This is a genomic window from Haloarcula salina, assembly GCF_049603855.1.
Lineage (GTDB): Archaea > Halobacteriota > Halobacteria > Halobacteriales > Haloarculaceae > Haloarcula > Haloarcula salina_A.
Genome location: NZ_CP187146.1, coordinates 1204572 through 1311538 on the forward strand (window position 1 = coordinate 1204572; position 106967 = coordinate 1311538).

Annotated in this window: 120 protein-coding genes and 3 tRNA genes (2 of these 123 cut by a window edge); 69 read left to right on the forward strand and 54 right to left on the reverse strand. The window is 66.0% G+C overall.

Annotated features, from left to right (window positions below; genetic code table 11):
- From ACOZ4I_RS06270 to ACOZ4I_RS06290, 5 genes are all read left to right on the forward strand, one after another.
- On the forward strand, window positions 1-81 hold the 3' portion of the coding sequence (locus tag ACOZ4I_RS06270) for a hypothetical protein (RefSeq protein WP_424004099.1). Its footprint begins 69 nt before the window's first position; 81 of the gene's 150 nt are visible here — the last part of the coding sequence; its start codon lies off the left edge, out of view; it ends in the stop codon at window positions 79-81.
- Between the two features lie 66 nt (window positions 82-147).
- The gene (locus tag ACOZ4I_RS06275; RefSeq protein ID WP_424004101.1) at window positions 148-843 is read left to right on the forward strand and encodes a metal-dependent transcriptional regulator; all 696 of its coding nucleotides are present in this window, start codon (window positions 148-150) and stop codon (window positions 841-843) included.
- Window positions 840-1550 carry a TMEM165/GDT1 family protein gene (locus ACOZ4I_RS06280; RefSeq protein ID WP_424004103.1) on the forward strand — a complete coding sequence of 237 codons (711 nt, stop codon included), beginning with the start codon at window positions 840-842 and terminating at the stop codon, window positions 1548-1550. Before ACOZ4I_RS06275 ends, ACOZ4I_RS06280 begins: the two co-directional genes overlap by 4 nt.
- Before the next feature lie 66 nt (window positions 1551-1616).
- Window positions 1617-2207 carry an AsnC family transcriptional regulator gene (locus ACOZ4I_RS06285; protein ID WP_424004105.1) on the forward strand — a complete coding sequence of 197 codons (591 nt, stop codon included), beginning with the start codon at window positions 1617-1619 and terminating at the stop codon, window positions 2205-2207.
- A gap of 93 nt (window positions 2208-2300) precedes the next feature.
- Entirely contained in the window at window positions 2301-4052 is a 1752-nt protein-coding gene (locus ACOZ4I_RS06290; protein WP_424004107.1) for an ABC1 kinase family protein, read from the forward strand.
- Between the two features lie 27 nt (window positions 4053-4079).
- Here the strand turns inward: ACOZ4I_RS06290 and ACOZ4I_RS06295 are convergent, their stop codons facing one another.
- On the reverse strand, window positions 4080-5609 hold the full coding sequence (locus ACOZ4I_RS06295; protein ID WP_424004786.1) for a cryptochrome/photolyase family protein: 1530 nt from the start codon (window positions 5607-5609) through the stop codon (window positions 4080-4082).
- 221 nt (window positions 5610-5830) lie between these two features.
- On the opposite strand from ACOZ4I_RS06295, the gene ACOZ4I_RS06300 reads away from it, so the two are divergent.
- Window positions 5831-6370, forward strand: a complete 540-nt coding sequence (locus ACOZ4I_RS06300; protein ID WP_424004109.1) for a halocyanin domain-containing protein — start codon at window positions 5831-5833, stop codon at window positions 6368-6370.
- Window positions 6371-6383: 13 nt separating this feature from the next.
- On the opposite strand, the gene ACOZ4I_RS06305 is transcribed toward ACOZ4I_RS06300, so the two are convergent.
- Together ACOZ4I_RS06305 and ACOZ4I_RS06310 are read right to left on the reverse strand one after the other, a co-directional pair.
- Window positions 6384-6686 (reverse strand): DUF7521 family protein, encoded by a 303-nt coding sequence (locus tag ACOZ4I_RS06305; RefSeq protein WP_424004110.1) that lies wholly within the window; start codon window positions 6684-6686, stop codon window positions 6384-6386.
- Entirely contained in the window at window positions 6683-7045 is a 363-nt protein-coding gene (locus tag ACOZ4I_RS06310; protein WP_424004112.1) for a winged helix-turn-helix domain-containing protein, read from the reverse strand. The genes ACOZ4I_RS06305 and ACOZ4I_RS06310 overlap by 4 nt, the downstream gene beginning before the upstream one ends.
- Before the next feature lie 226 nt (window positions 7046-7271).
- Here ACOZ4I_RS06310 and ACOZ4I_RS06315 point away from each other — a divergent pair, with 226 nt between their 5' ends.
- Window positions 7272-8162 carry a halocyanin domain-containing protein gene (locus ACOZ4I_RS06315; RefSeq protein WP_424004114.1) on the forward strand — a complete coding sequence of 297 codons (891 nt, stop codon included), beginning with the start codon at window positions 7272-7274 and terminating at the stop codon, window positions 8160-8162.
- 108 nt (window positions 8163-8270) lie between these two features.
- On the opposite strand, the gene ACOZ4I_RS06320 is transcribed toward ACOZ4I_RS06315, so the two are convergent.
- Window positions 8271-9044 carry a fumarylacetoacetate hydrolase family protein gene (locus ACOZ4I_RS06320; RefSeq protein WP_424004116.1) on the reverse strand — a complete coding sequence of 258 codons (774 nt, stop codon included), beginning with the start codon at window positions 9042-9044 and terminating at the stop codon, window positions 8271-8273.
- A gap of 160 nt (window positions 9045-9204) precedes the next feature.
- Here ACOZ4I_RS06320 and ACOZ4I_RS06325 point away from each other — a divergent pair, with 160 nt between their 5' ends.
- The 6 genes from ACOZ4I_RS06325 (at window position 9205) to ACOZ4I_RS06350 (ending at window position 13819) form a co-directional block, all read left to right on the forward strand.
- Window positions 9205-9939 carry a prephenate dehydrogenase/arogenate dehydrogenase family protein gene (locus tag ACOZ4I_RS06325; RefSeq protein WP_424004118.1) on the forward strand — a complete coding sequence of 245 codons (735 nt, stop codon included), beginning with the start codon at window positions 9205-9207 and terminating at the stop codon, window positions 9937-9939.
- Window positions 9936-11381, forward strand: a complete 1446-nt coding sequence (locus tag ACOZ4I_RS06330) for a small ribosomal subunit Rsm22 family protein (protein WP_424004120.1) — start codon at window positions 9936-9938, stop codon at window positions 11379-11381. Before ACOZ4I_RS06325 ends, ACOZ4I_RS06330 begins: the two co-directional genes overlap by 4 nt.
- Window positions 11382-11456: 75 nt before the next feature.
- Complete coding sequence (gene surE, locus ACOZ4I_RS06335) at window positions 11457-12281, forward strand: 5'/3'-nucleotidase SurE (protein ID WP_424004122.1); 825 nt, start codon at window positions 11457-11459, stop codon at window positions 12279-12281.
- A gap of 5 nt (window positions 12282-12286) precedes the next feature.
- Entirely contained in the window at window positions 12287-13210 is a 924-nt protein-coding gene (locus ACOZ4I_RS06340; RefSeq protein WP_424004124.1) for a DMT family transporter, read from the forward strand.
- Window positions 13211-13360: 150 nt separating this feature from the next.
- Window positions 13361-13492: a hypothetical protein gene (locus ACOZ4I_RS06345; RefSeq protein WP_424004126.1), complete on the forward strand. Its 132-nt coding sequence runs from the start codon at window positions 13361-13363 to the stop codon at window positions 13490-13492.
- 186 nt (window positions 13493-13678) lie between these two features.
- Window positions 13679-13819, forward strand: a complete 141-nt coding sequence (locus ACOZ4I_RS06350; RefSeq protein ID WP_424004128.1) for a hypothetical protein — start codon at window positions 13679-13681, stop codon at window positions 13817-13819.
- Between the two features lie 107 nt (window positions 13820-13926).
- Here ACOZ4I_RS06350 and ACOZ4I_RS06355 read toward each other — a convergent pair whose 3' ends face one another.
- The 4 genes from ACOZ4I_RS06355 to ACOZ4I_RS06370 form a co-directional block, all read right to left on the reverse strand.
- Complete coding sequence (locus ACOZ4I_RS06355; protein ID WP_424004130.1) at window positions 13927-14340, reverse strand: hypothetical protein; 414 nt, start codon at window positions 14338-14340, stop codon at window positions 13927-13929.
- A gap of 115 nt (window positions 14341-14455) precedes the next feature.
- Window positions 14456-15268 carry an HD domain-containing protein gene (locus ACOZ4I_RS06360; RefSeq protein ID WP_424004132.1) on the reverse strand — a complete coding sequence of 271 codons (813 nt, stop codon included), beginning with the start codon at window positions 15266-15268 and terminating at the stop codon, window positions 14456-14458.
- A 49-nt stretch (window positions 15269-15317) separates the two neighbouring features.
- Window positions 15318-15785, reverse strand: a complete 468-nt coding sequence (locus ACOZ4I_RS06365; RefSeq protein ID WP_424004134.1) for a redoxin domain-containing protein — start codon at window positions 15783-15785, stop codon at window positions 15318-15320.
- Between the two features lie 47 nt (window positions 15786-15832).
- Window positions 15833-16078, reverse strand: a complete 246-nt coding sequence (locus tag ACOZ4I_RS06370; RefSeq protein ID WP_424004136.1) for a hypothetical protein — start codon at window positions 16076-16078, stop codon at window positions 15833-15835.
- Window positions 16079-16714: 636 nt separating this feature from the next.
- On the opposite strand from ACOZ4I_RS06370, the gene ACOZ4I_RS06375 reads away from it, so the two are divergent.
- From ACOZ4I_RS06375 to ACOZ4I_RS06385, 3 genes are all read left to right on the forward strand, one after another.
- A complete protein-coding gene (locus ACOZ4I_RS06375; protein WP_424004787.1) occupies window positions 16715-16963 on the forward strand; it encodes a twin-arginine translocase TatA/TatE family subunit in 249 nt (82 codons plus the stop codon).
- 85 nt (window positions 16964-17048) lie between these two features.
- Window positions 17049-17122: transfer RNA gene (locus ACOZ4I_RS06380), tRNA-Arg, on the forward strand.
- A gap of 280 nt (window positions 17123-17402) precedes the next feature.
- On the forward strand, window positions 17403-19028 hold the full coding sequence (locus ACOZ4I_RS06385) for a GMC family oxidoreductase (RefSeq protein WP_424004138.1): 1626 nt from the start codon (window positions 17403-17405) through the stop codon (window positions 19026-19028).
- Here ACOZ4I_RS06385 and ACOZ4I_RS06390 read toward each other — a convergent pair whose 3' ends face one another.
- The 4 genes from ACOZ4I_RS06390 to ACOZ4I_RS06405 form a co-directional block, all read right to left on the reverse strand.
- Complete coding sequence (locus tag ACOZ4I_RS06390; RefSeq protein WP_424004140.1) at window positions 19029-19604, reverse strand: metal-dependent hydrolase; 576 nt, start codon at window positions 19602-19604, stop codon at window positions 19029-19031.
- Window positions 19605-19703: 99 nt separating this feature from the next.
- On the reverse strand, window positions 19704-21053 hold the full coding sequence (locus ACOZ4I_RS06395) for an esterase-like activity of phytase family protein (RefSeq protein WP_424004142.1): 1350 nt from the start codon (window positions 21051-21053) through the stop codon (window positions 19704-19706).
- Between the two features lie 214 nt (window positions 21054-21267).
- Window positions 21268-21720, reverse strand: coding sequence for a transporter (locus ACOZ4I_RS06400; protein WP_424004144.1), 453 nt, complete (start codon window positions 21718-21720; stop codon window positions 21268-21270).
- Window positions 21721-21769: 49 nt separating this feature from the next.
- A complete protein-coding gene (locus ACOZ4I_RS06405; RefSeq protein WP_424004146.1) occupies window positions 21770-22468 on the reverse strand; it encodes a chemotaxis protein CheC in 699 nt (232 codons plus the stop codon).
- Window positions 22469-22756: 288 nt separating this feature from the next.
- On the opposite strand from ACOZ4I_RS06405, the gene hisC reads away from it, so the two are divergent.
- From hisC to ACOZ4I_RS06425, 4 genes are read left to right on the forward strand one after another with little or no spacing between them, the layout of a single operon-like run.
- Window positions 22757-23839, forward strand: a complete 1083-nt coding sequence (hisC, locus tag ACOZ4I_RS06410; RefSeq protein WP_424004148.1) for a histidinol-phosphate transaminase — start codon at window positions 22757-22759, stop codon at window positions 23837-23839.
- Complete coding sequence (locus tag ACOZ4I_RS06415; RefSeq protein WP_424004150.1) at window positions 23836-24342, forward strand: adenylate kinase family protein; 507 nt, start codon at window positions 23836-23838, stop codon at window positions 24340-24342. The genes hisC and ACOZ4I_RS06415 overlap by 4 nt, the downstream gene beginning before the upstream one ends.
- Window positions 24339-24947 carry a CDP-alcohol phosphatidyltransferase family protein gene (locus ACOZ4I_RS06420; RefSeq protein WP_424004152.1) on the forward strand — a complete coding sequence of 203 codons (609 nt, stop codon included), beginning with the start codon at window positions 24339-24341 and terminating at the stop codon, window positions 24945-24947. Before ACOZ4I_RS06415 ends, ACOZ4I_RS06420 begins: the two co-directional genes overlap by 4 nt.
- 42 nt (window positions 24948-24989) lie before the next feature.
- Window positions 24990-25517 (forward strand): multiprotein bridging factor aMBF1, encoded by a 528-nt coding sequence (locus ACOZ4I_RS06425; RefSeq protein WP_424004154.1) that lies wholly within the window; start codon window positions 24990-24992, stop codon window positions 25515-25517.
- 31 nt (window positions 25518-25548) lie between these two features.
- On the opposite strand, the gene ACOZ4I_RS06430 is transcribed toward ACOZ4I_RS06425, so the two are convergent.
- Entirely contained in the window at window positions 25549-26109 is a 561-nt protein-coding gene (locus tag ACOZ4I_RS06430; protein WP_424004156.1) for a response regulator, read from the reverse strand.
- 150 nt (window positions 26110-26259) lie between these two features.
- Here ACOZ4I_RS06430 and tpiA point away from each other — a divergent pair, with 150 nt between their 5' ends.
- Window positions 26260-26907: a triose-phosphate isomerase gene (gene tpiA / locus ACOZ4I_RS06435; protein WP_424004158.1), complete on the forward strand. Its 648-nt coding sequence runs from the start codon at window positions 26260-26262 to the stop codon at window positions 26905-26907.
- Window positions 26908-26931: 24 nt separating this feature from the next.
- Here tpiA and ACOZ4I_RS06440 read toward each other — a convergent pair whose 3' ends face one another.
- A complete protein-coding gene (locus ACOZ4I_RS06440) occupies window positions 26932-28737 on the reverse strand; it encodes a helicase HerA domain-containing protein (protein WP_424004160.1) in 1806 nt (601 codons plus the stop codon).
- A 152-nt stretch (window positions 28738-28889) separates the two neighbouring features.
- Here ACOZ4I_RS06440 and ACOZ4I_RS06445 point away from each other — a divergent pair, with 152 nt between their 5' ends.
- On the forward strand, window positions 28890-29237 hold the full coding sequence (locus ACOZ4I_RS06445; RefSeq protein ID WP_424004162.1) for a hypothetical protein: 348 nt from the start codon (window positions 28890-28892) through the stop codon (window positions 29235-29237).
- A gap of 33 nt (window positions 29238-29270) precedes the next feature.
- On the opposite strand, the gene dinB is transcribed toward ACOZ4I_RS06445, so the two are convergent.
- On the reverse strand, window positions 29271-30692 hold the full coding sequence (dinB, locus tag ACOZ4I_RS06450) for a DNA polymerase IV (RefSeq protein WP_424004164.1): 1422 nt from the start codon (window positions 30690-30692) through the stop codon (window positions 29271-29273).
- A 375-nt stretch (window positions 30693-31067) separates the two neighbouring features.
- Here dinB and ACOZ4I_RS06455 point away from each other — a divergent pair, with 375 nt between their 5' ends.
- The gene (locus ACOZ4I_RS06455; RefSeq protein WP_424004166.1) at window positions 31068-31382 is read left to right on the forward strand and encodes a hypothetical protein; all 315 of its coding nucleotides are present in this window, start codon (window positions 31068-31070) and stop codon (window positions 31380-31382) included.
- Window positions 31383-31578: 196 nt separating this feature from the next.
- On the opposite strand, the gene ACOZ4I_RS06460 is transcribed toward ACOZ4I_RS06455, so the two are convergent.
- Window positions 31579-31672, reverse strand: a tRNA-Gly gene (locus ACOZ4I_RS06460).
- A 254-nt stretch (window positions 31673-31926) separates the two neighbouring features.
- A complete protein-coding gene (locus ACOZ4I_RS06465; RefSeq protein WP_424004168.1) occupies window positions 31927-32376 on the reverse strand; it encodes an SWIM zinc finger family protein in 450 nt (149 codons plus the stop codon).
- Window positions 32377-32546: 170 nt separating this feature from the next.
- On the opposite strand from ACOZ4I_RS06465, the gene ACOZ4I_RS06470 reads away from it, so the two are divergent.
- Window positions 32547-32783: a hypothetical protein gene (locus ACOZ4I_RS06470; RefSeq protein WP_424004170.1), complete on the forward strand. Its 237-nt coding sequence runs from the start codon at window positions 32547-32549 to the stop codon at window positions 32781-32783.
- A 426-nt stretch (window positions 32784-33209) separates the two neighbouring features.
- The gene (locus ACOZ4I_RS06475) at window positions 33210-33515 is read left to right on the forward strand and encodes a hypothetical protein (RefSeq protein ID WP_424004172.1); all 306 of its coding nucleotides are present in this window, start codon (window positions 33210-33212) and stop codon (window positions 33513-33515) included.
- 1 nt (window position 33516) lies between these two features.
- Here the strand turns inward: ACOZ4I_RS06475 and ACOZ4I_RS06480 are convergent, their stop codons facing one another.
- Complete coding sequence (locus tag ACOZ4I_RS06480) at window positions 33517-37344, reverse strand: Eco57I restriction-modification methylase domain-containing protein (protein WP_424004174.1); 3828 nt, start codon at window positions 37342-37344, stop codon at window positions 33517-33519.
- A 1076-nt stretch (window positions 37345-38420) separates the two neighbouring features.
- On the opposite strand from ACOZ4I_RS06480, the gene ACOZ4I_RS06485 reads away from it, so the two are divergent.
- Together ACOZ4I_RS06485 and ACOZ4I_RS06490 are read left to right on the forward strand one after the other, a co-directional pair.
- Entirely contained in the window at window positions 38421-38990 is a 570-nt protein-coding gene (locus ACOZ4I_RS06485) for a hypothetical protein (RefSeq protein WP_424004176.1), read from the forward strand.
- A gap of 604 nt (window positions 38991-39594) precedes the next feature.
- Window positions 39595-40254 carry a hypothetical protein gene (locus ACOZ4I_RS06490; protein ID WP_424004178.1) on the forward strand — a complete coding sequence of 220 codons (660 nt, stop codon included), beginning with the start codon at window positions 39595-39597 and terminating at the stop codon, window positions 40252-40254.
- Window positions 40255-40329: 75 nt separating this feature from the next.
- Here the strand turns inward: ACOZ4I_RS06490 and ACOZ4I_RS06495 are convergent, their stop codons facing one another.
- The 5 genes from ACOZ4I_RS06495 to ACOZ4I_RS06515 form a co-directional block, all read right to left on the reverse strand.
- A complete protein-coding gene (locus ACOZ4I_RS06495) occupies window positions 40330-40593 on the reverse strand; it encodes a hypothetical protein (protein WP_424004180.1) in 264 nt (87 codons plus the stop codon).
- Window positions 40594-40598: 5 nt separating this feature from the next.
- Entirely contained in the window at window positions 40599-41696 is a 1098-nt protein-coding gene (locus ACOZ4I_RS06500) for a tyrosine-type recombinase/integrase (protein WP_424004182.1), read from the reverse strand.
- Between the two features lie 152 nt (window positions 41697-41848).
- A tRNA-Gly gene (locus ACOZ4I_RS06505) sits at window positions 41849-41919 on the reverse strand.
- Window positions 41920-42064: 145 nt separating this feature from the next.
- The gene (locus ACOZ4I_RS06510) at window positions 42065-42745 is read right to left on the reverse strand and encodes a class I SAM-dependent methyltransferase (RefSeq protein WP_424004184.1); all 681 of its coding nucleotides are present in this window, start codon (window positions 42743-42745) and stop codon (window positions 42065-42067) included.
- A gap of 10 nt (window positions 42746-42755) precedes the next feature.
- Window positions 42756-43796, reverse strand: coding sequence for a tyrosine--tRNA ligase (locus ACOZ4I_RS06515; protein WP_424004186.1), 1041 nt, complete (start codon window positions 43794-43796; stop codon window positions 42756-42758).
- 224 nt (window positions 43797-44020) lie between these two features.
- On the opposite strand from ACOZ4I_RS06515, the gene ACOZ4I_RS06520 reads away from it, so the two are divergent.
- From ACOZ4I_RS06520 to asd, 5 genes are all read left to right on the forward strand, one after another.
- The gene (locus ACOZ4I_RS06520) at window positions 44021-44497 is read left to right on the forward strand and encodes an Lrp/AsnC family transcriptional regulator (protein WP_424004188.1); all 477 of its coding nucleotides are present in this window, start codon (window positions 44021-44023) and stop codon (window positions 44495-44497) included.
- 538 nt (window positions 44498-45035) lie between these two features.
- Window positions 45036-45461, forward strand: a complete 426-nt coding sequence (locus tag ACOZ4I_RS06525) for a DUF7344 domain-containing protein (protein ID WP_424004190.1) — start codon at window positions 45036-45038, stop codon at window positions 45459-45461.
- 103 nt (window positions 45462-45564) lie between these two features.
- The gene (locus ACOZ4I_RS06530) at window positions 45565-47793 is read left to right on the forward strand and encodes an AAA domain-containing protein (protein ID WP_424004192.1); all 2229 of its coding nucleotides are present in this window, start codon (window positions 45565-45567) and stop codon (window positions 47791-47793) included.
- A gap of 42 nt (window positions 47794-47835) precedes the next feature.
- Complete coding sequence (locus tag ACOZ4I_RS06535) at window positions 47836-48273, forward strand: hypothetical protein (RefSeq protein ID WP_424004194.1); 438 nt, start codon at window positions 47836-47838, stop codon at window positions 48271-48273.
- A gap of 68 nt (window positions 48274-48341) precedes the next feature.
- Window positions 48342-49379 carry an aspartate-semialdehyde dehydrogenase gene (gene asd, locus ACOZ4I_RS06540; protein ID WP_424004196.1) on the forward strand — a complete coding sequence of 346 codons (1038 nt, stop codon included), beginning with the start codon at window positions 48342-48344 and terminating at the stop codon, window positions 49377-49379.
- 2 nt (window positions 49380-49381) lie between these two features.
- Here the strand turns inward: asd and ACOZ4I_RS06545 are convergent, their stop codons facing one another.
- On the reverse strand, window positions 49382-50362 hold the full coding sequence (locus ACOZ4I_RS06545; protein ID WP_424004198.1) for a D-2-hydroxyacid dehydrogenase: 981 nt from the start codon (window positions 50360-50362) through the stop codon (window positions 49382-49384).
- A 169-nt stretch (window positions 50363-50531) separates the two neighbouring features.
- Between ACOZ4I_RS06545 and ACOZ4I_RS06550 the strand changes: the two genes are divergently transcribed.
- Together ACOZ4I_RS06550 and ACOZ4I_RS06555 are read left to right on the forward strand one after the other, a co-directional pair.
- Window positions 50532-51053 carry a response regulator transcription factor gene (locus tag ACOZ4I_RS06550; RefSeq protein ID WP_424004200.1) on the forward strand — a complete coding sequence of 174 codons (522 nt, stop codon included), beginning with the start codon at window positions 50532-50534 and terminating at the stop codon, window positions 51051-51053.
- A gap of 91 nt (window positions 51054-51144) precedes the next feature.
- Complete coding sequence (locus ACOZ4I_RS06555; protein ID WP_424004202.1) at window positions 51145-52503, forward strand: NAD(P)/FAD-dependent oxidoreductase; 1359 nt, start codon at window positions 51145-51147, stop codon at window positions 52501-52503.
- A gap of 384 nt (window positions 52504-52887) precedes the next feature.
- Here the strand turns inward: ACOZ4I_RS06555 and ACOZ4I_RS06560 are convergent, their stop codons facing one another.
- Window positions 52888-53217, reverse strand: coding sequence for a hypothetical protein (locus ACOZ4I_RS06560; RefSeq protein ID WP_424004204.1), 330 nt, complete (start codon window positions 53215-53217; stop codon window positions 52888-52890).
- A gap of 3 nt (window positions 53218-53220) precedes the next feature.
- On the reverse strand, window positions 53221-53595 hold the full coding sequence (locus ACOZ4I_RS06565; RefSeq protein ID WP_424004206.1) for a hypothetical protein: 375 nt from the start codon (window positions 53593-53595) through the stop codon (window positions 53221-53223).
- Between the two features lie 387 nt (window positions 53596-53982).
- Here ACOZ4I_RS06565 and ACOZ4I_RS06570 point away from each other — a divergent pair, with 387 nt between their 5' ends.
- Window positions 53983-54288: a winged helix-turn-helix domain-containing protein gene (locus ACOZ4I_RS06570; RefSeq protein WP_424004788.1), complete on the forward strand. Its 306-nt coding sequence runs from the start codon at window positions 53983-53985 to the stop codon at window positions 54286-54288.
- The gene (locus ACOZ4I_RS06575; protein ID WP_424004208.1) at window positions 54269-54688 is read left to right on the forward strand and encodes a hypothetical protein; all 420 of its coding nucleotides are present in this window, start codon (window positions 54269-54271) and stop codon (window positions 54686-54688) included. Before ACOZ4I_RS06570 ends, ACOZ4I_RS06575 begins: the two co-directional genes overlap by 20 nt.
- A 162-nt stretch (window positions 54689-54850) precedes the next feature.
- On the opposite strand, the gene ACOZ4I_RS06580 is transcribed toward ACOZ4I_RS06575, so the two are convergent.
- From ACOZ4I_RS06580 to ACOZ4I_RS06590, 3 genes are all read right to left on the reverse strand, one after another.
- On the reverse strand, window positions 54851-56497 hold the full coding sequence (locus tag ACOZ4I_RS06580) for a PAS domain S-box protein (protein ID WP_424004210.1): 1647 nt from the start codon (window positions 56495-56497) through the stop codon (window positions 54851-54853).
- Between the two features lie 201 nt (window positions 56498-56698).
- Window positions 56699-57550 (reverse strand): lysostaphin resistance A-like protein, encoded by an 852-nt coding sequence (locus ACOZ4I_RS06585; protein ID WP_424004212.1) that lies wholly within the window; start codon window positions 57548-57550, stop codon window positions 56699-56701.
- Window positions 57551-57635: 85 nt separating this feature from the next.
- Window positions 57636-58181 (reverse strand): DUF1684 domain-containing protein, encoded by a 546-nt coding sequence (locus ACOZ4I_RS06590; RefSeq protein ID WP_424004214.1) that lies wholly within the window; start codon window positions 58179-58181, stop codon window positions 57636-57638.
- 128 nt (window positions 58182-58309) lie between these two features.
- On the opposite strand from ACOZ4I_RS06590, the gene ACOZ4I_RS06595 reads away from it, so the two are divergent.
- From ACOZ4I_RS06595 to ACOZ4I_RS06605, 3 genes are read left to right on the forward strand one after another with little or no spacing between them, the layout of a single operon-like run.
- Window positions 58310-58993, forward strand: coding sequence for a DnaJ domain-containing protein (locus tag ACOZ4I_RS06595; protein WP_424004216.1), 684 nt, complete (start codon window positions 58310-58312; stop codon window positions 58991-58993).
- Between the two features lie 51 nt (window positions 58994-59044).
- Window positions 59045-60316 (forward strand): histidinol dehydrogenase, encoded by a 1272-nt coding sequence (hisD, locus tag ACOZ4I_RS06600; RefSeq protein WP_424004218.1) that lies wholly within the window; start codon window positions 59045-59047, stop codon window positions 60314-60316.
- A 56-nt stretch (window positions 60317-60372) separates the two neighbouring features.
- Window positions 60373-60747 carry a HesB/IscA family protein gene (locus tag ACOZ4I_RS06605; protein WP_424004220.1) on the forward strand — a complete coding sequence of 125 codons (375 nt, stop codon included), beginning with the start codon at window positions 60373-60375 and terminating at the stop codon, window positions 60745-60747.
- Here ACOZ4I_RS06605 and ACOZ4I_RS06610 read toward each other — a convergent pair whose 3' ends face one another.
- Window positions 60748-60948: a dodecin gene (locus ACOZ4I_RS06610; protein ID WP_162414859.1), complete on the reverse strand. Its 201-nt coding sequence runs from the start codon at window positions 60946-60948 to the stop codon at window positions 60748-60750.
- Between the two features lie 105 nt (window positions 60949-61053).
- Complete coding sequence (gene aroA, locus ACOZ4I_RS06615) at window positions 61054-62343, reverse strand: 3-phosphoshikimate 1-carboxyvinyltransferase (RefSeq protein ID WP_424004222.1); 1290 nt, start codon at window positions 62341-62343, stop codon at window positions 61054-61056.
- Window positions 62344-62463: 120 nt separating this feature from the next.
- On the opposite strand from aroA, the gene ACOZ4I_RS06620 reads away from it, so the two are divergent.
- The 3 genes from ACOZ4I_RS06620 to ACOZ4I_RS06630 all read left to right on the forward strand — a co-directional run bounded on the left by ACOZ4I_RS06620 (window position 62464) and on the right by ACOZ4I_RS06630 (window position 64329).
- Window positions 62464-63639 (forward strand): M24 family metallopeptidase, encoded by a 1176-nt coding sequence (locus ACOZ4I_RS06620; RefSeq protein ID WP_424004224.1) that lies wholly within the window; start codon window positions 62464-62466, stop codon window positions 63637-63639.
- Between the two features lie 225 nt (window positions 63640-63864).
- Complete coding sequence (locus tag ACOZ4I_RS06625) at window positions 63865-64035, forward strand: hypothetical protein (protein WP_174243004.1); 171 nt, start codon at window positions 63865-63867, stop codon at window positions 64033-64035.
- 84 nt (window positions 64036-64119) lie between these two features.
- Entirely contained in the window at window positions 64120-64329 is a 210-nt protein-coding gene (locus ACOZ4I_RS06630; protein ID WP_162414862.1) for a ribbon-helix-helix domain-containing protein, read from the forward strand.
- 2 nt (window positions 64330-64331) lie between these two features.
- On the opposite strand, the gene ACOZ4I_RS06635 is transcribed toward ACOZ4I_RS06630, so the two are convergent.
- Together ACOZ4I_RS06635 and ACOZ4I_RS06640 are read right to left on the reverse strand one after the other, a co-directional pair.
- Window positions 64332-64742: a hypothetical protein gene (locus ACOZ4I_RS06635; protein WP_424004226.1), complete on the reverse strand. Its 411-nt coding sequence runs from the start codon at window positions 64740-64742 to the stop codon at window positions 64332-64334.
- Window positions 64743-64788: 46 nt separating this feature from the next.
- On the reverse strand, window positions 64789-65469 hold the full coding sequence (locus ACOZ4I_RS06640) for a hypothetical protein (protein ID WP_424004228.1): 681 nt from the start codon (window positions 65467-65469) through the stop codon (window positions 64789-64791).
- Window positions 65470-65577: 108 nt separating this feature from the next.
- On the opposite strand from ACOZ4I_RS06640, the gene ACOZ4I_RS06645 reads away from it, so the two are divergent.
- Entirely contained in the window at window positions 65578-66267 is a 690-nt protein-coding gene (locus ACOZ4I_RS06645; protein ID WP_424004230.1) for a VOC family protein, read from the forward strand.
- Between the two features lie 120 nt (window positions 66268-66387).
- Complete coding sequence (locus ACOZ4I_RS06650; RefSeq protein WP_424004232.1) at window positions 66388-66666, forward strand: hypothetical protein; 279 nt, start codon at window positions 66388-66390, stop codon at window positions 66664-66666.
- Between the two features lie 93 nt (window positions 66667-66759).
- Here the strand turns inward: ACOZ4I_RS06650 and ACOZ4I_RS06655 are convergent, their stop codons facing one another.
- Window positions 66760-67062 (reverse strand): DUF5779 family protein, encoded by a 303-nt coding sequence (locus tag ACOZ4I_RS06655; RefSeq protein ID WP_424004234.1) that lies wholly within the window; start codon window positions 67060-67062, stop codon window positions 66760-66762.
- A gap of 132 nt (window positions 67063-67194) precedes the next feature.
- On the opposite strand from ACOZ4I_RS06655, the gene ACOZ4I_RS06660 reads away from it, so the two are divergent.
- From ACOZ4I_RS06660 to pfkB, 11 genes are all read left to right on the forward strand, one after another.
- Window positions 67195-68442 carry a LeuA family protein gene (locus ACOZ4I_RS06660; protein WP_424004789.1) on the forward strand — a complete coding sequence of 416 codons (1248 nt, stop codon included), beginning with the start codon at window positions 67195-67197 and terminating at the stop codon, window positions 68440-68442.
- Between the two features lie 339 nt (window positions 68443-68781).
- A complete protein-coding gene (ilvB, locus tag ACOZ4I_RS06665) occupies window positions 68782-70542 on the forward strand; it encodes a biosynthetic-type acetolactate synthase large subunit (protein ID WP_424004236.1) in 1761 nt (586 codons plus the stop codon).
- Between the two features lie 14 nt (window positions 70543-70556).
- Complete coding sequence (gene ilvN, locus ACOZ4I_RS06670; protein WP_424004238.1) at window positions 70557-71144, forward strand: acetolactate synthase small subunit; 588 nt, start codon at window positions 70557-70559, stop codon at window positions 71142-71144.
- On the forward strand, window positions 71137-72168 hold the full coding sequence (gene ilvC / locus ACOZ4I_RS06675) for a ketol-acid reductoisomerase (protein WP_424004240.1): 1032 nt from the start codon (window positions 71137-71139) through the stop codon (window positions 72166-72168). The genes ilvN and ilvC overlap by 8 nt, the downstream gene beginning before the upstream one ends.
- Complete coding sequence (locus ACOZ4I_RS06680; RefSeq protein ID WP_424004242.1) at window positions 72161-72415, forward strand: hypothetical protein; 255 nt, start codon at window positions 72161-72163, stop codon at window positions 72413-72415. The genes ilvC and ACOZ4I_RS06680 overlap by 8 nt, the downstream gene beginning before the upstream one ends.
- Window positions 72412-73833 carry a 3-isopropylmalate dehydratase large subunit gene (gene leuC, locus ACOZ4I_RS06685; RefSeq protein ID WP_424004244.1) on the forward strand — a complete coding sequence of 474 codons (1422 nt, stop codon included), beginning with the start codon at window positions 72412-72414 and terminating at the stop codon, window positions 73831-73833. Before ACOZ4I_RS06680 ends, leuC begins: the two co-directional genes overlap by 4 nt.
- 94 nt (window positions 73834-73927) lie before the next feature.
- On the forward strand, window positions 73928-74572 hold the full coding sequence (leuD, locus tag ACOZ4I_RS06690; RefSeq protein WP_424004246.1) for a 3-isopropylmalate dehydratase small subunit: 645 nt from the start codon (window positions 73928-73930) through the stop codon (window positions 74570-74572).
- 223 nt (window positions 74573-74795) lie between these two features.
- Window positions 74796-75536, forward strand: coding sequence for a DUF6293 family protein (locus tag ACOZ4I_RS06695; RefSeq protein ID WP_424004248.1), 741 nt, complete (start codon window positions 74796-74798; stop codon window positions 75534-75536).
- Between the two features lie 370 nt (window positions 75537-75906).
- A complete protein-coding gene (locus tag ACOZ4I_RS06700) occupies window positions 75907-76890 on the forward strand; it encodes an isocitrate/isopropylmalate dehydrogenase family protein (protein ID WP_424004250.1) in 984 nt (327 codons plus the stop codon).
- A gap of 87 nt (window positions 76891-76977) precedes the next feature.
- A complete protein-coding gene (gene glpR, locus ACOZ4I_RS06705; RefSeq protein WP_424004252.1) occupies window positions 76978-77739 on the forward strand; it encodes an HTH-type transcriptional regulator GlpR in 762 nt (253 codons plus the stop codon).
- Complete coding sequence (pfkB, locus tag ACOZ4I_RS06710; protein WP_424004254.1) at window positions 77736-78644, forward strand: 1-phosphofructokinase; 909 nt, start codon at window positions 77736-77738, stop codon at window positions 78642-78644. Before glpR ends, pfkB begins: the two co-directional genes overlap by 4 nt.
- 61 nt (window positions 78645-78705) lie before the next feature.
- On the opposite strand, the gene ACOZ4I_RS06715 is transcribed toward pfkB, so the two are convergent.
- Both ACOZ4I_RS06715 and ACOZ4I_RS06720 read right to left on the reverse strand, forming a co-directional pair.
- Window positions 78706-79821, reverse strand: a complete 1116-nt coding sequence (locus ACOZ4I_RS06715; RefSeq protein WP_424004256.1) for a hypothetical protein — start codon at window positions 79819-79821, stop codon at window positions 78706-78708.
- 2 nt (window positions 79822-79823) lie between these two features.
- A complete protein-coding gene (locus ACOZ4I_RS06720) occupies window positions 79824-80606 on the reverse strand; it encodes a class I fructose-bisphosphate aldolase (protein ID WP_424004258.1) in 783 nt (260 codons plus the stop codon).
- Between the two features lie 117 nt (window positions 80607-80723).
- Between ACOZ4I_RS06720 and ACOZ4I_RS06725 the strand changes: the two genes are divergently transcribed.
- A complete protein-coding gene (locus ACOZ4I_RS06725; RefSeq protein ID WP_424004260.1) occupies window positions 80724-80873 on the forward strand; it encodes a DUF7557 family protein in 150 nt (49 codons plus the stop codon).
- Here the strand turns inward: ACOZ4I_RS06725 and ACOZ4I_RS06730 are convergent.
- The 6 genes from ACOZ4I_RS06730 to ACOZ4I_RS06755 all read right to left on the reverse strand — a co-directional run bounded on the left by ACOZ4I_RS06730 (window position 80870) and on the right by ACOZ4I_RS06755 (window position 86524).
- Window positions 80870-81316 (reverse strand): DUF5799 family protein, encoded by a 447-nt coding sequence (locus ACOZ4I_RS06730; RefSeq protein ID WP_424004262.1) that lies wholly within the window; start codon window positions 81314-81316, stop codon window positions 80870-80872. The two genes, ACOZ4I_RS06725 and ACOZ4I_RS06730, sit on opposite strands and share 4 nt — an antisense overlap.
- 85 nt (window positions 81317-81401) lie before the next feature.
- Window positions 81402-81797: an OsmC family protein gene (locus ACOZ4I_RS06735; RefSeq protein ID WP_424004264.1), complete on the reverse strand. Its 396-nt coding sequence runs from the start codon at window positions 81795-81797 to the stop codon at window positions 81402-81404.
- 83 nt (window positions 81798-81880) lie between these two features.
- Window positions 81881-82600 (reverse strand): metal-dependent hydrolase, encoded by a 720-nt coding sequence (locus ACOZ4I_RS06740; RefSeq protein WP_424004266.1) that lies wholly within the window; start codon window positions 82598-82600, stop codon window positions 81881-81883.
- 63 nt (window positions 82601-82663) lie between these two features.
- Window positions 82664-85246, reverse strand: coding sequence for a heavy metal translocating P-type ATPase (locus ACOZ4I_RS06745; RefSeq protein WP_424004268.1), 2583 nt, complete (start codon window positions 85244-85246; stop codon window positions 82664-82666).
- 135 nt (window positions 85247-85381) lie between these two features.
- Window positions 85382-85645 (reverse strand): hypothetical protein, encoded by a 264-nt coding sequence (locus tag ACOZ4I_RS06750; RefSeq protein WP_424004270.1) that lies wholly within the window; start codon window positions 85643-85645, stop codon window positions 85382-85384.
- A 51-nt stretch (window positions 85646-85696) separates the two neighbouring features.
- Window positions 85697-86524: a hypothetical protein gene (locus ACOZ4I_RS06755; RefSeq protein ID WP_424004272.1), complete on the reverse strand. Its 828-nt coding sequence runs from the start codon at window positions 86522-86524 to the stop codon at window positions 85697-85699.
- A 155-nt stretch (window positions 86525-86679) separates the two neighbouring features.
- Between ACOZ4I_RS06755 and ACOZ4I_RS06760 the strand changes: the two genes are divergently transcribed.
- Together ACOZ4I_RS06760 and ACOZ4I_RS06765 are read left to right on the forward strand one after the other, a co-directional pair.
- Window positions 86680-87195 carry a CNNM domain-containing protein gene (locus tag ACOZ4I_RS06760; RefSeq protein ID WP_424004274.1) on the forward strand — a complete coding sequence of 172 codons (516 nt, stop codon included), beginning with the start codon at window positions 86680-86682 and terminating at the stop codon, window positions 87193-87195.
- Window positions 87196-87328: 133 nt separating this feature from the next.
- Window positions 87329-88426 (forward strand): S1C family serine protease, encoded by a 1098-nt coding sequence (locus tag ACOZ4I_RS06765; RefSeq protein WP_424004276.1) that lies wholly within the window; start codon window positions 87329-87331, stop codon window positions 88424-88426.
- A gap of 112 nt (window positions 88427-88538) precedes the next feature.
- Here the strand turns inward: ACOZ4I_RS06765 and ACOZ4I_RS06770 are convergent, their stop codons facing one another.
- The 6 genes from ACOZ4I_RS06770 to ACOZ4I_RS06795 form a co-directional block, all read right to left on the reverse strand.
- Window positions 88539-89252: a hypothetical protein gene (locus ACOZ4I_RS06770; RefSeq protein ID WP_424004278.1), complete on the reverse strand. Its 714-nt coding sequence runs from the start codon at window positions 89250-89252 to the stop codon at window positions 88539-88541.
- Between the two features lie 345 nt (window positions 89253-89597).
- Window positions 89598-90026: a hypothetical protein gene (locus ACOZ4I_RS06775; RefSeq protein ID WP_424004280.1), complete on the reverse strand. Its 429-nt coding sequence runs from the start codon at window positions 90024-90026 to the stop codon at window positions 89598-89600.
- Between the two features lie 97 nt (window positions 90027-90123).
- Window positions 90124-91299, reverse strand: coding sequence for a hypothetical protein (locus tag ACOZ4I_RS06780; protein WP_424004282.1), 1176 nt, complete (start codon window positions 91297-91299; stop codon window positions 90124-90126).
- 114 nt (window positions 91300-91413) lie between these two features.
- Window positions 91414-92358, reverse strand: a complete 945-nt coding sequence (locus ACOZ4I_RS06785; RefSeq protein ID WP_424004284.1) for a hypothetical protein — start codon at window positions 92356-92358, stop codon at window positions 91414-91416.
- Window positions 92355-93533: a DNA primase small subunit PriS gene (gene priS, locus ACOZ4I_RS06790; RefSeq protein WP_424004286.1), complete on the reverse strand. Its 1179-nt coding sequence runs from the start codon at window positions 93531-93533 to the stop codon at window positions 92355-92357. The genes ACOZ4I_RS06785 and priS overlap by 4 nt, the downstream gene beginning before the upstream one ends.
- 54 nt (window positions 93534-93587) lie before the next feature.
- Window positions 93588-94067: a GNAT family N-acetyltransferase gene (locus tag ACOZ4I_RS06795; RefSeq protein WP_424004288.1), complete on the reverse strand. Its 480-nt coding sequence runs from the start codon at window positions 94065-94067 to the stop codon at window positions 93588-93590.
- Window positions 94068-94155: 88 nt separating this feature from the next.
- Here ACOZ4I_RS06795 and ACOZ4I_RS06800 point away from each other — a divergent pair, with 88 nt between their 5' ends.
- On the forward strand, window positions 94156-95082 hold the full coding sequence (locus tag ACOZ4I_RS06800; protein WP_424004290.1) for a DUF502 domain-containing protein: 927 nt from the start codon (window positions 94156-94158) through the stop codon (window positions 95080-95082).
- A 24-nt stretch (window positions 95083-95106) separates the two neighbouring features.
- Entirely contained in the window at window positions 95107-96201 is a 1095-nt protein-coding gene (locus ACOZ4I_RS06805) for a DoxX family protein (protein ID WP_424004291.1), read from the forward strand.
- 14 nt (window positions 96202-96215) lie between these two features.
- On the opposite strand, the gene ACOZ4I_RS06810 is transcribed toward ACOZ4I_RS06805, so the two are convergent.
- A complete protein-coding gene (locus ACOZ4I_RS06810; RefSeq protein WP_424004293.1) occupies window positions 96216-96650 on the reverse strand; it encodes a type IV pilin in 435 nt (144 codons plus the stop codon).
- A gap of 98 nt (window positions 96651-96748) precedes the next feature.
- On the opposite strand from ACOZ4I_RS06810, the gene ACOZ4I_RS06815 reads away from it, so the two are divergent.
- On the forward strand, window positions 96749-97600 hold the full coding sequence (locus ACOZ4I_RS06815; RefSeq protein ID WP_424004295.1) for a translation initiation factor eIF-2B: 852 nt from the start codon (window positions 96749-96751) through the stop codon (window positions 97598-97600).
- A 100-nt stretch (window positions 97601-97700) separates the two neighbouring features.
- Here the strand turns inward: ACOZ4I_RS06815 and ACOZ4I_RS06820 are convergent, their stop codons facing one another.
- Both ACOZ4I_RS06820 and ACOZ4I_RS06825 read right to left on the reverse strand, forming a co-directional pair.
- On the reverse strand, window positions 97701-97892 hold the full coding sequence (locus ACOZ4I_RS06820; protein WP_424004297.1) for a hypothetical protein: 192 nt from the start codon (window positions 97890-97892) through the stop codon (window positions 97701-97703).
- A gap of 125 nt (window positions 97893-98017) precedes the next feature.
- The gene (locus tag ACOZ4I_RS06825) at window positions 98018-98764 is read right to left on the reverse strand and encodes a proteasome assembly chaperone family protein (protein WP_424004299.1); all 747 of its coding nucleotides are present in this window, start codon (window positions 98762-98764) and stop codon (window positions 98018-98020) included.
- A 77-nt stretch (window positions 98765-98841) separates the two neighbouring features.
- On the opposite strand from ACOZ4I_RS06825, the gene ACOZ4I_RS06830 reads away from it, so the two are divergent.
- A complete protein-coding gene (locus ACOZ4I_RS06830) occupies window positions 98842-99897 on the forward strand; it encodes a mechanosensitive ion channel family protein (RefSeq protein WP_424004301.1) in 1056 nt (351 codons plus the stop codon).
- On the opposite strand, the gene ACOZ4I_RS06835 is transcribed toward ACOZ4I_RS06830, so the two are convergent.
- Both ACOZ4I_RS06835 and ACOZ4I_RS06840 read right to left on the reverse strand, forming a co-directional pair.
- Window positions 99894-100340 carry a universal stress protein gene (locus ACOZ4I_RS06835; RefSeq protein WP_424004303.1) on the reverse strand — a complete coding sequence of 149 codons (447 nt, stop codon included), beginning with the start codon at window positions 100338-100340 and terminating at the stop codon, window positions 99894-99896. The genes ACOZ4I_RS06830 and ACOZ4I_RS06835 overlap by 4 nt on opposite strands.
- A gap of 32 nt (window positions 100341-100372) precedes the next feature.
- Window positions 100373-101731 (reverse strand): bifunctional metallophosphatase/5'-nucleotidase, encoded by a 1359-nt coding sequence (locus ACOZ4I_RS06840; protein ID WP_424004305.1) that lies wholly within the window; start codon window positions 101729-101731, stop codon window positions 100373-100375.
- A gap of 72 nt (window positions 101732-101803) precedes the next feature.
- Between ACOZ4I_RS06840 and ACOZ4I_RS06845 the strand changes: the two genes are divergently transcribed.
- The 7 genes from ACOZ4I_RS06845 (at window position 101804) to aglJ (ending at window position 106757) form a co-directional block, all read left to right on the forward strand.
- Window positions 101804-102043: a DUF5816 domain-containing protein gene (locus tag ACOZ4I_RS06845; protein WP_424004307.1), complete on the forward strand. Its 240-nt coding sequence runs from the start codon at window positions 101804-101806 to the stop codon at window positions 102041-102043.
- 130 nt (window positions 102044-102173) lie between these two features.
- The gene (locus tag ACOZ4I_RS06850) at window positions 102174-102488 is read left to right on the forward strand and encodes a DUF7116 family protein (RefSeq protein WP_424004309.1); all 315 of its coding nucleotides are present in this window, start codon (window positions 102174-102176) and stop codon (window positions 102486-102488) included.
- Between the two features lie 42 nt (window positions 102489-102530).
- Window positions 102531-103064, forward strand: coding sequence for a mechanosensitive ion channel domain-containing protein (locus tag ACOZ4I_RS06855; protein WP_424004311.1), 534 nt, complete (start codon window positions 102531-102533; stop codon window positions 103062-103064).
- Between the two features lie 67 nt (window positions 103065-103131).
- Window positions 103132-104046: a metal-dependent hydrolase gene (locus ACOZ4I_RS06860; RefSeq protein WP_424004313.1), complete on the forward strand. Its 915-nt coding sequence runs from the start codon at window positions 103132-103134 to the stop codon at window positions 104044-104046.
- Between the two features lie 72 nt (window positions 104047-104118).
- Window positions 104119-104733 carry a hypothetical protein gene (locus tag ACOZ4I_RS06865; protein ID WP_424004315.1) on the forward strand — a complete coding sequence of 205 codons (615 nt, stop codon included), beginning with the start codon at window positions 104119-104121 and terminating at the stop codon, window positions 104731-104733.
- Window positions 104730-105389 (forward strand): hypothetical protein, encoded by a 660-nt coding sequence (locus ACOZ4I_RS06870; protein WP_424004317.1) that lies wholly within the window; start codon window positions 104730-104732, stop codon window positions 105387-105389. The genes ACOZ4I_RS06865 and ACOZ4I_RS06870 overlap by 4 nt, the downstream gene beginning before the upstream one ends.
- A gap of 315 nt (window positions 105390-105704) precedes the next feature.
- A complete protein-coding gene (gene aglJ / locus ACOZ4I_RS06875) occupies window positions 105705-106757 on the forward strand; it encodes an S-layer glycoprotein N-glycosyltransferase AglJ (protein WP_424004319.1) in 1053 nt (350 codons plus the stop codon).
- Here the strand turns inward: aglJ and ACOZ4I_RS06880 are convergent.
- On the reverse strand, window positions 106754-106967 hold the 3' portion of the coding sequence (locus tag ACOZ4I_RS06880; RefSeq protein ID WP_424004321.1) for a hypothetical protein. It continues 113 nt past the right edge of the window; 214 of the gene's 327 nt are visible here — the last part of the coding sequence; its start codon lies beyond the right edge, outside the window; its stop codon occupies window positions 106754-106756. The two genes, aglJ and ACOZ4I_RS06880, sit on opposite strands and share 4 nt — an antisense overlap.

Consider the following 106967-nt stretch of genomic DNA (forward strand, 5'->3'; position numbering starts at 1 on the left):
TTCGTGCTCGGCGCTATCGGGTATCTGTTCCTCTGGCTGTTGAGTCGGTCCCGCCGCGAGACGTACACCGCCGACGAGTGATCCGTCGGCCGAGCGGTATTCGTTTGAACCGCTATACTTTTGAATTAGACGCATCTAATTCCTTCCATGTTGAGCGAGCAGATGGAGGACTATCTCAAGGCGATCTATCGGCTCGAACGGGACGGCGAGCCGCCGATCGCCACGTCCACCATCGCCGAGACGCTGGACGTGACGCCGCCGACGGTGACCAGCATGGTCGAGAAGCTGGCGGACCGCGACCTCGTCGAGCGCGAGAAGTACAAGGGGGTGACGACGACCGCGGAGGGCGAGACGGTGGCCCTGGAGATTATCCGCCACCATCGCCTGCTGGAGACGTTCCTGACCGAGAAGCTGGGCTACGACTGGGCCGAGGTCCACGAGGAGGCCGAGGTGCTCGAACACCACATCAGCGAGGAGTTCGAGCGGCGGGTCGCGGCTGCACTCGACGAACCCGAGGTGGACCCCCACGGGGACCCGATTCCGAGCGAGGCCCTCGACCCGGTCGACGACGCGTCGGGGACCGCGCTCTCAGAGCACGAGGAGGGCGGCCGGCTCGAAGTGGCCCGCGTCCGCGACCGCGACCCCGCCGAACTCACGTACCTCGCCGATGCCGGCGTCACGCCGGGGACGGTCCTGACCGTCGACGAGGTGGCCCCCATCGGGATGGTGACCGTCAAGCTGGAGAGCGGCGCGGCGGTGTCGCTACCGGACCACATCGCCGACGCGATCCAGGTCCGTCGGCCGGAGTCTGAGCGACCCGAGGACGGAGTGAGCGAAGCGTGAGCGACGTGAGCTGGCTGACCGTCGTGGCGATAGCGGCCGGTGCGCAGCTGGCCGTCCTGCCCGGCGAGAAGGTGCAGTTCATCATCGCCGGCCTGTCGACGCGGTTCAATCCGTTCCTGGTGGTGAGCGCCGCGGGCGCGGCGTTCGCGGGCTGGACTGCCCTCGAGGTCTGGCTCGGCTCGACGGTGACCACGCTGTTGCCCGACATCGTCCTCGACAGCCTGACGGCGGTGATGTTCGTGCTCTTCGCCGTGTTGCTCGTCCGCACTGCACCGGCCGCAGACGAGGACGGCGACGCGGACCCGGCGACCAGCTTCACGACCGACGGCGGACAGCTCGACGTTCGCGTCCCGCTGTTCGACTGGCAGGTCCCGAACGCCCTCGGTGGCTTCCTGCCCATCTTCGCCATGATGGCTTTCGGCGAGTTCGGCGACAAGACCCAGCTCGTCACCGTGACGCTCGCCGCGCAGTACAGCGCCCACGCCAGCGCCATCTGGGCCGGCGAGATGCTCGCCATCATTCCCGTGAGCCTCGTCAACGCACTGTTCTTCCACCGGTTCGCCCACCGCGTCGACCTGCGCAAGGCCCACTTCGCGGGCGCGGGGCTGTTCCTGTTTTTCGCCGCCGACTTCGCGATGAAGGTGACGCTCGGGTTCTCGGTGTGGGAGACGATGATATCCGCTCTCTCCGCGCAGCTGGCCGCCTGAGGGGCGCGTTCGCGTTCTATTTCGCCCGGTCGCAACGGATAAATCACTGCTGGCGCTTGGTAGGCTATGCTCGGGCTCGACGACATCGATCACCAGATCCTCACGCTCTTGCTCGAAGACGCCAGGCGTCCCTACAGCGACATCGCCGAGCGCGTGGACCTCTCAGCACCGGCCGTCTCTGACCGGGTCGACCGCCTCCAGGAGATGGGCCTGCTCCGCGGGTTCACCGTCGACATCGACCGGTCGATGCTGCGGGCCGGCGTCCCGGTCCTGGTCGAAATCGACGCGCGGCCGGGCCGGGACGCCGCAATCGCCGAGGCAATCGCCGACGCCGACACCGTCGAGCGCGTCTACCGGACTGCTGACGGTCGGGTAACCGTCGAGGCCACCGTCCCGAAGTCCGATGCCGGCGGCCTGCTCGCCGAACACGTCTCGATGGACGACGTGGACAGCTACGACGTGCGACTGCTCGCCGACAGCGAGTGGACGAGCGGCCTCGCGGCGGCCGAGTTCGCGCCGGACTGCGCGGAGTGCGGCAACAGCGTCGACGAGGAGGGCGAGCAGCGCCGCCTCGACGACGACCGGTACTACTTCTGCTGTGGCTCCTGCGCCGAGCGGTTCGTCGACCAGTACGAGACGCTGAAAGAGGGGGCCTGACGCCGGCGCAGCGCCGCGCGCGCCGGTGCCAAGAACCCGGTCGCCCGTCCGTCTCCAGCAGACTCATACGCCGGCGGGCCCGACGCACGGACAGTGACGGGAGACGAGCGCGTCGCGGGCGCGGCGGCCGGCGGGGAAGCGTCGCCACCCGGCGGAGTCCGGGTCACGCTCCGAGCCCTCTGGCGGGCGCTGGTCGTCGCCTGGCAGTTCGTTCCGCTTGTCTGGGAGTGGGTCCGCGACCGCCACCGCTTTCTCGTCGTCGGCCGGTCGCGCGCCGTCTCCAGCGAGACGCGGACGCGCCGGGCGCGGTACCTGAAGGACACCTTCGTCGACCTCGGCCCGGCGTTCATCAAACTGGGCCAGATGCTGTCGACGCGCCCCGACGCGCTCCCGCGGGAGTACGTCGACGTGCTCGCCGAGTTGCAGGACAACGTCCCGCCGGCCCCCTGGGCCGACATCGAACCGGTCGTCGAGCGGGAACTGGGCGGCGAGGTGGACACCCTGTTCGACTCGTTCGACACCGCGGCGATCTCCGGGGCGTCGCTCGGGCAGGTGTACGAGGCCGAACTCGACGGCCGCCGGGTCGCCGTCAAGGTGCTCCGGCCCGGCATCAGGACGCGTGTCGAGTCGGACCTGCAGGTCCTCTCGGCGCTGACGCCGCTGCTCACGGCCGGTGCGGATCCGGGGCAGGCGTTCACGCTGGAGAACCTCACCGAGGAGTTCGCGACCACCGTCCGCCAGGAGATGGACTACGGCCACGAGGCGCGGATGCTCGACGAGATCGGCGCGAACTTCGCCGACGCCGACGACGTGGCGGTCCCGGACGTGGTCGCGAGCCACTCGACCGACCGCGTCCTGACGATGACCTACGTCGAGGGCGCGAAGATCGACGACGTGGACCGCCTGGACGAACTCGGGATCGACCGGCAGGCGCTCGTCCGCCGCCTCGAAGAGGCCTACATCCAGATGATCGTCGAGGACGGGCTCTTCCACGCCGATCCGCACCCGGGGAACCTCGCGGTCCAGCCCGACGGCACGCTCGTGTTCTACGACTTCGGGATGACCGGCCGCCTCGGGCCGCGGACCCGCGACCGCCTGCTCGAGTTCTACGTCGGGCTGGCGACCGACGACGTGGACCGCGTGATGGACGCCTTCGTCGAGATGGGCGCGCTCGATCCGACGGCCGACCGGGAGGTGATGCGCGAGGCGTTCGAGATCGTCATCGAGCAGTTCCGCGGCGAGGACATCAGCGAGTACCGCGTCGACCAACTGGTCGGGCAGTTCGAGGCCCAGTTGTACGAGTTCCCGATGCGCCTCCCGCAGGACCTCGCGCTGGTCGTGCGCGTCACGACGGTGCTGGAGGGGGTCTGCCGGACGCTCGACCCCGACTTCGACTTCATCGAGATCGTCTCGGAGTACGTCAGAGAGCGGGACGCGGTGGACGTCGAGGGCGCGGTCAGGTCCGAGGTCGAGGAGGCGGTGACGGGGACGGCCCGCTCGCTCGTGCGGACCGCGCCCGCGGTCGAGGCGGCCCTCGACAGGGCCGAGCGCGAGGACCTTCTCCTACGGGCACTCCTCGAAGACAGCGACGGGCTGGCGGGACTGCTCGCCCGCCGCCTCCTGCTCGGTCTCGTCGCCAGCGGCGGAGTCCCGCTGAGCGCGTACCTCTACGCGAATGCCGGGATTCGGCCGGCTGCGGTCGTGCTGGGCGGAACTGCGGCGGTACTCGGCACGCTCGCGTGGTCGTTCCGCCGCCGGCGTGGCCCGGCGCTGTCGACCCCGAAGTTCACGCGCCACGAAATGCGACAGCGGCGGGCGAGCGAGGCGGGCGACGGCGACGAGTGACCGCTGAAAGCCGACTGAACGCAGGCCTCAGAGGTCGCCGGTCTCGGCCAGGTCGCGGATCTCGGTCGCCCGGTCGCGGATGGCCTCGCGCTCGTCGTCGCCCTTGTCGTCGAGGTGTCCGTACACCAGCCCCATCCGGTGGTTCGAGCGGAGTTCGTCCTCGTTGCGGTCGAGAAAGTCCCAGTACAGCGCGTTGAACGGACACGCGCCCTCGCCGATGGTCTTCGTCTTGTAGTAGGGGCAGCCAGAACAGTAGTCGCTCATCCTGTCGACGTAGTTCGCCGAGGCCGCGTAGGGTTTGGTCGCGAACGCGCCCGCCCCGTACAGCCCCATCTCGACGACGTTCGGCGTCGTCACCCAGTGGAAGGCGTCGACGTAGGCGGCGTGGAACCACCGGTTGAGCCGCGACGGCTCGACGCCGTACAGCAGCCCGAAGTTCGAGAGGAGCATCAGTCGCTCGATGTGGTGGGCGTAGCCCCGCCTTCGGACGCCGTCGACCGCGTCGGCGAGACACGCCATGTCGGTGTCGCCGTCCCAATAGAACGCCGGCAGGGGCTCGGTCGCGCCCTGCTGGTTCGCCGTCGCCAGGTCGGGCATCTCCCGGCGGTAGACGTGCCGGACGAACTCCCGCCAGCCGAGCACCTGTCGGACGAACCCCTCGACGCTGTGTAGCGGCGCGTCGCCCGCTTCGTAGGCGTCGACCGCGCGTTCGATGACCTCCGCCGGCCCGAGCAGCCCGAGGTTCAGCGAGGTCGAGAGCAGGCTATGGCTCATCGCCCACTCGCCGTCGCGCATCGCGTCCTGATAGGGGCCGAACTCGGCCAGTCGGTGGGTCACGAAGTGGTCGAGGGCCCGGACGGCCTGCCGCCGCGTCACCGGCCAGCGGAACGGCTCCGGGTCGGCCCAGTCGCCGCCGTAGGGCGGCTCCGCGTAGCCGCCGTCGAACGCGTCCGCGACCCACTCGACGACCGACTCGGTCACGTCGTCGGGTTCGAACGCCGGCGGCTCGGCCGGCACCCAGTCCGCTGGCGGCGTCTCGCGGTTGCGGTCGTCGTAGTTCCACTCGCCGCCGACCGGTTCCCCGTCCTCCAGCAGGGTGCCCGTCTCGCGGCGCATGAACCGATAGAAGTCCTCGTGGCGGTACGTGTCGCCGTCGCCCGCCCACTCGTCGAACCGCTCGGGCGAGCAGAGAAATCGCGCGTCGGGGACGAACTCGACGGTCCCGCCGGCGTCGGTCACGATGGAGGCGAGGCGCTCCCGGGCGCGCTCGGTCTGCGGTCGCGGCGTCACGAGCGTGTCGTCGGGGTGTGCCTCGAGGTGCGTTTGCAGCCCGATCGCGAAGTCCTCCGCCTGCCGGTAGTGGACGGTCCGACCCGCGTCCCGGAGGTCGTCCCGGAAGTGACGCATCGCGCTGAACAGCAGGACGAGCTTGTGTGGGTGATACGGCAGTTTGCGGGCGAACGACGCGGCCTCGATCATGAGGACCGGTTCGTCCGGTCGGTCGGCGACGGGGCCGCACCGGCGGACGAGGTGGTCCCCGCGGAGCCACACCGTCACGGCCGAACGATCACGCTCATTGTGTACCACGACGGACGCACTCGCCATGACTCCCCCGCCGAACTGTGTCGGTACGGTGGAGATCTGCCACGTCCGACACAGTTACTCGCGTGTGAAGCACCGCGAATACCGGCCACAGCACCGCTGAACGGACCGTTATTGTTCTCCGCAGGCCGACAGAAACGACTGTCTTTTCAGTCTACGACGACTAGTCGGCCTGCATGACATCGGACCTCGACAGGCGCACGTTCGTCCGCGGGACCGCGATACTCACAGGTGTCGGCCTGCTGGCCGGCTGTAGCGGCGGCGACGGCGGTTCGGGCGGCGGAGGTGGTGATGGCGGCTCGGGCGACGGTAGCGACGGCGGCAGCGGCGACGGCGGTGGCGGCGAGACCGCCGAGTCGAGCCAGGAGGTGTCGGAGTACGTCGGCGCGTCGTCGAACTACGACGGCTCGACCGTCGTCATGACCGGCCAGGACGAGGTATCCGTCGCTGTCGGGGCCGACGGCAACGGTGGCGCGTTTGCATTCGGGCCGCCGGCGGTCAAGGTCTCGACTGGGACGACCGTCGTCTGGGAGTGGACCGGCGACGGCGGCGCGCACAACGTCGTCTCGCAGGGCGACGGCCCGCTCGACTCCGGGTCGGCCGTCACCGAGGCCGGGACCACCTACGAGTACACCTTCGATGAGGCCGGGACGTACCGCTACTACTGCGTCCCACACGAGAGCCTCGGCATGAAAGCCGCTGTCGTGGTCGAATAGTCGCCGAAGGCGTTCAGCGCGACCCGAACGACGACCCGCTCGTGACGTACAGCGAGTAGGCGATTATCGCGAAGCCCGCCGTCGTCAGCGCGTTCTCGAAGACGAGCGCCGACGCCGTCTCCAACTGGAACAGCTGGTCGGCGACGCCGGCGAGCATCGATCCGGCCGTGACGGTCGCGAACCCGACCGCGAGATAGGTCAGTCCGGTCGAGCGTGTCTTCCGCGCCGCCCGAACGGCGAAGTACGTGATGAGGCCGCCGAGAAGCACCGTAACTGTCTTGAAAGCGATCACGACGAGTGGGATGGCTCCGTTCATAGTTCATCACTGACCCGGGACCACAGCAGGGCGAGCCGGTCGCTCGGCGTTTCGTCGTCGGGCAACACGTCTACCTCCACGGAGCCGTCGTCGCCGAGATCGACGAACACGCCGCCGCAGTCCCGGACGTAGGCGGTGGCGTGGTGGCCGTCGGTCCGCACGTCGGTCTGCTCGGCCACGAGGCCCGCGTCGCTCAGCTGTTCGAGCTTCCGGTAGGTACTCGTCTGGGGAAGCTCACAGACCGACGCCACTTCTTTGGCCGGCAGCGGCTCGTCGAGCGCCCTGAGGATGTCGCGGCAGTCAGGGTCTGCGAGAGCCTCGAACAGCGCCTGCGTCTCTGTCGCGTCGTCTTCGTGCACGGGAGACCTCCGGAATCGTTCAGGGCTGTGCGGGTCCGACCTCGTAGCGCGGGTACGTGAATCCGGCGGGCGGGGGACGAACCGGACTCGATGACCGCGGTGTGCCGAGGGCACGGACCACGTCTGAACCATAAAACACCGTATCCTAAAGGGAAGCTGTTTATTTCCAGATTCTGGAAAGCGGACACTCCCTTTTCGAGCGTGGCCTGCCAATGGTCGACGTGCAATGCCTCGGTCCTCCACCCGCAGACGGTTCCTCGCGAGCACCGCCCTGTCGACCCTCGCCGTGACCGCCGGTTGCGTCTCGTCCGGCGATTCGAGCAGATCCGGGAGTCCCAATGGGACGGCGACTGACACGGACACGCCGACGCCCACGGACACGCCGGAACCGACGCCCGAATCGCTCGACGACTGGCTCGCCGACGCGAACGGCTACGACGGCGGCGAACCGCAACGCTTCGGTCCCCGCGCCCGGCCGACGGTCATGGTCGGCGAGCCGACGGACGACGGACTGGCGTTCGACCCGCCGGTCATCGAGGTCCCGCCGATGACGAACGTCAGGTGGGACTGGACCGGCCACGGCGGCCAGCAGAACGTCGTCGCCCTGGACGGGACCTTCGACAGCGGCCGGACGAACGCCCAGCGCGGGACGGGCTATCACTACATCTTCGAGGAGACCGGCGAGTACCGCTACGTCTCCGAACCTCACCGCGACGAGGGGATGAAGGGCGCGGTCATCGTGAAGGAACCGCCGTCGTCCGGCTACCCGAAAGTCGACGAGTGGCTCGTCGGGGCGGGGAACTTCGACGGCACCGTCGCCGATCGCACCGACGCCGACACCGCCACGGTTACCGTCGGGGCGGAGGGCAACGGGGGAGCGTTCGCGTTCGCCCCGCCCGCGCTGAAGGTCTCGACCGGCACGACCGTCCGCTGGGAGTGGACCGGTAACGCCGGTGGGCACAATGTCGTCTCGAAGGACGACGGCCCCCTCGACTCGGAACTGCTCACGGAGGCCGACAGCACCTACGAGTACACGTTCGAGGAGACGGGGACCTACCGCTACTACTGTGCACCGCACGAGGCCCTCGGTATGCGGGGGGCGGTCGTCGTCGAGTAGGCGACCCCGGTCAGCGGCCCGACGGCTCCAGCTCAACCGTTTCTTTTGCTCCCTACCCCCACTCTCGAAGTCACCGCACCGATTCTGCGACGCGCCGCCGCGTCCCGCTCAGGGGATCTTGACGCTGTGTTTGAGCGTGCCGATCCCCTCGATCTCCACTTCGACCTCGTCGCCGTCTTCCATCGGTCCGACGCCTTCGGGCGTCCCGGTCGCGATGACGTCGCCGGGTTCGAGGGTCATGTAGGACGTGATCTCAGCGATGAGTTCGGGGACCGAGAAGATGAGGTGATCCCGCGAGGAGGACTGCTTCGTCTCGCCGTTCAGGCGGAGTTCGATGCTGGCGTCCTCGGGGACGTGTTCCGGCGTCGCCACGAGCGGGCCGATGGGGCAGGCGTTGTCGAAGGCCTTCCCGCGGACCCAGTTCTGCTCTCGCTCCTGGTCGTCGCGGTTCGAGATGTCGTTGACGCAGGTGTAGCCCGCCACCACGTCCATCGCATTCTTCTCGGTGACGTTCTTGCACTGCTCGCCGATGACGACGCCCAGTTCGGCCTCGTAGTCGATGCGCTCCTTGCCGGAGGGCAGTGTCAGGCGTTTGCCGTGGGAGGCGACGGCGTTGGGCGCTTTGAGAAAGAGCATCGGTCGGTCGGGTACGTCCGATCCCATCTCGTCGGCGTGGTCCGCGTAGTTGCGCCCGATACAGACGACTTTCGTCGGCTCACATGGCGGGAGGATGTCCACCTCGTCGGGGTCGTAGGACTCGTCCCCGAACGCGATGCGACCGTACGGCCCGGCGGCGGCGGTGACGACCGGCTCGCCGTCTTCGACGGTCCAGCGCCCGCCGCGGACGTTGCCCGCGGTGTCACGGAATCGAACGCGCTTCATGTCATTGTTCTCTCAGGGCCGACGGATAAGCGTTTAGGAGGGGGAATCCGCCGTTCCCCGGGCGTTCGACGCTCGTCTACGCTGATTTCGTCAGGTGCGGTGACCGGCGGTGATGGCGTGATCGAACGGCTTTTGAGACGGGCCGGGCTACGCTGGGCCGATGAACGTCCTCGTCGTCGGTGCCGGCGCGATGGGCCGCTGGTTCGCGCGCACCGTCCGGGAACACGCCGACGCGTCTGTCGCCTTCAGCGACGTCGATGCGGCCGCCGCGGAAGCCGCAGCCACGGCGGTCGGCGGTCGTGCGGTCGAGCGGGACGCCGCGGAGCGGTTCGACGTGGTCTGTATCGCCGTCCCGATGCCCGTCGCCGAGACGGCCATCGCCGAGTTCGCTCCGCTCGCGACGGGCGCGATTACGGACGTGACCGGGAGCATGGCCGGCCCGCTCGACGCGATGCGCGAGGCCGCGCCGGATCGACAGCGACTCAGCCTCCACCCGCTGTTCGCCCCCGAGAACGCCCCCGGAAACGTCGCCGCCGTCACCGACGCGCCAGGGCCCGAGGCCGACGCCGTCGTCGATGCGATCGCCGCCGCGGGCAACGACTGCTTCGAGACGACGGCCGCGGAACACGACGCGGCGATGGAGACCGTGCAGGCGAGCGCTCACGCGGCGGTCCTCGCGTTCGCGATGGCCGCCGACGACGTCCCCGACCGCTTCCAGACACCGATCTCCGCGGGCCTGTTCGACCTCGTCGAGCAGGTCACCGGCGGCGACGCGCGGGTGTACGCCGACATCCAGCGGACCTTCGACGGCGCGGACGACGTGGCCGCGGCCGCGCGGCGCCTCGCCGACGCCGACGCAGACGCCTTCGCCGACATCTACGACCAGCTCTCATGAACCAGGACACGCGCCGCCAGATCCGAGAGAACGCCCAGTACCTCCGGAACGTCCGGCCGCTCGACCCCGAGGAGATCCACGAGTACGTCGAGGGCGAGCCCCACCCGGCGGTCGTCCGGCAGGTGCTCCGCGAGGAGGCGTTCGACCTCGGACTCGTCGAGCGCGACGACGGCACGTTCGTCCCCGCGCCGGACGGCCGGCTCGCCGTCTCGTTCGACGGCGTCGATCGGTTCCCGGACGACCACGAACAGCGCGTCCTCGACCTGCTCACGGAGTGGGGCGGTCTCGAGTGGGCGGGCGGCGACAGCGGTGACCGCCTCCGCGAACGCATCCGTGACATCAAGGAGCGCTACCTCCGCGGGGACAGCGTCGAGTACGACGAACTGACCGCGCTGGGTTACGCCGTCTACCACCTCCCGGACTACTACGCGGTGGCGTCGTACGTCCTCGCCGACCTGGCGGCCGACGGCCTGCTCCCATCTCAGCTTCGCGTGCTGGACGTGGGTGCGGGCGTCGGCGGCCCCGCGCTCGCCTTGCTCGACCTGCTTCCCGACGACGCGCTACTCGACTACCACGCCGTCGAGCCGAGCGCCGCCGCGGACGTGCTGGAGGCGATGCTCGACGACGCCGACGGGAACGTCCGCTGGGAGGTCCACAGGGAACTGGCGGAGGACTTCGACCCCGAGAGCGCGCTCGACGCGACGAACCGCGGCGACGGCGACGACGCCGAGGCGTTCGACCTCGTCGTCTTCGGGAACGTCCTCAGCGAACTCGACGACCCGAGCGCGGTGGCGCGGCGCTACCTCGACGCGCTGGCCGAGGACGGCACGCTGCTGGCGCTCGCCCCGGCCGACCGCAACACGGCCATCGGGCTCCGCGAGGTGGAGCGCGACCTGGCCGACGACGGGCCGGCGACGGTGTACGCGCCGACGGTGCGACTGTGGCCCCACCAGTCACCCGAGAGCGAGTCGTGGTCGTTCGACCGCAAGGCCGACATCGCGGTCCCGTCGATGCAAAAGCGCCTCGACGACGCCGGCGGCGGCACGGGCGAGTTCGTCAACACCGACGTGCAGTACGCCTACAGCGTCCTCCGCCGGGACGGCCGCGAGAAGTTCGACGTGACGCCGGACCGCGGGACCCACGCGCCGATGGCCGACGCCGAGCAGTACGTCACCGACCGGGTGAACCTCCTCGCGATCAAGCTCAGCCACGACCTCTCCGAGCGCGATGGCGCGAACCCGCTGTTCCTGCTGGGCGACGGGAGCCAGGCGGTCGACCACTTCGCCGTCGTTACGGAGGCGTCGGTGCTGAACGAGGACCTCCGACGGGCCGACTACGGCGACCTGCTCGCCTTCGAGAACGCGCTCGTCCTCTGGAACGACGACGAGGCGGCGTACAACGTCGTCGTCGACGCCGAAACGGTCGTCGACCGGGCGCGGTAGCGTCCCGTCGCGCCGAACGCGGCAGTCCCGCGCCCCCAGCGGTGGCCTTTTCTCGCCGACGGTCTGACGGAGGGTATGGACCAGCCGACCATCTTGCTGACGAACGACGACGGGATCGAGAGCGTCGGCTTCAGGGCGCTGTACGACGCGCTCTCGGAGATCGGCGACGTGACTGCGGTCGCGCCGGCGAACGACCAGAGCGCGGTCGGCCGGGCCATCTCCCACGAGGTGACCGTCCGCGAGTACGACCTGGGCTACGCCGTCGAAGGGACGCCGTCGGACTGCGTCGTCGCTGGACTGGAGGCGCTGGTCACCGACGCCGACCTCGTCGTCGCGGGCTGTAACCGCGGTGCGAACCTCGGCGCGTACGTCCTCGGGCGGTCCGGGACCGTCAGCGCCGCGGTCGAGGCGACGTTCTTCGACGTGCCGGCGATGGCCGTCTCGATGTACATCCCCGTCCGCGAGGACGCCGCGTTCTCCGACATCGAGGCCAACGGCGACAGCTACGCCGAGGCCGCCCGGGCGACGCGATACCTCGCCGACCACGCCCTCGAAGCGGGCGTCTTCGAGCAGTGTGACTATCTGAACATCAACGCTCCCGTCGCGGAGTGGGGCCGCGCCCCCATCGAGATCACGCGGCCGTCGCGACTCTACGAGATGGACGCCGTCAAGAACGGCGACGCCGTGACCCTGCACGACCGCATCTGGGAGCACATGGCCGAGGGCGACATCCCGGACCCCGAGGGGACCGACCGCCGCGCCGTCGTCGACGGGAAGGTGAGCGTCTCGCCGCTGACCGCGCCCCACACCACCGAACACCACGAGGCGCTCGACGCGCTCGCGGAGACCTACGATAGCGACGCGGACGACGGAGACGCGGACGACGGAGACGCCAACTGACGCGGATGCGATTCCGAAACGCCATCCTGTTCGTGGCGCTCGCCGTCGCCTGGGGGAGCGCATTCACCGCGATCAAGGCCGGCCTGGCGTACTTCCCGCCGGTCCTGTTCGCGGCGTTCCGCTACGACCTCGCCGGTATTCTGATGCTCGGCTACGCCGCGGTCGTGACCGACCAGTGGCGGCCCCGAACCCGGGCCGACTGGGCGGTCGTCGGTATCGGCGGCACCCTCATGATCGCGGCCTACCACGCCCTGCTGTTCGTCGGCGAGCAGGGGACCACGAGCGCCGCTGCAGCAATCGTCGTCAGTCTCTCACCCATCCTGACGACGGGATTCGCGCGGGCGTTCCTCCCCGACGAGCGGCTCACGACGCTCGGTATCGTCGGCCTCCTCGTCGGCTTCCTCGGTGTCGTCGCCCTGAGCGAACCCGACCCCGGAAACCTCCTCGACCCGCGGACCGTGTCGCTGTCGCTGGTGTTCCTCGCCGCCGCGTGTTTCGCGCTCGGGAGCGTCCTCACCAGACGCTTCGACGACGACCTCGCCATCGAGACGATGGAGGCATGGTCGATGCTCCTCGGCGCGGTCCTCATGCACGGCCTCAGCGCCGCCATGTCCGAGTCGGTCGCCGACGTTCGCTGGACTGGCGAGGCGCTGCTGGCCCTGTCGTACCTCGTGGTCGTCGCGAGCGCGCTCGGCTTCCTGATCTACTTCGACCTGCTCGAACGGCTCGGCCCCATCGAGATCAACCTCGTCTCCTACGCCGCGCCGGTCGTCGCCGCCGCGACCGGACTCCTCGTGCTCGGCGAGACGCCGACGGTCGCAACCGGCGTCGGCTTCGCCTGCATCCTCGTCGGATTCGGCCTGCTGAAGCGTGACGCGCTCAGAACGGAACTCGCGCGTCTCGGCGGGGCCCCGAACCGGAGCGACTGAACCCAGAGAGTCGCTTCGATCGTCTCTCCGCGCGGTGTACGGGCGTCGTTCGATAGCGGCGGCCTGCGCGGCCGAGAAACGGTCGTCAGACGTTCTATCCAATTTCAATATATAGGTAATAATTAAATACTATCGGGGAGAGGCCTCTGTATGGTGGTCGACGGGGGATCGACGGTACTGCTGTGGCTCGTCGCCGCGTGGTTCCTGGCGAGCGGCCTGTTTCTCGCGCTCCTCTACGCGTCGGGTGAGCGGGACCGCGGCCGACGGACGCGGCCCGAATGACTTCGTCGCGAGATCGACCAGTTGCATCGACCCGGCCGACCGGCCAGTTCTACACCGCCCTGAATGGCCAGACGATGTGTCTGACGAGCGTCTGACGCACCATCGCCGAACCCGTTGCAGTCTGTCGGTTTTCACTTTCGGCGCGGATTGCGTGGGTATATACCATCTGGTCGCTTGGCTTGGTGTATGATCGAACGACTGAGACAGGCCGTCACGTCTCGACAGCAGTCACACCGTGAGTGTCGTCGCTGCGGGACCACCGTCGAGTCGAACGCGGCCACCTGTCCGGTCTGTGACTCCGGCGACATCGTGCAGTACGACCTCTAAGATTGCCGGCCGATCCGACCTGAAGAACGCCGGACGTCGTGGCGGCTTAATCCGGCGTTATCGACTGATTACGGGCACTCGACCAGGAGAACACGGCGAACGGTCAGTCATTCTTCGACCCTCCTCCAGACGTCCGACGTGATCTTCGCGTCAGGGTTGTCGGGATGTGTCATGGTCAGACGATCGCCAGCTTCGACCGAAACGAGATCGACCGGGTTACTCTCGGCGTGATTCCGCGTCGGATAGGTAAACGGTCGCGACCGCTCGGGCAGTCCGTCGATCGTCGGACACTCAGGCGGCGCGACGACGTCGTCGGCGAATCCATCGGTGTGGATCTGGGACTGGGGCTTGTCCTGGCCGCGCGTATCGAACCAGTCGAGACACCGACGGCCGATGGAGAGGGACTCGGCGACCGAGCGCACTCGCTGTCTCGCCCGGTCGAGGAGAGACGGGGGCGACCCGTCGCCCTCGGACACGTCTCTCCGAGCACCCCGTGGCTCGTCCATGGGAGTGAGACTCATACGCAAAGGTATGGAATCGCACTACAAAACCGTTGTGTCGGGGGCGTTCACTCGGGCCGACAACCCTGATCTCCGGGGGGTGACGTCCGCGCTCGAATAGGGGAGGATGGCCGTCTCAGAGTTCGATCCGCTCGACGATCCGGTCGCCGTCCTCCCGGCTGTTCAGCGCGACGATTCGGACCTGTTTTTCCAGGCCGGAATCGGTGAGCTTGGCCTTCAGGAGATTGTCGACCTGGTAGACGCCGGCGGCGTTGTTCATCGTTATCTCGACGAGCACCGGGTAGTCGTCGCCGGTGGTCAGCGACACCGTCTCGATGGCCTGACTGGACACCGTGTTGATGCCGCGGCCGCCGCGCTTGTAGGGGATCCGCGAGCGGCCGCGCTCCATGTCGAGCGCATCGGCGACGCGGACGACACCGGCTTCGAGCGTCAGCGGGTCCTCCTCGGTGTGGTGACAGAGGATCGCGTGCAGCACTTCACCCTTCATCTGGACCGTCTCGCGCACGTCGTAGAACTCTTCGAGGATACGATCGAGGATATCGGCGGCCAGCGGGATGGAGTAGTACGGGTGCGAGTCACGGTGGACGACGTGACCGATGTCGTGGAGGGTCGCGGCGAGCGCGATGATGACGGCCTCGTCGGCTTCTTCGAGGTCGTGGTCCGCGGCTCCGTTGAACTCGACGCCGCCCTGTTTGAGCAAGTCGTACAGACACAGCGCGCGGTTGCGGACGATGTCGATGTGCTTCGCGCCGTGGTCGTTGTACTGCTTGCGCGTGACGGGGTTGACGTTCTGGGCGTTCAGGTACGCCTGAATCTCCTCGTCGTCGTTTACGAGGTCGAGAACCGCGTTGACGCGCTCGTCCGGGAACGAGTGGTCCGCACTGGGATCGTAAATTCGGCCGGCGTTGTCTGCTCTGTCAGCGCTCATACAGACAGACAAACGGCCCAGTGCGAAAAATCCTCGCCGCGTACGGGACTCAGTTCAGCGCGTCGATGACTTCGTCGTAGTCGGGTTCGACGCCGGGGTCGTCGCTGACCCACGCGTACGTGATCTCCTGATTCTCGTCGACGACGAAGACGGCGCGCTTCGCGACGTTCGGGACGCCCAGTTCCTCGAAGTCCATGGAGACGCCGTAGTCTTCGATGAGCTCGCGCTCGTTGTCGCTGAGCAGGTCGAACGATAGATCAAGCTCGTCGCGGAAGGCGTTCTGGGAGAACGGCGTGTCGATGCTGACGCCGTACAGCGTGGCCCCGGCCTCGTCGATCTCGTCCAGTCGGTCTTCGAACGTGTTCATCTCGTGGCTGCAGACGCTCGTGAACGCGCCGGGGAAGAACGCGAGAGCGATGGGCGCGTCGTCGAGTTCGTCCGAGAGCGTCAGTTCGTCGATGTCGCCGTTCGCGACCGGTGCGGAGAAGTCGGGTGCGGTGTCGCCAACTGAAAGCATACACGACCCCGTTTCCCCGGCCCGTTCAAATCCCTTCCGAGTCGGGATCAGAACTGGGCGAACTTCGCGGTGACCTCGTCGATCCACTCGGGGAGGTCGCGGTCCGCGAGGTTCCCTTCGGCGTCGCGAGTCACGACCACGTCGTCGATCTCGCCGTCACGGGTGATGTCCAGTCGCCACAGGCCATCGGCCTCGACATCGACCCGAACCACGTCCTCTCCGACGGGCTTGATCGGCCGCACCGTCACTGACTCTCCCCCCGCGACTTCCATCGTGTGGCTGTCGGCCGTCATCACCTCTGTCTGAGACGACCCAGGTAGTTATACTCCCGGTCCCGCCGCCCGCCCGTGGTGGTCGATCCGCGCTCCTCGGATACGGACCGATGGAATAGATCGGTTCGTCGATCGATTTAACAGACCAATAACCATTGTGCGGTGTCCCGTAGTCGTCGATGCGGGTTCGAACCCGTACGGCAGCCCCGAGAAGCGACCAGAGCACCGTGCTGGTCGACTCGTCTCAGCTATCGGCACGGCCTGCGGTCTCGGATCGTCTGTCGACGTGCAGTGCCAGCCACCGAACGCCAGTGTTGGTCAGCCGCACGTCACCCCCACCCCACCCCACCCCATCACTGCCTCGCCGCCCCACCCGGCGAGGCGTTTCAACTCTTTCGAGCCACAGACGCACCGAGCGCGCCCGGGTGTGCTCCGGGTGCGCTCGGGCCCACCTGCCATCCCAGCCCACAGCGATCGGCCGCCTCCGTCGACAGCGAGACCTCGTGTGTGTTCAACCCACGCGGCCTCCCGTGTTCGCGGCGTTCGACTCGGCTGTGGCGGGATTACCGCAGTCCTGAGAGAGGCAAAAAGGTTATAATAGCAACCACGTAAAATCGGGATACAATGTCAGGGATATTCGGAGTACTGTTCCCGGGGATGCCCGGGACGACGGAGATGATGGTCATCCTCCTCATCGCCGTCCTGCTGTTCGGCGCGAACAAGATTCCAAAGCTAGCGCGGTCGACCGGGGAAGCCATGGGCGAGTTCCAGAAGGGTCGAGAAGAAGTCGAGCAGGAACTCGAAGAGATGCGCGAGGGCAAGGGCGCAGAGGGTGCCGAGGGCACGACGGACGCCACGGAGCAGACGACGGACGCCACCGAGCGAACGACCGAATCCGAGACGTAACTCCCCATCGCGACCACTTCTCCGTTTTCGTTGCTCCACCAGTGAGAACGAAAGGATTTTTCGCCGGTCCGTCGACGACTCGGTAGGGCGTGTGGCCTAGTGGACCAGGGCGAGGGGTTCCTAACCCCTAGATCGCGGGTTCGAATCCCGCCACGCCCGTGCAGCGACCGAAGGGAGCGAACCGGCATGGCAGGATTCTAATCAGGGAGGTCGCGCGCAACGGAGTGAGCACGTCCGACCGTGGTTCGAATCCCGCCACGCCCGCTTCGTGGGTTCTCACATTCGTTCGAAACACACATGCGGGCGTGGCGTCCCTCCCGAACGCGTTGCGTTTGCCTCCCGAATTCTCTTCAAACTGCTTCGTTCGTCCGTTCACACGACCGACAGACGGATTCTCGATGCCAACGTATAAGTTTAGGCTTGCCTAACCGACGGCGAGATGGACCGGAAGCCGTCCGAGCGAGCGGACGTGTGCGTCGTGGGGGCCGGGCCGGCGGGGGCGCTGGTCGCCAGCCGACTCGCCAGCGACGGCTACGACGTGCTCGTGCTAGAGGCCGGCCCGCGGTTCGAGTTCGACGAGCGAGAGGCGCGCATGGAGCGGGCGATTCGACCCGGCGACGAGGGCTCGGTCTGGGAGATGGGCGGCGAACGCGACGAGTTCACCGCGAGCGGGGATCGGTACTACCCGCTGAACGTCGCCAGAGTGAAAGGCGTCGGCGGGTCGACGCTGCACTGGCAGGGGATGGTGATGCGGCTCCACCCGACGGACTTCGAGGGCGGACACGACAACGACGATCCGGCGTGGCCCATCGGCTACGACGACCTGCGGCCGTACTACGCCGACGCCGAGCGGGCGCTCGGAGTCGCCGGCGACGCGGACAATCCCTTCGCGCCGCCGCGGGACGGCCCCTATCCGCTGCCGGGCTTCCCGCCCTCCTACAGCGACTCGCTGTTCGCCGAGGCCTGCGAGCGCCTGGGCATCGCGACGCACTCGGTGCCGAACGCGCGGAACTCCGAGGCCTACGACGGGCGCGGGCCGTGCGTCGGCTACGGGACCTGCCAGCCGGTGTGTCCCTCCGGCGCGAAATACGACGCGAGCGTTCACATCGAAGACGCCGAGGCCGAGGGGGCGCGCGTCGTCGACCGCGCGCCGGTCCAGCGCCTCGAAACCGACCGGGACGGCCGCGTCGAGGCGGCGGTCTACGCGACGCCGGACGGACGGGAGCACCGGCAGACCGCGCGCGAGTTCGTCGTCGCGGCGGGCGGCGTCGAGACGCCGCGACTCCTGTTGCTGTCGCGGTCCAAGCGCCACCGCGACGGCCTGGCGAACGGATCGGGGCTGGTCGGCCACTACTTCATGGAGCACCTGTTCGCCGGGGCCGGCGGGATGCTCGACCGGCGGACGCGCCAGAACCACGTCGGCTTCATCACCAGCGAGTGTCACCAGTTCTACGACGACCCCGGGCAGGCAATCGAGCGCGGCGACGAGACTGTCCTCGAACGGACGGACGCGGCGCTGTCGCCGATCAAACTGGAGTTCCTGAACTACGCCGGCCCGTCGCCGGTCGAACTCGCGCTCGGCGGGGAGGAGTGGGGCGACACTCTCCTGTCGAGCCTCCGGGAGGCCTACGGCAACAGCATCGCGATGGGTGGGCTGGTCGGCCAGCCGCCGCGCAAGGAGAACCGCGTGACGCTCGACCCGTCGACGACGGACGACCACGGCAATCCCGTGCCGGACATCCGGTGGTCGTGGGGCGAGCGAGCGGAGCGGTCGCTCGCCCGGACGAACGAGATTCAGCACGCGGTCCTGGACGAACTCGGCGTCGACGTGTCCTGGACGGTCGGGCCGGAGAACACCGGGCCGGCGTACCACCACATGGGGACGACGCGGATGGGGACCGACCCCGACGAGAGCGTCGTGAACCCGCAGCTACGGACCCACGACGTGTCGAATCTCGCCATCGCGTCCTCGTCGGTGTTCGTCACCGCGGGATCGATGAACCCGACGCTGACCATCGCCGCGCTCGCCCTGAAGTGCGCCGACCACGTTCGAGAGCGGCTCTGATCAGGTGCGCTCGGCGAGCAGCTCCCGGCCGGCTTCGGTCACCGCCCGGACTCCCGGCGCGCCGTCGGCGAGCCAGACGAGGGCGGCCAGACCGAACAGCGCGAACTGAAACTGCACGTACGGCTCGAACTGGAAGGCCGCGAACTGGGCGGCGAACGAGGTGTCGCCGCTGTACGGCGGCGGCGGTCGAAACGGCCAGACGAGGAAGCGGAACCACTTCAACTGCGACAGGTCGCCGCCGAGCACCGCCGCGAGCGCCGACGGGCTCACGTCCGTCAGGGTGTGGGCGAATGCGCCGACGCCGAACGCCCGCACGAGGTCGGTGCGCTGGTACCAGGCGGCGACGCGGTAGAGGACCGCCACGAGCAGGACCAGCGTCACCAGCGAATGGGCGAGCGACCGTCCGGAAGGGAGGACACTGACCGTCCAGGCGAGCGGCTTGTCGACGAGGTCGGGGAACTGCGAGCCGACCGCCAGCGCGAGCAGCGTCAGGACGGTCTGTCGGTCGCTCGCGTCGATGCGAGTGTACGTGAAATACGCGAGGTAGGCGGCGCCGAGGTGTCCCCACGGCCACATGGACTCGTGTTACCCCGGCGGGGCCATGTACCTGCTGACACAATTGCTACCGTCACTCACAGCGTCCGTCACGCGACGGGAGCAATCCGCACCGTTCGCTCAGACGATCGGGTCCTGGAACTTGACCCGGGCGATCTTCGTCTCCGCACCGGCGTAGCCGAAGTCGTTGTCGTTTATCAGGATCAACGTGGTCGGCGTCGGCATCGCGACGCCTTCGATCTTCGAAGGAAAGCCGTCGTAGTCGTCCGTCGAGAACACGAGCGTTTTCTCGAAACTGTCGACGTCCTGCAGTCCATCTGCAGAGAGCCCTTCCAGCGTCTCATCGCGGTCTCGTTCGTCGTAGGTCCGCGGAATCGGCTCCGTGTCGGCCATCGAGACGAGATAGAGTTTCGTCGTCGCGCTGATCCGTTCGAGCACGAGGAGGTGCTCCGCGTCCAGCACGCGCAGTTCGCTGATCTTGACGTCGCTCTGGTCCGGCGTGCCGTCCGCGTTGTCCCGCTCGAAACTGTCGGGCCGATCCAGTCGGTAGAGGTACTGCTCGCCCATCTCTCCGGCCGCGGGATCGAAGGTCCCAACGCGGATGTTGCGAGACGACTCGGAGGTTTCGACGTCGGGGTTCGCGAGCGGAGACTGGATGGCGAACACGAGTTGGCTCTCGTCGGGAGTGACGCCCAGCGACTCGATGCCCCGGTTCAGTTTCCGTCGCCGCCACACCGCCGGGAGATTCGGCGTAATCGGATAGGTCGCGTCGGCGAGGTCCTCGTGGACGCCCTCGGGAACGTGTCGAGCGACGATTCGGCCGTCCGGGCTGACCTCGGCGATGCTCGGTGCATACTCCTCGGCGATCCAGAAGCTTCCGTCGGCCAGACGGACGACGCCCTCGATGTCCATGCCGTTGGGATCGTACGGAATCTCGGTCCCGTTGATGGAGTACGCGCCTTCCGTCGTCGTCACTTCCAGCGGATTGCTGATGGCGGTGATATCGTTTCCGTCGCTATCCCGCAGCGGGAGTGTCTCGGTGACGACTGCCGTGTTCGACGGAGCGCCGGAATCGAGCCGGACGGTGTATATCGACGGCGTGTACCCAGGATTCGTGAATATCTTATCGCCGCTGTTTCCCGCACAGAGCGACTCGACGCTCCTGTCGGCCACGGAGGGGGCGTCGCTACAGTTGAAGTTCGGGCCCCGGTCAGCGATCGTGTAGAACAGGTCCTCGGGGTCCGCGTCCCGCGTGCAGGCCCCGCTCCCGAGACCGACGACGAGGTCGAGGGTGTTCCCGCCGCGGAACGTGACGTGTCCCATCGTCAGATACGACTCGTCTACGTCGAAGAACTCGATATCCGGGTCGCTGATCGCGTTCGCGCCGGTATCTGTCGCCTCGCCCAGTCCCGAAACGACGGACCCGCCGCCAAGACTGAGTCCGAACGCCGCTCCGGCACCGAGTACCACTGATCGCCGAGTAATCGTGCGCTCACTGCCCTCTGTCGGGGTGGATTTGCGTTCTGGCACGGCTACCGAGACCGGCCACTGTTGAAAGGCGGTTTATATTTCATATCTGACTACTATTTCCGCAATTGTGTTCTTAGTACGACACTAGTACACTATTGAAACGCGGTCGCTCGCTCGAACACACCGTCTCAGAGAATCGACCGCCGGGGGCGAGTCAGTACAGGCCCAGGAGCGCGCCGGCGTCGAGCAGGAGGAGAATCGCGACGAGGGACGCGCCGAGCAGGAACGGCCGGGCCTCGCGGGCGGGCTCGCGAAGTTTCTGCTCCTCGAAGCCGTCGGAGAGCTTCGACGCGGCGACTTCGACCAGTCCGGCGAGGACGAACCACAGCACGAGCATCGTGATGACGAGGTGACCGGGCCCGGACCCCGTCAGCGTCTCCGCTGTGTAGTAGGTCGCGGCGAGGTGGCCGCCGGTGAGGAGGAGCAGGAGGGCGCTCGCCCGCGAGACGAGCTTGAGCTTCCGGGTGATAGCCGCGAGCGGCCCCGGTGAGGCGTCGCCGTTCAGCGCCGTCGGCAACACGGCGTACGTCGTAAACAGCACGGTTCCCGACCACAGCGCCGCGAAGATCAGGTGCACCCCGAACACCGCGGCGGATACCACACTCATACGCGGTCGTTGGACGCGAGCCATTTCAACATCGTGGGTTCGTGCCGCCTCACTCCGTGGTGTCGAGCGAGTCGAACGCGTCCACGTCGGCGGACATGTCGAGCTCTTTCACGGCGTCCGTGTCCGCGGCGATCTGGGTCTCGCGGTCCACATCGTAGTCGAGCTGGTCGATGAGGTGGACGAAGGAGCCGGGGTCGGGGACGAGGAAGATGCGCAGCGAGAAGGCCACGTCGCTCTCCTTGATGTCGACGAGCGAGTCGAGCACGATGGTCAGCGAGTCCCGGCGGACGTGCGAGAGCGCGGTATCGGCGATCTCGGCGGCGTCGTCCTCGACGACGGTCGGGGTGCCCATGTCGATGGTCGCGTCGAGCGTGTTGGCGATGCCGTCGATGAACCCCGAGGTGAGGATGTTGCACATCTCTTGCAGCGCAGACTCGTGGAGCTGTGTGAACTCCGACTCGACGCTTGTGCCGGTCATCAGCCCCGCGATCTCCGCGGCCGTCTCCGTCTCGAAGGTCATCAAGAACACGCCGTATGGCGGCTCGGTCAGCCTGACGCGAGCGCTGTAGATGGTGCCCCCGCCCATCTCGGTCGCGATGTCGTCCGGCTGGACGAACGAGAGGCTCTTGATCTCGACGGCGGCGTCGACCCCCGCGAGGGTGGCCAGCGAGTCCGCCACCTGCTCGGCCCCGTCCTGGATCAGTCGCGTGATGAGGGTGAGTTTCCTGATGTCGATGAGAAGCGGCATTGCCATCAACAGTACCTGTCGGGTGTTACCGTTTTCGGTGAACGGGGTGGCGACCGGTGGTCTCTCCCGGTCGAGGAGTCCGTTGCGGTCACCGTAACGCTAATTACGACTGACTGACACCGTAACGATGGGGAGCGTGCTACTCCGTGTCCCATCCGTTCGACCCGGGATTCACACGGTGGGCGCGCCAGACGATTCCTGTGGACGCCTGCCGACGGCGAGCGGCCGCGCCGTCCGCGGACGGCCGATGTGAGCACGCTTAAGCCGCCCCGTCCGTTTTGCACAGCCATGGAACCACGGGACCTCTCCGCTCACACTGTCTATCGGGCAGGTCGCGGCATCGAGGAGGTCGCCCGGGAACTCGGTCTCGACCCGGACGACATGGTGAAGCTGGCGTCGAACGAGAACATGTACGGGCCGAGCCCGAGGGCCGTCGAGGCCATCCGCGACTCGGCCGCGCGGATGCACTCCTACCCGAAGGCCTCCCACGCCGACCTCGCCGAGGCGCTGGCCGAGCGCTGGGACGTGACGACCGAACAGGTGTGGCTCGGCAACGGCGGCGACGGCGCGCTCGACTGCCTCGCCCGCGCCACGCTCGACCCCGGTCAGGACGTGCTCGTCCCGTCACCCGGCTTCGCGTACTACGCGATGAGCGCGCGCTACCACCACGGCGAGGTCTCGGAGTACACGCTCTCGAAGGCCGACGATTTCGCCCAGACGGCCGACACCGTCCTGAAGGACTACGACGGCGAGCGGATCGTCTACCTCACCAGCCCGCACAACCCCACCGGCGCGGAGTTCACGACCGAGGCGGTCCGGACTATCGCCGAGGAGACCGACGAGCAGACCCTCGTCGTCGTCGACGAGGCCTACGGCGAGTTCACCGAGACGCCGAGCAAGCGCCCGCTGCTGGCCGAGCGCGACGACGTGGCGCTCCTGCGGACGTTCTCGAAGGCCTACGGGCTCGCCGGCGTCCGACTGGGCTACGCCGTCGTCCCCGAGGAGTGGGCCGACGCCTACGCCCGCGTCAACACGCCGTTCTCGGCGAGCGAACTCGCCTGCCGGGCCGGACTGGCCGCGCTGGACGACGACGAGCACGTCGAGAAATCCGTCGAGACGGCGGCGTGGGCCCGGGGGTACATCCACGACGAACTCGCAGCCCACACCTGGGACGGTGCGGGGAACTTCGTCCTCGCCGAGGTCGGTGACGCGTCGGCCGTCGCCGACGCCGCCCAGGCGGAGGGCGTCATCGTCCGGGACTGCTCGTCGTTCGGCCTCCCGGAGTGCATCCGCGTCACCTGCGGGACCCGCGAGGACACGCGGCGCGCGGTGTCGGTCCTGAACGAGGTCATCGAGGTGGTCGAGGCGTGAGAGTCGCCGTCACCGGCACGCCGGGCACGGGCAAGACCACGGCAACTGACCGCCTCGACACCGACCTCGACGTGTGCCACCTGAACGAAGTCATCAAGGACGAGGAGTTCTCGACCGGTGTCGACGAGGACCGCGGAAGCCTCGTTGCCGACCTCGACGCGCTGGCCGAGTGGCTCGACGGCCGCGATGACGTGTTGTTCGAGTCTCACCTCGCCCACCACTTCGACGCCGACCGCGTCATTGTCCTCCGGGCGCACCCCGACACGGTCGTCGAGCGCCTCCGCGAGCGCGGCGACGACGACGCGAAGGCCTACGAGAACGCCGAATCGGAGGCCCTCGACGTGATCCTGAGCGAAGCCGTCGATGAACACGGCATCGAGTCGGTCTACGAAATCGACACGACCGAGCGCGACCCCGACGCGGTGGCAGCCGAGATCGAGGCCGTCGTCGACGGCGAGCGCGAACCGAGCGCGGGGACCGTCTCCTACATCGACTGGCTATGACCCTCGACAGATTCCGTCCGCTGGCCGACCGTATGCTCGCGCCGTTCGTCAGCGCCGCCAAGGGCGTCGGTCTGTCGCCCAACGGCGTCAGCGTCATCGCCTTCCTGCTGGCGCTCGGGGCCGGCGGCGTCTACGCCGTCGCCGCCCGCGACCCCCTGCTGTACCTCGTCGGGGCCGTCCTCGTCTTCCTGAACGGCTGGCTCGACCTCGTCGACGGCGCGCTGGCACGCGAACTGAACGTCGCCTCCTCGGGGGGCGACCTGCTGGATCACGTCCTCGACCGGTACGCCGACATCGGCATCATCGTCGGCCTCGCCGCCGGCGTCGGCCAGTGGGTGCTGGGCATCGCCGCCGTCACCGGCGTCCTGATGACTTCCTACCTCGGGACGCAGGCTCAGGCGGTCGGGCTGGATCGCGTCTACGGCGGCCTGCTCGGGCGGGCCGACCGCCTCGCGCTGGTGGGCGTCGTCACGGGCGTCGCGGCGTTCGTCCAGCTCTCGCTGGCAGATCTGACGCTCGTCGGCTGGCTGCTGGTCGTCTTCGCCGTCGTCGGCCACGTCACCGCCGCCCAGCGGTTCTATCACGCGATGGCCGCGCTCGAATAGCTCAGCGCACCATTTATACCGCGGCCCGTCCAAGCCGACGGTATGGTTCAGTGCGAGATGTGCGGCAAGGAGGTCTCATCTCCCAACCGCGTCAAAATCGAGGGGGCCGAACTCGACGTCTGCGACGAGTGCACCGACTTCGGCACGGAGGTCAAGACGGAGGACTCGTCGTCGTCCGCGTCGACGAAGTATTCGACCTCGTCGTCATCGTCGAGCGGGTCGTCGTCCTCGTCGTCGAGTTCGTCCTCCGGGGGATCCTCGCGCCGCCGTCGGGACATGTTCGACGAGATGGACGAGATCGCACAGGACTACCACGAACGCATCCGGGAGGGCCGCGAGGCGCAGGGCCTGAGCCAGGAGGACCTCGCCAGACAGCTCAACGAGAAGGCGAGCCTCATCCGCAAGCTCGAACACGGCAACTCCCTGCCGAGCGACACCGTCCAGAAGAAGCTCGAAAACGCGCTCGACATCTCCCTGAGCGCCGGCGGCAGCGCCGACGACACCGAGTGGTCCAGCGGGGAGAGCAGCGGCGAGTACACGCTCGGCGACGTCGTCAAGCGGAAAGACTGAGACGGGCTGTCGGCGACACGCCGCCGACTGACTACAGCTGGAGGTCGTGTTTGTCTACGTCGAGTTCCGCCGCGAGCGAGTCGACGTTCGCGGAGATTTCGTCGATATCGGCCTGTAACTGCTGGTAGCGCTCGCTCTCCTGTAGCTCGGCTCGCGACTTCTCGACCTGGAGGACGTTCCGCTTGAGCTTCTTCGACGTGAGCGCCTGCAGGCGGTCGTTGTACTCGCGGATCTTGTACAGGCGGTCGACCACGTCCCGGAGGTCGTCGCGCGTCACCGGCTTGACGAGGTAGTCGTCGACGCGCATCTCGATGATGTCGAAGTCGGGGTTGACGGCGGTGACCATCGCAACCCGACACCGGAGGCCCTGCTCTTCGATCTGTGCGAGCACTTCGTTGCCAGAGACGACGGGCATCCGGCGGTCCAGCAGAACCACGTCGATGTCGTTCGACAGGAGTTCGAGCCCCTCCTCGCCGCTGTAGGCCGTCTGGACGTCGTACTGGTCGCGCAGGTAGTCGGTGTAGAGGTCCGCGAGATGCTGTTCGTCCTCGACGATCAGTACGGTCGGTGTGTCCGAGTCCCCTGCAGTCACGGCTTATCTCCTATCGTGTATCGGCTCGACGGTAATAATTGTCTCCCTCGGCTCGGCGCTGGTTTTCGCGAAGCCACACGGCTCGCCCGACTCGCCCGCGCCACGGTCGGCTTCGCAACCTATTTGCCGACCCCAGCCGGTGCTTCCGGTATGTTCGTCCTTGTCAATCTGAAGGCGTACCCCTGTGACCCGGTAGAGGTAGCGACCGCCGCGGCCGACGTGAGCGACGACGCGGACGTGCGCGTCGCCGTCGCACCGCAGGCCGCCCACATCGGCGCCGTCGCCGAGACCGGCGTCGAGACCTGGGCTCAGCACGTCAGCGCCGTCGAGCACGGCAGTCACACCGGCAGCACGCTCGCCGAGGCCGCTGCCGACGCCGGCGCGGTCGGGACGCTGCTGAACCACTCGGAGAACCGCCTCAAGCTCGCCGACATCGACGGCGCGCTGGACGCGGCCGACCGCGCGGACCTCGAAACGATCGTCTGTGCGAACAATCCCGCACAGATCGGCGCGGCCGCCGCGCTCGACCCCGACGCCGTCGCCGTCGAGCCGCCGGAGCTCATCGGGACCGGCACGCCCGTCAGCAAGGCCGACCCGGACATCGTGACCGGCGCGGTCGACGCCGCCGCGCGCGTCAACGGCGACGTGGACGTGCTCTGTGGCGCGGGCATCTCCACCGGCGAGGACCTCGTCTCTGCGAGCGACCTCGGCGCGAGCGGCGTCCTGCTGGCGAGCGGCGTCGCGAAGGCCGACGACCCGCGCGCGGCGCTCGAAGACCTCGTCGAGCCACTGGTCTAACGCCGAAACGCGCCGTTCGGCCGCTCAGTTTTCGCCGTCGAGAAACGCCGCTTCGAGCCGCGAGGCCACCGTCTCGACCTCGTCGTCGTCCAGGTCGCGCTCGCTCTCCTCGCGCACGAGGTCACGCAGTCGGTAGCCGTACTTGCCGCGGCCGACGTGCTCGACGAACCCTTCGAGCCGGAGGGTTCGGTTGCGGGCGTAGGCCGCCGTCCGGTCGCCAGAGCCGCCGGCCGAGAAGTGGGCGTTCAGCGGCGTCCCCGGCCCCTGCTCGCCGTAGTACGCGAGCATCCGGCGGGTCTTTGGCTCTAACTCCTCGATCGTCTCCCTGAGGTCCTCGTAGACCGGCGCGCCCTCGAAGTCGGTATCGTCCTCGTCGGCCGCGCCGCCGTTCGACTCCTCCGCTTCGACGGCGTCGGCGATGGCCGCGGCGAAGGCGGCGTCGGAGTCCGCTTCCGACCCCGCTCCCTCGGCGTGGCCGTTCGTCGACGCGGCCGTCGTGCCGCCGTCGGTGCTCGCGCCATCGGTTGCCGCGGCCTCGCCGTTCGTCGACGGCCCGTCGCTCCCACCGTTCATCGCCGCCCCGCCGTCCTCGAACGCGCTGAAGGCGTCGCCGAAGCCGCCGCCGGAGGTCGTGTCCGCCGGCTGGTCCGCCGCATCGTCGGGCTGGCCCGCTGCACCGTTCGCCGTCGCTGCTCCGTTCTCGCCGGCGTCGCCACCCTCGTCGGAGAAGCGGTGCCGCCGACGGCGCATGTTCTCCTGTTCGGTCCGGCCGGGGTTGTACCCCTCCGCCTGGGTCAGCATCGCCTCGGTGAACTGCTCGGCCATCCGCGAGAGGTCGCGGGCGTCCTGCAGTTCCGTCTCCAGTTCGGCGATGCGCGAGTTCTTCTTGTCCAGTTCCTCGCGGAGGTCCTTGATGCGGCTCTCCGTCGCCTGCTGTTCCTCGCTGATGGTCTCCAGTTCGGAGACGAGGTCCTCGCTGACCGACTTGAGTTCGGGGCGCTCGAAGTCGTCCAGCCCCGGCGTCGCGCCGGCGTCGAAGGTCTGCTTGCGGTGGAACTGCACGCGCCGGACTTCCTCGGCCCAGTCGTTCATCATGAACGCCTCGCCGTCGTCTAAGTCCTCGACGGCGTCGGCGTACTTGTTGTCGAGGATGCGCCCGACCACCTTCGTGTCGTTGTTCCACGTCAGCCGGTGCCACACCAGCCAGTCGCACTGAGTGATGTAGTCCTTCTTCACGTCGGCCGGCCGCTGGCTGATGCCGACGATGCCGAGGCCGTGTTTCCGGCCGCGCTTCCCGATCTTGATGAGCATCTTTCCGACCTCGCCCATCCCGCCCTTCTCGGGAATCCACTCGTGGCACTCCTCGACGAGCATCAGGAACGGCTGCTTTTGCTTTTTCGCCTTGGCGAACAGTTGCTTTGCGACCTCCGTCAGCAGCGCCTCGGCCTCCTCCTCGTCGAGAAAGGAGGACACGTCGAGGATGATCGGGACGTTCTGTTCGAGCGCCAGCGAGGCGATTTTGCCGGCGTGTTCCTCGGTGACCTGGATGTCGCACTCCTCGTCGCCACCGACGTGGAGGATCTCGTACTCCTCTTTGAGCCCGTAGTACTCGCCGTCGATGTCGACGACGAGCAGGCCGAAGCCGTTGTCGAGCAGTTTCTCGGCGATGACGCTCGCCGTGTTGCTCTTGCCCGACCCGCTCTTGCCGGTGACGAAGCCGCGGCCGGTCAGCAGTTCGACGACCGGCAAATCGACGGTCTCGCCCGGTTCCCCGTTCCCACCCGGTCCGGCGCTCGTCGTCGCGACGGTTATCTGTTCGGTCTCTGCCATGCGTTTCTGTCCAAAGGGAGACGCGCACGACCCATAACTCTCCGTCAGACGAGCATCAATCGGACAACAGGTCTACGGGCCGCCACGAGCGGGGGTAACGGCTATTGCCGTGGCACGCCTTGACGCATTGGAGTCGGCGACTGGAACAGGCTATGGATCGCTACGAAACGTTCGTCGAGGACGGGACCGTCTACGTCGGGAGCAGCGACGGCCCGCTGGAGATCGCGTCAGTCGAGGACGTTCTGGACGCCGTCGGCGGCCCGGCGTGGACCATCACCTACTCCGACGCCGAGAAGGAGCGCTACGCCGGGATGGATACCAGCGACGAGGGACTCGTGGTCGACGTGGTGGACATGCTCCACGCGATGACCCACAGCGAGCGCTTCGTCGAGACGCTCGCGGCCCACCCGACGGTCGTTCCGGCCGACGACACCATCTCGCCACGGGCCGGCCTGTTCATCGGGAAACTCCTGGAGAATCTCGAAAATGGCGTGTCGTGAGCCCGGTGTTCCGCCGTCGTGGCCGCAGACCGGTCAGCGGAAGTCAGCGAGCGTGGTCTGTCCCGCGGGGAGTGCGACCGGGCCTTCGTCAGTCGCCGACCGTTCGACGCCGCCGTCGTCGCTGCCGACACTGTTATCATCGCTACTTTCGACACAGCCGGCTGTCTCGTCGGTGAACGCGCCGAGCGCCGCCTGTCCGTCTTCGTCAGTTTCGGCCGTCGCCGCGTCGTTCACCTCGGTTTGCGTCGTCGCGTCCTCGTCGGCGTCTCTACGGGCCGCAGAATCGCCGCTTGTCGTACCACTGGCGTCACTGCCGAAGCCGCCCAGGCTGGCCTGTTCCCCGTCCGAGAAGTCGAGGTTCGAGACCCGGACGCCGACCTTGCGGACGCGCTCGTCGTCGAACTCGCCGAGCAGATCGAGCGCGACCCGCCGGACCAGCGAGGGCTCGTCGATCGGCCCCGGAAGCGAGCGGGCGCGGGTGTGCACGTCGAACGGCGGCGTCACGACCTTGATACCGATAGTCTGGTAGCGCGCGCCCTTCCGACGGGCGCGGTCGGCGACGGCCGCCGCGAGCGTGTTCACCCGCCGGTACGTGGTGGCCGCGTCGTCGGTCGCCTCGGTGAACGCCGACTCCCGCGAGAGGCTCTTGGGGTCTCCCTTCGGCGTCACCGCGCGCTCGTCCTCGCCACGGGCGTACCGGCGGATCTCGCGGCCGCGCTCGCCGAAGCGTCGGTCGAGTCGCTCCGGGTCCGCGGCCGCCAAGTCGCCCGCCGTCTCGATGCCCATCTCACCGAGTTCGCGGGCCGTCACCGGGCCGACGCCGTGGACGTCCTCGACGGGGAGGTCGGCGAAGAACTCGCGGACGGTCCCCGGTTCCACGACGACGAGGCCGTCCGGCTTGTCCCGGTCGCTCGCCACCTTCGCGGCGCTCATCGTCGGCGCGACACCGATACTCGCCGCGACGCCCACCGCCGACTGGATTCGGGCTTTCAGGTCGTCGGCCCACGCCTCGACGCTGTCCCAGCCGACGCGGTCGGTGACGTCGAGGTACGCCTCGTCGATGCTCACTTCCCGGACCACATCCGCTTCCTCACGGAGGATCGCCCGCACGTCGGCGGCCACGGACTCGTAGAACTCCAGGTCGACCGGGCGATAGAACCCCGCGTCGTCTACGTCAAGGTCGGGGTCCTCGACGGCGTCGACCTTGCGAGGCAGTCGCTCCAGCGCCTCGGAGATGGCCATCGCCGACTCGACGCCGTACTCCCTGGCTTCGTAGCTCGCCGTCGCGACCGCCCCGTGGGCGTCGCCGCTCTCGTAGCCCATCCCGACGACCAGGGGCTCGCCTTCCAGGGCCGGCTCCCGGCGCTGCTCGCAGGCGGCGTAGAAGCAGTCCATGTCGACGTGCGCGACGACCTGCTCGGGCCGCGTCGTCCCGGGGAGCCGCGCGGCATCCATACTCGACCGTACGCGTACTCGCAAAAAACCTCACCGGCCCCGGCGAACGGGCGTGTGACCCTGGGCCGAATGCCCGTCCGTGACACGCGTGCCCGCCGTCTGTCGCCGGGGCAGAAAGGGTAGTGAGGGTGCGGCGTCAGAGGCTCCGGTTCCGCCGTGTTTCGAATACGATGCCGCGGCCGGTGGAGTGGCCATCGCTCCACCGGCCGTGGTCGTCCGCCGATGCCAATCCCGGATGGTGCGACGGTGGTTCCCGCCGGGAGCGTCGGGGCTCCGTGCTAACATTGAACATGGCATCACTTCAATGTTGGGCAGCCCGTCGCGGTCGCCCCTCGCTCGAAACCCTTTCGGTCCTCTCACCCCCACGACGGCACGATGACGACGCTGACGGACTCGCTGCCGGACCGCCCGCTCTCGACGAGCGAGATATCCGCGCTGGAAGCCCAGCACGACGACTACGGCTTCGCCCCGGTGGGGTTCTTCCCCGACCTGGACGTTGTCGCCGCGTTCGTCGTCATCATCGACGGCGAGCGCGGCTACAGCCTCGGCTTCGACCGCGACGACGCAGGCTGGGTCGTCGTGGAGTCCTTCGACGACGGCGAGGACTTCGCCGGCGTCACCGACCGCCTCCAGGAGTGGCTGGGCGACGACTGGGAGGACTTCGAGCAGGGAACCGCCGAACCGGAGTGAGCAGGCCAGAACCGCTCGGGACGGGTGTTCCGACTGGTCGGATTGCTTCGGTCACATACCTCCGCCTCGCGACTTGTTCCTCGCAGAATGCGGCGGCCGGGATTTGAACCCGATGGCGAGACTCGCTACGTTCGTCTCGCGTGGTTCAAATCCCTCTGTACAGCATTTGCTGCTCGCGGATATGCTCGCAGCAAAATGCGGCGGCCGGGATTTGAACCCGGGCCATGAGCTTGGAAGGCTCCGACCCGCGTCCCGCGTGTCGCACCGAATTCCCACCAGAAAGCCGCCGCCAGAGCGTCTTCCTCGGAATCTATACTCTACTTCGGGACCCCCATATTTATAATAACCGGCCGGAAACTGGGTTGACCTACGTACAAGGCCTTGTGGCTCACGTTCGTAACACCGGTAATAGACGGATAGGCCGTTTCGAATGCTGTAGTCGGTGTTTTCCAAAGAATTCCACTTATCAGAAGCAGTTCAGACTCACGCAACCCTGTTCAGATTATTCGCAATGCCAAACCTCGAGACTCAATCAGTCTCTCAACTATTGTGCCCCGTCACGATAGCAAGGCCAGCATGGGAATTCAGACTGAGAGATACAATCACAGTCGCGGGTATCAGCGTGAAGCCCGCCGTCCGTCTTGAGTTGCTTAGCCGGCGCTAAATGGTCAAAGCCCACTGCCGCGTCCAAAACGGTCGACCCGCCCACAGTCGCTAATGCGACCTTGTGCTTACAGTCGTACTCGCCGCTGTGCTTGTCAGCGGGGCATTCACATTCAGCAGGAACGGCCAGCCCCTCCCGCGCCGTCACTTCGACCGTGTAACTATGCTCATCCTTCAGGTAGCCGTATGAGGCGTTCGTCACGCGGACTTGGCGGGGACCGACAACAGTGAACTCCCAAGCTTCCCATGAGACGCGCTTGGCGGTCTTCTCGCCGAACGACAGATAGTCAACAGCGGTACGCTTTTCAGCCGCGGTGTCTTCGTTTTCCATTGGCTTTCTCCACTAAGAAGGCCAGTCTGGGTGTACCAGCACCCGGACGTTCTCCGAACCGCTACGTCCCAAGAGACAGGTCCCTCTACAATAGCACCTTAGACGGCATTGATAATAAAGATAGCGCCTTAGACGGAATGGTTATGCTGTTCAGGATACAACACCAGAATATGGGAAACAACTCAAAGCCGGGACCGAAACCGAGCGTGACTGACGACGAGATTCTGGCTGTCTTCCGGGAGACAAACGACCCCGTCCTTTCGACCGCCGAAGTCACCGAACAACTGACTCTTAAACGCCGGTCTGTCTACGACCGACTGTCGTCCCTTGCGGATGATGGCAGGCTGAACCACAAGGAGATTGGTGGGCGGAATACCGTGTGGTGGCTGGCTGACGGAGAGTCGTGATTCAGCGAGAACGTGCCGGCCGCTCAAGGCTCATGGCGTGGTGGAAAACGGGTTCCGCATTGTAAGATTAGGCAGAGTAATAATATCTAATTAGGGCCGAGCGGTTGTTACATCAATCTCAGTCGATATTCGTGAAACAGATGTAGCCTGCTCAGAAATTTTCTGAAAATCGGCCAATGTTAGGGCGTTCGCAACTCGCAAAGAGTACGTCGGCGGTAGATTGCTTACGGTCGGTTCGAGGCTCGGCGTGAAGCGCGCGCCAGACGGGGACTAACCGATTTATGAGGGCGGAAGCGGGGACGTTCTTGCTGTTCAAGGACGTACTGAGTAAGGTCTTGCAGGAGAATTCAGACAATCCGTTCTTTCACCATTACTTTCACTTCGGTATCCAAGATATCATAATTACTTGCCAATTATTACTGAGTGATGGGTCGAAACACTGCCGCCATCAACTATGGGATAGGGTCCCTGTTTGGCAATACGTTCAATATGTACCTGTACGGGAGTGGGATTCTCACGCTCCTGAACTTCTTGATTGGATTAATTGAGACACAATCGGTTGGCGGAGCTGTTGCTGTCGCCATCAATTACTTCGTCGCTAAGCTGACTCCATTCCCACTAAACGAGTTCCTGACCGCTACCGGATTCATTGAAGTCCTGGTGAACGTAGCTATTGCTCTGGGTGTCGGGGTAATCGTAGCGACGTTCAAATATTGGAACAGTCAGTACTAAATCAAGCCGCGAGGTTGTCGTATTTCTCCAGTACCATTTCGAAGTATTCGTCGTCCATTAGCCGGGGATTCTGCACTTGGTGGAAGTCATCCAGAACGAACGCGGTCTGCTCCCGACCGAGACCGTAGGCGTGGAACGCGGCGGCGTCGAGTTCAGCCTGTACTTCCCGGCGTTCGGCCATGTCAGTCGCTGGTTCAATCCCACCGAGACGACTTCTCATTTCCTCGAACTCGTCGCCATAGCAGTTGAGGCGTGCCGCACGCTTCCAGATGAAGTCGAACCACTCGTCACCAGCCGTCAGGCGCGGAACCTGCGATTCGGTAAACTTGTACATCACGATGTGGGTGTCCACCTTGGTCTTCATCAGGAAGTCGAACGGAATACTGTTGATTAGCCCAAGCGCCGCAAACAGTTCTTGGTCGCTGAAAATCCGTTCGTAGGAACTGTGAAGTGGGAATTCTTTAAGGTCGTCCTCGTCGGGCGCTATGTCGAACGGGCGGAGCGTATGAAGAGTGTTCGTACAGACGATTCCGGTGGGAATCACTCCTGCGAGAATAGTCCGTTCGTTTGTGGCGCTCGTCACGTCACGAATAGTGATACGGTACTCCGAACAGTCAAGGAGTACATCTTCTTCCGTCAGTGGTTCGCCTCTTCGTTCCTCCAATAGTTCATTTACGAACCCAACCTGCGAACCCGTTCCATTGAACTCGTCGTAGATAGCCCGCTTGAGTTTGCGCAAGTTCTTCTCTCGAACGCGGTACTTAGCGCTGTCCTCGGGGGGCTCTTCTACGCTCCAGAACTCCGGTCCTTCAATACCGAAGTAAGTCGAATCATGAACGAACTGGTAGATGTTCTTTCCCCCAAGGACGGGATACTCTCCCCTTTCTTCAGATTCGATAAAGCGGTCAGCGTCATTCGTTCTGTCAAGTTCACGATACGGGTCTGCGTACCACTCTTCATTTGATTGTTCTCCGATAGACGGGTTCTGAATTATTGCTCGTAGAACTTCGCTCTCAGACTCGGATTTAAGCAGTGGGAACACGCGAGCTTCTGGTGAGTACTGTTCCAGAACTTCACGGGGGGTTCTGAAGGCCTCTTCGTCAAGATTCTGAAGAACATCCGAGTTCCCCTCTCGATAGAGACTCCGAATCTCGTCAGTTCGTCCTCTGTTCTCGAACGTAAGGACAGTGAACTTGTAGCGGCTGTCAATGTTCTCGAAAATCCCGTGATTCATGAAGTGCGCCATCACATCCACGCGAGTTTCATCCAGCAGATTCATCCGGAGGTCCTTGCCCGACGACCCCGTGAAAATTGTTCCCGGAAGAATTTGGGCGGCATACCCGTCGTCCCGCGCTATGTGGAAGACACGCTCCAAGAACAAGGCCGATAAGTCGTTCTCGGTCCCTTCGGTACGTCCGGCGACTGTGGGACGCTGAAGTTCGTAGGCGTCGGCGTTGTTGAAATAGTCTGCCTGAATCTTGATGTTGCGCTTGTACTCTTCCCAACCCTCTTGGATTTCAGGGTCTTCAAGAAGTTCCTCTTGCCGGGCGTCTTTGGCCTCCGGCATGAGTGTTCGGAACTCCCTGTCGTAGCGGACAAAGAAATCGTCCCGGAGTGGCTTGATTCTGTCCCACGGCGGATTCCCAACGACCACGTCGAACCCACCATCTGCGTAAACCTCAGCGAACTCAAGCACCCAATTGAATGGTTCCAGTTCAGCAACCTTCTCTGGCTTGAGGTCGATACCCGCTTCAACGAAGTCGCCGTGAATATCGTCAATCAGTTCCTCACGAGCATTTCGAAGTTTTTCAAACGCCCTCTGGCGGTGCTTTTCGGCGATTTCGCTGTCGAAGGCCTGTTCGTGCTTCTCTATTTCCTCGATAATATCTTGATAGCGGTCCCGGACACTGTCTTCGGTGAAACTCCCCAACGTATATTCGCCGTCGTCGGTTGTCTCGGGGAAGCCCGTGTATCCAATGAGACTGTTCCCCTCTCGGAGATTGAACACGATATTGGGAAGCGCGAGGTCGTCGTCGTCAAGGTCGTCAATCACGTCCTCGTCCAGTTCCGAAATAATGGATAGCCAGAGTCGGAGCTTTCCTATCTCCACCGCTGGCCCCATCAGGTCCACGCCGTAGATATTGTTCAGAACGGTCGTTTTCTTTAGCCGGTACTCCTGTGGATAGTTCTCGTTCTGGGCATACAGGGCTTTCCTGATGTTGACTATCTCTTCAAGAACCGACGTGAGGAAGTGGCCGCTCCCACAGGCAGGGTCAACCACTCGGAATTCGTCTACTTCGGCAAGAAGCGAGCTAATGAGGCCCCAGCTTCCCGGAAGGTCTTCAATCAGCTCGTACACCGAGTCGTACCGTTCGGCTTCTGGCTCCGGCCAGTCCCGCTCTTCGACCAGTACGTTCTGGAACCGGTCTAACAATGCTGGCCGAACGGTCTCCTCGGCACAGAAGCGGGTAATCTCGCTCGGCGTGTAGTACGCTCCAAGTTCCTTGTTCGTATCTGCGTTATCACTGGTTATGTAGTTGACAGTCTTCTCGAAGACGTTTCCGAGAACGCTTGGGTCAAGGTCGGTTGGTGCGCCCCCAGCGGAGAAGCTGTATCGCTCCAGCAGGTCAATGATGGATTCCAGAACGGAGTTTCGAACGTCGAAGTCCTCTTCATCAAAGTCCTCGCCCTCGATGGTCGGACGGAATAGCCCACCATTGAGGTACGGAATGTCTGCGAACAGGTCAACATTCTTGACCTGCGGCGACCGCTTCTCGGGCTTTTCGTTCATCACGTCGTAGAACAGCCGTTGCAGGAACTCCTCGTACAGCGACCCCATGTACGTCCCGTCGTTGTAGGTCTCCTTGACAGTCCGAAGAAGGTCAGGCTGGACGATGGACTTGTCTTCAAGGAACTTGATGAATATGAGCCGATTCATCAGCTCGACGGCGAACAGTCGGGCGTCTTCCTCGGTGGCTCCGTCCGGCTTCAGGACACCGTCGCCAATCAGTGAGCGGGGAGTCGTTTCGTCCTCGTCAACGATACCGAAGACATAGCGAATGTAGTCGTCGTAGAACTCGTCTGTGATTTCTTCTTGCTTTTGCTTGATGACCTGTCGAGCTTCCCCGGCGATGGAAACGAAGTTCTGGTACTCGAATGTCCGTAAGAGCCGAGTGACCTGTTCTCGGTCCGCGTCGAAGACAGCGTCGGTCGGTGGCTTCTGCTTCCCGACTTGGTTCTCGAACAGTGCCAGAAAGACCGGCTGTAGATTCACTTCCTCAATGACGTTGTGCGTGTAGGAGTCGGGGTCGTACCGGACGAAGGCCCACCGAAGCCCGTCGGTAGCGAAGCCGAAGTCGGATTCAAATTCCCGCTGGCTGAGCCAGTCACGGACCTGACCGATTCCGTGTTCCCTGCTGTCCAAGTCCTTGTTGATTGGTTCAGCTTCAACAAGTAGACGGGAAGAGTCGATATTCTCGTGGTCACGGAGCGAGATGGTGTAGTCCGCTACCATTGTTCGGCCACCGGAGAGTCCACCAGCCTCGGTCGCGTATTCGTGGCCGAGAGCGGCGAGAAGCGGCTCGATAACAGCCTGTTGGGTAAACGACTCCGGCTGAAGCCCGTCTGTTGTCATGCCGCTACGGAGCTTGTATGAGCCGGCGTCAGCCCGCAGAATCTTCTCCAGAGTACCGTCGTCAATTTGCTCCCGGAGACTGCCGACGGTTTCATCAATAGCCTCAATTATATCATCTTCAGAATCTTCCGAAACAGCAGTCTCGAAGGCTTGCTCAACAAATTCTGTTGGCGCGGTAGTTGATTCAGATGGCATGATGGAAGGGAATCTATGAGGTTGTCTTGTATCGAATCGGTAAGCCCTGTTAAAAATAAGGGTCTCCACAGCAAAAGACCGACATACGGCGTGAAGTGCCCCATCAGCAATAGGCCACTTCGAAACAAAACGGACCCCAGATATGGCAGAATTCATAGAGTAATTGGGTAAGAAGTATTACTATTCACGGTATAAAAGCGAGACAGGCACTCAATCCAGCCATGCTAATTGCTAACTTGAAAAATCAGCATACGGAAACGGCTTGCTCACGAGACGCCGCAGGAGGTCACCAGAACGGTTTCAGTTAGCTGATGATGTATACCACTTGGAAAAGATTTGGATGGCTCTGAGGGGCTGTGAGAGCGACCACGTCGTAAATGTAGGTAACTCTGACCCAAGCACTGAGGGGTCAGGTCAGATTCAGATGGAAAACGAAGTCTTCCAGCTGTTGTCTGAACTGAGAAGTACCGCTGTGAGAACTATTCAACTGTGGCCGTCTGCAACCACTCTGTCTGATATCAGTGGTCCACTATAGGGTATCCTTGTTTCAGAATAGACTGACAGAGAAGGTCTGTAGAAGGAGTTACCAAGTCAGTTCTCTAATCAGTATCGCTGTGCGGGGGACGTTCATGCAGAACCCCAGCTTCACTGAGTCCCTAATCTCCGAACCCCTAACTCTACCGCTACCAACCCCCCCTATAGTCCCCCCCTTCCTACACCCTTGATTTCAATTCTCCGTTGACTCGCTGTGACATGTCACGGAGATGTGGGAGAGCCAATAATCTGCTTGAACCGTTGGCATTCGTTCTATTGGTCCATCTTCTCGGACTGAATTGATAGCTCATACAGGAGTCTCACCACCGATATTTATAGTAATATTTCAATCACTTCATAGTATGTATTTCTGATACTATGGACATTGAAGGGCCGATTACCGAGACAGATACAGTTAAGACACCTGCCTTACATTGTAATAGAGGGAACAAAGCCCAGAGCGGTGCGGATTCTTGCGCTGTTGACTTCAACAGTTGTTGAGTTACTGCTATCGGCATAGTTGATTCCTCCCGGTGAATGACATGGAATTTGACGAAAACGAACCCGAACCAATTGTCACTCCGGAGACTCCGAATAGTACAAAAATCAACTTCCAAGAGGCCGATAACACATATCGAATGGATGGGAGTGAACGTCAAAAGTACCACTACAAGGTTCTGCGAAATCTTAATCGTGGAACCCATACCCGTCATGGAAATTACTTGTATGGGATGAATACCGACCGAGAATATTTGCGGTTCGCTGACAATCTGGCAATCTATGATTCAGTCGCAGGTCAACTGGATTTGTCGAGAGCGAAAAAGAGGTATGGGAAGAAACTATTCAAAAGAGTATCATATCAGGATAACGGACAGAAGAATTTCAAGGAGTTCAGTGCCCCAAACGACCGAGGAATGGGTATTGCCTTGACAGCGTACTGTGCGTGTTCCTATGTTTGTTGGAAAAGTGGCTGGCAAACTCATCCGAACCAGTCTGACCGTTATCCGCAGTTCATTGAAGTTCAAGAGAGATTAGGTTTCAGCGACAAGAAGCTTCGAAAATGGTATGGGAGGTTTGAACACAAGGTTCAGAAACCAGTGGTTATCCGGTAAGGGGTGGGGGAGGGGGGTATATATATTAACGTCTATTATTAGTAGTAAGGGGAACTGTTAGGGGAAAGCCGATACCGAAGACTGCAAACAGAAAACTGCTCGAAAAGGCCCTGTGAACAGAGAGGACTGAGGTCAGGCAAGGCCCCTAACAGTACTGATTCAGCCCTTCGCGACCCAGACAGGAGGGATTCTGGATAGGGGCGCGTTCACGCCGTATGAGGGATTCAGGGCGGGGAACATCGAATAGGGAACTGGTAACAGCTGGACCCGGTTTCTGCTAAGAGATTCCGATAACAGACCACTGGCAACAGGTGGACCGAAGAGTTGATAACGGGTAGCACTCCGTCCTCAGATTCGGAGCCTGCTATTCTATACTATATATGAAGGTTCGAATCAGAAATATCGGCAAGTGAACGGAGATTAACTGGTTCGGAACCCAGAATGGGTACAAGTTTTTCGTAGAAGAATTGGGATTCGAGACAGTAACGTACTGTTCATGCAGAATCACGGAGTTAACGGCCACCATATTCTATTTTATCCAGAGAAGATTGGTGATAGGTTATATAGTAGGTAGATTCATGTGGGATACTGACAGTCTTCCATTATGCCCCTCTTTGGAAGCACTAACCCAGGTGCTGACGCGTTTCATGAATGCCCAGAATGTGGAAAAGACGAGATATACTCACAGAGTAATGGAATACTGAGCGGAAGTGAGTATCTTTGTAACCATTGTGGGTATGAAGCAGAAAAGAGCGAGGTTAAGAAGTCATTTGACGAGCTTTATTCGGATAATAAAAGGAAGCATGACAAAAAAGTCAATGAGGGGTTAGATAAACTTGGGTTAGATGAAGCAAAAATACCAAAATCAGAGAAAGAAAAATTAGCAGAGATTTCTGACCCAGAACTTAGGCAACAGGTAGTGGATAGACAAGCAGAGGGATGGGAGATTGAGGAGGTAACAGATTCAGGTGAGAGGGTAGTTATGGTTGCTACTGAAGGGGGAACTATAGGCGGTCATGCTCTTACAGGTGTTTTAACCGGAGGATGGACATTCGGGTTAGGAAATGTTGCATACAGTAAACTATCCAAGAAAAAGAATAAGCAGAGAATGGTACTACGGACAGAAGAAGAGTCTACGACTCAAGAAGACGATGTGCGAAACCCAATTGAGATTATTCGAGAATTGGAGGAGCTAAACAAAGAAGGAGTCATAACCGACGCTGAATTTGAAGAAAAGAAGCAAGAGTTGTTAGACGAAGTGTAAATTTAATGTCCTGTCCTCCTCTCCTTGTCTTCGCTGTTCGAAGTGGCGTTCTTGCTGAACAAAAATTTTGACCGCTTAGGATTTGTTCATATTCCGAATGAATACCTTTCGCAGAATCCGCCGAACTTCTGGGTCGTTGATGACGATTCCTTTTTGCAGAATGTTAGCTTCTCTCTCTGTCAGATAGTACTTCTCGTCGGTTTCAGGAACCTTCCAAACTGTCTCTTCAAGCACTTGGTTTTCGATTTGCCGCTGTTTCTCTCGGTTACTCGTGGACTGGTAATCGTCTATGAGTTCGTAGAGCCGGTGCAGGTCAATATCTGGGTTGGTGTCAGTCATGGGTCTCACATCTTGTCCAGAGCGTCTCGGCGCTCTTCTACCGGTGCTTGGTCGTATTTCATCGTTGTTCTCGGGGAGTTGTGCCGAAGTTGAGCCTGTGCCGCGGCTAAGTCTTCAGCCCGAGTCATGTACGTACCGACAGAGTGCCGGATAGTGTACCAGCTCATCTGTCGGTTCTCGTGGGGTATCCCTGCCGATTCACAAAGTCGAATGAGAAGACGCCGTAGCGAATGGGACCCGTAGGGATTACCGTACTTCGTCAACCACAGGGCGTCGGTCTCGGCGTACCGGTCGTATGCCTCTCGCTCTTCCAGCCACCGTTCGAGACAACTGGTCGTCCGGTCGGAAAGGGCGACAGTCCAATTCCCTTCGTTCTTACTGGACTCTTCTTTGGGGATACGCAGGAGTTGGTTCTGTATATCCACCCAGTAGGTCTTCGCGCGCCCAACTTCGATTGGTCGTAACCCCGCGTCCAAGGAGACGCCCACAATGCTCGGGACCTTCCAGCCGTTTGCTCGCCTCCAGTCTTCTTCAGTAATCTCTTCTTTTGACTTCTCGAAGCGCTGTGCGAGATAAGCGTTCCAGCGGTCTTTCTCTTCGGCGTCAACAGACGAGTAGGAAGGAATACTACCCATCTCCAGAGACGCTTCACGGATAGCCTGTCGCTCGTCCCGCGTCAGGAAGTCTTTGGGCGCGTGTTGGTTGACAGAGAACGAGTACTCTGATTCCCAATCGAAGTTCTTGCCACGGTTGGCGTTCCAGAACTTGAATACGCGCTTGAGACATTTCTGGGCAGTGTGGATGTAGCTATCACTATAGTCCTCTTCGTCCATGATTAGGACTTCAAGGTACTCGTCCGCTTCATCCGGCGTGAGACTGATTGTGTACCTCTCGTCCCGGTCCCATTTCCACCGGTAGAATCGGTCAAGATGGTAGGTGACGTTGCGGACGGTCTCGTCAGCGTAGCCTTCTCGCCGCTTTGGGTTTTTCCCGAGACGCGAGAGCCACTGTAGAAGGTTCTCTTTGTATTCCTTGTAGTCAGTCAGCTTGCGCGGGGATAGTCGGTCCTCGACCGGGCCGGTGACGGTTGGAATCCGAGTCATGTTATTTAACTCCTTTGTTGTGAGCTTGACACTGGTCCAAAACCGCCAGACGGCAGTCTTGTGTAACTATTCTGACTTCATAATTCGAATCGGTTTTCATGTCTCTTGGTTACCGATTCCGTCGAAAAACGCCAGACGGCGTAGCCGTCTTATGCGGCGGCCGGGATTTGAACCCGGGCCATGAGCTTGGAAGGCTCAGGTCCTACCACTAGACCACCGCCGCTCATCGCTTCGCTTCTTCGCGGCGTGCCTCGCGATTCCGTCGGAATCGCTCACCACGGCCGCACGCTCACTCGTGCGAAGACGCGGACCCGGTGGGACCGCGTTCCGCCCGAGCGCGAACGTACTCCCCCATAGAGGGAAGGCGATTAAGTGCGTTTCCCTTCCGGCTCGACGACGCCGTAGCAGTTGCCGCTGGAGAGTTCGACCGACACCAGCCGCAGGTCGCTGTCGGCCACGTCGCGCTCGAACTCGCTCGGCGCGTAGACGTGGTAGAACCGCGGGACCGTCTCGCCGCGGGGGAGCGTCCAGTCGACGGTGGTGTCGAAGCCGCTCTCCGCGTCGGCCTCGGCGTCGAAGCGGTCGTGGGCCGTGCTCCAGGCGCTCACGAGCGCGCGGCCGCCCGGAGCGAGCACGCGGGCGAGTTCGTCCAGGCTGGCGCGACGGGCGTCCCGCGAGGGCAGGTGGTGCAGGGTCGCGACGTACACCGCGAGGTCGATGCAGTCGTCGGCGAGGGGCAGTTCGACGGCGTCGCCCTGGACGAGCGCGACCTCGTCGCCGACGCGCTCGGTGGCGGCCGTCAGGAGCGCGCGGCTGGCGTCGAGGCCGACGACGCGGTCCGCTACGTCGGTCAGTAGTTCGGCGTGGCGGCCGTTGCCACAGCCGAGGTCGAGGGCCGTCGTGCACGAGGGGGACTCGTCGACGAACGACTCGACCTCCGGCCAGGCGTACTCGCGGGTCTTCGAGAAGTGCGCGCCGATGTCTTCGTAGGTCCGGCGAACGGCCGCGCGCGAGCGGTCAGAACCGGTATCCGAATCTCGGTCCGGCATCGCTCCGCGGTCACTCCGCGCCGTACTTCTCCGGGTAGGCCTCGGCGAGCAGGTCGCCCTCGTCGGCGAGGCGCTCGCGGACGGGGTCGATGACCTCGGAGATGGCGGCCCCGGCCGAGGGCTTGAGGTCGGCGGGGTGGAGTTCGCCGCTGACGAAGTCCGCCTCGACCTCCTCGTAGGTCTCGTAGGTCAGGTCGCCGCCGTACTCCTCGGGGCGCTCGACGACGAACGACTCGCCGCGCACGTCGAGCACGGGGAACACGAGGTGTTCGAGGTACTCGAGGACGCCGTTGCCCTCGACCTCCCCGGCCGGACAGAACGCCTGGCCGATCTTTTCCTCGACTTCCTCGGGGTCGTCCGTGAGGTTGACCTTCGAGGACTCGTCGGAAGCGCTCATCTTCCCGCCCGAGAGCCCGGAGAGGAGCGGGGCGAACAGGCAGACCGGGGACTCGCCGCCGTGGTCCGGGAGAATCTCGCGCGAGAGCATGTAGATGCCGCGCTGGTCGACGCCGCCGTAGGCGATGTCGGCGTCGAGCGCCTTCACGTCGAGGGTCTGCATCAGCGGGTAGATGAGGCCGCCGAGGTTCGGGCTGTCGGACTCGCGGACGACCTCGCTGGCCGCGCGCTGAGAGCGCGCGATGGTCGTCTCCGCGGCCATCCGGTACATCTCCAGCGTGTACTCCTCGCCGAGCTGGAAGTCCGTGCCACGGACGAACTCGATGTCGTCGGGGTCGGCTCCGGCCGCCTCGATCATCCCCTCGATGGCCGTCTCGTAGTACGCCGAGCGGGCGTCGAGCAGGTCGAAGGGCGACTTGTTGTCGTCGAGGTGGGCGTGCAAGTCGGCGATGAGCACCGTGACCTCCACGCCGGCCCGCAGGAAGTCCGCGAGCTTTCGCATGGTCGTGAAGTGCCCGATGTGCATCTCGCCGGTCGGCGCGTAGCCGATGTACGCCGACGGGTCGCCGTCCTCGAACAGTGCCCGCAGTTCGTCCTCGGTGACGACCTCCTCCGTGTGTCGCGTCACCAGGTCGAGTCGCTCGGCCGTATCCATACCGATGTGTCGCCGGTCCGCCGATTAAAACGTTCCTGTCCCGTGCGACGCCCTCTCTGAGTCGGGCGGTCGCGCCGTCAGTTAGCACTCCCCGGAGGCACGTGGCCTGTTTCGGCGGGGGTGTGGGGGCCGAAAGTTAAGGTGAAACAACATATACTATCAGATATGATCGTGCGGGACCCATGACTCGCGAGTTAGACGACATCGACCGGAGCGTTTTGTACTTGCTGCAACAGGATGCCCGGAACACGACAGCACAGGAAATTGCTGACCGGGTGGGTGTCTCGGCGAGTACCGTCCGCAACCGGATTGACCAATTAGAAGACGATGGCATCATCCGCGGATACCACCCGGAAATAGACTACGAGACGGCGAACCTCCCCCTGCAGTTGTCGTTGATCGTCACCGCGCCACCGACCGAGCGGTCAGCGGTTGCAGAACAGGTTCGCAACATCCAGGGAATCGTCGAAGTCCGCGAAATGCTCACCGGTCGACGGAACCTCCACATCGACGTTGTCGGCACGAGCAAGGCTGAAATCACTAGTATAACGGACAAGATCCACAATACTGGCGTCGAAATCGAAAGCTCAGAGATGATGCGTCGGCGTCACGTCCAGCCGTTCAATCACTTTTTCCTTCAGGGGACGGAACAGATGAGCGGCTCTGAACCGGGTCCAGATGACGGAGAGAGTTCCGAGTGAGTGATAGAGAAACAGATTGCGGATTCCACAGAAAAACTCGGTATTTTTCACTCATCCAACACCGTGCCAGTCCTGATTCCACAGGATAGCCGGATGTAACTGCTGATTCCACAGAACAGTAAGTTATTAGTCAAATTACACTTATCTCATCGGGGCACGTTTCCGTCGGAATGGGGGGACCCACTCGTGGAAGGCATCACCTATCCGGAGCGTCCGTGCGAGCTAGCGATGACTGCGCAGGCACGAGCAGGTGCCGACAGGACTTGTCGGGACCACCCATTTTCACGGAGTGATGGCAAGAAGTCGGTCGACGCTGTCTCTCTTTCCGGCGATGGAGGGCCGAACACGCCGGGGGGCAACTCCCTGAAGGCGGAGTCCGACCACAATCGGTCGTCGGACAGCGTGTGCGATTTCCGACACTGGGTGAGGGGACCATCTGAAACTGCGAGGCGTGCAGGCGGTTCACCGATTCGGGCCTCACCGGACCGGCGTCCCACAGGCACTGGCCAGCAGTCGTCGCCGTCATCCTCACCAAACTATGTCAATTGACACACCAGCGTTTCCGAAGGCCGCTGCTGAAGAGTCGTCCGTAACCGAGGTACTGGACCGCGTACTGGAGGGACACCGACCGCGGTATCTGTTCTACTGCCTCTTGCTCTATCCGAATCCGGTCCGATTGCCGATGATCGCGGATCAGGTCACGGTCTGGGAGCGGGCCCGATCGGACACGTCACTGTCGTTCGATCGGCACCGACTGCGCGTTTACAATGCCCTGTACCACGACTACCTCCCCGCCCTCCGAGAGGTCGAACTCGTCACGTACCAGCAGACGGGTGACAGCGCCGCGCTGGGGTCGGCCGCTACCGGACACACGGAGCGACTGCGCGAGCGTCTCGCGCGTGAACTGCCCGGGCTTCTGGAGGCCGAGGCGGACGCGATAGAGGCATCGAGACGGGACTACTAGTCTCACCGTCGGCCGCTGGCGCGCGGATTTCCCGATAGTCGTCGATCTCCCCGTTACGAACAGGGGTCACACATTTACGGGATAGGGGCAAAGACGGCGATAGATGTCCCTCCTGTTCGACCACGTCATCGGGTCGTTCGACCTCGCCGACGCCGCGCTGTGTGCCGTCTCCGACGACGCCCTCGAAGACCGCGGCGACGCGGTCCCCGTGCGCCCCGTCGCGGAGTTCGCCGGACACCACGACGCCCTCGCCCATCCGACGGAAGACTGGGTGTGCATCCCGCTGCACGAACCCGACTCGGCGCGACCGACGGGGGAGTACGTCGCCTTCACCGACCACTCGCTGCACGGCCAGATATTCGTCTTCGAGCGCGACGGCGAGCGGGACTTCGTCGACGCCGACGCCTTCGGCGCTACGGCGCTCGCCGACCGGATTCGCTTCTGGCACTCCGACTACGTCCCGGAGGCCTACCCGCCCTCCTACGACTCGCCCATCGACGACAGCGAACCGCCGCGTAACCCGGTCCCGCCGGCGGACCTGGTCGACGGCCTGCGCGACCACGTCGAGCGCGAACGCGAGGCGACCCGAGAGACGAACCGCGAGCGGGCCGAACGCCGCAGTCCCGCCGAGGTGTACGCGAGCGGGGGCGACGCGGTCCCGGAACTCACCGCGGCCGGTCGGGACGACGGGCGCTTTCACTTCCGCGTCGACCCGCCCGCCGACGTGGCCGCCGAGTGGCGCGGCGACTGGGCCTTCGTCGTCGAGTCCGAGTTCGGCGTCCACGAGGGGAACGAGGTGCTGGTCCACGCAGTCGACGGCGGGCCGAGCGACGACGGGCCGTTCCCAGTCCCGGCGACGGTCGAGCGCATCCGCGGGCGCAGCGTCTGGCTCGACATGAACTGGGCGCAGGTCGACGGCGCGACGAGTCTCGGGAGCGCGCTGACCGACGGCGACGCCACCTACGGGCTGACGGCGCTGCTGAACCCCGTCCCGTTCGACCGCGAGCGGGAGGCGGTCGAGGCGCTGGCCGACCACCCGCTCAGGGACGTGCTCGCGGGCGAACGTCCCATCACGTTCTCGAACGGGGCGGCCGCCCGGAGCGACCGGTTCGACGCGGAACTGAACCAGGAGCAGCGCCTGGCCGTCGAGCACGCGCTGCTGGCCGACGACCTGTTCTGCGTCCACGGGCCGCCGGGGACCGGCAAGACGCGGACGCTCGTCGAGATCGTCCGGCGGGCCGCACAGGCCGGCGAGGACGTGCTCGTCTGTGCCGACTCGAACCAGGCTGTCGATAACCTCGTCGCCGGGGCCTCGACGCCCGACGCACCTGACCCGCAGTCGCTGCACGCCTACGGCCAGCACGGCGAGGGCGAGTTCGTGCTGGACCGCGTGAACGCGAGCCAGTCGTCCAACGACGCAGTCCGGCGGGCCTATGCCGACGTGCCGGAGCGCGCGGACGTGGTCGCCGTCACGAACAACAGCGCCGCCACGCTCGCGCGGGACTTCGACCTCCTCGTGCTCGACGAGGCCACGCAGTCGACCTGCACGGCGTCGTGCATCCCGCTGGTCCGGGCCGAGCGCGTCGTCCTCGCCGGCGACCACCGACAACTGCCACCCTACAGCGCGAGCGACGGCCCGCCGGAGTCGAGCTACGGCCACTCCCTGTTCGAGCACCTCTACGCCGACGGCGGCGTCTACGAGGGCGTCGGCCTGCAACTCCAGACCCAGTACCGGATGCACCGCGACATCGCGTACTTCCCGAACCGGCGGTTCTACGACCGGACGCTCCGGAACGGGCGGACCGTCGACCCGCTCCCAGACAGGCCGGCGCTCGAAGGGTACAACGTCGGCGGACGCGTCGAGACGGTCGGCCACTCCCGGGCCAACCCGACCGAGGCCCGCCTGGTGACCCACATCGTCTCGGACCTGCTATCGGACGTCCCCGCCGAGGAAATCGGAGTCATCACGCCCTACAGCGCGCAGGTGCAGCGTATCCGCGAGACGCTCGCGGCCCACACCGACGCCGCCGACGGCGTCACCGTCGACACTATCGACTCCTTCCAGGGCGGCGAACGGACGGCCATCGTCCTCTCGCTCGTCCGAAGCAACGCCGACGGAACCGTCGGCTTCCTCGGGCGGCCGGTCGACGGGCCGCGGCGGCTGAACGTCGCGCTCACGCGGGCCAAGCGCTACTGCGCCGTCGTCGCCGACTGGCACACGCTCCGCTACGACGCCGACGGGAAGTGTACGGACCTCTACGACGACTTCTACCAGTTCTTCGCCAACACCGACCGCCTGAGCGACGTCGACCCCGAGTTCATCCCGGTCTGACGGCGGCGACGGGTCCAAATACGTCCGCCCCAACTGTCTCACATGTACACCGGGAAGACGGAGAAGGCCTGCTGTCTCTGCGGAAATCCCGACGTTCGGACGCGCCTCGACCTCCCGCCACGGGCCGTCCCGCTGCTGAAGCACGCGGAGGCCATCGCCTGGCGGGACATCGTCGGCGAGGTGTCCATCTACTTCTGTGACTCGGACTGGCGGACCGTCCGCGACCTCATCCTCGAGACCGGGATGAGCCCGCTGTCGCGCTGTAACGTGGCTCGCGCGTCGTTCGACCTCCGCGAGGACTTCGAGGCGCTGCTGAACGCCGTTCGCGACGAGCCGGACCACACCGACCTCGAACGAGAGATGCTCGCCGACGCGGAGGCGGCGCTCGCAAACCGCGACGACCCCTACGTCGAGGAGCGTGACCTCGTCGAGGCCCGCGTGATCCAGTGGGTCTTCGAGGACACGGACCCGGACCGATAATCCCACGAGGGCAGTCGGACCGCTCCGTATCCAAACTGTTTTGAACACCCACTGCCGTGTGTGAACCGATGACTGTACGCGTAGGCGTTCTCGGCGCGACGGGCGCAGTCGGGCAGCGGCTCATCCAGCTACTCGACCCCCACCCCGAGTTCGAAATCGCAGCATTGACCGCCAGCGCATCGAGCGCCGGCGAGACGTACAAGGACGCCGCCAAGTGGCGCGTCGACTCTCCGATTCCCGCGGACGTGGCCGAGACCGAGGTCCGGGCGACCGAGCCCGAATCGGTCCCGGACGACGTGGATCTCATCTTCTCCTCGCTCCCGTCGAGCGTCGGCGAAGCCGTCGAACCCGAGTTCTGCGAGGCCGGCTACGTCGTCTCCTCGAACTCCTCGAACGGCCGGATGGACGAGGACGTGCCGCTCGTCATCCCCGAGGTCAACGCCGACCACGTCGACCTCCTCGAGGTCCAGCGCGACGAGCGCGGCTGGGACGGGGCGCTCCTGAAGAACCCGAACTGCTCGACCATCACGATGGTCCCGCCACTGGCCGCACTCGACCGCGAGTTCGACCTGACCGACGTGCACGTCTCGACGCTTCAGGCCGTCTCCGGGGCGGGCTACTCCGGCGTCACCTCGATGGAGATCATCGACAACGCCATCCCGCACATCGGCGGCGAGGAACAGAAGATGGAGAGCGAGTCCCGCAAGCTGCTGGGCTCCTTCGACGGCGCGGAGGTCACGCTCAACGACGCGAGCGTCGCCGCCTCCTGTAACCGCATCGCGACGCTGGACGGCCACCTCGAGAACGTCTGGGCCGAGACGGCCGAGGACATCACCGTCGCCGACGCCGAGGACGCGATGGACACCGTCACGGGCATCGACCTCCCGTCCTCGCCCGAGAATCTCATCACGGTCTTCGACGAGCCCGACCGTCCCCAGCCCCGCCTCGACCGCAACATCGAGAACGGCATGGGCGTCGCGGTCGGCGGGTTCCGAGAGACGGACGACGGCGTTCAGTTCAACTGCCTCGCCCACAATACCATGCGCGGCGCGGCCGGCGCGAGCGTGCTGAACGGCGAACTGCTGAACAAGCGCGGCTACCTGTAGCGTCAGAGTTCGATCTGATTCGTCAGGCCGTCCCACGTTCCGGTGCGTTCGGCCCGCTGGACGTTTTCCGCGACGATGTCTGCCAGTCGCTCGTAGTAGCTCGGCGTGTGGCCAGCGTTGTGGGGCGTTATCAGCACGTTCTCGAAGTCCCACAGCGGGTGCTCGGGCGGCAGCGGCTCGGGGTCGGTCACGTCGAGGGCCGCGCCGCCGACGTGGTTGCGCCGGAGCGCGTCGACGAGGGCGTCGGTGTCGACGACGGGGCCGCGAGCGACGTTGGTCAGCACCGCGTCGGGGTGCATCGTCTGGAACACCTCCGTGTCGAAGAGGTGTCGGGTCGCGTCGGTCAACGGACAGGCGAGGCCGACGTACTCCGCGTCGACCACAGCCTCGTGAATCTCGTCGAAACCGTACACCTCGTCGGTCGGACCGCCCTTCTCGGGCGAGTAGCGGACGCCCACCGTCTCCACGTCGAACCCCTGCAGGCGGTCGACGATGGCCTCCCCGATTGCGCCCAGGCCGACGACGCAGACGCGACTGCCGGCGAAATCCGACGTGTGAAACGACTGCCAGACGTTCTCGCGCTGCTGTCGGCGCGCGGTGAAGAAGCCGCGCGCGAACGCCAGCCACGATCCCACGACGTTCTCGGCGACGTTGGGGCCGTGGACGCCGGAGGCCGTCGTGAGCGCGATGTCCCGCTCGGCGAACGCGTCGAGCGGGAGGTGGTCGTATCCAGCGTATGTCCCTGCAAACAGCCGCAGCGAGTCGGCCGCATCGAGCAGGTCGGGTGACACCGACTGCCCGGTCAGGACCGTCGCACTCGCGACCAGTTCGCGCTCGGCGGCCGGCGTCTCGGCGACGGCCACCTCCCGGTCGGGCAGTCGCTCCCTGAGCGCGGTCGCGTACTGGTCGATGGGCATCCCGTGGACGTTGTACCGGGTTACGACGATGTCCGCCGTCGCGTCTCCGGTGGCTGTGGAACTCATGTCCGGTGGTCCTCGCGGCGACCTCAAAACGATGCCGGCGTGGGAATCCAGTCGCAAGGGGGCGCTTCGACCTGCGCGAGACATGACAGGCAGGATTACTAAGATCTTAGTAACAGTTCGCGAATATCTTAGTATATTTGTAGGATGAGCCGCGTAGAGTACTCCCGGAATGGGGACATCGACGCGGGTGGCGCTCGTCGACGACGACAGCGACTACCGACAGCTGTATCGGTTGTGGCTCCCGGAGCGATACGACGTGATCGAGGCCGCAGACGGCCGCGAGGCACTCGAACTGGTCGACGGCTCGGTCGATGTCGTGATACTGGACCGCGAGATGCCGAACGCGAACGGCGAGACGGTCGCGACTGAGCTACGCGACCGGAGCATCGACCCCGCAGTCGTCATGGTCAGTAGTCTCGAACCCGGCGTGGATATTCTCGACGTCCCCGTCGACTCCTATCTCACGAAGCCCGCGAGCCGCGACGCGCTGCTGTCGGTCATCTCGACGATCCGCTCGTGGCGCGAGTACGGACCGGAGCGCCGCGACCTGCTCGGACTGGCCGCGCGGACTGCGGCCGTCTCCGAGGCGAAACGGGCCGTCGCCCTCGCCGAGAGCGAGGCCTACCGCCGCGCCGAGGAGCGCCTCGCTGCCCATCAGCTCGACCCCATCGACCTGCCGATCGAGCGGTGAGGACTGTCGTCTCCGTTCGCGTGAGCACGTCAGACCGACGGAACCGACCGAAGACAATAGGTTTTAGCGGGCGCGGAACACCGTAGCGGGTATGGAACACGTAGACGTCGCCATCGTCGGTGGCGGTCCCGCCGGCTCGTCGGCGGCCCGGGCCGCGGCCGACCACGGGGCCGACGCCGTCCTCCTGGAGAAGGGGGTGCCGCGGGCCGACCGCGAGGGACGGGGGCCGGACTCGACGGACGCCGCCGGACTGCTCGACTACTGGTTCGAGATCATGGGCATCCCTCGGTCGGAGTTCCCCGAGGACGTGGTGCTGAGCGAACTCGACGGCGCGAAGTTCTACGGCCCGTCGACCGAGATGACGCTCACCGAGACGGGCATCGACGCGGCCGCCGACACCTTCGGGATCACCTTCCACCGCGCGCGCTTCGACGACTGGCTCCGCGAGCGAGCGGAAGCGGCCGGCGCGGACTACCGCGTCGGCGTCAGCGTCACCGGCGTCGAGACGGACCTGCACGGCTCGCCGCGCCACACCGTCCGCCTGGCCAACGGCGAAGACATCGCCGCCGAGTACGTGGTCCTCGCCGACGGCCCTCAGCGGACCGTCACCGGCGAGACACTCGACCAGTTCCTCCCCGCCAGCCGGTCGATGGGCGAGATCATGCCCTCGAACGAGGTCAACCACATCGCCTATCAGGAACACCGTCGGATGCCCGAGGAGCTGTTCACCCCCGAGTTCATCGAGTTCTGGTGGGGCATCATGCCCGGCCACACCGCGTACCCGTGGATCTTCCCGAACGACCCGCCCGTCGCCCGTATCGGCCTCACGATGCCCATCGGCCTGGACATCGACGACTACGACCGAAGCGAATGGGACCTCCTGCGGGAGACCGACGAGGGAATCCCGCAGGGCCGCCAGTACATCGAGCGCCTCCTCGAACGGGAGTTCCAGGCCTACGACCTCAACGACTTCCCGCTCGTTGAGGACCGCGGGAAGGCCCGCGGCACGGAGACGTATCCCATCTCCTCAACGCGCCCAATAGAGTCCCCGGTCGGCGCTGGCATCGCCGTCACCGGCGGCGCGATGGGCGCGACCTCCGCCTTCCACGAGGGGGGTGACCACGTCGCCGTCCGCACCGGCACGCTGGCCGGAAAACTCGCCGCGAACGGCCGCCTCGAACGCTACAACGACGCCTGGCACCGCGCCATCGGCGACGAGGTTCTCCGCAACGTCACGTTCGCCGACCTGGTCCGAGACTGGGGGCCCACCGACTGGGACCGGGCCTTCACGACCGCCAACGACCTCATGGACGCCCGCGGAATCAAGGCCGATGCCGCGCTCCGCGGCGGCCTCCACGGGCTGGAACTGGTCGCCCGCTACAAGTGGGGGAAGTTCGGCTACCGGAACGGCAAGTACGTCCAGCTGCGCGAGGACGACTACGCCGTCTGAACGTCAGCCTTAGGTGCGCGAGCGGCGAAGCCCGAGTGCGTGCCTTCAATCCCCGGCCGAGGCCCGTCACCGGGACGATGACGACCCGGAGAACCCGGGCACGCGACATTCCGCGGGTAACACCGCACCGGCGGTTGCACAGCAATCGCCCGCGCTCGCGGCTGACGCCGCTCGCGCATCTGGTCGTCTTCCGACGACCCGCCATACGGTCTCGACCGTCTGGCCGTTCGGTGATTACGACGGAATCACCCGCGCTCGCGGCTGACGCCGCTCGCGCAATTGGTCGTCTTCCGACGACCCGCCCGGCACGAGGGTTTGCCGGCTGACGTGGCACGCCGCCGAGGATGATGCCGGACGTTAGTGTTCCGGGCGTACACTTTCGAACTAGCGTAGATACGCCTCCAGTGAGTCTACGACGCGATCCACGAATGCGTCAGTAACTCGGCCCTGCCACGCAACGAGGTCTTCGGCCCGGGGCGAGTGGATCGCCCACGGCGAGACGAACGACTCTCGTGGAACGCCGCCCGTTTCCCAGATTCCCTCTCCGAGACGAAGTGAGTCGTCGTATTCCTTCGTCGAGATAGCGACCGCGACGTGTTGCTCGTCGGCGAAGGGGTGGGAACTGTTGCTCACGACGAGCCACGGTCGCTGGTGATCAGTGCCGAGTTTGAATGAGTCGGAACTCCTGACGACATCGCCGCGTTCCGGCTCCATCGATTACTCGTCCTCGCTCGACCCCTGTTCGCTCGGATGCGGCTGGTCGGGTGCGACAGCGTCCCAGCGCTCCGACTCGATTCCGCCGTCGGCCTCATCGAGATGCTCGCTCACGTCGTGTAGATCGTACGCTGCCGCGACCCGCTGTTCGTCCTGCGTGATTGCCCAGTACTGCCCGCGATGGCGGACGAGGTCACGCTCTTTCAATCGCGTGAGCGCGGTGCCGACCGTGTTCGGGTTCTCGTCGATGGCAGTCGCTATCTCCGACCGGGTGAATGCCGCGTCCCGGTGTGTGTGGAGATACGTAATCACCTGCTCGGGCACACTCGGTCCCTCCGGAAGGTCACCCGATTCGAACTCGTCGATGCTCACGGGCATACTGAGAAATTCGCGTGCTTACGTAATGAATGTACTGCCGTACTTCGAGTGCGGATTCACTGGTCGATCCTCGTCCGGTAGTGTTCCGGGCGTACATTCTACTCATCGAGACAGTGGCAAGCGACCCGCGGGCGCGGAGAGTTCCCCCGAATTTGGGCCTAAGTTTCAGCTGTTGTGTGCGCTAGTTCGGCGAATCCTTATCCGCCGCTTCCGCCAATGATACTGCGTGCGACGGGCCGACCCGTGTTCCGTTCGGATCGTGACACCGCGGTCGACCATTGACCAGCGAGATCAGCAATGACGATACACAGCAACAACACCGGTTTCGGGGGCGCAGCGGACACCAAAACGGGAACTGGGACGGGACGAAGCGAGTCGGAGAAGGCGATGCGCCGCGTCCTCTGGTGGCTCATCGGGAGTTCACGGGGCGGCGAGAACCGTCTCCGGATCATCCACGCCATCGAGGAACAGCCGCGAAACACCAATCAGCTCTCCGAGGACCTCGACCTGAACTACAAGACCGTCGAGCACCACCTGGGGCGCCTCGTCGAACACGGCGTCCTGCTGGCGAACGGCGACGAGTACGGGACGATGTACTTCCTCTCGGACCGGTTGGAAGCGAACCTCGACGTGTTGGACGAAGTCGTCGCCGCCGCCGAGCTCGATGTCGGTAATGAGGACACCGCTCGCTAAGACGCTCGGCGTCACGCTCGCCGGCCTCGTCTGTGCCGTCCTCGGCGCCGTCTTCTTTCCCTGCCTCGATCCGGCCTTCGCGTACGGACCGAGAGGGGGGCTTCCGCCGACGCTGGCGCTGGTCGTCAAGGCCAAACTGTTCGTCACGACGTTCAACCTCGTCGTCTTGGTCGCGCTCATGCGGTCCTACCTGGCGATCTACCGCGGGCTGGCGAACAAGTACACCCGCAGCCTCATCGCCCTGAGTGTCCTGTTGCTCCTGTACGCAGCCACGAGCAATCCCCTGGTCCCGATATTGCTGGGGCTGTCTCCGCACACCTCGCTCGGGGTGTTTCTGTTCCTGCCCGACCTGTTCGTCGGCCTCGCTATCGTGGTTCTGTACTACCAGAGCCAGACGTGAGGGCGGAGCGCCGACGGCCGCAGGGTGGGAGCCGACCTCCCCGGGCACTGCCAGACCGGTGGTGGCAAGAACGGTTCAGTCAGTAGTCGGTGACCCGCCACGGGGCGTCGGTTCCGCGCTGGACCGGCCGCACTCGCACTGTCGCGATCCGTGTCGGCGAGCCTACGTGGCGGGCGACCACTGGACGTGATCGCCGCGCCGGTCGAGTTCGTGGGTGAGCCACCGCGTCAGCAGTTCGACGGCGGTCTTCTCGTCGGCCCGGAACGGCTCGGACCGGGGCTCTCGGCCGACGAAACAGACCGCCCCGAAGCAGTCACCGTCGACTTCGAGCGTCGCCCCGAGGTAACAGCCGAAGCCGTAAGACCTTCGGGCCGACGCGTCGGTTTGCTCTCGCTCGCCGGCGTTGAACGCCGTCAAGAGGCCGTCGGAGTCGACGGTGCGGCGGGCGTAGGCGGCGATAGCCGAGTCCGCGTCAGGTTCGACGAGAGTCGGGTCGGAACTGGTCTCCAGAATCTCGTGGGATCCGTCCGACTGGTCGAGCGCGAGGAGACAGCCGTCGTCGAGGCCCAGGAACTCGACGCCCAGGTCGAGTACCTCGACGACGCGCTGTTCGAACGGACGCTCTGCGTCGGTCGTGAGCGCGTAGAGGTCCTCGCGGTAGCGCTCGTTGCGTGCCTGTCGGTGCTCGCGTTCGATTTGGTCGGTGATGTCCTTGGTCACGACTGCGAACCCACGGAGGTCGCCGTCGTCACGGAGCGCCGTCACCGTCACGTCTGCCCAGTACGTGCTGCCGTCCTTTCGAACGCGAAGCCCCTGATCGGTCGCGCGGCCGGTCTCGGCGGCGACGTTGAGCAGGTCCTCGGGACGGCCCGCTTCGACCTGCTCGGCCGTGTGGAAGGTCGAGAGTGACTCGCCGAGGACCTCGTCCTCGTCGTAGCCCGTGATCCGCGTTGCGCCGGCGTTCCACGACTGGATCCGCCGGTCCGGGTCGAGGACGAACATCGCGTACTCCTCGACGGCGTCGACCAGCAGGCGGAAGCGCTCGCGCTCGTGTCTGAGCCGCGTGTCGAGTTCCTCGCGTTCGGTCCGGTCCCGGAGGACGCACACCGCGCCGTCGCCGTCGATGTCGGCGACGGTATGCTCGCCGACGAACGCCGTCCCGTCGGCGCGTTCGAGGCGGGTCTCGCCCGTCCACGTCCCGTTCTCGCGTACCGCGGGGAGGATCACGTCTTCGACGACCTCCCGCCCGGCGTCGCTGTAGACACCCTGCCACGGGCTCCCTTCCAGTTCCTCGCGGTCGTATCCGACGGTCTCGGCGTAGGACTCGTTGACGTACGTGAACCGGCCCTCGGCGTCGATCGTGCTGATGCCGTCCCAGGCCGCGTCCATCGCTCGGTGGTCGCGAAGGACCTGGCGCTCGTTCCGGCGCGCCTCGACGGCGTTTTGGATCCGATTGGCGAGGATGGTGTACTGCACCGTGCCCGGCCTCTTCTGGATGTAGTCCGTGACCCCTGCGGAGATGGCCTCGGCCGCGATCTCCTCGCTCCCCTTGCCCGTGTAGAGGACGAACGGGAGCTCGGGCGACCGGTCTCGGACGGCTCTGAGGAACTCCAGTCCGTTCATCTCCGGCATCTCGTAGTCACTGACGATACAGTCGTAGCGGTCCTCGAGAGCGCGGTCGAGGACCGCCCCGGCTCGCGTCGCCGTGTCCACGTCGAGCCGATCGTCGGTCCGCTCCAGGAACGCTGCCGTCACGGCCACGAGATCGGGATCGTCATCGACGTGTAACACAGAGACTTCGTCGACCATCTATGTCAACATAGCACAACGGAACGGAAAAGACATTTGTCAACTGAGAATGTATTCTGCGACTCCGTCGGAAGTCGGCGACAGAGCGACGCTCGCTCGTCAGATCTGGCCTGAGTTTTCAGGATTCGGAGGCGAGGGGAGGCGCGATGCCGTGCCGCCAGTCGTCACCGGTCCGCGAACCGACTCGGCCGGCCGCCGGCGTCAGAGCCCGACCGCTGGAGCGAGGGTTGCGGCCCCTGCTGCCTCTAGCTGGTCGCTGTACCTGACGACGACGTAGAGCAGCGAGAACAGCGTCGCGTTGTACGCCCCGTGGATGAGCGACGGGACGACGATGTTGTCGGTGTACTCGTAGGCAGTACCGAGGACGAGCGAGGGGATGACCAGTCCGCCGAGGGCCACGAGGTTCCCCGAGGCGGACCCGCCGGTCAGCGCGAAGTAGTGGATGCCGGCGAAGAAGACGCTCGCGGTGACGATTCCCGAAATCGGTCCGAACCGCTCGCGGATACGTCCTTGGACGATTCCGCGGAACAGTAGCTCCTCCCCCGGGCCGATGAGCAGGAACGACGCCGGAATCAACAGCAGCAGTACCTCGGGGTTCTCCATACCGACCTCGGCCGCCTGATTCTGGCCCGTTTCGACGCCCGTCGAAGCGACGATGGCGGATATTATCATCGCCGCCACCACGAGGCCGCCGATGGCAGTTCCGTACCCGAGGACCGAGACACCGAGGTCGCGAAGGTCCGGCACGTCGACGCCGATTCCAAACCGTTCACGGTCGGGGACCTCCAGCATTTCACAGATCCTCGGTACGAGATGCCGTCTGAACTGGATGTACGCGCCCGCGACCGCGGGAAGACCGATTCCCTGTATCGTTATCAGGCTGAGTACGAGCAACTGGGGTTCGGTCAGTCCGATTCCCAGGGTGAGTGTGAGGAGAAATCTGGCGATAAGACTCAACACGAGGCCAAAGAGGAGGCCACTCACTCCGAGCAGGAACGCCGAGAGGAGGGCGAGGACGGACCGGAGGACGGTGACGAGTGTGCGGGATTCCATCGCTATCCCGTGCGTTGGTCGTGGCGATGGGTAAACAATTCGACCGGCGACCGAGGAGGGGCGGCGTCGCGACGACTCGCCACTCTCACTCGATTCGCTCGCCGGCGGTGACGGCCGTCTCCAGCCAGTTCGACTCCGGCGGGTAGGGACAGGAGAAGGTGTCGCTGTAGGCGCAAAACGGCGAGTACGCGAGGTTGAAATCGATCGTGATCTCGTCGCCGTCTTCGAGGTCGCGGTCCGGTTCGAGTTCCATGTATCGACCGCCATCGTAGGTCTGCTGGCCCGTCGTCTTGTCTCGGAATGGGACGAACAGCGTCCGTGACTCGTCGGAAGCTTGCCGGAAGCCGTGCAGTTCGCGAGCCTCGCCGTCGAGGTCGAACGACAGCGTCGCGACGTGGAGGTAGCGGACCGTTCGGCCGTCGCTGGTCTCCATGTCGACGGAGTCGGGCGTCTCGTGGACGGCGACGGTCGCCTCGACGCGGTAGTCCGGGTCCGGGTCGAAGTACGAGAGGCCGTCGAAGTCCGCTCGCTCCTCGGGCGGAATGGGCGACTGCGGGTGCTCGTCGAAGAAGCGGTCCTTCTCTTCGCGGTTGGCTTCGAGGCGGTCGGCCCACGCGTCGTCGGTGGTCATAGTGGCTTCGAGGCGGCCGAGCAGTTTCAGTCCGGCGACTCGGCGACCGGCGCGAGCGTATCGGCCGCCGAAACCGAGGCGGGTTTATTATACCCCGAACGTGAAGGGAATCATACACAGGGGTGTGTATGGAAGCGACGTTCTACGGCGTGCTGGGGGTGGACCCCGACGCCGACGAGGAGACGATAGTCCGCGCCTACCGGGAGCGCTCGAAGTCGGCGCACCCGGACGTGAGCGACGACCCTGACGCCGGCGAGCGGTTCAAGCGGCTCACGACCGCGAAAGAGGTGCTCACCGACGAGGCCGAGCGCGCTCGCTACGACCGGCTCGGCCACGAGACGTACGTGCGCCGGCATCTCGACGGGGTGGGTGTGGACGACGGCACAGACACGGGCGGTGTCAGCGAGGCCGCCCGGCAGTACGTGGGTGGCGGTGCGAACGCTGGAAGCAGTCGGTCGGCGCCACACGGCCGAAACGGCCCGTCTGCGACGACTGCCCAGCGGTCGAACCAGACCCGCGGGGGCAGCACCGGCTACGGGACCGCCGCAGACTACTACCGGCCCGGGCAGCGGATCGGGCCGGCGGAGACGGCGGGGGCGGGGTCGCTACTCGCGTCGCTCCGCCGGGTCGGCCCCTGGCTGTTCGTCCACCTCGCGCTGTTCGCGTGCACGCTGGGGGTGGCCCTCCTTCTCGCGGCCGGCGGCCTCACCGGACGGTTCCCGCCGGTCGTCGCCGGCGTGATGGCGCTCTCGACGGTGAGCATCTCGCTCGTCATCTCGGCGACGCACGTGCTCTCGCGGCTCTCGGCCTGAGGGCTGAGGGGAAACCCAAACCCGTTTTTCCCCTCCCCGCGAACCGGACGTATGAACGTACGCACGGTCGCCGACCTGGCTCCCGAGGAGCGGGCGGCGCTGTTCGACCGCGACGCCGGCGTCGAGGCGGTCCGCGACGACGTGGCCGACATCGTCTCGTCCGTCGCCGAGGAGGGCGACGTGGCGCTCCGACGCTTCGCCGAGGAGTTCGACGACGTGTCGGTGGGCAACATCGACATCACCGACGCCGCGGAGCGGGCCTACGAGGAGATCGACGACTCCGTCCGCGAGGCCATCGAGGACGCCGCGGCCAACATCCGCGCCTTCCACGAACGACAGGTCCCCGAGGACTGGCGCGCGGACTTCGAGGGCCGTGAACTCGGCCGGCGCTTTCGCCCGCTCGACAGCGCCGGCGTCTACGCGCCGGGCGGCACGGCGGCGTACCCCTCCAGCGCGCTGATGGGCGTCGTTCCAGCGAAGGTCGCGGGGGTCGAACACGTCGCGGTCGCGACGCCGCCCGCCGACGAGGTCAACCCCGTCACGCTCGCGGCGATCCACGCCGCCGGCGCTGACGCGGTCTACCAGGTCGGCGGCGCGCAGGCCATCGCGGCGCTCGCCTACGGCACGGAGACGGTGACAGCAACCGACATCGTCGTCGGGCCGGGCAACCGCTGGGTCACCGCCGCGAAGGCCGAGGTGCGCGGCGACGTGGCCATCGACTTCCTGGCCGGCCCCTCGGAGATACTGGTCGTCGCCGACGGGGACGCGAACCCCGAACTGGTCGCTGCGGACCTCGTCGCGCAGGCCGAACACGACGAGAACGCCTCCGTCGTCGCCGTCACCGACGACGAGGCGCTCGCCGAGGCCGTCGCAGATGCCGTCGACGAGCAGGCGGCGGGCCGGGAGCGCGAGGCCGTCATCCGCGGCGCGCTCGACAACGACGCCTCCGGCGTCTTCCTCGCCCGCTCGATGAGCGAGGCCGTCCTGTTCGCCGAGGAGTACGCCGCCGAGCACCTCTCGATCCAGGCCGACGACGACGAGGCGCTCTTAGAGCGCATCCCCTCCGCCGGGTCGGTGTTTCTCGGCCCGTACAGCCCCGTCGCGGCCGGCGACTACGCCGCCGGGACGAACCACGTCCTCCCGACCGGGGGGAGCGCCCGCGTCACCGGTGGCCTCTCCGTCGACACCTTCGTCCGGTCGACGACGGTCCAGCGCCTCACCGAGGACTCGCTGGGCGACATCAGCGAGACGATCACGACTCTCGCAGAGGCCGAGGGCCTTGAAGCCCACGCCGAGAGCGTCCGCAAGCGGTTCGAAGACTGAGACGCACTGGCGATACCGGCGTCACTGTTAACACGTTCGGGCTCCCACTTTTCCCTATGAGTAGCACTGCGGACGACGGCGACCCCGAACTCGGCGGCGAGGACGTGGGCGTCACCGAGCAGGCGGCGGCGGAGGCACTGGACCTCCTCGAGAGCGAGGGGATGGACGTAGAGGAGTCCGGGCTCCGCCTGTACGTCCAGCAGGGCGGCTGCGCCGGCCTCTCCTACGGGATGCGCTTCGAGCACGAACCGGAACCGGACGACGAGATCTTCGAGCGCCACGGCCTGCGGGTGTTCGTCGACGACGCCAGCATCGACTACATCGAGGGCTCGGTGCTGGCCTACGAAGGCGGCCTGCAGGGGGCCGGCTTCCACGTCGAGAATCCGAACGTGGTCAGCGAGTGCGGCTGCGGCGAATCCTTCCGGACGTAGTCACTCCGCGAGTTCGAACGCCACGACCACCTCTGCCTGGTACTCGCGGCCCTCGACGCTCGCGATCTCGACGCCGAGTTCCTCCACCTCGACCCATTTGACGTTGTCGAGCGTCGCCTCCGCGCGCTCGATGGCGTCGTCTGCGGCCTTGTCGAAGCTCTCCGAACTGGTCCCGATGAGCGTGATTTTCTTGAAAACCATGTGTGTCTTGAGTTCGGGCGCACCCTCGCCGCGACGCGAGGCCGCCCTGCCGACAGTTCTCTCGGAGGGGTGATATAAGTTAGCAGGGGGCGCAGTGGCGTCGGCTTATCGCTGCACCGACGCGCCCAGCGAGTCGAGCACGTCGAAGAAGTCCGGGAAGGACACGTCGACGTGTTCCGCGCCGGTCACGGTCGTCTGGCCCTCGGCCACGAGGCCGGCGACGGCCAGCGACATGATGATTCGGTGGTCGGCGCGCCCGTCGACGGTCGCCCCGGTGAGGTCGCTGTCCTCGCCGTAGACGACGAGTTCGTCCCGGTGCTCCTCGACCTCGGCTCCCATCTTCGTCAGTTCCTCGGCCATCGCGCTCACGCGGTCGGTCTCCTTGTACCGGACGTGCTCCGCGTCGGTGATGTGCGTGACGCCGTCGGCGGCGGCCCCGAGCGTCGCGATGGTCGGCAGGAGGTCCGGCGTGTCCTCGACGCCGACCTCGATGCCCGAGAGCGCGGACTTCGAGACCTCGATCTCGCCGTTCTCGCGGTCCCAGTCGAGGTCGGCTCCCATCTCGTCGAGGATGTCGACGATGGCCGAATCGCCCTGGGCGCTCGGGAAGGCGGACGTGACGAGCAGGCCGTCCTCGGCGGCGAGCGCGCCGGCCGCGAGCAGGTAGCTCATCGACGAGAAGTCGCCGGGGACGCTGTACTCGCCGCCGGTCGGCGCGTAAGACTGTCCGCCCGCGACGGTGAACCCGTCGGCGGTCCGCTCGGCCGTGACGCCGTAGTCGCTGAGCACCTCCAGCGTGATGTCGACGTACGGCGAGGACTTGAGATCGGTCGTCAGATCGATGTCGACGCCCTCGGGCGTGACGGGTCCGGCCATCAGGAGCGCGGTGATGTACTGCGAGGACACGTCGCCGGGAATCTCGACCGCGCCGCCGTCGACGCCGCCGCCGACGACCAGGGGGGCCTGCCCGTTCCGGCGCGTCGACTCGGCCTCGCCGTCCAGTTGCTCGACGGCGTCCAGCAGCGGCCCCTGCGGGCGCGAACGGAGCGAGTCGTCGCCGGTGAGGACGGTCAGGTCGTCCTGCAGGGCGGCCGTCGCGGTGACCAGGCGCATCGTCGTCCCGCTGTTGGCGCAGTCGATCACGTCGTCGGGCGTCTCCGGCCGGCCGTCGAAGCCGGTCACGTCCAGTTCGCGCTCGTCGGCCGAGAGCGAGACGGACCCGCCGTAGGCCTCGACGGCCCGCATCGTCGCCTTCGTGTCGGCGCTCACGAGCGGGTCGCGGACGACCGCGCCGTCGGCGTAGCCCGCGGCGAGGATCGCTCGGTGCGTGTAGCTCTTCGACGGCGGGGCCTGTGCCGACCCCGCGACCGTCGACGGAGCAATGGTGACGTCCATGCCCGGTCGGTTGCGGCCGCGCGACAAGAGGCTACCGCTCTCTGTCACCGCCCCCGGAGACTGCCGTCACAGACCGCCCGGAGGGAGACGTATTTGAGTGTCGCGACCGGAGTGCCGTGCATGGATCGCGATCTCTCTGCGCTCGACGCGTACCTCGACGACGCCGGCGTCGACGGCTACCTGATCGACGCGGACTCCGAGCTGTCCGACCAGTACTACCTCTCGGGTTTCGACGCGCCGGACCCGTTCGTCACGCTGTACGACGGCGAGACGCATCTGCTGTTCCCGCGGAGCCTCGAGTTCGGCCGCGCGAAACGCGAGTCGCGGGCCGACACCGTCGAGCGCTACGTCGACTTCGACCACCAGTCGAAGATCGAGGACCACGGCACCGACGAGGCCGTCTCGTACGTCCTCGCGGACTTCCTCGGGTCGTACGACGTGGACAGCGTCGCCGTGCCCCCGCGGTTCCCGCTCCGGACCGCCGACGGCCTGCGGGCCCGCGACATCGAGGTGACGGCCGACACCGACGGCATCGTCACGGAGATCCGTGCGACGAAGACCGACGCGGAACTCGAGCACGTGCGGGCGGCCCAGCGGGCCAACGAGGCGGCGATGGCGGCGGCGGAGGATCTCCTCGCAGCGGCGACGATCGCCGCGGACGACACGCTCGAACTCGACGGCGAGGCGCTGACCAGCGAGCGCGTCAAGGAGGAAATCGAGGTCACGCTGCTGCGAAACGGCTGTTCGCTCGACGAGACCATCGTCGCCTGCGGCGCGGACGCGGCCGACCCCCACGACCGCGGGAGCGGGCCGCTGTCTGCCACAGAGCCCATCATCGTCGACATCTTCCCGCGGGACAAGGAGACGAAGTACCACGCGGACATGACCCGGACGTTCTCGAAGGGCGAGCCGAGCGAGACGGTCCGCGAGTGGTACGACCTCACCGAGCGGGCGATGGACGCGGCCTTCGAGGCGCTGGAGGCGGGCGCGACGGGTGAGGGCGTCCACGACGCCGTCTGCGACGTGTACGAGGAGGCCGGCCAACCGACACTGCGCGACGACGAGCGGACGGAGACGGGATTCATCCACAGCACCGGCCACGGCGTCGGACTGGACGTGCACGAACTGCCCCGCCTGTCGCCGACCGGCGGCGACCTCGAACCGGGCCACGTCGTCACGGTGGAGCCCGGCCTGTACGACCCCGCCGTCGGCGGCGTCCGCATCGAAGACATCGTCGTCGTCACCGCGGACGGCTACGAGAACCTGACCGACTACGAGCGTCATCTGGTCGTCTGAGCGCGAGGCGTCCCGGCCTGCCCACACGCTCGGTGTAGCGTGACCGCTCTCGCCCGGTAGTCGTGTGTTACCGCGACACAGTATTTTCCGCCACTACATCATGAACATTTATTATGGACTGGGCAAAAGGTGGGGGTACCCTATGCTTGTACCCAAAGCACGCCGTTCGCTCGACTCGCAGCCGACACCGACCGCCGACCACACACGACCCACACGACCCCCAGGATGACGACACGAATCACGAACCCCACCGACGAGGAAGCGTACCCGACCACCATTCCGACCTTCGGCGACACGGACGGCCGCTCGCGCAGCCGCGCCGCGCCGATGATGTTCTCCCCGACCAGTCAGTCGACGATGGGCCAGTTCGACACCGAGGCGACCGATCCTCGCTGAGACGGACTGCCGTTCGCCACTGCAAGGACAGGCCGACTGGCGCGGGACACAATGCATTTCCCGCCCGACTGCCTCCGTGACGACATGGCCGATTACACGACGGTATCCATCCCGAAAGACCTCGCAGAGCGCGTCGAGGACACCATCGAGGGGACCAGCTTCTCCAGTACGTCCGACCTCGTCCGGTTCCTGCTGCGGAGCATCGTCGTCCAGCACCAGCGCGAGGGCGAACTGACTGAGGCGCAGTTCCAGGACATCGCCGACCAACTGCGCGACCTGGGCTACCTGGAGTAAGATTACTGCGGGTACTCCTCGGGCGGTTCCACGTCGAGTATCTCGATTTCTCTGGGCTGGCCGGCCCGATCGAAGGCGCCGAACGAGTCGGTGTCCCACGGCGGGACGGCGACGAAGATCACCTCGTGGAGGTCGTCGGTCTTGTCGACGCCCATGTATCCCGAGGGGTGGGAGACGAACCGCCCCTGGGTCTGGCCGGCCGGCGTCCCGAGGTCCATCCCGAACACCGCGTTGACCGACGCGCCGGCGGAGGGGAGATAGAAGTCGGTGAACACCGGCGTCTCGGCCGGCAGGTCGGCGTCGGGAATGTCCTCGGCCCGCGTGACCGCCAGCGAGATCGTCACGTCGTCCGGTTCGGCCTCCCTCGCCAGTCGCAACAGCGTCTCGACCAGTCCGCGGGTGACGTATACCACGGTACTATTTCGCAGGGTGCGGGTAAAACACCGTCGCCACCGCCGGTCACCCGAGCACGAACGACTTGAGGTTCTTCGCGTACAGGCCCGGCGTCCGGCCGCGCGACCCGCGTAACGCGTAGGCGAGCGCCTCCGTCGCGTCGTCCATGACGCTCTCGCCGTGGCCGACGAGGAGGCGGTCGGGGTCGAGTCGACCCAGTTTCTTCGGCGGGAGCAGGCGGAGCATCGGGTGGACGCCGAGGCGCTCGTTCCCGGCGCGGAAGTACTCGGCCGTCCCGACCGCCTCGGTGACGACCATCGTGTCGTCCCGGTCGCCGTAGAGGGCGGCCTCCTTCCAGAAGGGGTTCTCGAAGACCGTGTGGACGCCGTAGTCCGTGCCGGGGAGCTGTCGACGGACCGTCTCAGTCGGCGCGTCGAGGTCGTCCGCGATGCCCGAGAGCGCCTCGGGAAGGTACACCGGCACGTCGTGGCGGTTCGCCACGGCGGCGCTGTCGCGCTTGTGGCGGTCCAGCAGGACGACGACGCCGGCCACCTCGCCGAACTCGGCCAACAGGTCGTCGATCCCCTCGGCGTCGACCGGATCGACGACGAACACGCCCGCGTCGGTCGCAAGCGCGTGACTCGCCCGCTGCATCCGCTCGTGCGGGTAGGCGATCCAGCTCGCGCCGCGGTCCCAGCGGCCGCTCTCCGCCCAGCCGGTCGCCGCTCCCGAGCCTTTCATTGGCATACCCCGCCGTAGGGGCCTGACCCGAATAAATGGTCGAGACGCGGACACTCACACCCCGCTGTCTGGAACGCCCCAGCGACTTTGGCCGTCGCGGTCGAAGCCCCGCGTATGCTCTCCGCACCCGCCTGGCTCGCGCTGGAAGTGAAGTACCCGGACCGCGCGACGGCGTTCTACGACGCCTTCCTCGAACTCGACGTGCTGTCCGAGACCGAGGAGGCGGCGGTGCTCGCGGTCGGCGACACAGAGCTCCGTCTGCGCGCGCCCGGCCCCGTTCCCCGGGGCGGCCTGCACACTCACTACGCGCTGACGATTCCCGAGCGGGAGTACGACGACTGGTACGACCGCCTCGACGAGCGCTTCGACCTCGTCGAACACACCTTCGGCGACGCCCGCTCGCTGTACTTCTACGACCCGGAGGGCAACTGCGTCGAACTCGGCGAACGGAGCGTCGAGGACAGCGGCGTGACCGGGCTGTTCGAACTCGTCCTCGAAGTCGAGGACCTGCCGTCGGCCGTCGAGTTCTACCGTGCGCTGGGTTTCGAGGTGGTCGACGACGGCCGCGAGGAGGGTCGCGTGCGGTTGTCGACCGGCGAACTGGACCTCGAACTGTGGTCGCCACGACTGGGAATCGCCGACGCCCGCGGCGGCGTTCACGTCGACTTCGGCGTGGTCGCGGACTCACCGAAATCGACGGCCCGAGAGGTCGCCGACGACGCGCTCGCGGTCACGTCCGTCGACGAAGGCGTGCGAGTCCGAGACCCGGACGGGCACTACCTGACGCTGGTCTCGGACCGATAGGTCGCGCTCGCCGCCGGACGCGGCGGGCGGTAAAGGAATATAATGAGGTACCGGGTGCTACTAGACCTATAGACTCCTCATAGGCCGACTCTTTACCTGTCGAGCACGTACGGCCGACCGATGACAGCGACTGATCCAGGGGTGGATCGAGAGCCGCCGCCGAAAACGACCCTCTTCTGTCCGGACTGCGGGCACCGGAGCCGCTACGACGGCGACTGGCGGGTCGTCGAGGGCCGTCGGGGCGCTCGCTACCTGTGCCCGATGTGTCGCGCGGAGATCACGGTCCGTGGGTCCGACCCGGCGCAGTGTCCGCCGCGGGCCGGCGTCAGCCCGTGGCGGCAGTGGCGGACGGCCGTCCGTGCGTGGCAGGGAATGTGGCGTCGGCTCCTCACGCCCTGAAGCGACTGCGAAACCGCTACCGAACCTCGATGGCGGATTCCACGGGGTGACACAGCGCGGCGGCTGTGGCGCTCGGACGGGCCGCGCTCCGCCTCACTCCAGCAGGTCGGCGTCGATGCTGACGCCCGGCGGCGTCACCACGAGAAAGCCCCGGAAGTGCATCAGCTCGCCGCCGGCCTCCCTGACGGGACGGGCGAACCCGGCGGCGAGTTCGTTCAGGTCGCCCTCGACGTTGAGGACGAGCACCGACCCGTTCTCGATGGTCTCGATCCACTGGTCGGCCGGCGCGGAGCCGTCGAGGACGCCGAGGACGACGCGATTGCTCCCGGTTCCCTCGCTGTCCTCGTCCATCTGATCCTCAACGGCCTGCAGGTCCAGCCCCTCGAAGTCGCTCATGAGAGCATGCATGGGTGGGCGGAGCAAAAACCCTCCCCACCCGTCCGACGCTCGTCACGCATCTGTGACACACTGGCACGGCAGTGTCCGTGCGTCGTGTCCACGTGCCACCGGTTTCATGGACAACTATAAATATCGGAAGCGTCCAGATACAGGTGCTTATGTCCAACAACGAGGGCACGTCGGGATCTCCGGCGGATCGAGTTCTTCCAGGGCACACTGGATTCCACGTCTGAGATAACAGACGCACGGATTTTCGACACCACGCTGCGCGATGGTGAGCAGTCACCACGCACGTCGTTCAACTACGAGGACAAACGCGAGATAGCCGCGCTGCTCGACGAGATGGGCACCCACGTCATCGAGGCCGGGTTCCCCGTCAACTCCGACGCGGAGTTCGAGGCAGTGCGCGACATCGCCGAGTCCACGCGAGTGACGACCTGCGGGCTGGCGCGCGTGGTCGAGAAAGACATCGAGGCGGCCTTGGATTCGGGTGTGGACATGGTCCACACCTTCGTCTCGACGTCGGACGTACAGTTGCAGGATTCCATGCACGCGACCCGCCAGGAGGCGCTCGACACCGCCGTCGAGTGCGTCGAGATGATCAAGGATGCGGGCGTCGAGTGCATGTTCTCGCCGATGGACGCGACCCGGACCGACGAGGACTTCCTCGTCGAGGTCATCGAGGCCACGTCCGAGGCGGGTGCGGACTGGATCAACATCCCGGACACCTGCGGGGTGGCGACGCCGCGGCGCTTCTACGATCTGATCGAGATCGTGGACGACAGCACCGACGCCTACATCGACGTGCACGCGCACGACGACTTCGGGCTGGCAGCGGCCAACGCCATCTCCGGGTTCGAAGCCGGGGCCAGCCAGGCCCAGGTGTCGGTCAACGGCATCGGCGAGCGGGCCGGCAACGCGGCCTACGAGGAGGTCGTGATGGCGCTGGAGTCGCTCTACGACGTCGACACCGGCATCGACACGACCCGGATCACGGAGCTCTCCCGCATCGTCGAGGAGAAGTCCGACATCCCGGTGCCGGCGAACAAGCCCGTCGTCGGGCGAAACGCCTTCTCCCACGAGAGCGGCATCCACGCCGCGGGCGTCATCGAGAACTCCGACACGTTCGAGCCGGGCGTCATGACCCCCGAGATGGTCGGGGCCACGCGCGAACTGGTGCTCGGGAAACACACCGGCGCGCACTCGGTCCGCGAGCGACTCGTCGACGCGGGCTACGACCCGACCGACGCCGAGGTCCGGGAGGTGACCCGCCGCGTCAAGGAGTACGGCGCGGAGGAGCAGGTCACCATGAGCGTGCTGGAACGGTTCGCCGAGGAGGTCGGCGTGACCGAGGAGACCGAGGAGGTCCGGGCGTAGGCCGATGTCCTCGTCTCCGGTCGTCACCGTGAGCCGCCAGCCACGGGTGAGCACGGACATCGCCTGCGCCGCCCGTCAGCAGCTATCACAGAACGTTTATTATCGGGGACGAACAGCTATCGGACGTGATGTACGCGAGCGCTGGATCGACGGTTCGCGCCCCGGCCAGCGCCGCGACCGCTATTCTCGGCGCGGGTATTGTAGGGGCCGCATAGCCCCTCACTTCCCATTTTTACCCCCGGTCGAACCGTTTCGCAACAACACCACAGAGTCACGAGTCATGCACACAGCACACACCGCACCGACGTATCGAACGAGAACACAGGGAGGGATGGACGCATGAGCGAGCGCGCGTCCGTTCCGAAAGAGGACGAGGAAGCGACCGAGTCGACCGACGAGCAGTCACCCGTCACGACGGGGGCGCAGTCGGTCATCCGGGCGCTCGAAAACGCCGGCGCGGACTACGTCTTCGGCGTCCAGGGCGGCGCGATCATGCCCGTCTACGACGCGCTGTACGACTCCGACATCACGCACGTGACGATGGCCCACGAGCAGGGGGCCTCGCACGCGGCTGACGCCTACGGCATCGTCACCGGCGACCCCGGCGTCTGTTTCGCCACCTCCGGTCCCGGCGCGACGAACCTCGTCACCGGCATCGCCGACGCCAACATGGACTCCGACCCGGTCATCGCGCTGACCGGCCAGGTCCCGACCGAGTTCGTCGGCAACGACGCCTTCCAGGAGACCGACACGGTGGGCATCACCCAGCCCATCACGAAGGAGAGCTACTTCGCCGCCGACTCCGACACCGTCGGCGACGACGTGAGCGAGGCCTTCGCGCTCGCCAACGCCGGCCGACAGGGCCCGACGCTCGTCGACCTGCCCAAGGACGTGACGCAGGGCGGCACCGAGGTCGAGCCGAAGGCGCCCCAGACGCCGGACACGTACGACGTGCCCGAGGAGGCCGACGACGCGGCCGTCCAGGAGGCCGCAGACGCGGTGGCCGCGGCGGACCGCCCGGTCATCCTCGCCGGCGGCGGCGTCATCAAGGCCAACGCCTCGAACGCGCTGCGGGAGTTCGCGATGGAGTACGAGGTCCCCGTCGTCACGACGATGCCCGGCATCGGGAGCTTCCCCGAGGACCACGAACTCTCGCTGGAGTGGGCGGGGATGCACGGCACGGGCTACGCCAACATGGCCATCACGAACACCGACTGCCTGCTGGCGGTCGGGACGCGCTTCGACGACCGCCTGACCGGCGGCGTCGACTCCTTCGCGCCCGACGCGGAGGTCGTTCACGTCGACATCGACCCCGCGGAGATCAGCAAGAACATCTACGCCGACTACCCGCTGGTCGGCGACGCCCGCGAGGTGCTCCGTCAGCTCTTCGACGCGATGCCGAGCGCGCCCGACGCCGACGAGTGGCGCGACCAGTGCCAGGAGTGGAAGTCGGAGTACCCGATGACCTACGACACGCCCGACGACGAGCCGCTGAAGCCCCAGTACGTCGTCGAGACGTTCTCCGACATGACGCCGGACGACACCATCGTCTGTACCGGCGTCGGCCAGCACCAGATGTGGGCCTCCCAGTTCTGGGAGTTCACCGAGCCCCGGACGTGGGTCTCCTCGCACGGCCTGGGGACGATGGGCTACGGCGTGCCCGCGGCCATCGGTGCGAAGCTGGCCGCCCCGGACCAGGAAGTCGTCTGCTTCGACGGCGACGGCTCCTTCCTGATGACCGTCCAGGGCCTCTCGGTTGCGGTTCGAGAGCAACTGGACATCACCTACGTCGTCCTCAACAACGAGGCGGTCGGGATGGTCCGCCAGTGGCAGGACGGCTTCTACGAGGGCCGCCGGATGGCCTCGGAGTACCCGTGGATCCCGCAGTTCGACAAGCTCGCCGAGGCCTTCGGCGCTCGCGGGTTCACGCTCGAGTCCTACGAGAACGTCGAGGAGACGATTCAGGAAGCGCGCGACTACGACGGTCCGAGCGTCATCGACGCCCACATCGACCCCGGGGAGAACGTCTTCCCGATGGTCCCGAGCGGCGGTGACAACGGCCTGTTCGCGCTCGAAGAAGACCATCTGGACATGATCTAACTATGACAGGAGGAATGCCAGGCCCCGCGCCGGACGAACGGATGCGCCCCGCGGGCCGACGCAACACGCAGGGTATCCGCGTCGACCCCGAGGCCGAAGTGACTCACGAACCCCGACAGGCGGTGCTCTCGGCGCTGGTCAAGCACCGGCCCGGGGTCCTCTCGGAGGTGTCGGCGCTGTTCAGCCGCCGGCAGTTCAACATCGAAAGCCTCACCGTCGGCCCGACTGTCGACGAGGACATAGCCCGGATGACGATCCTCATCGAGGAACCGGAACCGGGAATCGACCAGGCGAAGAAACAACTGCGAAAGCTCGTGCCCGTCATCTCGGTCACCGAACTCGAAGGCAAATCGGTTCGGCGCGAACTCGCGCTGGTGAAAGTCAGCGGGGAGAAGCCCGACGACGTCAACGCCGTCGCCGACATGTACGACGGTCAGGCCGTCGACGCGTCGACCGACTCGGTCACCGTCGAGATCACGGGCAGCAAACAGAAGATCGACGCTGCCGTCGAGGCGTTCAAGCAGTTCGACGTGCAGGAGATCGTGCGCACCGGGGCCGCCGCACTGGAACGTGGCCCCAAGACACTCGAAAACGATGTCTGACGAATTCACCACAACCGTCTACTACGACGAAGACGCTGACGTATCGACACTCGACGACGAGACCGTAGCCGTACTGGGCTACGGGTCCCAGGGCCACGCCCACTCGCTGAACCTCCACGAGTCCGGCGTGGACGTGGTCGTTGGCCTCCGCGAGGGCTCCGCCTCGCGCGACGCCGCCGAGGAAGCCGGTCTGCGCGTCGAGACCCCCGACGTGGCGGCCCGAGAGGCCGACCGCGTCGTCATGCTCGTCCCCGACACGGTCCAGCCCGCGGTGTACGAGGCCATCGAGGACGAACTCGACGCCGGCGACACGCTCCAGTTCGCCCACGGCTTCAACATCCACTACGGCCAGATCGAACCGCCGGAGGACGTTGACGTGACGATGGTCGCGCCGAAGTCCCCCGGCCACCTCGTGCGCCGGACCTACGAGCGCGGCGAGGGAACCCCCGGCCTCATCGCCATCTACCAGGACGCCACCGGCAACGCCAAGGAGGAATCGCTGGCCTACGCGAAGGGCGTCGGCTGCACCCGCGCCGGCGTCATCGAGACGACCTTCCAGGAAGAGGTCGAGACGGACCTCTTCGGCGAGCAGGCCGTCCTCTGTGGCGGCGTCACCGAGATGGTCAAGGCCGGCTTCGAGACGCTGGTCGACGCCGGCTACGCGCCGGAGATGGCCTACTTCGAGTGTCTGAACGAGCTCAAGCTCATCGTCGACCTGATGTACGAGGGCGGCCACATGGAGATGTGGAACTCCGTCTCCGACACCGCCGAGTACGGCGGTCTGACGCGCGGTGAGGACGTCATCGACCGCGAGGGGATGGACAAGATCCTCGAAGAGGTCCAGAACGGCGAGTTCGCCCGCGAGTGGATCAACGAGAACCAGGCCAACCGGCCCGCCTACAAGCAGTACCGCAACGCCGAACAGACCCACCAGATCGAAGAGGTCGGCGGCCGCCTGCGCGAACTGTTCGCGTGGGGCGAGCAGGCCGACCAGCAGACAGAGGAAGCACCAGCAGATGACTGAGGAGAACGCGACCGGCGAGCACAGCGAACCCGAGACGAACCGACAGACGATGCGAAACGTCGACCACACCCACCCGGAGACGAACGCCACCTTCGGCGCCGCGTTCCGGCGCGGTCCGGTCGTCGCCGCCGACGGCGGCGACCCCGAGACCGACGAGACGATGGAAGACGTAGACCACGAACCGCCCGGCGAGGGCGTCACCCGCGCCTACGAACGCGGGACCGAGGGGCGAGACGAGACAGTATGAGCCAGGGAACACTGTACGACAAGGTCTGGGACCGGCACAAAGTCACCACCCTGCCCAACGGCCAGGACCAGCTCTTCGTCGGCCTGCACCTCATCCACGAGGTCACCAGCCCGCAGGCGTTCGGGATGCTCGAAGAGCGCGGCCTCGAAGTCGCGCGACCGGACCTGACTCACGCGACGGTCGACCACATCGTCCCGACGGCGAACCAGGACCGGCCCTACGCCGACGACGCGGCGGAGAACATGATGTCCGAACTGGAGGAGAACGTCCGCGACGCGGGCATCCAGTTCTCGGACCCCACGACGGGCGATCAGGGCATCGTCCACGTCATCGGCCCGGAGCAGGGAATCACCCAGCCCGGGAAAACGATCGTCTGTGGCGACAGCCACACCTCCACCCACGGCGCGTTCGGCGCGCTCGCGTTCGGTATCGGGACCAGCCAGATTCGGGACGTGCTGGCCACCCAGACCATCGCGATGGAGAAACAGAAGGTCCGCAAGATCGAGGTCACCGGCGAACTCGACGAGGGCGTCGAGGCCAAGGACATCATCCTCGAGATCATCCGCCGGCTCGGCACCGAGGGCGGCGTCGGCTACGTCTACGAGTACGCCGGCGAGACCATCGAGAACCTCGACATGGAGGGGCGGATGTCCATCTGTAACATGTCCATCGAGGGCGGCGCTCGCGCGGGCTACGTCAACCCCGACGAGACCACCTACGAGTGGCTGGAGCAGACGGACTACTTCCAGGAGCACCCCGAGAAGTTCGAAGAACTGAAGCCGTACTGGGAGTCCATCCGCTCGGACGACGACGCCGAGTACGACGACGTGGTCGAGATCGACGCGAGCGAACTCGACCCCGTCGTCACCTGGGGGACCACGCCCGGACAGGGCATCGGCATCGACGACCCCATCCCGGCCCCCGAGGACCTGCCCGAAGACAAGCAAGACACCGCACGGCGCGCCCAGGAGCACATGCGCGTCGAACCCGGCCAGACGATGGAAGGGTACGACATCGACGTGGCCTTCCTGGGCTCGTGCACGAACGCCCGGATGCCCGACCTGCGACGGGCGGCCCGCATCGTCAAGGGCCGACAGGTCGCCGACGACGTGCGCGCGTTCGTCGTCCCCGGCAGCCAGCGCGTCCAGCGCGCCGCCGAGGAAGCGGGCCTCAAGGACATCTTCGAGGAAGCCGGCTTCGAGTGGCGAAACGCCGGCTGTTCGATGTGTCTGGGCATGAACGAGGACCAGCTGGAGGGCGACGAGGCGTGTGCGTCCTCCTCGAACCGGAACTTCGTCGGTCGCCAGGGCAGCAAGGACGGGCGCACCGTCCTGATGAACCCCCGGATGGTCGCCGCCGCGGCGATCAACGGGAAGGTCTCTGACGTGCGCGACCTGAAGGAGGTGGCACTGCAATGAGAAGCGAGACGCTCCGCGTCTCGGATATGCGAACGGGCAGCGCCCGTGAGCGAACCGTGCGACATCCTCAGCGCGAAGCGCTGGAGGTGGTCGCATGAGCGACCCCACCGAAGACATCCCCGAGGTCGACTACGTCGAGGGGACCGGTATCCCCATCCGCGGGAACGACATCGACACGGACCAGATCATCCCCGCGCGGTTCATGAAGGTCGTCACCTTCGACGGCCTGGGCGAGTTCGCGTTCTTCGACGTCCGCTTCGACGACGACGACAACCAGAAGGACCACCCCATGAACGAGGAGCGGTTCCAGGACGCCAACGTCATGGTGGTCAACAACAACTTCGGCTGTGGCTCCTCGCGCGAGCACGCGCCCCAGGCCCTGATGCGCTGGGGCATCGACGCCATCATCGGCGAGGGCTTCGCCGAGATTTTCGCCGGGAACTGCCTGGCACTCGGCATCCCGACGGTGACGGCCGATCACGAGACGATCAACGCGCTCCAGCAGTGGGTCGACGACAACCCCGACGGCGAGATCGAGGTCGACGTGGCGGCCGAGACCGTCCGCTACGGCGGCAACGAGATCTCCGTCAGCGTCGACGACGCCCAGCGACAGGCCCTCGTCGAGGGCATCTGGGACACGACGGCGCTGATGAAGGCAAACCGCAACGCCATCGAGGAGACGGCGGCGCAGCTACCGTACCTGGATCAGACGCGGTCGGATGTCGAAGCAGACGATTAACTACGGAGAGTTTTCTCTCTCCGGCGTACGCGGCCGGTTCGCAGACGCAGACGATTAGCTCCGCAGGGGTTTCGCCCTGCGACGTACGCAACTGCTTCGTAAACGTGGACGAGTAACCGCGAGAAATTTCGTTTTCGAGGCGTAAGCGACCGATATCCGACAGCGGCCGTGTCGTCTCGCGAGATGCCAAGAGCAATGCCCGTGCGCGTCGCGTCAGTCACTCATGGAAGAGATACGGGAGATTCACATCGCGCCGCTCGGCCACGAGCGCGACCGTATCGCCGAGCCGATACGCAAGCACAACGCCGACGACGTGTACCTGCTCTCCGAGACGGCCGAACCGTCGCGCCTGACGCCCTACCAGCAGGCGCTGATCGAGGACCTCGACGCGGACGGCGTCACGGTCGAGATGCGGCGGACGGACCTCCACGACCTCTACGACGTGCTGGCGGTCGTCACGACCCTCACCGCCGACCACCCCGAGGACATCGTGCGGGTCAACGTCTCCAGCGGGCCGAAGGTGGCCGCCATCGGGAGCGCCATCGCGTGTATGGCGACGGCGGCGACGGCCTACTACGTCCACCCGAAGCGCCACGTCCCGGCGGTGTCTGAGGAACCACTGACCCGCGGCATGGACGAGGCGGAGGTCCTCCCGTCGTATCCCATCGAGGCCATCTCACGCGATCAGGTGGCCGTCCTCGACTACCTGCAGCGGACCAACAGCGAGCGCTACACCGCGAAGAAGTCGGACCTCATCGAGTTCGCCGAGGACGCGGGACTGGCGTTCATCGACGATGCGGACCCCGCCAACGACAAGGCGAAGTTCGCGCTGTTGAACGCGAACGTCGTCGACCCGCTGGTCGAGGACGGCTACATCACCGTTCGTGACGTGGGCCGGACGAAGCAGGTGGAACTGACCGAGACTGGCGAAAACGTGCTCCACGCGTTCCGACACAAACTCTGACGGGCGACCGGAGAGCGAGGTCGGGCCCGGTTCTCGATGGTCACTTCGCTTCCGATAGCGTGGGCTGTCTCGATAGTATAGATTGTTTCGATACTATCATTGGTATCGATAGTATTGTGACAGTAGCTACATATCAACCCCCGAAATACTCGGGTGCGCACGGTCCCCGGCGACGCGTCGCTGCCCTCCCCCGCTTCGGCCCTCCATCGAGTCGACGCCGTCGTCGCGGTCCGTGCCACTTTGCTGTCATCCCTGACGCGACTTCGGGGCGACCCCGCGGTCCCCCGAATCGAGACGGTCCCCGCTGACGCCTGTTTTCCGTGCGCGGCGAACCGAACCACTTTCACCGACCGCCCACGTCCCTCCCGCCATGACACACGAGATAGCCGTCATCCCCGGCGACGGGATCGGACAGGAGGTCACGCCCGCGGCCGTCGAGGTACTGGAGGCGCTCGACGCGGTCGACTTCGACTTCGTCGAGGGCGAGGCCGGCGACGCCGTCGAAGCGGAGACCGGCGAGGCGCTCCCACAGGAGACGCGCGACTTAGCGGCCGATGCCGACGCGACGCTGTTCGGCGCGGCCGGCGAGACGGCGGCCGACGTGATCTTGCCGCTCCGACAGGTCGTCGGCTCGTTCGCCAACGTCCGGCCGGCGCGGTCGTACCCCGGCCTGGACGCCGTCCAGCCGAACACCGACATCGTGTTTATCCGCGAGAACACCGAGGGCGTCTACAAGGGCATCGAGAGCGAGATCGCCGACGGCGTCACGACCTGCACGCGCGTCATCACCGAGGCGGCCTCGGAGAAGATCGCCGAGTACGGCTTCGACTACGCGAAGCAAAACGACTACGACGACGTGACCATCGCCCACAAGGCAAACGTCATGCGCACCACCGACGGCCTGTTCCTGGACACCGCCGAGGCCGTGGGTCAGGACCGCGGCGCTGACTACGACACGGCGCTGATGGACGCGCTCGCGATGCACCTCGTCATGTCGCCCGAGGACTACGGCGTCGTCGTCTGCCCGAACCTCGCCGGCGACATGCTGTCGGACCTCGCCGCCGGACTCGTCGGCGGCCTCGGCCTGCTCCCGTCGGCGAACGTCGGCGAGGACAACGCGCTGTTCGAACCGGTCCACGGCTCCGCGCCCGACATCGCGGGCGAGGGCATCGCCAACCCCTCGGCGATGATCCTCTCGGCCGCGATGTTGCTCGACCACCTCGGCTACGACGAGCAAGGCGACGCCGTCCGCGCGGCCGTCGAGCAGGTGCTCGACGCCGGCCCGCGAACGCCAGACCTCGGCGGCGACGCCTCCACCGAGGACGTGACGGCCGCCGTCATCGACGAACTGTAACGGTTTCTCTCCCCGACTTCGAGCAGAAACAAGCACTTTCTCGATAGAAAGAGGTAAATCCGAAGCGAAACAATCACTGCCGAGAGAATGCTCCCGGCCGAACGAAAACGCACGATCGTCGAGTTGGTGACAGAGCGGGACGGCTGTTCGGTGTCGGAGCTGGCCGCGGAACTCGAGTTCTCCAAGGCGACGATTCGCCGGGATCTCCGCGACCTGGAGGCCGAGGGTCGCATCGAGCGGTCTCACGGCGGCGCGGTTCCCGCCACTTCGGTCGGGACCGAGCGTCCCTACGGCCAGCGCGAGGTCGAACAGCTCGCGGAGAAGCAGGCCATCGCCGAACGGGCCGCGGAGGAGGTCCGCGAGGGCCAGGTCGTCTTCTTCGACGCCGGCTCGACGACGATGGAGGTCGCGCGGGCCATCACTGACACCGACTACGTCGCGGCCACGAACATGCCAGAACTGGCCACCGAACTGGCCGACCGGGACGTAAAGACGAAGCTCACCGGCGGGAGCTTCCGGCCGCGGACCCGCGCGCTCGTCGGCCCGACCGCGGAGCGGTTCATCGAGCGGACGAACTTCGACCTGCTCTATCTGGGGACGAACGCGCTCGACAGCGTCGCCGGGCTGTCGACTCCCAACGAGGGCGAGGCGTCGATCAAGGAACTGATGGTCGAGCAGGCGAGCCGCGTCGTCCTGGTGGCCGACGCGACGAAGTTCGGCGAGCGCAGTTTCATGACCTTCGCGGATCTGTCGGCCGTCGACCTGCTCGTCACCGACGCCCGCCCGTCCGAGTCCCTCTCGGATGCCCTGGAAGAGGCAGACGTCACCGTCGCAGGAGTCAGCCCATGATCGTCACAGTCACCTACAACCCAGCAGTCGACCAGACAGTCCAGTTCGACGAGCCGATGGCCCCCGACCGCGTGCTTCGCGCGACCGACGCGCACTTCGACGCCGGCGGCAAGGGGATCAACGCCGCCCAGTTGCTCACCGCCATGGACCGCCCGTGCGTCGCGACCGGCCTGCTCGGGGGCTTCACCGGCGCGTTCATCCGCGACGAACTCCGGGCCGACGGCGTCGAGACGGCGTTCGCCGACGTGGACGGGACGACCCGGCTCAACACGACCGCCATCGCCGACGCCGAGGAGTACAAGCTGAACCAGTCCGGTCCAGCGGTCGACGCGTCTGTCGTCGACGACCTGCTGGATCGCGTCGCGGCCCAGGACCCCGACCGCGTGCTCGTCGGTGGGAGCCTGCCGCCGGGGCTGTCCGCCGATGCCATCGACCGCATCGCGACGGGCGGCGACTGGGAGACCGTCGTCGACACCGGCGGCGACCTCCTGCGGGAACTCGACGCCCAGTACGGCCTGTGCAAACCGAACCGCGAGGAACTCGCCGAGGCGACTGGCGCTGACGTATCGAGCGTCGAGGGCTGTGCCCGCGCGGCCGACCAGTTCAGAGCCCGCGGCTTCGACCGCGTGCTGGCCTCGATGGGCGGCGACGGCGCGGTGCTCGCCGGCGACGACGGCCTGCTGTTCGCCCGCGCGCTCGACGTTGCTGTCGTCGACACCGTCGGCGCGGGGGACGCGCTCCTGTCCGGCGTGCTCGGCGCGTGGGAGGCCGGCGCGGACGACGAGACCGCGCTCAAGACCGGCGTCGCCGTCTCCTCGCAGGTCGTCCAGCAGGCCGGGACGGCGGTCCCGGACCTGAGCGAAATCGAGTCGGTGCGAGAGCGCGTGACGGTCGAGCGGCTGTAGACCCGTCAGTTTTCGAGAAAACGCGTTGAAACCGGACGAGCGCCGCGACCGCGGCGCTCGCTCAGAACTTCTCGAGGTAGTCGTCGACGAACGCTCGCACGTCGGCCAGCGACGGCTGGTCGGCGGTGCGGACAAAGTAGCCCGCGACGGCGTTGCCGACGACGACGGCGGCGGCGGGCGAGAGCCCCGCGACGAGCGCGAGGCCGAGCCCGGCGTTGAAGTGGTCGCCGGAACTGGTCGTCAGTTCGGGATCCGACACCGCGGGCACGGCCACGCCGTCGGTGCCCGTCTCCGAGACGACGACCGAGCGTTCGACGCCGTGGCCGACGAACCACGTCGGGTCGAGCGCCTCGGCGACGGCCTCGGCGGCCGCCTCGAAGGAGCGCTCGGCCTCGCCGGCGTAGGCGTCCGCGAGCACGTCGGTCTCGGCGCGGTTCGAGGAGACCACCACGTCGGTCACCTCGTCCAGTCTGCCGATGGCCTCGCGGCCGGCACGCAGGCGGTCGGCGTCGAGCTTCCGCACGTCGCCGGGGTCGACCAGCACGTGCTCCGGCGGGTCGTCGATGGCTCTCCAGTGCTCGGCTAGTCCGTCGAAGACCGTCGGCAGGTCGGGCGTCTCCGACCAGTACCCGGTCCCGAGCAGGCGCGCGCCGTCGAGCGTCTCGGCCAGGCGGTCGTGGCCGAACGCGTCGTCGAGCGCTGCCCAGTCCAGCGACATGGTGTCGCCGACCTCGGTCAGCATCAGTTTGCCGTCGTCGAACTCGACGGCGTCGGTGACGCCCGGTTCGCCCAGCGAGTGGAGGTCGTACGCGCCGAACTCCGTCTCGAAGGCCTCGTGGACCGGATCGCCGTACATTCCGATCATGACCGGGTCGAACGACCAGACGCCGAACGCGCGCGAGAGGTGGCTGGTGTGGCCGCCGGTTCGGTTGCCGTCCTGCAGCCACTCGAAGGACAGGGAGCTGTCGGCAGCCACGGAGCGTTCGATCCGGTCGCCGAAGCCGGCGAGCGTGTCCAGGCGGTCGTAGTGCTCCGGGTCGCTCCGGTCGGCGACGACCTCGCGAACGCGGTCGAGGTAGCCGTCGAAGCCGAATACGACCCGGCCGCGGGCGAACTCGTCCGTCGCCGGCAACTGCTCGTCGGCGGCGGCGACGGCTCGGCGCGTCTCCTCGTCCATGCCTACAGCACGTCGTCGGTCGTCGCGTCCTCGAAGATGACGCCTTCCAGTTTGTCGAGGATGTCGTAGGGGTCGTCGCGCTGCCAGACGTTGCGGCCGACGGCGAGGCCGGCGACGCCCACGTCCATGCAGTCCTCGACGAGTTCGAGGAAGTCGCGGTCGGAGGTCTTCGACCCGCCCGAGAGCAGGACGCGGTTGTCCGCGGCCGAGCGGACGGCGTGGGCCATCGCCTCCTTGTCTCGGGGGTACTTCACCTTCGTGAAGTCAGCGCCGAGTTCCAGCCCGATGCGGGCGGCGTAGGCGATGGTCGAGGGGCTGCGGTGCTCCTTGATGGCCTGTCCGCGCGGGTACGACCACATGGCGATCGGGAGGTCGTGGTCGCGGGCGTTCTCCTGAACCGGACGGAAGTCCTCGAACATGTCCGTCTCGCGGTTGACGCCGGGGTAGATCGTGTAGCCGATGGCGTCGGCACCGAGTTCCGCGGCGTACTCGACCGACCAGTTCTGGGGCGAGTACGGGTCGCCCATCCAGAGGTCCGACCCGCCGTTGAGCTTCGCCAGCAGGTTCACGTCGTCCTCGTAGCTCGGGTAGTACGTCTCCGCGAGGCCCTTCCCGACGGCCAGCGCCGTGACGGCGTCGTGGGTCGCCATCTCGAACACCTCGCGCGGGTCGAGGCGCTCCTCGACGCCGCTGAACTGCTTGGGACCGTGCTCCAGGCCGTGGTCGTGGGCCAGGACGAGCGTCTTGTCGTTCCGTACGAGCGGTGAGTCACCGAGTGGGCGCATGTGGTGTTGGTACCGAGAACGACCATTAACCGTTTTCGGTTTTGATTTGTTACTACTGTTCGTGTTCGCTTTTGATCGGGGATGGGGATTAAGTGGGTCCCACGGGAACGTCCAGGCATGTCATCGATCGAACTCGACGACGAGACAATCGAACGGCTCGACGACCTCCGGGTCGAGGACGAGTCCTACGACGATATCGTTACCGAACTCATCAACATCTACGAGGCGGAGGAGCTAACGCTCTTTCACGGGGGCGACGAGTACTAGGACTGGGCCTGCTCTCGAATCGTGTCCCAGCGGCCGTTGGACTCCAGTTTCTCCTGTAGCTTCTCGGCGTACGCCTGTGCGAGCTGTGCCGCTTCCTCCTCTTTTTGCTTGTCGCCGCCGCCCGAGCCACCGAGTCCGAGAGCGTCCTTGACGCCCGAGAGAAGCCCGCCCGAACTTCCCGAGCTGTCGCCGCCCGGGCCGCCCATCGGGCTCTGATTCGCGACGCGTTCCATCTCCGGCATGACGCTCGAGAGCTTCGACGTGTCGGCGACGATCCGCGCCTCGTCCGCGTCCTCGGGGTTCTCGATCTCGAACTCTACGGCGGTCATGACGAGGCCCCACTGCTGGCTCGAGAACGACGACGCCTGTACCTGATCGTTGAACAGTTGATCGACCGCCATCCGCTCGCCAGCGATGCGGTCGGTCCAGTTTGAATCGCTCATGGCGAGACGTTAGCGGGCCTGATGTATGAGCGTTTCCCGGCGCAGTCGGTCGCCGGTGATCGAAACGCCGTCGGTCAGTTCCCGCTCAGACGCCGGATTCGATCGAGATGTCGGCGTGGAGTTCCTCGCGCAGGGCCGAGTGGACGTGACAGATCTCCTCGCCCAGTTCGACGATGTCTTGTTCGTCGCCGCCGAGGCTCTCTTCGACCTCGATGTGGAAGTCGATCGCCTCCAGGTCGTCGTCCTCGTCCAGATCGGCGGCGACTTCGACGGTGACCTCGCCGATGTCGTCGTAGCCGTGCTTGTCCGCCGCGACACGGAACGCCGGGATGTAACAGGAGGCGTAGTCGGCCGCAAGAACCTCGTTGGCCGACGGTCCCTCCTCGCTCAGCGCGTCGACGACGAGCTGCCACTCGCCGTTGATGACGCTCTCTACTGTGTAGCCTTCCTCGCAGGTGCTCTCGACTTCGATATCTGCCATAGCGTTCCGCCTGTCTCGGCGCTCCCTCCTAAACGTTTCTCGACCGACCAATTTGGCCGATGCCGGAAATCAGCGGCGGCGGGTCAGAGTTCGAACGTCTCGTCGCCTTCGAGGACGTGGACCTCGGCGTCGCTTCCGGCCGCCTTGACTTCCTTCACGAAGTCCTCGGTCTCGATCTCGATCGGCGGGAACGTGTCGTAGTGCATCGGGAAGGCGTGGTCCACGTCGAGCCAGTCGACGGCGATGGCGGCCTGCATCGGCCCCATGGTGAAGTGGTCGCCGACCGGGACGGCCGCGGCGTCCGGTTCGAGGTACGGCCCGATGACCTCGCGCATCTCGGTCATGAGGCCGGTGTCGCCGGCGTGGTAGAACGTCGTCGACTCGGCGTCGCTGACCTGTGTCGGCTTCGTGTCGGAGATGACGAAGCCCGCGGGCATCCCGGCGCTCGTGCCGTAGGACGTGTCGATGCCGTTGGTGTGGTCGGCGCGGTGCATCGTCACGAATGCGTCGCCGATCTCGACGGTGCCGCCGAGGTTCATCCCCATTCCGCCGACGGCGTCGAACTCGCCGAAGTTGTCTTCGCAGTACTCGACGAGTTCCGGGGACGCGACGAGACCGGTCCCCTCGTAGCGGTCCACGTCGCCGATGTGGTCGGCGTGGCCGTGGGTCAACAGCACGTAGTCGGGATCGAGCTCTTCGGGATCGATGTCCGTGTGCGGGTTGTCGAAGAACGGATCGATGAGCAACTCCGTGTCGTCGACCGTGACGTGCCACGTCGAGTGGCCGTGCCAAGTGAGTTCCATGACGGGCCACGCTACTCGCGGGCGCTACTTAATACTAGACTGAGAGGACGCCGAACCGCCGATTCACTCGCCGACGGCGTCCGGCCGAATCCGCGAGAGCCGCATCGCGTTTCCGGTGACCGCGGTCGTCATCCCCGCGTCCCCGGCGAGCACGGCGACCCAGATCGGCACGAGGCCGAACGGGACCGCGACCGCGAGGCCGGCCTTGACGGCCAGGCTGGCCCAGACGTTCTGGCGGATGACGCCGTTCGCGTCGTGGGCCAGTTCGTAGAGGTACGGGAGCTTCGAGAGGTCGTCGCTCATCAGTGCGATGTCGGCCGTCTCGAGCGCCGTGTCGGTCCCGGCCGCGCCCATCGCGACGCCGACGGTCGCGCTCGCCAGCGCTGGCGCGTCGTTGATTCCGTCGCCGACCATCGCCACGCCGTCGGATTCGTCGACCAGCGCATCGATTTCCGCGACCTTCTCGTCGGGCAGGAGTCCGGCGCGGTAGTCGTCGACGCCGACCGCCTCGGCGATGGCCCGCGCCGTCCGCTCGTTGTCGCCGGTGAGCATCACCGTCCGCTCGACGCCGAGGTCGCGCAGGCGCGAGATGGCGGCCTTCGCCTCGGGACGGACCTCGTCGGCGACGGCGATGACGCCCTCCAGTTCGTCCTCGGTCCCGACGAGGACGACCGTCTTCCCCTCGGCCTGGAGCGCGGGCACCGTCTCTTCGAGCAGGTCGAGACAGTTGTTGCGCTCGCAGATGTGCTGTGCCGTCTGGGTGACCACGCCGCCGTCGGTCGTCGCGTGGACGTGCGAGAGGTCGAAGCCGAGGTCGTCGAACAGCCCCGGCTTGCCGGCGAAGTGAGGGGTCCCGTCCAGTTCCGCGCGGACGCCCTTGCCGGTGATGCTCTCGAAGTCGTCGACTTCGCGCGCTCCGACCCCGGCCGCGCCGGCCTCCGCGACGATGGCCTCGCCGATGGGGTGCTCGCTCCGGCGCTCCAGGCCCTGCGCGCACCGGAGCACGTCGTCCTCGGAGGTGCCGTTCAGCGGGACCACGTCGGTGACGGTCAGTTCGCCCTTCGTGAGCGTGCCCGTCTTGTCGAAGGCGACGACGTCGACCGCGCCCATCGCTTCGAGGTGGTTCCCGCCCTTGATGAGGACGCCGTTCTTCGCGGCGCTGGTGATGCCCGAGACGACCGAAACGGGCGTCGAGATGACGAACGCGCATGGACAGGCGAGGACCAGCAGCGTCAGACCGTAGACGACCGCCGTCGAGGTCGTCGTTCCCAGAACGACCGGACTGGCCAGCGCGACGATGACGGCGAAGGCGACCACGACCGGCGTGTAGTACGACGAGAAGCGCTCGACGAACTGCTCGCGCTCTGTCTTGTTCGACTGGGCGTCCTCGACCATCTGGACGATACGGGAGAGCGTGTTGTCGCTTGCCTCGGCGGTGACGCGGACTTCGAGGTACCCCTCCTCGTTGATGGTCCCGGCGTACACCTCGTCGCCCGCGGTCTTGTCGACCGGGACGCTCTCGCCGGTGATCGGGGCCTGATTGACCGCGCTGTCGCCGTCGCTGACCGCGCCGTCCATCGGAATCTTCTCGCCGGGCCTGATGACCACCGTGTCGCCGACTCGGACCTCGTCGACGGGGACCGTCACCTCCTCGCCGTCGCGCAGGACCGTCGCTTCGTCGGGCGAGAGGTCCATCAGTTCCGCCAGGGAGTTCCGGGCGCGGTCCATCGAGTACCGCTCCAGCAGTTCCGCGACGCTGAACAGGAACGCGAGCGTCGCGGCCTCGAAGTACAGCGCCTCGCCGAAGACGACGCTGGCGACGAGCGCGCCGAGGATGGCGATGGACATCAGGAGGTCGATGTCGAGGTTCCGGTTCCGCAGGGAGTAGTACCCGTTGCGGAGAATCTCCTGGCCGCCGGCGGCGACGGCGACGAGGAACAGCGCGTCGGCGACGTGGAGGGGCGATCCGAGGACGGTTCCCACCTGCGCATTGCTTCCCAGCAGCAGGAACTCGAACGTCAGTCCGAGCGCCACGAACACGCCGCTGACCCACGTCTTCAGGGCGCGCGCGCTCGTCCAGATGTCGTCGGCCGCCCCCGATTCGGCGCTCTCACGTTGTCCGTCTCCACCTGCGGACCGCTCCGTGACCTCGTAGCCGGCGCGCTCGATGGCGCGAGCGACTGCGTCGCCGTCCGTCTGGGACGCGTCGTACGTCACTTCGACCGTGCCCGTCGTCGGCCGCGTCTCGATGGACCTGACGCCGTCGACCCGCGACAGCGCGCTCTCGACTTTCCCGGCGCAGGACGCGCAGTCCATGTCCGGGACCGAGAACGATCCGCTCGCGTCGTCGGACGCGACGGTGTAGCCGGCCTTCTCGACGCGGTCCGCGACGGCCCCCGCGTCCGTCTCGGCGGGGTCGAACGAGACGGTGAGCGTCCCCGTGGTGACCTGCGGGTCGACCGCCTCGATACCGTCGAGCGTGCGGACGCTACCCTCGACCTTCCCCGCACAGGACGGACAGTCCATGTCCGGGACCGCGAACTGCGCGACGCGCTCGCCGTCGCGATCGGCGGCGTGATCGCAGGCCGCCGTCCGGTCCTGGGTCTGCCCACCCCCGTCCGGGTCCGCGGTTCCTGAATCTGTCATAGGCAAAGCTAGGCCGCCCCGTCTTATTAATTCGGCTGTTAGAAAAGCCCGTGTAGATGGGATTAGTTAATAAAGAATCCGAGACAGATTATTAAAACATCCAGTCTCTACGGGTCGCTGCCACAATGAGCGCGCTCAGTCGAACGGCGTGTGCTGGGTCGGCTTGCCCTGCGCGTAGCGGATCCACCGGTGGACGTGCCGTCCCATCGCCCAGAACAGGACGACCGTCATCGCCAGCAGCGCTGCCAGCAGCACGATTCCCAGACGAAGCGGCTCCTCCGCCGGCAGGCCGACGAGGAGGATGATCGTTCCGACGAGCGCCATTTCCACGCCACAGCGCAGTCCGGGCAACAGGAATCCCGGCGTCGGCGGCTTCGAGTCTGTCGGTCCCTGAGACATTGGCCGGCGTACGACGCCGAGACGATTGAATGTTGTGCCCGAATGGAGCACTCAGCGCGCGGGCCCGTCGTAGCGACCCATCCCGGCGTGGAGCCGCCCGTCGACCACGACCCACCCGGTGTCAGCGTCGGTATAGGTCCCGGAGCCAGTTGTCGCGGAGAACGTGTTGAAGCTGTTCGAGAGCCCGAATCCCCACTCGTTCCAGCCGTCGAAGCCGACCGTACCGACGGTCACGGTGGTCGGCTCCTCGGTCTCGTAGGTCGCACCCACGACGCTCGTGAACGTCGCGCAGTTGTCGGTCTCGCCCCAGGCGTCCGTGCACTCGACGGGGCGAACGTCCCGGGCCGGCGAGAGGAACGTCCCGTTGCCGACGGGGTGGCGCGTCTCGATGGTCTCGTTGACGACGACGCTCCAGTAGATCTGATAGGTCGTGGGGTCGACGACGAGTTCCCTGTTCGTCATGTCCTCCGGGATCTCGCTGCGTTGAATCTCGCGCCGGTCGACGAGCGAGCCGTTCTCGGCGTAGGTGTACAGCGTGTAGCGGCTCGCGCCCGCCAACTGGTCGACGTGCAACCGCAGCATCTGACCGTGTGCCGTCTCGACGACCTGCACGTCCCAGTCCACTTGTTGCTCACCCTCGGGGTCGTATATCCAGATGTCGTCGACCGTCGCGTTCGCCGCGGACTGCTCGGGGAACGGGAGGTAGAACGTCGCGTTCGTGACCGACTCGTTGGTGCTGACCGAGGCCGTGTAGTCGTAGTGCGAGTAATGGTCGTACAGGAATCCCGGCGGCGCGACGATGAGGGCGATTCCGGTGAGCGGGACCAGAGCGACCAGTGCGACGAGAGCGAGGACGAGGAACGTCTTCCGCGAGACCATACCCAGAGCCACGCGCCGGCCGATAATAAAGGACTATTGACAGGAGCTCGCACTGACTACGCGACGACCTGTGTGGCTTCGACGCCCGCGTCGCCGGACCGGCGGCGGCCCTGGCCGCGCGCCACATTCATGGCACGGCTGTCTGTACTGTGGCTATGAGCACGTTGTCACTCGCGGTTGTCGGAGGCGGAGCGCTCGTCGTCCTGCTCTGTCTGAGCGCGTTCTTCTCGAGTTCCGAGACCGCCGTCTTCTCCCTGCCGAGAGACTGGATCGACGAACAGGCGGCGACGGGCGACCGCCGTGCACGCCTGCTGAAAGAGCTGTACGACGATCCACACCGCCTCCTCGTCACGCTCCTCGTCGGCAACAACGTCGTGAACATCGCGATTTCCAGCATCGTGACCGTCATCGTGACCACCTACCTCCCCGCCGGCCCGGCCGTCGTCGCGACGACGCTGTTCACCAGCGTCCTCATCCTCATCTTCGGGGAGATCGTCCCGAAGGCGTTCGGCCTCGGCAACGCGAAGTACTGGGCGCTCACGGTCGCCGGTCCGGTGCGTCTCACCGAGCGACTCCTGTCGCCGGTTATCTCGCTTCTCGACGGCCTGACGCGTCGAATCAGCGCCGTGCTCACCGTCGAGAGCGACATCGAGAAGCCGTACGTGGACTGACTCCGCGACCCCCGCGACTCGCAGCGGGCTCAGATTCGATCCCGTTCCCCCGGCGAGTGCCACTGACATGCACCCGCCGTCCGGCGGGTCCCCGGAACCGTGGCTTTTTCGCCGCCAGGGGCGACGGTCCGGTATGAAGCAGTCACTGACGCGCCGTGGGCTCCTCGGCGCGCTCGGCGGGGCCGTCGCCGCCACGGCGGGCTGTCAGGCCCCAGGGTCCCAGGCCGAATCGTCCGCCGGCGACCGGTCGGCGGACGCGGCCCAGTCGTCGGCCTCGGCATCGACGCAGTCAGAAAACGCGTACACGGCCGTCTACGAGCAGGTCGTGGACGCCGTGGCCTCGGTCAGGGTCTACACCGACGACGGGAGCGGCGGTCAGGGCAGCGGCTTCCTCGTCGACGACGAGCACATCGTGACGAACCAGCACGTCGTCGCGGGCGGCTCGGAGTTTTATGTCCGCTTTTCGGACACCGGCTGGCGGTCCGTTTCAGTCGTCGGCGCGGACGTGTACAGCGACCTCGCGGTCGTGCGGATCGACGCACCGCCGGCGGGAGTGACGTCCCTGTCGTTCGTCGAGACGGAGCCGCCTGTCGGGACCGAAGTCGTCGCCATCGGCAACCCGTTCGGCCTCTCGGGCTCGGTGACCGCCGGCATCATCAGCGGCGTCGACCGGACGCTCGAGGGGGCGAACAACTTCTCCATCGCCGACACGGTCCAGACGGACGCACCGGTCAACCCCGGCAACAGCGGCGGCCCGCTGGTCACGCTCGACGGCGAGGTCGTCGGCGTCATCAACGCCGGTGGCGGCGACAACGTCGCGTTCGCCATCTCCGCACCGCTGACCCAGCGCGTCGTTCCGGCGCTCGTCACGAGCGGCGACTACGACCACTCATACATGGGCGTCGGCCTCCGAAGCGTCTCGCCGCTCGTCGCCGAAGCGAACGATCTCGACCCCGCGTCGGGCGTCTACATCGACCGCGTGGTCGATAGCGGTCCCTCCGACGGCGTCTTGCGAGGCAGCACCGGCTCCGAACTCGTCTCGGAGACGAGCGTCCCGGTCGGCGGCGACGTAGTCCGCCGGCTGGACGACACACCGACACCCACCCGGCAGGCCCTCGCTAGCTTCCTCGCGCTCTCGACCAGCCCCGGCGACACCATCGACGTGCTCGTCGAGCGCGACGGTGCGGAGCGAACGCTCGAACTCACGCTCGGCTCGCGCCCGGAGCCCTAAGTTCGAGCCGACGGCGGGCTGACGGCCCACAGGCGTTCTTGCGCAGTATGGGTCGACCAGTCTCGACAGTGACAGGACCAAAAAACTGCAAGTGGGTCGGAAGTCGGCTGGGTCAGACGCCGACCTCGGCGGAGTCTTCGGTGTCCCCTTCGCCGTCGGCGTCCCCGAAGGACGTCGACGACTCCTCGTTGTTCACCGTGACGACGAACGAGGACGACGCCTCAGGACGGGCCGGGTAGCCGGACTGCTCAGTCAGTTCGCTCTCGTTCCCGTCGTAGAGGATGTACACCGACTGCAGGACGACTTTCGTCTGCTCCTGTGCGCCGTCGCCGTCAGCGGTGAACGGGCTGACGGGCGCGGGATTGTTCGGGAGCCCGTAGCCGTCGTTGTAGTTGTTCTCGCGGTTCTCCTGCGCGATTCCCCAGTCGATGTCCGATGCGATGTATCCGCTCTGTCCGGACTCGTGGTCGCCGGCCAGACTCACTTCCTCACCGCTCCCGCCCCAGCTACTCGACAGTTCGAACACACCGGTGTCGTGGATGAGGTTCTCTCCCCAGACGGCCGACCCGTCTTGCCTGAGCGTGACGTACGTGAGTATCCGTGCCTTCTTCGCTGCCTTGTCGAACCCATCCCACTGCAGGCGACCAGTGGACTGCACCGAGACGTACGAGATCTCCCCGTCGTCGCTGGTCACCGCACTGGGGTTGTCGATCGTGCTCCCGGCGGTCGCGGTCGCGCCGCCCGACGAAGCGAGCAGCGTCGCACCACCAAAGGCAGTCGTCGTAACGATACCACCGACGGCTTTCGTGAAGTCGCGTCGTTCCATTGTAGTCTCCCCCCACGGTGACTACGGTTGTCCCATCGCCAGGCCTCGAATCGAGGTGTGTGACAGTGCCCCGCCCTCCGCTCCGTGGGTATCGAAGCCCAGTGACCGTTCCCCCTTTGGAATGTCCGCAATAACGCGTTTCAGACGTTGTCTATAGGGAATAAGAGAGTCACTGAAAACGCACCGCCGTCAGGCATGATCAGTAATGCTGTGTATTATGCGCCGGCTTCGCTGGACGACTGGTGACTCACCGTGCGACAACTCCGCCGGCGGACATCCAGACAACAGTGACCGACCGCCTGTCCGAGAGACCCCCCACGCTGGTATCCTGTTTTCCTCTATGAACTACGTTTGAAGCCCACTCTGTGCGCCTCGGTCGCGGCCGGCCACGAGGTACCCGACGATGGCGGCGAGCACCAGCGTCACCGGGAGGCCCGCAACCAGCAGCCCGATGCCGATGCTGTCGCTGGCGAGGGCGTAGAGGCCGACGCCAGCGGCGGTGACGGCGATGAAGTCCGCGACGGTCGCCAGTGCGGCTGCCCGCAATCGGCGTGCGCGCTCGGAAACCGTGCCCGCAGCCGTCCGGTCGCGGTACCACAGCAGGACGGAGCCGGCGAACAGCGCGGTCAGACCGGCTGAGATGCCCACTGGAAGACCGATGAGCAGCGAGAACTCGATCTGCGGTTCGAAAGCGGCGGTCACCGCGACGGTCGTGACGCCGAACGCCACCACGCCGAGGCCCAGACTGACCAGACCCCGGAGGTACCTGTTCATACTGCCCAATATGACAGTCGAGAACAAGAAACTGGACACCGTTCCGGAACGGCGAAAGACGAGAGCCGTGCACTGTGCCCGTGGCCCCGCGCCGCTGTCAGCGTCCGAGGCTGGTCGAGAACAGTTCCCCGCCGTCCGGCGCGCGAACGGTGACCGTCACCACCGGCCCCAGTTCGCGGGCGGCGCTTGCGTCGGGCCGTTCGCTCGTCGCCTGGAGCGCGCCGTCGGTGTCGATCCAGAGATACAGCGTGTCGCCGCGGAACGGTTCGTCGAGCGTGGTCTCGTACAGCGTCCCGTTCGAGACCACCGTGACGATCGAGCCGGCGGGCGCGGCGTCGCCGTAGGTGTGGACCAGTTCGATGCTGGTCTCGTCGAAGCCGAACACGTCCATCCCCACGTCGAGCGATGCGCTCGGCGGGACGGCGTCGAGCCAGGCGGGCCGCGCCGGGGGCTCCGATCCGACTCGCTCGACCGCGTAGTACGTGTGATAGACGTTGCCGGTGCCGTAGTTCACCTCCGTCTCCGCGTCTCTGATGACCCCGTTCTCGTCGATGCGGAGCGTCGAGGTCGTGTCGTCGATGTCGTCGCCGGCGACCCGGTCGATGGACGCCTCCAGCGTGACGACGCGCACGCCGCCTCGCTGGTCGACGCTCGTCACCTCGTAGTCGTCGGCGGCGAACTGGATGTCGCGCTGGAGCCCGCTGTACCAGATGAGCGATTCCGGCGGGTACAGGCGCGGCTGGACCCGGTAGCTCGTCTTCCCGGCCTCGAAGTGCCTGGTGACCATCGCCGTCGTGTTCAGCCAGACCGCGTTCCCGGTGACGCTCTCGTTGCCGTCGAAGTCGTAACCGTATGACGTGCCGTTCTGGTAGGCGATTTCGCCGCCCGGCCCGGCGGTGGTGTGGACGACGAGCCGGTTGCTGACCGACCCGTTGTACGTGCTGACCACGGTCTGATTGATCTCGTAGCCCGCGGCGAGCAGTTCGCGCTGGTGGGCGCTCATCAGTTCGACGGGGTTGACGATGCCGTCGCGCGTGACGCCGGGCGCGAGTTGCCCCTCGCTGTCCGGTGGTTCGGTCGCCGTGGCAGTCGGTGTCGGAGTCGCTGTCTGACTCGGCGTCGCCGTCACAGCCGCAGTCTCGGTTTCAGTCGGTGGGGCACCCCCAGACGACGTCTCGGACGGCGTCGCCGTCTCCGTCGCGTCTCCGAAGAAGCCGGAACAGCCAGCGAGGACCACGACCGACGCGAGGACGACCGTTCGAACCACGTTCATGATGATGTAGTAATATAATTTGAGCTACATTATAGCTGGCGGTGCCCGGCACTGTCGGCACTCGCGACGGATTCTGTCGGATCGCGAGAACTGACCGCAACCTTCGGTGAGGGACTATTCCAGCGGTTCGGCGGCGTCGCGCTCGACCAGCGGGTCGGCGTTGTCGGCCGGCAGCGTCACCACGTCGTCCGTCGAGAGGTCGTACTCGCGCTGGTCGACGCCGAAGATCTCGCCGACGTCGTCGGTGATGCGCACGGTCTTTCGTTCGATAGCGTCGGTCTCGGGTCCGGCGGCGTTCTCGGACGGGACCGCGTTCGGGTCCTCGGGCGGCGGTGACGGTGGCGCCTCCATCGTTCCGGTGGCCGCCGCCCCTTCCTCGGCTGGTCGGTCCGTGTCCTGATCGGCGGATCGTGTCCCCGAGTCGGTCCCCGTCGACTCGCCAGCGGTCTCGGGCGCCTGACCATCGCCGCCGCCCATGATGTCTGCGGCGTCCACGCTCGGTTCCCCACTCGTCGTGGTCTCGTCTCGCTCTTCGGGTTCCGGTACCGCGTCTGGCAGTTGGTCGGGGGTCGGATCCGCGGTTCGGTCGCCGGACTGGTCCGCCGTCGGCGTCGGGTCGCTCGCGGCGTCGTCTGTTTCTGTCGAGCCGTCGCCGACCGCGCCGGTCGGGGCCTCGCCGGCGATCACGTCCAGGACGTGCGAGCGGTTCGACTCGATAGCGGTGACCATCGTCTCGAACAGGTCGCGCTCCTCCTGCGTGAGCCCGTCGTCCTCGGTGGGCATGTCCGCCGCGGCCAGTGACGCCATCTTCACGATCTTGCCGACGCGGCGCTCGTAGACGGCTTCGACGGTCTGTTCCGCCGTCTTGATGTCGTCGGTCAGGCGGTTGACCTCGGGCGAGTCGAAGGGGTCGTCTGCCCGGTCGGCCGCGCGCTCGCGCTCCTCGCGAAGCTGCTGGATGAACTGTCCGGCCTCCTCGTAAAAGGTCGCGCGCAGCTGCTGGAGCTGGTCGGTCTGGCGCTCTCTCGACTGGACGGACTGGAGTTCGTCTAGATTCATTCCTTCCCCTTCTCCGCTCGGCCGCGAGCCATGAGGAACACGCCGACGTGTTCTGGTACGGAGTGATTACCCGCCTCCAGTGTAAAACTATCGCCGCCGAGTTCGACCGGGCCGCCGTCGGTGACCTCGACGGTGATCTCGTGGCCGCGGAACGTCTCCGGGACCGCGTCGGTCAGCGGGTCGAACGCGTCGAGCGCGTCGCGATCGAGGCGCTGGACTTCGAGGCCGCTCCCGCCGTGGAGCGAGCCGGGAAGTCGGATGAGGCGGTTCGTGTCGGTCGTCACCGGCTCGTCTATCGGGGCGTTGTCGGCCGCGACGACCTCGTGGACGACGACCTGCGCGAGCTGGTAGACGGCCGGGTGCACGTCGATGTTGCCGGCCGCGAGTTGCTCGTAGTTCGAGCGCGCCGCGTTGAGCGCCGCCGTCGCCTTCCCTTCGCCGATGCCGTCGTAGGACTGGAGCCGTTCGAGGGCGTCGTCCTCCTCCATGTCGAGCAGGTCGTCGACGTACGAGAGCAGGTGTCGGTGCGCCCGCGCGCTCCAGCCGCCCTCCGTGGTCAGCGTCCGCTTCTGTGCCGGACTCGAGCGGCCGGCCGTGCCGGCGACGGACTCCTCGTCGACGAGTTCGTCGAACTCCAGGCCGATGCCGCGCACGTAGTCGACGACCTCGCGGCGGGCGTCGCGTTCCAGGTGGCGGATCCGCTCGTCGCGGACGTGGACGTGGTAGCCCCGCCCGCCCGAGAAGACGACGGTCATATCGTCGAAGCCGAAGTCGTCGTCCAGAAAGTCGAGCAGGCGCAACAGCGCGTCCTTGCACTTCGCGAGCATCTCGGCGTAGCTGTCTTCGCCGAGCACGACGCTCGGCAGGTGATCGGCGTCGAGGTCGAAGACGAGATCCGAGGAGCGCCAGCCCTTCTCGGCCATCGTCGAGGCGCTCGGGTCGTCGTAGCGGCCCGCTGAGAAGTAGACGTGTCGGGGCTTCTTCCGACCGAGGAAGTCCTCGATCTCGCCCAGGTCCAGCAGCGACCGATGGCGGACCATCGTCTCGCCGGGCCCTTCGGTCCACGGGATGAACCCCCATTCGCGCTCGTTTGCGGCCGGCGGCGGCGTCACCGACGCCCGCCGGTAGTGGTCGCCGAACCGGCCGCGGAGGTACGCACGGGTCCGCTCTTCCATCGGCTACCTCGTTGGGGACTACCCTTGAAAAGCGTTCCTTGTCGGGACGCCGGGCTATCCGGGAAGGTACTTCGAGAGCTTGTCCTTGATCGAGTCCTCGCCGAGTTTCAGGTAGTAGGCGTCGCCGCCGTCCTCGTAGTAGTTGTCGATGCGGCGGCGGATCTCGAAGCCGATGTGCTGGTAGAACCCGAGCGCCTCGCGGTTCGTCGCCCGGGCGTGACAGGTCACGCTCCCGTAGTCCTCGGCGACGCGGGCGACGAGGCGCTTACCGAAGCCGTGGCCCCGGTACTCCTCGTCGACGGCGAGAAAGAGGATGTAGCCGTCGCGTCGCACGGCCGCGAACCCGACGAGTCGGTCGGTCGACCGATCGGTGTAGAGATAAGTGGTCGACCGCCGGTAGGCGTCGCGAAAGAACCCCCGTCGCTGGCGGAGCACTCCGTCGGACTCTCGGATCTGCTCCTTGAGTTCCCACGCCTCGCCGACGTGCTCGTCGTTGCCCCGCTCGACGATTTTTGTTTCGATGTTGACGCTCACTGCCGTAGGATTAGCGGGGGCGTGGATATAATTCCACCGCCTGTGAGAGGGGTACAGCTTTTTCCGATACCGGAATAGTTGACATTGCATGAGCGACGCGCACGACGGGGCCGCTACTGACACCGTCAGAACGTCGATCCGCCAGTCGATGGTCAGCGGATTCGCGCTGACGATCCCGCTGCTCGTCACCGTCCTGGTGGTCGGAATCGTCGTCAATACGCTCTCTGGCGTGCTCGATCCCGTCGTCCGGTTTCTCGTGAGCCTGTCGGGTGCGGACCCCGCCCAGACATCGACGGCGTTCCTGAAACTGGTCGCGTTCGTCGTCCTGCTCTGTGGGGTGTTCGCGGTGGGGTTCGTCGCGGAGCGGCGGTCCGGCCCCGGCCGCATCGAACTGTTCCTCGAATCGACGGTGAAGCGACTGCCCGCCATCGGGTCGCTGTACACCAGTTTCGACAAGATGAGCGAGATGGTCCTCGACAGCGACACGCAGAGCTTCCAGGAGGTGGTCCTCGTCGAGTACCCGACGCCGGGGTCGTACACCATCGCGTTCGTCACCGCGAACACGCCGGAGACGATCCGCTCGGCGACGGGCAACAGCGAGATGGTCACGCTGTTCATGCCGATGGCTCCCAACCCCGTGATGGGCGGGTACGTTATCCACGTCTCGAACGAGCGGGTCTACGACGTGGACATGTCCGTCGAAGAGGGGATCCAGTCCATCGTCACGAGCGGCGTGGCGATCGGTGAGGGGAACGTCGAACGCCCCATCGGAACCGCTCGGTCCTCGGTGACCGCCGATCACCCTGCCGAAGCGACGTTCGACCGGAATCCGTCGAAGCGAGAGCCGACAGCCTACGAAGACTCCGACGACCGGTGGGCGGCGTACCTCGATCAGGTGGACCCGCAGCACGCGGAAACGCCGGACGCCGTCAGCAGGCGAGAGAACGACGACGAGACGCTCGGGGACGACACAGATACGCCGTCGGATCTGCGGCGCGAAGACGAACAGGATTAGCGTCTCCACCACGAATCGTCAGGCATGGACCGTCGCCCACTGGTCACCGTAAGCACCGCTGCCCTCGCACTGGCGCTCGGCCCCCGACTCGTGTCAGCGCACGTCGATTACGTGACGGACGGCCCAGGCACGGCGCTCGACGCGCTGACGTTCCTCCTGTCAGTCCTTTCGAATCCGGTGAACGCGGCCGTCGTCGGGCTCTCGGGATTCGCGACGGTCGCGGGCCTCGCGGTGTACCTCAGCGTGCGGCCCACGATCGAGGACATCGTCGTCCTCCGCGACACCCTCGTCGGCTACGCCGACCTCGTCCCGTGGATGCTCCGTCTCAGCGTGGGACTGCCCCTCGTCGGGGCCGGCTTTCAGGGCTACCTGTTCGCCCCGACCGTGGCGTTCGACGCCGCCGCGAATCCCGCCCTTCGAGTCCTGTTCATCGGTATCGGATTCTCGCTCCTGTTCGGTCTGGCGACCCGTCTCGTCACGTCGGTCGCCCTGCTGACCTTCGCGTGGGCGCTGACAGTCGATTTCGGCGTCACCCTGGCGATGGAGTACGTCCCGGCGTTTCTCGCGTTGCTTGTCCTCGGTGGCGGCCGGCCAAGCGCCGACCACATGCTCCAGCGCGTCGCGAGCACCGAGGGGACCTACTACGGCCACGTCGACCCGATTCACCACCTGAAGTCGTTCCTCGACGCGGCGACCGAACCGTACCGTCGGTACGTCCCGGTCGTCGTCCGTGTCGGCATGGGCGTGACCTTCGTCTACCTGGGGCTGTTCCAGAAACTCGCCGAACCCGGCCAGGCGCTGCTCGTCGTCGAGAAGTACGACCTCACCGCGGTCGTCCCGGTCGATCCGGGACTGTGGGTCGTCGGCGCGGGCGTCACCGAAATCCTCGTCGGCGTCGCGCTGATCGCCGGGTTCCTCACGCGCGGGGCCGCAGCCACCTCGTTCGTGCTGTTCACGACGACGCTGTTCGGGCTCCCGGACGACCCCGTCCTGGCACACGTCACGCTGTTCGGATTGGCCTCCGCCGTGTTCACGATGGGTGCCGGACCGCTCTCGTTCGACCGGTGGTTCGGTCGGCCGGCAGACCGCGACGCGGAGTCGCCCGTCACTGCCGACTGACGGGGCCGCCGCGGTCAGTTCGCCCCGTCCCACCTGTCCAGTTGCGTGCGGTTCTGGCTGCCGCTCGCGTTGTAATAGATCGTGACTGTATCGCGAGCGCCCACTCGGCTGCCGTAGGCGTTGCCGCTGCTCAGCTGCGCCAGGTCCCCTGGACCCACCATCGCGCTCGGCTCCCGGTTGGCGAGTTCGGCCCAGGTCACCGTCGCTGCTGGCCCCTCGAGTTCGATGTCGCCCGCCGGCAATTCGTCGCCGCGCTGGTGGGTGACGATGAGCAGTTCGTTCTGGCTGACGTAGTCGTAGCTGAAGTTGGCCTGCGGACCGCCGGTGTCGTCGTCGATGACGAGGACGTTCAGCCCGACGATGGCCGTCACCAGCAACGTCAGTCCGATAAGCGCCGCGACGCCGATGCTCTCGGACATCCCTGCCGTGTCAGTGCTGAACCGTCCCATGGCCGTTGTGTCGCCCCAACGTGAGACGGCGTTAAATGTCATTCGGCGGCGCGCCGGCGAGGGGAAGACACATGCCGGTTCGGGTCACAGCCACCCACATGATAGACGAGACAGTCGAGGAGATCTCGGAGATGCAGACACACAGTTCCTCCGTGGTCGCGGTCAAGGCCGCGCGGGCGCTCCGGGCGTTGACCGACCGGGAGTACCCGACCGTCGAGGACTACCTCCGCTCGCTCGACCGCAACAGCAGCGCCCTCCGCCGTGCGAACCCGTCCCACGCGTCGCTGTACACGACCCAGGTCGAGATCGTCCAGACCGTGTCGGACGCCGACCCGGCCGACGTCGCGGCTGCGAAGGACCTGACGCTCGACGCTATCGACAGCGTCATCGACGCCGTGGAGTCGGCGAAGGACCGCGCTGCGAAGCGCGCTGCCTCGGTGATCGCCGACGACGGAGCGTTGCTGACCCACGACTTCTCCTCGACCGTTCTCGCCACTATCGACAACGCTGTCGCGGCCGGCCACTCCTTCGACGTGTACGTCACCGAATCCCGACCGCGATTCATCGGTCGGAAGATGGCGCGACACCTCTCCGAACGCGACGGTGTCGACGTGACGCTCCTCGTCGACAGCGCCGCCGGCCACTTCATGTCCGAGGTCGACCGCGTCCTGGTCGGGATGGACTGCATCGTCGACGAGACGCTGTACAACCGCGTCGGGACGTACCCCATCGCCGCGACGGCCGCCGACACCGACGTTCCGGTGACGGTCGTCGGCTCGGCCGCCAAGTACGTCGAAGGTGCCTTCGGCTTCGAGAACGAGTTCCGCTCCCCGTCGGAGGTGCTCAGAGAACCCGCCGAGGGGTTCGACGTGGCGAACCCTGCCTACGACGCCACGCCGACGCGCCTCCTCGACACCGTCGTCACCGACGAGACCACGCACGAGTACTGACGCGGACAGTTTTCGGGGCGCTGTGCTCGCTCGGAAGCTACGGAATTCTGAAAAACGGCCAACAGCGGCTGTGGCGACGTGTTCGAGGATGTCTTCGACGCTATCGGTGCTGTACGTCGGTTCCGCAGTTCGGACAGCGAACCGTCTGGTCCGCGTCGGAGCAGTCGACGGTCCACTCGTCGATCGAGCCCTCGTATTCACACTCTGGACAGAACAGCGCGGACTTCGAGCGAGTCCGCGAAGGGGGGTCCGCTTCGACCGCGCCGCACGCGTAGATTTCGGTGGAAGTCATTGGAGAAAAGAACGTGCTGTCGACGGAAAAATGTGTCGGCAAACTGTTTGATTATTCACGCACATCTGCGAGATAATGTGGTGATATGCCGTGTCAAGCTGGATGTTCGGTTCGTGATCCGTGTTTCACATGTACATGCGGTCATCTGGCATGCTATCTGTTGCCTCCGCTTCGAGGCGCTCTGCCAGCGCCTGATAGTGCGCCTCGACGTTGGCGGCGAAGGCTTCCAGCGGCCCGGTATCGACCGTGATGTCGTGGGTGGCCCGCAGCGCCTTGACGAGCCTGATCGCAGCCGCGGCGTCCGGTGCTTGCGGGTGCGCTGGTGTGGTGAACACGCCGGTGGCCAGGCTGTCGTCGCTGATGCCGCGCGTGACCAGTTCGGCGCTCAGTCCCTCGAGGAAGCCGTTCCCCATCGACCTGATGTCCGTCTCCGAGAGGAAGGCCTCCTGATAGTCCTCGGTCGCGATGTAGAAGGGGACGTGGTCCTCGGGGCCGTGGGCGACCGGCACGCCCGTGAGCATCGTGACGTTCGAGACGCCCAGGTCCTCGCCGGTCGAGAGGACTGCGTCGGCCACGTCCTCGACGAGCGGCGGTGCGACGAACCGCTCGCCCACCAACACGGCGAGGGACTCCTCCTCGTCCGCGTACAGTCGCGTGTGGTGTCGGGGCGTCCCGTCCCGAAAGGGAGCGATAGCCGGCGGCCCGCCACCGCGGAGGTGGCCGACCTGTCGCATCGAGCGCTGGTCGGCGAGGTAGTCGACCGCGGTGAGACCGGCCAGTCCGTACTCCGAGATGCCGACGACGAGCGTCTCGACGGGCGGGCACTCGTCGGTCAGCGTGATCCTGACTCGCTGTGTCGCGTCAGACGGCATGGCCGTCCCGACGGCCGCCGGCGGCTAAGCGTTTTGGGAGGGGAACCCTTTTCTCACGGGGGCGTCGAACGTGTGCCATGCGTTCCGGTCCCGTCTGGCCGTTACAGACCCCGTCACCGACCCCCACGCCGACCGAGACGGCGACGGCGGTCGCAACGGACGTCGCGACCGACATCGGTGGCCTCCTCCCGTTCGCGGTCCCGATGTGGCTCGCCAACATCGGCAGGTCACTCGTCGTCGTCGCGCTCGCGATCGTCGTCTCTCGCATCCTCGTTCGGCTCCTCGGCCGGCGGGTCGCACAGCGGTTCCGTCGACCCAGTCTGACCCGGACGGCGCTCCGGGGAATCCGCGTCAGCGTGTACGTGTTCGCGCTGTTGACCGTTCTGAACATCTACGGACTCAGGCTCACAGACATCGGGCTCTCCGTCGCGATCTTCTCGGCTGTGGTGGGTGTCGTCCTTGCCCCCATCGTCGGGAGCATCGTCTCCGGCGTGTTCCTGCTTGCCGATCAGCCGTACGAGATCGGCGACATGGTCGAACTCGCCGACCGGAACCAACGTGGCTTCGTCGAGGACATCACGCTCCGTCACACGAAGATATTCACGCTCGACAACACGTTCCTCGTCATCCCCAACGGCGAGATACGCCAGCGCGACGTGGTCAACTTCTCGGCGGAGGACTCCCGAACCCGACTCACACTCGACATCGTCGTGACCTACGAGAGCGACATCCCGGCCGCCCGAAAGCTGATCGAGGACGCCGCACGCGAAGTGGACAACGTCATCGGCGGCGGGCCGAACATCCGTGTCGGCGCGGCCCGGTATCCGGCCGCGCCAACGGTGTACATCAACGAGTTCGCCGACCACGGGGTCCTGTTGACGCTTCGATACTGGGTGACCGAGCCGTACAAGCTCCTCACCGTCCGCTCGCGCGTCCAGACCAACGTCTGGCGTCGGCTGGAGGAGGCCGACGTGGAGATCGCCTACCCGCACTCGCACCTGTACTTCGACGAGACCAGCGGCGAGATGAACGTCTCGCTCAGCGGGGGGAACGGCATCGCGACCCGCGACGCGGCAGACCCCCTCGATCGGGACGGGCCGCTCGACAACGACGGCTCGCTCTCTGACGGCTAAGATTCCGAGGAGCCCGTCGAGGAGTGCTGCGCCGGCGCGTCGTCCGGCGTGACGGTGACGATCTCACAGTCCAGTTCCTCGCGCAGGTACTCTTCCACGTCGGGATCGCTGACCAGTCGGCGAATCATGTCTCGCCACCGGCTCACCTGCTTGCTCCCGATGACGACGATGTCGGCCTCCTGTGCGGCGACCTCGTCCAGAATCGTCTCCTCGATCAGCATCCCCGAGCGGACGACGTACCGTGTCCGCGGCAGGTGGCCGAACTCCTCCTCGACGGCGCGTTTGAGTTCCGTCCGCCTGACGCGGTGGCTGTTCTGATAGAGATTGACGTGGAGCACCGTGAGGTCAGCGTCCTCCGCCTCGGCGATCTGGATGGCGTTCCCGAGCGTCGCACGGGAGTTCTCTGAGAGGGGGTACCTGACCGGGACGACGACCTGTGGCATCGTCGAATGGTTCGACGGCGAGGGTTAAATCGCTAGCGACGGCGAACCCGGCCGTCGACCGCAGCGTCGATCCCGTGTGCCCTGACATAGTCGGTGAGTGCCTCGTACTGGACCGACGCGACCTCGGATCGGTGGGACTCGGTCAGGACCGGGAACTCCTGGGTCGTGTAGTAGAGGTAGTTGCTCGTCGCGAGCGTGTAGGTCCCGTCGTCGCGCACCGGCCGGCCGTCGACGGTCAGGTGTTCCACGGTTTCGGTCTCGGAGTTCCAGACCACTTCGGCTCCGCTGAGGTGGGCGTGCCACCAGTTCGGTTCGCCAAAGCGCACCCGCCGACCGCTGGCCTGACGAACCAGCGTCCGCAGTTCCGCGCCGGTGAGTTCGGCGACGGTCAGCGGCTCCTCGAAGGGGACGACCGAGACCATGTCGGCGACGGTCAGCGCCCCGTCGAGCGGGACCGTGTCGTTTCGGAGACCGCCGCTGTTCTGGAGGCCCACGTCCGCGCCGGTCGCCCAGCGGTAGGCGTCGGCGACGAGGTTTCCCAGGCGGCACTCGCCGCCGTACGTCGTCTCGCGGCTCCGGTCCAGCGGCTCGTCGGCGTGGCCGACCACCTCGTCGAGGCCGGCCTCGGCGAGACGGTTTTCGACCGCTGTCTGCACCCGCTCGTCGACGGGACCGGCGGCTACCTCGCGGAACGATGCGGTGGGCTCTGCGCCGTCCAGGTCGACTTCGACCACCGCGTCACCGTTGGCCCCCGGTCGGGTGAGCAGCGTCCCGGCCACGCGGTCGATGCGGCGCTCGTGGACGTGGCCGCCGAGAATCACGTCCACGTCGCAGGCCCGGGCGAGGTCGCCGTCGCCGCGGCCGAGATGCGAGAGGACGACGACCAGCGACGCGCCGGCATCGCGGAGCGCGGCGGCGGCCTCGGCGACGGCGGCGACCGGGTCGGTGAACGACAGCGTCTCCGCCTGGGGATTGGCCGACGCCGTGTCGGGGTCGGTGACGCCGACGAACCCGATCCGCGTGCCGTCGACGGACCGGGTTGCCCAGGACTCCGTCAGTCGGGGCGCGAACCGCTCGCCGTCCTGCTCGACGTTGGCGGTCAGCCACGTCTGGGGCGACTGCGCGACGACGCGCCGCGTGGCGTCGAGTCCGTGGTCGAAGTCGTGGTTGCCGAAGGTTTCGAACGCCGGCGACACCGCGGTGAAGAGGTCGAGCGACTGCCGGCCGTCGGTGACGAGCGAGAGCACGCCGGGGCCGGTGTTGTCGCCGGTCCCGACGAGGAGGGCGTCGGGGCCGTCCGCCGCGGCCACGGTTCCCGCGAACCGTCCGATCCGCTCGGGCGTGTCGTAGGCCTTCTCGACGTCCGAGTAGTGGACGAGGCGGGGACTCATACCGGACTACCAAGGCCGGCATCGACAAATGACTTCCGCAGTGATTTAGCCGCTGGGCGGTCACGTCGGGGTATGGACGCGATGGACGGACCCGACGGCGAGACGCTGTACGTCGACCGGAGCGACGGCGACATCGGCACGAAAGGCCCATTCTACGTCGTCTACGTCGACGAGAACCGCAAGCGGCGCTGGGGATACTTCTGTGGCAACTGCGAGACGTTCAACAACGCGATGGACTCGATGGGGCGCATCCGCTGTAACGACTGTTCGAACCTCAGGAAAGCGGAGGAGTGGGACGCGGCCCACGAGTAAGTCCGCCCGAACGACTGCCACCCGGCTGTGGTCACGTTCTGGCTGACGGCCAGCAACCACGCACGCGAGTACTGTCGACGATCTGTCGAGTGGGAACGTTTATGCGATAGCCCCTGGTACGGACTGGCAGATGGGGGCCGTTACCACATCACTCGACGAGCAGGCCCGGTCGATATTCGACGACCTCGGATACACCGTGTCGCGCACTGGTACCGAACTGCGAGCCGAGCACCAATGGCGGGTCGTCACCGTCTCCGTCCTCGATCCGCGGGACCCGCTCCCGGAGGACGGCGACTTGCGGTGCTTCGTCACACGGCGCTCTGACGCCACGCGGCTCTGCCGTCGCCTCGACCGGCGGGACCTCGGGTACGACTGGGCGGTCATCGGCGTCGGCGACGACGGTGACTACGACGTACTCCGTCGACCGAGCGGGGTCACCGCGTAACGGTACGCCAACACTTAGGAGGCTCTCCGCCGACGTTCCGGCGTGCAATTCGGCGTCATCAACCGCGCACTCGAACAGCTAGTCGCGAACGTCCTCGACGCGCTCCCGGCGATCATCACCGGGTTCGTCTTCCTCGCCATCGCCGCGCTCGGAATCAAGGTCGTCATGACCGTGGTCCGAGTCGCGCTCGAACGTGCCCTTCCCGGCGAGGCTCCGGTCTATCGGCAGTTCATCGCAACCATCGTCCTCGTCTTCCTCTGGTTCGGGGTCGCGCTCTCCTTTCTCTCCATCGTCGGCCTGACCGCCATCGCCGCCTCGCTCGGGACCGCCACCGGCTTCCTCGCGCTCGGTGTCTCCTACGCGCTCTCGGCCATGATCAAGGACGCCGTCGCCGGCGTCTATCTGCTCCGCGACCCCGACTTCAACCCCGGCGACACCGTGACGGTCGGCGACACCACCGGCGAGGTGCTCGCCATCGAACTCCGCAAGACCCGCTTCGAAGTGGACGGCGATACCGTCGTCCGGGCCAACGCCGGTATCGAGGAGCGCTGGACGAAGGTCGAGTCCGGCACCTGACGCGCCGTTTCGGCCCGCTACGCGTTGACACGCGATATTTAAGCCTGTCGACATCGTACGGACGAGCATGTTCGTCGGCCACGCGCTGCTAGCGTTCGCCCTGGCCGCGCTCGGCGCGCGGCAGTTCGGCTGTTCCCGAGAGCGCGCGCTCCAGTTGGCAGTGGTCGCCGGTCTGTTCGCCGCCGTTCCCGACGTGGACATCGTCTACGCGCCAGTCGGACTGGTCGTCGGCGCGGTCGGGACGCTGACGCCAGACGTGTTCTGGGAGACAGCGAACGTCGTCCACCGCGGCCCCACGCACTCGCTCGTCCTCGGCGCCGCGCTGGCCGTCGCCGCCGGGCTCTGGGCGGTCGACTCGGTCCCCGCTCGAGCGCTCTCGGTAGCCGTCGGCGTCTCGCTGGTTGCCGTCGGGACGGCTTACAGCGGACTCGTCGGGGGCTTCGTCACCGCCGCGTTCGTCGCCGCCGGCTTCGGCGTCGCGACGGTCGCGCGGCGACAGAACGTCGGCCCCGGAGCGACGACTGGCGTCGCGCTCCTCGGCCTGCTCTCGCACCCGTTCGGTGACCTCTTCACCGGCGGACCGCCGCCGTTTCTCTACCCGCTCGACGTGACGGTGGTCGCCGAGCGCGTCGTGTTACACCCCGATCCGACGACGCACCTGCTCGCCGCCTTCGCCATCGAACTCGCCGCCGTCTGGCTCGCCGTCCGGACGTACGTCCACCTGCGGGGATTCACGCTCACCGGCCTCGTTCGACCGCGGGCGGCGCTGGGACTTGGCTACGCGGCGGCGGCGATCTTCCTGCCGGCCCCGACGCTGGAGCGCTCGGCGCACTTCGTGTTCAGCGTCCTCGCGCTGGGCGTCGTCGGCGCGCCGGTCCGGCCGTTCAGCCGGGGCGTCGACTGGCTGGAGACACTCGTCACGGGACTGATGGCGGTGACTGTCGCGGCCATCGCGTACGCGATGGCCTACGGCGCGCTCTGAGCGGCGGAAACGGGTGACGCGCCCGACCGGTCGGTGCGACAGCGTTTTTTGACTCCCGTCACTCCACCGGGTATGGATGGCGATGTCACCCAGTTGCTTCGCGACCAGCGCGTCAACGCCGCAGCGGCCTGGCTCGTCGTGGTGATGCTCGTCGCCGTCACCGTCGGGAGCTTCGTCCGGGGGGATCTGCTGTGGACGGGGTTCGCCGGCGCCGTCGCGGCGCTCGCGCTCTTACCGCCGGTGTTGCTCCGTCACCGCCACGCGATGCTCCCGTGGGAGATCCTGCTTCTGGCGGCCCTGCCCGTCGTCGGTCGCCTGTTCGCGACGCTCCCGACGACCGGGAATCTCGCGATGTACCTCTCGGTCGCCGCCATCGCTCTCATCGTCTCCGTCGAACTCCACGTATTCACGCCCGTTCGAATGACACCCCGGTTCGCCGTCGTCTTCGTCGTCATCGCGACGATGGCCACCGCGGGCGCGTGGGCCGTCGTCCGCTGGACGGCCGACCTCGCCCTCGGGACGACCTTCCTCCTCGACCCGGCGCTGTCCGACCACGCCATCGAGGAGGGCCTGATGTGGGAGTTCGTCGCCTCGACCGTCGCCGGTATCGGGGCCGGCGTCGTCTTCGCGTACTACGTCCGTCGACAGATCGGCGTCGAGCGCGTCCCCGGGGAGGTCGACGCATGAGGGTCCGCGACCGCGTCGGCCTCAGCACTGCCTGGCAACGCCGCCTCTCTCGGATCCTCTCGTTCGCGCTCGTCGGCATCTTCGCGGTCGGTCTCGAACGCGGCAATCCGGGGATCATGGTCAACTCGGCCGTCGGTATCGCCGTCACGCAACTGCCGCCGGTGCTCGAACGCGATCACGGCATCGCGCTCGACCCCGCGCTGACGCTCTGGATCACCGCCGCCGTCTTCCTGCACGCCCTCGGAACTGCCGGCCTCCCCGGCGCGGAGGAGAACTTCTACGTCACCATCTGGTGGTGGGACCACCTCACGCACGCCCTCTCGTCGTCCGTCGTCGCCGCCGTCGGCTACACGACCGTCCGCGCCATCGACGAGCACTCCGAGGAGATCTACCTGCCGTCGCGGTTCACCTTCGTGTTCATCCTCCTGTTCGTGATGGCCTTCGGCGTGTTCTGGGAGGTCATCGAGTTTGCCATCTCGCTGGCGGCCGAGATGCTCGACAGCGATACCATCCTCACGCAGTTCGGTCTCGGCGACACGATGCTCGACCTCGTCTTCGACACCGTCGGTGCGGTCGTCGTCGCCATCTGGGGGACGGCCCACCTCACCGACGTGGTCGGCCACGTGGAACTGTGGCTCGACCGGCGCTCGCAGTGACCCACCGCGAGGGGCCCGACCGATTCGCCGCAATCTATTTGTAGGTGGCACAGAGTAGTTACTCGCAGACCGAGTAACCATGACCGAACGATCCCAGACCGACGACTACGAGCACCTGGCGGACATCGACGACGGCTGCGGCTGTGCCGAGGTCTGGGAGCACACGAGCGAGCAGCGCGACGAGTGAGGCGGCCCGCCCCGGCTCTGTTCACGGGCGAGCGCTGACAGCGGGCCGTCGCGACGGCACCGACGCACGGCGAGCCGTCCGAGAGCGTATCCGTATTTATTTGAGGCCGCGTGGCAGACGTTGGAGCAATGGCCGACCGAGACGACGTCTGCGTGCTGCTGCCCACGTACAACGAGGCCGAGACCATCGAATCGGTCGTCTCCGGCTTCCGGGAGCAGGGGTTCTCCACCGTCCTCGTCATCGACGGCGGTTCCACTGACGGGACCCGCGACATCGCCGAGTCGGCCGGTGCGCGGGTCGTCGAACAGACCGGATCCGGGAAGGGACAGGCCGTCAGGGAGGCTGTGGCCCAGCACGTCGACAAGCCCTACGTGCTGATGGCCGACGGCGACGCGACCTACCGGCCCGACGAGGCCGGCCGCCTGCTCAAACCGCTGTTGTCCGGGCGCGCGGCCCACGTCATCGGGAACCGCTTTGCGAACATGCAGTCCGGCGCGATGACGCGGCTGAATCAGTTCGGGAACCGGATCATCAACAAGGCTTTCGCGGTCATCCACGGGCGAAACCTGACCGATATCCTCTCGGGATACCGGGCGTTCACTCGCGAGTCGTTCCTCCGCAGTTCCCTCACCGCCGAGGGGTTCGGCATCGAGACGGAGATGGCCGTCGAGTGCGTCAAGCACAACATCTCGACCGCCGTGGTCCCCATCACCTACCAGCCCCGCCCCGACGAGTCCGACACGAACCTCCGGCCGTTCCGCGACGGCGCGACCATCATCCTGACGCTGTACCAGATGGCGAAGACGAACAACCCCCTGTTTTACTTCGGGAGCGTCGGCATCGCCAGCACCACGGTCGGACTGGCGCTCGGTGCCTTCGTCGCCTACGACTGGGTCGTCAACAGCACCTCTCACGAGGTCATCGCCGTCGTCGGCTCCTTCGGCATCCTGCTCGGGATTCAGCTCCTGATGTTCGGCGTCCTGTCGGACATGCTCGTCGCGGTCAACCGCGAGCAGACGCGCCGGCTGGAAGACATCGCCGTCACGCTCTCGCAGGGCGAGGAGTGGGCGGGCGAGGCGTTCGACGGCTCCACGGACGAGACAGCGGAGACGGCCACCGAAGCGTCGGAGTCATCGACAGAGACGACCGTCTCCACGGGGACGGGCGACGACCAGCGTTAGAAGGGAACGAGCGAGCGCAGTTGTGACAGCAGGCTGTTCCTGGTCGCCTCGCGCCGGCGTTCGAACACGGGGTGAAGGTCGTTCAGGAGGTCCTGCTCGTTCTCGAACCGCGTCGCGTTCGCCTCCGAGAGCGCCTCGGCGACGGTCATCGAGTGACCCGACGCGTCGAACGGAACCGAGATGTGACCGGCGGCGTCGCGGACCTCGTCG

What these genes read in the sequence shown, in the direction of transcription:
- ACOZ4I_RS06330 (WP_424004120.1), top strand. Translation starts at nt 9,936, where the DNA reads ATGAACCAGGACACGCGCCGCCAGATCCGAGAGAACGCCCAGTACCTC.
- ACOZ4I_RS06525 (WP_424004190.1), top strand. Translation starts at nt 45,036, where the DNA reads ATGTCAATTGACACACCAGCGTTTCCGAAGGCCGCTGCTGAAGAGTCG.
- ACOZ4I_RS06475 (WP_424004172.1), top strand. Translation starts at nt 33,210, where the DNA reads ATGGGTCGAAACACTGCCGCCATCAACTATGGGATAGGGTCCCTGTTT.
- ACOZ4I_RS06750 (WP_424004270.1), bottom strand. Translation starts at nt 85,645, where the DNA reads ATGTCTCAGGGACCGACAGACTCGAAGCCGCCGACGCCGGGATTCCTG.
- ACOZ4I_RS06845 (WP_424004307.1), top strand. Translation starts at nt 101,804, where the DNA reads ATGGACGCGATGGACGGACCCGACGGCGAGACGCTGTACGTCGACCGG.
- ACOZ4I_RS06355 (WP_424004130.1), bottom strand. Translation starts at nt 14,340, where the DNA reads ATGAGTCTCACTCCCATGGACGAGCCACGGGGTGCTCGGAGAGACGTG.
- ACOZ4I_RS06805 (WP_424004291.1), top strand. Translation starts at nt 95,107, where the DNA reads ATGGACCGTCGCCCACTGGTCACCGTAAGCACCGCTGCCCTCGCACTG.
- ACOZ4I_RS06730 (WP_424004262.1), bottom strand. Translation starts at nt 81,316, where the DNA reads ATGAGCGATTCAAACTGGACCGACCGCATCGCTGGCGAGCGGATGGCG.
- ilvB (WP_424004236.1), top strand. Translation starts at nt 68,782, where the DNA reads ATGAGCGAGCGCGCGTCCGTTCCGAAAGAGGACGAGGAAGCGACCGAG.
- ACOZ4I_RS06745 (WP_424004268.1), bottom strand. Translation starts at nt 85,246, where the DNA reads ATGACAGATTCAGGAACCGCGGACCCGGACGGGGGTGGGCAGACCCAG.
- ACOZ4I_RS06630 (WP_162414862.1), top strand. Translation starts at nt 64,120, where the DNA reads ATGGCCGATTACACGACGGTATCCATCCCGAAAGACCTCGCAGAGCGC.
- ACOZ4I_RS06535 (WP_424004194.1), top strand. Translation starts at nt 47,836, where the DNA reads ATGTACACCGGGAAGACGGAGAAGGCCTGCTGTCTCTGCGGAAATCCC.
- ACOZ4I_RS06400 (WP_424004144.1), bottom strand. Translation starts at nt 21,720, where the DNA reads ATGAGTGTGGTATCCGCCGCGGTGTTCGGGGTGCACCTGATCTTCGCG.
- aroA (WP_424004222.1), bottom strand. Translation starts at nt 62,343, where the DNA reads ATGGACGTCACCATTGCTCCGTCGACGGTCGCGGGGTCGGCACAGGCC.
- ACOZ4I_RS06770 (WP_424004278.1), bottom strand. Translation starts at nt 89,252, where the DNA reads ATGGAACGACGCGACTTCACGAAAGCCGTCGGTGGTATCGTTACGACG.
- ACOZ4I_RS06580 (WP_424004210.1), bottom strand. Translation starts at nt 56,497, where the DNA reads ATGGTCGACGAAGTCTCTGTGTTACACGTCGATGACGATCCCGATCTC.
- ACOZ4I_RS06755 (WP_424004272.1), bottom strand. Translation starts at nt 86,524, where the DNA reads ATGGTCTCGCGGAAGACGTTCCTCGTCCTCGCTCTCGTCGCACTGGTC.
- ACOZ4I_RS06515 (WP_424004186.1), bottom strand. Translation starts at nt 43,796, where the DNA reads ATGGATACGGCCGAGCGACTCGACCTGGTGACGCGACACACGGAGGAG.
- ACOZ4I_RS06365 (WP_424004134.1), bottom strand. Translation starts at nt 15,785, where the DNA reads ATGCTTTCAGTTGGCGACACCGCACCCGACTTCTCCGCACCGGTCGCG.
- ACOZ4I_RS06470 (WP_424004170.1), top strand. Translation starts at nt 32,547, where the DNA reads ATGGGAAACAACTCAAAGCCGGGACCGAAACCGAGCGTGACTGACGAC.
- ACOZ4I_RS06445 (WP_424004162.1), top strand. Translation starts at nt 28,890, where the DNA reads ATGGATCGCTACGAAACGTTCGTCGAGGACGGGACCGTCTACGTCGGG.
- ACOZ4I_RS06320 (WP_424004116.1), bottom strand. Translation starts at nt 9,044, where the DNA reads ATGAAGCGCGTTCGATTCCGTGACACCGCGGGCAACGTCCGCGGCGGG.
- ACOZ4I_RS06820 (WP_424004297.1), bottom strand. Translation starts at nt 97,892, where the DNA reads ATGACTTCCACCGAAATCTACGCGTGCGGCGCGGTCGAAGCGGACCCC.
- ilvC (WP_424004240.1), top strand. Translation starts at nt 71,137, where the DNA reads ATGTCTGACGAATTCACCACAACCGTCTACTACGACGAAGACGCTGAC.
- ACOZ4I_RS06620 (WP_424004224.1), top strand. Translation starts at nt 62,464, where the DNA reads ATGGATCGCGATCTCTCTGCGCTCGACGCGTACCTCGACGACGCCGGC.
- ACOZ4I_RS06715 (WP_424004256.1), bottom strand. Translation starts at nt 79,821, where the DNA reads ATGGACGAGGAGACGCGCCGAGCCGTCGCCGCCGCCGACGAGCAGTTG.
- ACOZ4I_RS06480 (WP_424004174.1), bottom strand. Translation starts at nt 37,344, where the DNA reads ATGCCATCTGAATCAACTACCGCGCCAACAGAATTTGTTGAGCAAGCC.
- ACOZ4I_RS06860 (WP_424004313.1), top strand. Translation starts at nt 103,132, where the DNA reads ATGTTCGTCGGCCACGCGCTGCTAGCGTTCGCCCTGGCCGCGCTCGGC.
- ACOZ4I_RS06490 (WP_424004178.1), top strand. Translation starts at nt 39,595, where the DNA reads ATGCCCCTCTTTGGAAGCACTAACCCAGGTGCTGACGCGTTTCATGAA.
- ACOZ4I_RS06760 (WP_424004274.1), top strand. Translation starts at nt 86,680, where the DNA reads ATGAGCACGTTGTCACTCGCGGTTGTCGGAGGCGGAGCGCTCGTCGTC.
- aglJ (WP_424004319.1), top strand. Translation starts at nt 105,705, where the DNA reads ATGGCCGACCGAGACGACGTCTGCGTGCTGCTGCCCACGTACAACGAG.
- ACOZ4I_RS06725 (WP_424004260.1), top strand. Translation starts at nt 80,724, where the DNA reads ATGTCATCGATCGAACTCGACGACGAGACAATCGAACGGCTCGACGAC.
- ACOZ4I_RS06785 (WP_424004284.1), bottom strand. Translation starts at nt 92,358, where the DNA reads ATGAATCTAGACGAACTCCAGTCCGTCCAGTCGAGAGAGCGCCAGACC.
- ACOZ4I_RS06800 (WP_424004290.1), top strand. Translation starts at nt 94,156, where the DNA reads ATGAGCGACGCGCACGACGGGGCCGCTACTGACACCGTCAGAACGTCG.
- ACOZ4I_RS06555 (WP_424004202.1), top strand. Translation starts at nt 51,145, where the DNA reads ATGGAACACGTAGACGTCGCCATCGTCGGTGGCGGTCCCGCCGGCTCG.
- ACOZ4I_RS06595 (WP_424004216.1), top strand. Translation starts at nt 58,310, where the DNA reads ATGGAAGCGACGTTCTACGGCGTGCTGGGGGTGGACCCCGACGCCGAC.
- ACOZ4I_RS06840 (WP_424004305.1), bottom strand. Translation starts at nt 101,731, where the DNA reads ATGAGTCCCCGCCTCGTCCACTACTCGGACGTCGAGAAGGCCTACGAC.
- ACOZ4I_RS06825 (WP_424004299.1), bottom strand. Translation starts at nt 98,764, where the DNA reads ATGCCGTCTGACGCGACACAGCGAGTCAGGATCACGCTGACCGACGAG.
- ACOZ4I_RS06405 (WP_424004146.1), bottom strand. Translation starts at nt 22,468, where the DNA reads ATGCCGCTTCTCATCGACATCAGGAAACTCACCCTCATCACGCGACTG.
- ACOZ4I_RS06275 (WP_424004101.1), top strand. Translation starts at nt 148, where the DNA reads ATGTTGAGCGAGCAGATGGAGGACTATCTCAAGGCGATCTATCGGCTC.
- ACOZ4I_RS06640 (WP_424004228.1), bottom strand. Translation starts at nt 65,469, where the DNA reads ATGCCAATGAAAGGCTCGGGAGCGGCGACCGGCTGGGCGGAGAGCGGC.
- ACOZ4I_RS06465 (WP_424004168.1), bottom strand. Translation starts at nt 32,376, where the DNA reads ATGGAAAACGAAGACACCGCGGCTGAAAAGCGTACCGCTGTTGACTAT.
- leuD (WP_424004246.1), top strand. Translation starts at nt 73,928, where the DNA reads ATGAGCGACCCCACCGAAGACATCCCCGAGGTCGACTACGTCGAGGGG.
- glpR (WP_424004252.1), top strand. Translation starts at nt 76,978, where the DNA reads ATGCTCCCGGCCGAACGAAAACGCACGATCGTCGAGTTGGTGACAGAG.
- ACOZ4I_RS06385 (WP_424004138.1), top strand. Translation starts at nt 17,403, where the DNA reads ATGGACCGGAAGCCGTCCGAGCGAGCGGACGTGTGCGTCGTGGGGGCC.
- ACOZ4I_RS06550 (WP_424004200.1), top strand. Translation starts at nt 50,532, where the DNA reads ATGGGGACATCGACGCGGGTGGCGCTCGTCGACGACGACAGCGACTAC.
- ilvN (WP_424004238.1), top strand. Translation starts at nt 70,557, where the DNA reads ATGCCAGGCCCCGCGCCGGACGAACGGATGCGCCCCGCGGGCCGACGC.
- hisC (WP_424004148.1), top strand. Translation starts at nt 22,757, where the DNA reads ATGGAACCACGGGACCTCTCCGCTCACACTGTCTATCGGGCAGGTCGC.
- ACOZ4I_RS06345 (WP_424004126.1), top strand. Translation starts at nt 13,361, where the DNA reads ATGGTGGTCGACGGGGGATCGACGGTACTGCTGTGGCTCGTCGCCGCG.
- ACOZ4I_RS06605 (WP_424004220.1), top strand. Translation starts at nt 60,373, where the DNA reads ATGAGTAGCACTGCGGACGACGGCGACCCCGAACTCGGCGGCGAGGAC.
- leuC (WP_424004244.1), top strand. Translation starts at nt 72,412, where the DNA reads ATGAGCCAGGGAACACTGTACGACAAGGTCTGGGACCGGCACAAAGTC.
- ACOZ4I_RS06865 (WP_424004315.1), top strand. Translation starts at nt 104,119, where the DNA reads ATGGATGGCGATGTCACCCAGTTGCTTCGCGACCAGCGCGTCAACGCC.
- ACOZ4I_RS06285 (WP_424004105.1), top strand. Translation starts at nt 1,617, where the DNA reads ATGCTCGGGCTCGACGACATCGATCACCAGATCCTCACGCTCTTGCTC.
- ACOZ4I_RS06370 (WP_424004136.1), bottom strand. Translation starts at nt 16,078, where the DNA reads ATGACGGCCGACAGCCACACGATGGAAGTCGCGGGGGGAGAGTCAGTG.
- ACOZ4I_RS06485 (WP_424004176.1), top strand. Translation starts at nt 38,421, where the DNA reads ATGGAATTTGACGAAAACGAACCCGAACCAATTGTCACTCCGGAGACT.
- ACOZ4I_RS06610 (WP_162414859.1), bottom strand. Translation starts at nt 60,948, where the DNA reads ATGGTTTTCAAGAAAATCACGCTCATCGGGACCAGTTCGGAGAGCTTC.
- ACOZ4I_RS06810 (WP_424004293.1), bottom strand. Translation starts at nt 96,650, where the DNA reads ATGGGACGGTTCAGCACTGACACGGCAGGGATGTCCGAGAGCATCGGC.
- priS (WP_424004286.1), bottom strand. Translation starts at nt 93,533, where the DNA reads ATGGAAGAGCGGACCCGTGCGTACCTCCGCGGCCGGTTCGGCGACCAC.
- ACOZ4I_RS06575 (WP_424004208.1), top strand. Translation starts at nt 54,269, where the DNA reads ATGAGGACACCGCTCGCTAAGACGCTCGGCGTCACGCTCGCCGGCCTC.
- ACOZ4I_RS06695 (WP_424004248.1), top strand. Translation starts at nt 74,796, where the DNA reads ATGGAAGAGATACGGGAGATTCACATCGCGCCGCTCGGCCACGAGCGC.
- ACOZ4I_RS06775 (WP_424004280.1), bottom strand. Translation starts at nt 90,026, where the DNA reads ATGAACAGGTACCTCCGGGGTCTGGTCAGTCTGGGCCTCGGCGTGGTG.
- ACOZ4I_RS06830 (WP_424004301.1), top strand. Translation starts at nt 98,842, where the DNA reads ATGCGTTCCGGTCCCGTCTGGCCGTTACAGACCCCGTCACCGACCCCC.
- hisD (WP_424004218.1), top strand. Translation starts at nt 59,045, where the DNA reads ATGAACGTACGCACGGTCGCCGACCTGGCTCCCGAGGAGCGGGCGGCG.
- ACOZ4I_RS06835 (WP_424004303.1), bottom strand. Translation starts at nt 100,340, where the DNA reads ATGCCACAGGTCGTCGTCCCGGTCAGGTACCCCCTCTCAGAGAACTCC.
- ACOZ4I_RS06680 (WP_424004242.1), top strand. Translation starts at nt 72,161, where the DNA reads ATGACTGAGGAGAACGCGACCGGCGAGCACAGCGAACCCGAGACGAAC.
- pfkB (WP_424004254.1), top strand. Translation starts at nt 77,736, where the DNA reads ATGATCGTCACAGTCACCTACAACCCAGCAGTCGACCAGACAGTCCAG.
- ACOZ4I_RS06390 (WP_424004140.1), bottom strand. Translation starts at nt 19,604, where the DNA reads ATGTGGCCGTGGGGACACCTCGGCGCCGCCTACCTCGCGTATTTCACG.
- ACOZ4I_RS06340 (WP_424004124.1), top strand. Translation starts at nt 12,287, where the DNA reads ATGCGATTCCGAAACGCCATCCTGTTCGTGGCGCTCGCCGTCGCCTGG.
- ACOZ4I_RS06870 (WP_424004317.1), top strand. Translation starts at nt 104,730, where the DNA reads ATGAGGGTCCGCGACCGCGTCGGCCTCAGCACTGCCTGGCAACGCCGC.
- ACOZ4I_RS06495 (WP_424004180.1), bottom strand. Translation starts at nt 40,593, where the DNA reads ATGACTGACACCAACCCAGATATTGACCTGCACCGGCTCTACGAACTC.
- tpiA (WP_424004158.1), top strand. Translation starts at nt 26,260, where the DNA reads ATGTTCGTCCTTGTCAATCTGAAGGCGTACCCCTGTGACCCGGTAGAG.
- ACOZ4I_RS06350 (WP_424004128.1), top strand. Translation starts at nt 13,679, where the DNA reads ATGATCGAACGACTGAGACAGGCCGTCACGTCTCGACAGCAGTCACAC.
- ACOZ4I_RS06455 (WP_424004166.1), top strand. Translation starts at nt 31,068, where the DNA reads ATGACGACGCTGACGGACTCGCTGCCGGACCGCCCGCTCTCGACGAGC.
- ACOZ4I_RS06570 (WP_424004788.1), top strand. Translation starts at nt 53,983, where the DNA reads ATGCGCCGCGTCCTCTGGTGGCTCATCGGGAGTTCACGGGGCGGCGAG.
- ACOZ4I_RS06850 (WP_424004309.1), top strand. Translation starts at nt 102,174, where the DNA reads ATGGGGGCCGTTACCACATCACTCGACGAGCAGGCCCGGTCGATATTC.
- ACOZ4I_RS06585 (WP_424004212.1), bottom strand. Translation starts at nt 57,550, where the DNA reads ATGGAATCCCGCACACTCGTCACCGTCCTCCGGTCCGTCCTCGCCCTC.
- ACOZ4I_RS06625 (WP_174243004.1), top strand. Translation starts at nt 63,865, where the DNA reads ATGACGACACGAATCACGAACCCCACCGACGAGGAAGCGTACCCGACC.
- ACOZ4I_RS06815 (WP_424004295.1), top strand. Translation starts at nt 96,749, where the DNA reads ATGATAGACGAGACAGTCGAGGAGATCTCGGAGATGCAGACACACAGT.
- ACOZ4I_RS06375 (WP_424004787.1), top strand. Translation starts at nt 16,715, where the DNA reads ATGCCCGGGACGACGGAGATGATGGTCATCCTCCTCATCGCCGTCCTG.
- ACOZ4I_RS06560 (WP_424004204.1), bottom strand. Translation starts at nt 53,217, where the DNA reads ATGGAGCCGGAACGCGGCGATGTCGTCAGGAGTTCCGACTCATTCAAA.
- ACOZ4I_RS06440 (WP_424004160.1), bottom strand. Translation starts at nt 28,737, where the DNA reads ATGGCAGAGACCGAACAGATAACCGTCGCGACGACGAGCGCCGGACCG.
- ACOZ4I_RS06305 (WP_424004110.1), bottom strand. Translation starts at nt 6,686, where the DNA reads ATGAACGGAGCCATCCCACTCGTCGTGATCGCTTTCAAGACAGTTACG.
- ACOZ4I_RS06720 (WP_424004258.1), bottom strand. Translation starts at nt 80,606, where the DNA reads ATGCGCCCACTCGGTGACTCACCGCTCGTACGGAACGACAAGACGCTC.
- ACOZ4I_RS06300 (WP_424004109.1), top strand. Translation starts at nt 5,831, where the DNA reads ATGACATCGGACCTCGACAGGCGCACGTTCGTCCGCGGGACCGCGATA.
- ACOZ4I_RS06360 (WP_424004132.1), bottom strand. Translation starts at nt 15,268, where the DNA reads ATGAGCGCTGACAGAGCAGACAACGCCGGCCGAATTTACGATCCCAGT.
- ACOZ4I_RS06765 (WP_424004276.1), top strand. Translation starts at nt 87,329, where the DNA reads ATGAAGCAGTCACTGACGCGCCGTGGGCTCCTCGGCGCGCTCGGCGGG.
- ACOZ4I_RS06740 (WP_424004266.1), bottom strand. Translation starts at nt 82,600, where the DNA reads ATGGAACTCACTTGGCACGGCCACTCGACGTGGCACGTCACGGTCGAC.
- ACOZ4I_RS06655 (WP_424004234.1), bottom strand. Translation starts at nt 67,062, where the DNA reads ATGAGCGACTTCGAGGGGCTGGACCTGCAGGCCGTTGAGGATCAGATG.
- ACOZ4I_RS06545 (WP_424004198.1), bottom strand. Translation starts at nt 50,362, where the DNA reads ATGAGTTCCACAGCCACCGGAGACGCGACGGCGGACATCGTCGTAACC.
- ACOZ4I_RS06530 (WP_424004192.1), top strand. Translation starts at nt 45,565, where the DNA reads ATGTCCCTCCTGTTCGACCACGTCATCGGGTCGTTCGACCTCGCCGAC.
- ACOZ4I_RS06645 (WP_424004230.1), top strand. Translation starts at nt 65,578, where the DNA reads ATGCTCTCCGCACCCGCCTGGCTCGCGCTGGAAGTGAAGTACCCGGAC.
- ACOZ4I_RS06325 (WP_424004118.1), top strand. Translation starts at nt 9,205, where the DNA reads ATGAACGTCCTCGTCGTCGGTGCCGGCGCGATGGGCCGCTGGTTCGCG.
- ACOZ4I_RS06425 (WP_424004154.1), top strand. Translation starts at nt 24,990, where the DNA reads ATGGTTCAGTGCGAGATGTGCGGCAAGGAGGTCTCATCTCCCAACCGC.
- ACOZ4I_RS06650 (WP_424004232.1), top strand. Translation starts at nt 66,388, where the DNA reads ATGACAGCGACTGATCCAGGGGTGGATCGAGAGCCGCCGCCGAAAACG.
- ACOZ4I_RS06315 (WP_424004114.1), top strand. Translation starts at nt 7,272, where the DNA reads ATGCCTCGGTCCTCCACCCGCAGACGGTTCCTCGCGAGCACCGCCCTG.
- ACOZ4I_RS06780 (WP_424004282.1), bottom strand. Translation starts at nt 91,299, where the DNA reads ATGAACGTGGTTCGAACGGTCGTCCTCGCGTCGGTCGTGGTCCTCGCT.
- asd (WP_424004196.1), top strand. Translation starts at nt 48,342, where the DNA reads ATGACTGTACGCGTAGGCGTTCTCGGCGCGACGGGCGCAGTCGGGCAG.
- surE (WP_424004122.1), top strand. Translation starts at nt 11,457, where the DNA reads ATGGACCAGCCGACCATCTTGCTGACGAACGACGACGGGATCGAGAGC.
- ACOZ4I_RS06735 (WP_424004264.1), bottom strand. Translation starts at nt 81,797, where the DNA reads ATGGCAGATATCGAAGTCGAGAGCACCTGCGAGGAAGGCTACACAGTA.
- ACOZ4I_RS06500 (WP_424004182.1), bottom strand. Translation starts at nt 41,696, where the DNA reads ATGACTCGGATTCCAACCGTCACCGGCCCGGTCGAGGACCGACTATCC.
- ACOZ4I_RS06565 (WP_424004206.1), bottom strand. Translation starts at nt 53,595, where the DNA reads ATGCCCGTGAGCATCGACGAGTTCGAATCGGGTGACCTTCCGGAGGGA.
- ACOZ4I_RS06590 (WP_424004214.1), bottom strand. Translation starts at nt 58,181, where the DNA reads ATGACCACCGACGACGCGTGGGCCGACCGCCTCGAAGCCAACCGCGAA.
- ACOZ4I_RS06420 (WP_424004152.1), top strand. Translation starts at nt 24,339, where the DNA reads ATGACCCTCGACAGATTCCGTCCGCTGGCCGACCGTATGCTCGCGCCG.
- ACOZ4I_RS06700 (WP_424004250.1), top strand. Translation starts at nt 75,907, where the DNA reads ATGACACACGAGATAGCCGTCATCCCCGGCGACGGGATCGGACAGGAG.
- dinB (WP_424004164.1), bottom strand. Translation starts at nt 30,692, where the DNA reads ATGGATGCCGCGCGGCTCCCCGGGACGACGCGGCCCGAGCAGGTCGTC.
- ACOZ4I_RS06510 (WP_424004184.1), bottom strand. Translation starts at nt 42,745, where the DNA reads ATGCCGGACCGAGATTCGGATACCGGTTCTGACCGCTCGCGCGCGGCC.